Annotated in this window: 96 protein-coding genes, 1 tRNA gene and 2 pseudogenes (2 of these 99 only partly in view); 92 read left to right on the top strand and 7 right to left on the bottom strand. The window is 56.2% G+C overall.

What is annotated here, in order from left to right:
* From tssC to proR, 30 genes and pseudogenes are all read left to right on the top strand, one after another.
* Positions 1 to 393, top strand: the final stretch of a protein-coding gene (tssC, locus tag AC6I8R_RS13230; protein WP_021182749.1) for a type VI secretion system contractile sheath large subunit. Its footprint begins 1,104 nt before the window's first position; 393 of the gene's 1,497 nt are visible here — the last part of the coding sequence; the start codon falls outside the window, past its left edge; its stop codon occupies positions 391 to 393.
* A gap of 219 nt (positions 394 to 612) precedes the next feature.
* Positions 613 to 1,095: an Hcp family type VI secretion system effector gene (locus AC6I8R_RS13225; protein ID WP_208724039.1), complete on the top strand. Its 483-nt coding sequence runs from the start codon at positions 613 to 615 to the stop codon at positions 1,093 to 1,095.
* 62 nt (positions 1,096 to 1,157) lie between these two features.
* A complete protein-coding gene (locus AC6I8R_RS13220) occupies positions 1,158 to 2,048 on the top strand; it encodes a pesticin C-terminus-like muramidase (RefSeq protein WP_415173490.1) in 891 nt (296 codons plus the stop codon).
* Between the two features lie 5 nt (positions 2,049 to 2,053).
* A complete protein-coding gene (locus AC6I8R_RS13215; protein ID WP_208724041.1) occupies positions 2,054 to 2,449 on the top strand; it encodes a lysozyme inhibitor LprI family protein in 396 nt (131 codons plus the stop codon).
* Between the two features lie 290 nt (positions 2,450 to 2,739).
* The gene (gene tagH, locus AC6I8R_RS13210) at positions 2,740 to 4,449 is read left to right on the top strand and encodes a type VI secretion system-associated FHA domain protein TagH (RefSeq protein WP_497832442.1); all 1,710 of its coding nucleotides are present in this window, start codon (positions 2,740 to 2,742) and stop codon (positions 4,447 to 4,449) included.
* Positions 4,446 to 5,237 (top strand): PP2C family protein-serine/threonine phosphatase, encoded by a 792-nt coding sequence (locus tag AC6I8R_RS13205; protein ID WP_021182754.1) that lies wholly within the window; start codon positions 4,446 to 4,448, stop codon positions 5,235 to 5,237. The genes tagH and AC6I8R_RS13205 overlap by 4 nt, the downstream gene beginning before the upstream one ends.
* A gap of 10 nt (positions 5,238 to 5,247) precedes the next feature.
* Positions 5,248 to 6,207, top strand: a complete 960-nt coding sequence (locus AC6I8R_RS13200) for a hypothetical protein (protein WP_415173492.1) — start codon at positions 5,248 to 5,250, stop codon at positions 6,205 to 6,207.
* A gap of 16 nt (positions 6,208 to 6,223) precedes the next feature.
* Positions 6,224 to 7,051: a type VI secretion system accessory protein TagJ gene (locus tag AC6I8R_RS13195; RefSeq protein ID WP_497832441.1), complete on the top strand. Its 828-nt coding sequence runs from the start codon at positions 6,224 to 6,226 to the stop codon at positions 7,049 to 7,051.
* Positions 7,041 to 7,601 (top strand): type VI secretion system baseplate subunit TssE, encoded by a 561-nt coding sequence (gene tssE / locus AC6I8R_RS13190; RefSeq protein ID WP_021182757.1) that lies wholly within the window; start codon positions 7,041 to 7,043, stop codon positions 7,599 to 7,601. Before AC6I8R_RS13195 ends, tssE begins: the two co-directional genes overlap by 11 nt.
* Before the next feature lie 2 nt (positions 7,602 to 7,603).
* Entirely contained in the window at positions 7,604 to 9,478 is a 1,875-nt protein-coding gene (gene tssF, locus AC6I8R_RS13185; RefSeq protein WP_021182758.1) for a type VI secretion system baseplate subunit TssF, read from the top strand.
* Positions 9,475 to 10,524, top strand: a complete 1,050-nt coding sequence (gene tssG / locus AC6I8R_RS13180; protein WP_415173494.1) for a type VI secretion system baseplate subunit TssG — start codon at positions 9,475 to 9,477, stop codon at positions 10,522 to 10,524. The genes tssF and tssG overlap by 4 nt, the downstream gene beginning before the upstream one ends.
* 54 nt (positions 10,525 to 10,578) lie before the next feature.
* On the top strand, positions 10,579 to 13,185 hold the full coding sequence (gene tssH, locus AC6I8R_RS13175; RefSeq protein WP_497832440.1) for a type VI secretion system ATPase TssH: 2,607 nt from the start codon (positions 10,579 to 10,581) through the stop codon (positions 13,183 to 13,185).
* Between the two features lie 29 nt (positions 13,186 to 13,214).
* Positions 13,215 to 14,663, top strand: coding sequence for a serine/threonine protein kinase (locus tag AC6I8R_RS13170; protein WP_497832439.1), 1,449 nt, complete (start codon positions 13,215 to 13,217; stop codon positions 14,661 to 14,663).
* 19 nt (positions 14,664 to 14,682) lie between these two features.
* A complete protein-coding gene (tssI, locus tag AC6I8R_RS13165) occupies positions 14,683 to 17,112 on the top strand; it encodes a type VI secretion system tip protein TssI/VgrG (RefSeq protein ID WP_497832438.1) in 2,430 nt (809 codons plus the stop codon).
* Positions 17,109 to 17,474, top strand: coding sequence for a hypothetical protein (locus AC6I8R_RS13160; protein WP_497829190.1), 366 nt, complete (start codon positions 17,109 to 17,111; stop codon positions 17,472 to 17,474). Before tssI ends, AC6I8R_RS13160 begins: the two co-directional genes overlap by 4 nt.
* A gap of 183 nt (positions 17,475 to 17,657) precedes the next feature.
* Positions 17,658 to 18,098, top strand: coding sequence for a DcrB-related protein (locus AC6I8R_RS13155; RefSeq protein WP_497832437.1), 441 nt, complete (start codon positions 17,658 to 17,660; stop codon positions 18,096 to 18,098).
* A 3-nt stretch (positions 18,099 to 18,101) separates the two neighbouring features.
* Entirely contained in the window at positions 18,102 to 22,505 is a 4,404-nt protein-coding gene (locus AC6I8R_RS13150) for an RHS repeat-associated core domain-containing protein (RefSeq protein ID WP_497832436.1), read from the top strand.
* Positions 22,506 to 22,517: 12 nt separating this feature from the next.
* Positions 22,518 to 22,733, top strand: coding sequence for a hypothetical protein (locus AC6I8R_RS13145; protein WP_497829187.1), 216 nt, complete (start codon positions 22,518 to 22,520; stop codon positions 22,731 to 22,733).
* Positions 22,734 to 22,771: 38 nt separating this feature from the next.
* A pseudogene (locus tag AC6I8R_RS13140) lies at positions 22,772 to 22,905 on the top strand (RHS domain-containing protein); the annotation flags it as partial.
* Positions 22,906 to 23,004: 99 nt separating this feature from the next.
* Complete coding sequence (gene tri1 / locus AC6I8R_RS13135; RefSeq protein ID WP_497832762.1) at positions 23,005 to 24,102, top strand: ADP-ribosylarginine hydrolase Tri1; 1,098 nt, start codon at positions 23,005 to 23,007, stop codon at positions 24,100 to 24,102.
* A 276-nt stretch (positions 24,103 to 24,378) separates the two neighbouring features.
* Entirely contained in the window at positions 24,379 to 26,301 is a 1,923-nt protein-coding gene (locus tag AC6I8R_RS13130; protein ID WP_497832435.1) for a type VI secretion system Vgr family protein, read from the top strand.
* A complete protein-coding gene (locus tag AC6I8R_RS13125) occupies positions 26,298 to 26,711 on the top strand; it encodes a DcrB-related protein (protein ID WP_415173498.1) in 414 nt (137 codons plus the stop codon). The genes AC6I8R_RS13130 and AC6I8R_RS13125 overlap by 4 nt, the downstream gene beginning before the upstream one ends.
* A gap of 2 nt (positions 26,712 to 26,713) precedes the next feature.
* Complete coding sequence (locus AC6I8R_RS13120; RefSeq protein ID WP_497832434.1) at positions 26,714 to 31,183, top strand: RHS repeat-associated core domain-containing protein; 4,470 nt, start codon at positions 26,714 to 26,716, stop codon at positions 31,181 to 31,183.
* Positions 31,184 to 31,194: 11 nt separating this feature from the next.
* The gene (locus AC6I8R_RS13115; RefSeq protein ID WP_208724055.1) at positions 31,195 to 31,809 is read left to right on the top strand and encodes a DUF6707 family protein; all 615 of its coding nucleotides are present in this window, start codon (positions 31,195 to 31,197) and stop codon (positions 31,807 to 31,809) included.
* A gap of 233 nt (positions 31,810 to 32,042) precedes the next feature.
* A complete protein-coding gene (locus AC6I8R_RS13110) occupies positions 32,043 to 32,486 on the top strand; it encodes a DUF6386 family protein (RefSeq protein ID WP_208724056.1) in 444 nt (147 codons plus the stop codon).
* 275 nt (positions 32,487 to 32,761) lie between these two features.
* Positions 32,762 to 33,070: pseudogene (locus AC6I8R_RS13105) on the top strand (RHS repeat-associated core domain-containing protein); the annotation flags it as partial.
* Positions 33,071 to 33,124: 54 nt separating this feature from the next.
* Positions 33,125 to 33,538, top strand: a complete 414-nt coding sequence (locus AC6I8R_RS13100; RefSeq protein ID WP_497832433.1) for an AHH domain-containing protein — start codon at positions 33,125 to 33,127, stop codon at positions 33,536 to 33,538.
* Positions 33,539 to 33,542: 4 nt separating this feature from the next.
* Positions 33,543 to 34,094 carry a hypothetical protein gene (locus tag AC6I8R_RS13095; RefSeq protein WP_497832432.1) on the top strand — a complete coding sequence of 184 codons (552 nt, stop codon included), beginning with the start codon at positions 33,543 to 33,545 and terminating at the stop codon, positions 34,092 to 34,094.
* A gap of 261 nt (positions 34,095 to 34,355) precedes the next feature.
* Positions 34,356 to 34,595, top strand: a complete 240-nt coding sequence (locus AC6I8R_RS13090) for a hypothetical protein (protein ID WP_497832431.1) — start codon at positions 34,356 to 34,358, stop codon at positions 34,593 to 34,595.
* Between the two features lie 3 nt (positions 34,596 to 34,598).
* Positions 34,599 to 34,901: a transcriptional regulator ProR gene (gene proR / locus AC6I8R_RS13085; protein ID WP_497832430.1), complete on the top strand. Its 303-nt coding sequence runs from the start codon at positions 34,599 to 34,601 to the stop codon at positions 34,899 to 34,901.
* 178 nt (positions 34,902 to 35,079) lie between these two features.
* On the opposite strand, the gene AC6I8R_RS13080 is transcribed toward proR, so the two are convergent.
* Positions 35,080 to 35,155, bottom strand: a tRNA-Asn gene (locus tag AC6I8R_RS13080).
* Between the two features lie 507 nt (positions 35,156 to 35,662).
* On the opposite strand from AC6I8R_RS13080, the gene AC6I8R_RS13075 reads away from it, so the two are divergent.
* The 23 genes from AC6I8R_RS13075 to AC6I8R_RS12965 all read left to right on the top strand — a co-directional run bounded on the left by AC6I8R_RS13075 (position 35,663) and on the right by AC6I8R_RS12965 (position 65,052).
* Complete coding sequence (locus AC6I8R_RS13075; RefSeq protein ID WP_208724062.1) at positions 35,663 to 36,586, top strand: sugar ABC transporter substrate-binding protein; 924 nt, start codon at positions 35,663 to 35,665, stop codon at positions 36,584 to 36,586.
* 33 nt (positions 36,587 to 36,619) lie between these two features.
* Entirely contained in the window at positions 36,620 to 38,104 is a 1,485-nt protein-coding gene (locus AC6I8R_RS13070; RefSeq protein WP_021182770.1) for a sugar ABC transporter ATP-binding protein, read from the top strand.
* Between the two features lie 23 nt (positions 38,105 to 38,127).
* Positions 38,128 to 39,150, top strand: coding sequence for an ABC transporter permease (locus AC6I8R_RS13065; RefSeq protein WP_200864650.1), 1,023 nt, complete (start codon positions 38,128 to 38,130; stop codon positions 39,148 to 39,150).
* 397 nt (positions 39,151 to 39,547) lie between these two features.
* The gene (gene nac / locus AC6I8R_RS13060; RefSeq protein WP_021182773.1) at positions 39,548 to 40,465 is read left to right on the top strand and encodes a nitrogen assimilation transcriptional regulator NAC; all 918 of its coding nucleotides are present in this window, start codon (positions 39,548 to 39,550) and stop codon (positions 40,463 to 40,465) included.
* A gap of 433 nt (positions 40,466 to 40,898) precedes the next feature.
* Positions 40,899 to 41,858 carry an HTH-type transcriptional regulator Cbl gene (cbl, locus tag AC6I8R_RS13055; RefSeq protein WP_021182774.1) on the top strand — a complete coding sequence of 320 codons (960 nt, stop codon included), beginning with the start codon at positions 40,899 to 40,901 and terminating at the stop codon, positions 41,856 to 41,858.
* Positions 41,859 to 42,007: 149 nt separating this feature from the next.
* Positions 42,008 to 43,465 carry an NAD-dependent succinate-semialdehyde dehydrogenase gene (locus tag AC6I8R_RS13050; protein ID WP_497832429.1) on the top strand — a complete coding sequence of 486 codons (1,458 nt, stop codon included), beginning with the start codon at positions 42,008 to 42,010 and terminating at the stop codon, positions 43,463 to 43,465.
* 358 nt (positions 43,466 to 43,823) lie between these two features.
* Positions 43,824 to 45,293, top strand: a complete 1,470-nt coding sequence (locus AC6I8R_RS13045) for an aldehyde dehydrogenase family protein (protein WP_497832428.1) — start codon at positions 43,824 to 43,826, stop codon at positions 45,291 to 45,293.
* 31 nt (positions 45,294 to 45,324) lie between these two features.
* Positions 45,325 to 45,993 (top strand): haloacid dehalogenase type II, encoded by a 669-nt coding sequence (locus tag AC6I8R_RS13040; RefSeq protein WP_021182777.1) that lies wholly within the window; start codon positions 45,325 to 45,327, stop codon positions 45,991 to 45,993.
* A gap of 17 nt (positions 45,994 to 46,010) precedes the next feature.
* The gene (locus AC6I8R_RS13035) at positions 46,011 to 47,288 is read left to right on the top strand and encodes an NAD(P)/FAD-dependent oxidoreductase (protein ID WP_208724064.1); all 1,278 of its coding nucleotides are present in this window, start codon (positions 46,011 to 46,013) and stop codon (positions 47,286 to 47,288) included.
* A gap of 186 nt (positions 47,289 to 47,474) precedes the next feature.
* Positions 47,475 to 49,079, top strand: coding sequence for an ABC transporter substrate-binding protein (locus AC6I8R_RS13030; protein ID WP_021182779.1), 1,605 nt, complete (start codon positions 47,475 to 47,477; stop codon positions 49,077 to 49,079).
* Positions 49,080 to 49,106: 27 nt separating this feature from the next.
* On the top strand, positions 49,107 to 50,060 hold the full coding sequence (locus AC6I8R_RS13025) for an ABC transporter permease (protein ID WP_013509639.1): 954 nt from the start codon (positions 49,107 to 49,109) through the stop codon (positions 50,058 to 50,060).
* Positions 50,060 to 50,911: an ABC transporter permease gene (locus AC6I8R_RS13020; RefSeq protein WP_021182780.1), complete on the top strand. Its 852-nt coding sequence runs from the start codon at positions 50,060 to 50,062 to the stop codon at positions 50,909 to 50,911. The genes AC6I8R_RS13025 and AC6I8R_RS13020 overlap by 1 nt, the downstream gene beginning before the upstream one ends.
* Positions 50,908 to 52,572, top strand: a complete 1,665-nt coding sequence (locus AC6I8R_RS13015; protein ID WP_208724065.1) for an ABC transporter ATP-binding protein — start codon at positions 50,908 to 50,910, stop codon at positions 52,570 to 52,572. The genes AC6I8R_RS13020 and AC6I8R_RS13015 overlap by 4 nt, the downstream gene beginning before the upstream one ends.
* 226 nt (positions 52,573 to 52,798) lie before the next feature.
* The gene (locus AC6I8R_RS13010) at positions 52,799 to 54,130 is read left to right on the top strand and encodes an NAD(P)/FAD-dependent oxidoreductase (RefSeq protein ID WP_497832427.1); all 1,332 of its coding nucleotides are present in this window, start codon (positions 52,799 to 52,801) and stop codon (positions 54,128 to 54,130) included.
* 10 nt (positions 54,131 to 54,140) lie between these two features.
* Complete coding sequence (locus AC6I8R_RS13005; RefSeq protein WP_497832426.1) at positions 54,141 to 54,989, top strand: GNAT family N-acetyltransferase; 849 nt, start codon at positions 54,141 to 54,143, stop codon at positions 54,987 to 54,989.
* Positions 54,989 to 55,915: a 2-hydroxyacid dehydrogenase gene (locus AC6I8R_RS13000; protein ID WP_497832425.1), complete on the top strand. Its 927-nt coding sequence runs from the start codon at positions 54,989 to 54,991 to the stop codon at positions 55,913 to 55,915. Before AC6I8R_RS13005 ends, AC6I8R_RS13000 begins: the two co-directional genes overlap by 1 nt.
* 7 nt (positions 55,916 to 55,922) lie before the next feature.
* Complete coding sequence (locus AC6I8R_RS12995) at positions 55,923 to 57,056, top strand: M20 aminoacylase family protein (protein WP_415173589.1); 1,134 nt, start codon at positions 55,923 to 55,925, stop codon at positions 57,054 to 57,056.
* 113 nt (positions 57,057 to 57,169) lie between these two features.
* Positions 57,170 to 58,486, top strand: coding sequence for a 4-aminobutyrate--2-oxoglutarate transaminase (gene gabT, locus AC6I8R_RS12990; RefSeq protein WP_208724067.1), 1,317 nt, complete (start codon positions 57,170 to 57,172; stop codon positions 58,484 to 58,486).
* Between the two features lie 141 nt (positions 58,487 to 58,627).
* On the top strand, positions 58,628 to 59,140 hold the full coding sequence (locus AC6I8R_RS12985) for an Lrp/AsnC family transcriptional regulator (RefSeq protein ID WP_021182786.1): 513 nt from the start codon (positions 58,628 to 58,630) through the stop codon (positions 59,138 to 59,140).
* A 489-nt stretch (positions 59,141 to 59,629) separates the two neighbouring features.
* The gene (locus AC6I8R_RS12980) at positions 59,630 to 60,076 is read left to right on the top strand and encodes a GNAT family N-acetyltransferase (RefSeq protein ID WP_021182787.1); all 447 of its coding nucleotides are present in this window, start codon (positions 59,630 to 59,632) and stop codon (positions 60,074 to 60,076) included.
* A 15-nt stretch (positions 60,077 to 60,091) separates the two neighbouring features.
* Positions 60,092 to 62,137 carry a hydantoinase/oxoprolinase family protein gene (locus tag AC6I8R_RS12975; RefSeq protein WP_415173582.1) on the top strand — a complete coding sequence of 682 codons (2,046 nt, stop codon included), beginning with the start codon at positions 60,092 to 60,094 and terminating at the stop codon, positions 62,135 to 62,137.
* A 1-nt stretch (position 62,138) separates the two neighbouring features.
* Positions 62,139 to 64,106, top strand: coding sequence for a hydantoinase B/oxoprolinase family protein (locus tag AC6I8R_RS12970; RefSeq protein ID WP_497832424.1), 1,968 nt, complete (start codon positions 62,139 to 62,141; stop codon positions 64,104 to 64,106).
* Between the two features lie 103 nt (positions 64,107 to 64,209).
* Positions 64,210 to 65,052, top strand: a complete 843-nt coding sequence (locus AC6I8R_RS12965) for an oxidoreductase (RefSeq protein WP_021182790.1) — start codon at positions 64,210 to 64,212, stop codon at positions 65,050 to 65,052.
* A gap of 111 nt (positions 65,053 to 65,163) precedes the next feature.
* On the opposite strand, the gene AC6I8R_RS12960 is transcribed toward AC6I8R_RS12965, so the two are convergent.
* Positions 65,164 to 65,373 carry a hypothetical protein gene (locus AC6I8R_RS12960; protein ID WP_415173580.1) on the bottom strand — a complete coding sequence of 70 codons (210 nt, stop codon included), beginning with the start codon at positions 65,371 to 65,373 and terminating at the stop codon, positions 65,164 to 65,166.
* Between the two features lie 319 nt (positions 65,374 to 65,692).
* Positions 65,693 to 67,846, bottom strand: coding sequence for a putative bifunctional diguanylate cyclase/phosphodiesterase (locus tag AC6I8R_RS12955; protein ID WP_415173579.1), 2,154 nt, complete (start codon positions 67,844 to 67,846; stop codon positions 65,693 to 65,695).
* Between the two features lie 310 nt (positions 67,847 to 68,156).
* Between AC6I8R_RS12955 and phnF the strand changes: the two genes are divergently transcribed.
* The 14 genes from phnF to phnE (AC6I8R_RS12885) all read left to right on the top strand — a co-directional run bounded on the left by phnF (position 68,157) and on the right by phnE (AC6I8R_RS12885) (position 80,037).
* A complete protein-coding gene (gene phnF / locus AC6I8R_RS12950; RefSeq protein WP_208724072.1) occupies positions 68,157 to 68,870 on the top strand; it encodes a phosphonate metabolism transcriptional regulator PhnF in 714 nt (237 codons plus the stop codon).
* Positions 68,870 to 69,316, top strand: coding sequence for a phosphonate C-P lyase system protein PhnG (gene phnG / locus AC6I8R_RS12945; protein ID WP_021182795.1), 447 nt, complete (start codon positions 68,870 to 68,872; stop codon positions 69,314 to 69,316). The genes phnF and phnG overlap by 1 nt, the downstream gene beginning before the upstream one ends.
* Entirely contained in the window at positions 69,316 to 69,891 is a 576-nt protein-coding gene (phnH, locus tag AC6I8R_RS12940) for a phosphonate C-P lyase system protein PhnH (protein WP_021182796.1), read from the top strand. Before phnG ends, phnH begins: the two co-directional genes overlap by 1 nt.
* Complete coding sequence (locus tag AC6I8R_RS12935) at positions 69,891 to 70,967, top strand: carbon-phosphorus lyase complex subunit (protein WP_497832423.1); 1,077 nt, start codon at positions 69,891 to 69,893, stop codon at positions 70,965 to 70,967. The genes phnH and AC6I8R_RS12935 overlap by 1 nt, the downstream gene beginning before the upstream one ends.
* Positions 70,960 to 71,808, top strand: coding sequence for an alpha-D-ribose 1-methylphosphonate 5-phosphate C-P-lyase PhnJ (locus AC6I8R_RS12930; protein WP_415173577.1), 849 nt, complete (start codon positions 70,960 to 70,962; stop codon positions 71,806 to 71,808). The genes AC6I8R_RS12935 and AC6I8R_RS12930 overlap by 8 nt, the downstream gene beginning before the upstream one ends.
* Entirely contained in the window at positions 71,798 to 72,559 is a 762-nt protein-coding gene (gene phnK, locus AC6I8R_RS12925; RefSeq protein ID WP_021182799.1) for a phosphonate C-P lyase system protein PhnK, read from the top strand. Before AC6I8R_RS12930 ends, phnK begins: the two co-directional genes overlap by 11 nt.
* 14 nt (positions 72,560 to 72,573) lie before the next feature.
* On the top strand, positions 72,574 to 73,278 hold the full coding sequence (gene phnL / locus AC6I8R_RS12920) for a phosphonate C-P lyase system protein PhnL (RefSeq protein WP_497832422.1): 705 nt from the start codon (positions 72,574 to 72,576) through the stop codon (positions 73,276 to 73,278).
* Positions 73,275 to 74,411, top strand: a complete 1,137-nt coding sequence (gene phnM / locus AC6I8R_RS12915; protein ID WP_021182801.1) for an alpha-D-ribose 1-methylphosphonate 5-triphosphate diphosphatase — start codon at positions 73,275 to 73,277, stop codon at positions 74,409 to 74,411. The genes phnL and phnM overlap by 4 nt, the downstream gene beginning before the upstream one ends.
* On the top strand, positions 74,411 to 74,935 hold the full coding sequence (gene phnN / locus AC6I8R_RS12910) for a ribose 1,5-bisphosphokinase (RefSeq protein ID WP_497832421.1): 525 nt from the start codon (positions 74,411 to 74,413) through the stop codon (positions 74,933 to 74,935). Before phnM ends, phnN begins: the two co-directional genes overlap by 1 nt.
* Positions 74,936 to 75,165: 230 nt before the next feature.
* Entirely contained in the window at positions 75,166 to 76,149 is a 984-nt protein-coding gene (locus AC6I8R_RS12905) for an IS110 family RNA-guided transposase (RefSeq protein WP_497831835.1), read from the top strand.
* Positions 76,150 to 76,288: 139 nt separating this feature from the next.
* The gene (gene phnC, locus AC6I8R_RS12900) at positions 76,289 to 77,107 is read left to right on the top strand and encodes a phosphonate ABC transporter ATP-binding protein (protein ID WP_021182803.1); all 819 of its coding nucleotides are present in this window, start codon (positions 76,289 to 76,291) and stop codon (positions 77,105 to 77,107) included.
* Between the two features lie 26 nt (positions 77,108 to 77,133).
* The gene (phnD, locus tag AC6I8R_RS12895; RefSeq protein ID WP_021182804.1) at positions 77,134 to 78,063 is read left to right on the top strand and encodes a phosphonate ABC transporter substrate-binding protein; all 930 of its coding nucleotides are present in this window, start codon (positions 77,134 to 77,136) and stop codon (positions 78,061 to 78,063) included.
* 229 nt (positions 78,064 to 78,292) lie between these two features.
* Entirely contained in the window at positions 78,293 to 79,156 is an 864-nt protein-coding gene (gene phnE, locus AC6I8R_RS12890; protein ID WP_497832420.1) for a phosphonate ABC transporter, permease protein PhnE, read from the top strand.
* A complete protein-coding gene (phnE, locus tag AC6I8R_RS12885) occupies positions 79,153 to 80,037 on the top strand; it encodes a phosphonate ABC transporter, permease protein PhnE (RefSeq protein ID WP_415173573.1) in 885 nt (294 codons plus the stop codon). Before phnE (AC6I8R_RS12890) ends, phnE (AC6I8R_RS12885) begins: the two co-directional genes overlap by 4 nt.
* On the opposite strand, the gene AC6I8R_RS12880 is transcribed toward phnE (AC6I8R_RS12885), so the two are convergent.
* The gene (locus tag AC6I8R_RS12880; RefSeq protein WP_415173572.1) at positions 79,991 to 82,555 is read right to left on the bottom strand and encodes an ATP-binding protein; all 2,565 of its coding nucleotides are present in this window, start codon (positions 82,553 to 82,555) and stop codon (positions 79,991 to 79,993) included. The genes phnE (AC6I8R_RS12885) and AC6I8R_RS12880 overlap by 47 nt on opposite strands.
* Positions 82,556 to 82,699: 144 nt before the next feature.
* Here AC6I8R_RS12880 and AC6I8R_RS12875 point away from each other — a divergent pair, with 144 nt between their 5' ends.
* The 6 genes from AC6I8R_RS12875 to AC6I8R_RS12850 all read left to right on the top strand — a co-directional run bounded on the left by AC6I8R_RS12875 (position 82,700) and on the right by AC6I8R_RS12850 (position 88,984).
* Positions 82,700 to 84,205, top strand: a complete 1,506-nt coding sequence (locus AC6I8R_RS12875; protein ID WP_497832419.1) for a sugar ABC transporter ATP-binding protein — start codon at positions 82,700 to 82,702, stop codon at positions 84,203 to 84,205.
* Between the two features lie 10 nt (positions 84,206 to 84,215).
* Positions 84,216 to 85,199, top strand: coding sequence for an ABC transporter permease subunit (locus AC6I8R_RS12870; RefSeq protein WP_021182809.1), 984 nt, complete (start codon positions 84,216 to 84,218; stop codon positions 85,197 to 85,199).
* Positions 85,200 to 85,361: 162 nt separating this feature from the next.
* A complete protein-coding gene (locus tag AC6I8R_RS12865; protein ID WP_497832418.1) occupies positions 85,362 to 86,300 on the top strand; it encodes an ABC transporter substrate-binding protein in 939 nt (312 codons plus the stop codon).
* A gap of 74 nt (positions 86,301 to 86,374) precedes the next feature.
* Complete coding sequence (locus AC6I8R_RS12860; protein ID WP_021182811.1) at positions 86,375 to 87,058, top strand: D-lyxose/D-mannose isomerase; 684 nt, start codon at positions 86,375 to 86,377, stop codon at positions 87,056 to 87,058.
* An 11-nt stretch (positions 87,059 to 87,069) separates the two neighbouring features.
* Positions 87,070 to 87,930 carry a ketose 1,6-bisphosphate aldolase gene (locus AC6I8R_RS12855; protein WP_415173571.1) on the top strand — a complete coding sequence of 287 codons (861 nt, stop codon included), beginning with the start codon at positions 87,070 to 87,072 and terminating at the stop codon, positions 87,928 to 87,930.
* 1 nt (position 87,931) lies between these two features.
* Positions 87,932 to 88,984 (top strand): carbohydrate kinase family protein, encoded by a 1,053-nt coding sequence (locus AC6I8R_RS12850; RefSeq protein ID WP_208724085.1) that lies wholly within the window; start codon positions 87,932 to 87,934, stop codon positions 88,982 to 88,984.
* On the opposite strand, the gene AC6I8R_RS12845 is transcribed toward AC6I8R_RS12850, so the two are convergent.
* A complete protein-coding gene (locus AC6I8R_RS12845) occupies positions 88,921 to 89,667 on the bottom strand; it encodes a response regulator (protein WP_036624905.1) in 747 nt (248 codons plus the stop codon). The genes AC6I8R_RS12850 and AC6I8R_RS12845 overlap by 64 nt on opposite strands.
* Before the next feature lie 427 nt (positions 89,668 to 90,094).
* Here AC6I8R_RS12845 and AC6I8R_RS12840 point away from each other — a divergent pair, with 427 nt between their 5' ends.
* Positions 90,095 to 91,393, top strand: coding sequence for an NCS2 family permease (locus tag AC6I8R_RS12840; protein WP_021182816.1), 1,299 nt, complete (start codon positions 90,095 to 90,097; stop codon positions 91,391 to 91,393).
* Positions 91,394 to 91,549: 156 nt separating this feature from the next.
* Here the strand turns inward: AC6I8R_RS12840 and AC6I8R_RS12835 are convergent, their stop codons facing one another.
* A complete protein-coding gene (locus tag AC6I8R_RS12835) occupies positions 91,550 to 93,004 on the bottom strand; it encodes an AMP nucleosidase (protein WP_021182817.1) in 1,455 nt (484 codons plus the stop codon).
* 335 nt (positions 93,005 to 93,339) lie between these two features.
* Here AC6I8R_RS12835 and AC6I8R_RS12830 point away from each other — a divergent pair, with 335 nt between their 5' ends.
* The 16 genes from AC6I8R_RS12830 to ybiX all read left to right on the top strand — a co-directional run bounded on the left by AC6I8R_RS12830 (position 93,340) and on the right by ybiX (position 112,453).
* Positions 93,340 to 94,455, top strand: coding sequence for a branched-chain amino acid ABC transporter substrate-binding protein (locus AC6I8R_RS12830; RefSeq protein WP_036624907.1), 1,116 nt, complete (start codon positions 93,340 to 93,342; stop codon positions 94,453 to 94,455).
* 82 nt (positions 94,456 to 94,537) lie between these two features.
* On the top strand, positions 94,538 to 95,452 hold the full coding sequence (locus tag AC6I8R_RS12825) for an ABC transporter permease subunit (protein ID WP_415173569.1): 915 nt from the start codon (positions 94,538 to 94,540) through the stop codon (positions 95,450 to 95,452).
* A gap of 10 nt (positions 95,453 to 95,462) precedes the next feature.
* Positions 95,463 to 96,746 carry a high-affinity branched-chain amino acid ABC transporter permease LivM gene (gene livM, locus AC6I8R_RS12820; protein WP_036624910.1) on the top strand — a complete coding sequence of 428 codons (1,284 nt, stop codon included), beginning with the start codon at positions 95,463 to 95,465 and terminating at the stop codon, positions 96,744 to 96,746.
* On the top strand, positions 96,739 to 97,614 hold the full coding sequence (locus tag AC6I8R_RS12815; RefSeq protein ID WP_497832417.1) for an ABC transporter ATP-binding protein: 876 nt from the start codon (positions 96,739 to 96,741) through the stop codon (positions 97,612 to 97,614). Before livM ends, AC6I8R_RS12815 begins: the two co-directional genes overlap by 8 nt.
* Complete coding sequence (locus AC6I8R_RS12810) at positions 97,607 to 98,359, top strand: ABC transporter ATP-binding protein (protein WP_021182822.1); 753 nt, start codon at positions 97,607 to 97,609, stop codon at positions 98,357 to 98,359. Before AC6I8R_RS12815 ends, AC6I8R_RS12810 begins: the two co-directional genes overlap by 8 nt.
* A gap of 114 nt (positions 98,360 to 98,473) precedes the next feature.
* Entirely contained in the window at positions 98,474 to 99,886 is a 1,413-nt protein-coding gene (locus AC6I8R_RS12805) for an EmmdR/YeeO family multidrug/toxin efflux MATE transporter (RefSeq protein WP_415173567.1), read from the top strand.
* Positions 99,887 to 100,131: 245 nt separating this feature from the next.
* On the top strand, positions 100,132 to 101,763 hold the full coding sequence (locus AC6I8R_RS12800) for an ABC transporter ATP-binding protein (RefSeq protein ID WP_415173566.1): 1,632 nt from the start codon (positions 100,132 to 100,134) through the stop codon (positions 101,761 to 101,763).
* Between the two features lie 127 nt (positions 101,764 to 101,890).
* Positions 101,891 to 102,364 (top strand): MarR family winged helix-turn-helix transcriptional regulator, encoded by a 474-nt coding sequence (locus AC6I8R_RS12795; RefSeq protein ID WP_021182825.1) that lies wholly within the window; start codon positions 101,891 to 101,893, stop codon positions 102,362 to 102,364.
* Between the two features lie 132 nt (positions 102,365 to 102,496).
* Complete coding sequence (locus AC6I8R_RS12790) at positions 102,497 to 103,828, top strand: NAD(P)/FAD-dependent oxidoreductase (protein WP_021182826.1); 1,332 nt, start codon at positions 102,497 to 102,499, stop codon at positions 103,826 to 103,828.
* 51 nt (positions 103,829 to 103,879) lie between these two features.
* The gene (locus AC6I8R_RS12785) at positions 103,880 to 105,562 is read left to right on the top strand and encodes a peptide ABC transporter substrate-binding protein (RefSeq protein ID WP_497832416.1); all 1,683 of its coding nucleotides are present in this window, start codon (positions 103,880 to 103,882) and stop codon (positions 105,560 to 105,562) included.
* A 55-nt stretch (positions 105,563 to 105,617) separates the two neighbouring features.
* A complete protein-coding gene (locus AC6I8R_RS12780) occupies positions 105,618 to 106,568 on the top strand; it encodes an ABC transporter permease (RefSeq protein ID WP_021182828.1) in 951 nt (316 codons plus the stop codon).
* A 9-nt stretch (positions 106,569 to 106,577) separates the two neighbouring features.
* Complete coding sequence (locus AC6I8R_RS12775; RefSeq protein ID WP_021182829.1) at positions 106,578 to 107,462, top strand: ABC transporter permease; 885 nt, start codon at positions 106,578 to 106,580, stop codon at positions 107,460 to 107,462.
* Positions 107,463 to 107,473: 11 nt separating this feature from the next.
* A complete protein-coding gene (locus AC6I8R_RS12770; RefSeq protein WP_497832415.1) occupies positions 107,474 to 108,796 on the top strand; it encodes an NAD(P)/FAD-dependent oxidoreductase in 1,323 nt (440 codons plus the stop codon).
* 102 nt (positions 108,797 to 108,898) lie between these two features.
* A complete protein-coding gene (locus AC6I8R_RS12765; RefSeq protein ID WP_415173562.1) occupies positions 108,899 to 109,066 on the top strand; it encodes a hypothetical protein in 168 nt (55 codons plus the stop codon).
* Between the two features lie 323 nt (positions 109,067 to 109,389).
* Positions 109,390 to 111,669 (top strand): catecholate siderophore receptor Fiu, encoded by a 2,280-nt coding sequence (locus AC6I8R_RS12760; protein ID WP_036624912.1) that lies wholly within the window; start codon positions 109,390 to 109,392, stop codon positions 111,667 to 111,669.
* A gap of 106 nt (positions 111,670 to 111,775) precedes the next feature.
* A complete protein-coding gene (ybiX, locus tag AC6I8R_RS12755; protein ID WP_497832414.1) occupies positions 111,776 to 112,453 on the top strand; it encodes a PKHD-type hydroxylase YbiX in 678 nt (225 codons plus the stop codon).
* Positions 112,454 to 112,480: 27 nt separating this feature from the next.
* Here ybiX and AC6I8R_RS12750 read toward each other — a convergent pair whose 3' ends face one another.
* Positions 112,481 to 113,368 carry a LysR family transcriptional regulator gene (locus AC6I8R_RS12750; protein WP_021182834.1) on the bottom strand — a complete coding sequence of 296 codons (888 nt, stop codon included), beginning with the start codon at positions 113,366 to 113,368 and terminating at the stop codon, positions 112,481 to 112,483.
* A 212-nt stretch (positions 113,369 to 113,580) separates the two neighbouring features.
* Here AC6I8R_RS12750 and AC6I8R_RS12745 point away from each other — a divergent pair, with 212 nt between their 5' ends.
* Together AC6I8R_RS12745 and AC6I8R_RS12740 are read left to right on the top strand one after the other, a co-directional pair.
* Positions 113,581 to 115,068: a UbiD family decarboxylase gene (locus tag AC6I8R_RS12745; protein WP_021182835.1), complete on the top strand. Its 1,488-nt coding sequence runs from the start codon at positions 113,581 to 113,583 to the stop codon at positions 115,066 to 115,068.
* Positions 115,069 to 115,077: 9 nt separating this feature from the next.
* Positions 115,078 to 115,343: the 5' portion of a UbiX family flavin prenyltransferase gene (locus tag AC6I8R_RS12740; RefSeq protein WP_208724098.1), read on the top strand. 355 nt of this gene lie beyond the right edge of the window; only the first 266 of its 621 coding nucleotides appear in the window; its start codon is at positions 115,078 to 115,080; the stop codon falls past the right edge of the window.

The following is a 115,343-nucleotide window of genomic DNA, read 5'->3' as shown; positions in this document are numbered from 1 at the left end:
CAAAAACCGGCGGAATACCACGATGCGGATGCCACCGCCAATGCGCGTCTGGCGGCACGTCTGCCGTATCTGTTTGCCTGCTGCCGTTTTGCTCATTATCTGAAGTGCATTGTGCGTGACAAAATCGGTTCCTTCCGCGAACGCGATGAGATGGAGCGCTGGCTGAACGACTGGGTGATGAACTACGTGGACGGTGACCCGGCTAACTCCTCCCAGGAAACCAAATCACGTAAACCGCTGGCGGCGGCTGAGGTTAATGTTGAGGAGCAGGAAGACAATCCGGGTTATTACGCAGCGAAATTCTTCCTGCGTCCACATTATCAGCTGGAAGGTCTGACGGTATCACTGCGTCTGGTATCGAAACTGCCTTCGCTGAAGACCAACGATAAGTAACACGCGCTTTAATCAGAGAACCTGAAGAGCAGGTTCTCTGAACCTTTTTCTTATTCACTGTTTGTGCAATGAGAACCCCTCTGAATAAACATGTAGCAATCTATTCAGAAAACGAGGCAGAGGTAAAATATGGATGGTTTTATTCAGCCCCATGCTTTCCTGTTTGCCATAACGATGCTTTTTCAAAGCAGAACGTAAATCAAGCAAGAGAAGATAATTATGGCTATTGATATGTTTTTAAAAGTTGATGGTGTAACCGGTGAATCGAAAGATTCTAACCACACCGGTTGGACCGATATTACCTCCTTTAACTGGGGCGCTACCCAACCTGGAAATATGGCGGTTGGCGGTGGCGGTGGTGCGGGTAAGGTTAATTTCAATGACCTGCATGTGGATGCGTTAATTGATAAATCAACTACCGCTATCCTCAAATATTGTGCAAATGGTAAACATCTGACAAAAGTAGAGCTTTCAATTTGTAAAGCAGGTGGTCAGCAGGTCGAATATGCACGTATCACCTTAGAAGATGTGCTGGTCACCGCGGTCAATTATACTGGCTCGGATAACGGTGATACAGTAGGTATTACCTACTCCTTCCAGGCATCTAAAGTGAAACAACAATACTGGGAGCAGACCTCTACGGGCGGTAAGGGGGCTGAGAGCAGTGCCGGATGGAATATTAAAGAAAATAAAGAGGCTTAATTAGCCCTCCGGGAGACCCGTTGTGTCTCCCGGTTTGATTTTATCAGGATAAGGATGTGCTCATGAAAATTTATCATTCAGTAGGTATTCATGGTATCAATAATTCTCAGGATGTTAAGATTGTTCAAAACCTGCTGAATAAGAAGTTTTCAGCCAGATTGAGTGAGGATGGGATTTGTGGACCGAGAACAGTCCATTATATCCTTCATCTGCAAAAACAATTTATGGCGAAACCCGATGGGGTTGTAGATGTTAACGGTAAAACTTTCCGCACCTTAGCGGCTGAAGATTCACAAAGTCGTAACCCGGCACCGGCAGTTGTTCCCGTTGAGCCACAAAAATATGAAAATGTCGCTGGTGTATTAAAAGTTAAATTTGGTCAGGTAACTTTTGATGCGGAAGGTAACGATATTAAAGGTAGCGCATTTTTTAGCCGCATGATCCACTGGCCACCGACTGCATTATCTGGTGTCACTATCGGTCGGGGATATGATATTGGCAGCAGGAAAGAAACGGATAGCTATAAGGATCTTACCAGTGCAGGTGTGCCTGACAGTCAGGCAAGAATGATTGCCTCCGGCTCAGGCTTAAAAGGGGGACAGGCAAAGATATTTGTCGATAAAAACAGAGATGCCATTGGTGAAATCAGTCATACCATGCAAAAAAATCTGTTTGAGTTGATCTATCCCGGTTATATACAGCGTGCAGCAAATAATTACCGTAACTGGACATCCTCCTTTAATGATGCGGTTGAATGGAATCAACTCAAACCGGCGATTAGGGACGTGTTGGTCGATTTTGTGTATCAGGGTTTTACGAAGGGTGCCAGCCCGATGAAAGCAGGTATGCACAATGACGTGAACGAGTTGATCACCTATATACAAAAAAGTTCGGTTATGCAATCTTATGAGAAAGGACGCCAGCGCGTTCAGTACCTCAAGCAAAAAGGATAAGCTAAATGAAAAAGATTGTACTCCTGGCGATGGTCGCATCTTTGTATCAGGTTTCAGCATTTGCTAAAGATGACTGTAATAACGCAACCAGCGATGCAGAAATCAATGCCTGTTACAAAGCATCAAAAGCAGACGCTGAGAAACAATTGAATCAGGAATATGGAAATGCAAAGAAAAGAATCGATGCTGAGTATTCCGCCTCACCGGCAGATTTACAAAGCTACACGTCAACGTTAACCGAATCCCAGCGCGGTTGGCTGAAGTACCGCGATGGTCAATGTAATCTTGAGTCTTTTATGGCTGAGAAAGGAACCATTACTCACGATACGCTTACGGATAAATGCGTCGCCAGAATTGATTTGGATCGTGTAGAGCAACTTAAAGCTATCCCTTATGAATAACCATTTCTAAGTTGTTTCTTGTTGCTGGCCCCTTTTATTTGGGGCCGTCGTTTGTATAAATAAATCTCTTCTGACCTCTTTCATTTTACTTGTGGCTAGCACATTGCTTTTTACCTTATAAGTGCACTCATTCCGTAGCGGCGCGATTTATCGCGCGGTTTTAAGCAGATAATTAACTAATCGAAAAGAGCGCGATAAATCGCGCCGCTACAAAAACGCTTCCTATATTCCGCCTCTTTTCCGAGAGAGGCGCGATATAGATGCCGAACAGCTAACCGCAGGAATCCGTTATGCGCTTTACGATAATAACGACTAAACCCGGCCATCAGCCGCCGCAAACTCTTTTTGACTTCTTACCCCCCGGCGGCACCATTGGCCGTGGTGTGGATAACAACCTGGTATTACCCGATGATGACCGAACCATTTCCCGGTTGCAGGCGATCGTCCATATTTCCTCCGATGGTGAATGTCGCCTGACCAATCGCGGCAATGTCACGCGTGTGCTGCTGAATGATATTCCGCTGGAGCGAGGTCGCCAGGTGGAATTACAGGATGGCGATATTCTGGGCATTGATGATTACCAACTGCTGGTCAACGATATTCACGCGGCACAGCCAGCCAGCAGCGTGCCAAAACCGGCGGCCAAAGCGGCAATCATCGCGGATGAACCCCCCGCTGTCAGCAGCAACACCGCCGCCATTCCCAGTGAAATCTGGGATAGCCTGGCGAAAGAGTTCTCCATTTCTGACGATTTATCGCAACGGAATAAACCAGTACCCGCTTCATCCGAGGCCCATCCGCTGACTGCCCCGGCCGCGGTTGAGCGCAACCCGGAGGATCCGCTGGCGGCGCTGATTAGCGATGCGCCCCTGGATATCGGACAGCAGCCCACCACCCATAGCCTGTTTGATGAAGGTGATGCGTTGTTTGCCGAGGAGAGCATTTTTGATGATGCCACACCCAGTGCGCTGGTGGGGCAGAAACGTGTCGCCGCGCCAACGCCAGTGGAAAACCCAACGGCGGAGCTGGACCCACTCAGCCTGTTTGGCAGCCAGAACACTCCTGATCCACGCCATCACGATGATCCACTCGGCCTGATGATGGGCGGGGCGGTGCCACTGGCACAACCGGAGGTTCCGCCAGCAGCAATTCTGGAGCCTGAACCTCTGCCAGTGCCGGAGCCAGAACCGGCACCAGAGCCTGAATCAGAACCCGAATCCGCAGACGTCAGCCCGACACCGCTGGAGTATGGTGGCATCACGCTGCCAACCCCGCAGGCGGTGCAGCGTACGCCATCACCTACACCCAAAGGGCGTCTGCGCATTGATCCGGTGGCTTCCAGCAGTCAGCGTGAAGCCGCCGCGCAAAGCAGCGGTGATGCACTGAAAGGTGAATTACTCGATGCGCTGCTGGAAGGGATGGGCTTACAGGATTTGCAGCCCACGCCACAGTTCGATCGCGACCAGATGCGCCAGTTCGGCCAGATGCTGAGCATGTTCTCACAAGGCACGGTGGCGTTACTCTCTTCACGCTCGATTCTCAAGCGTGGCGTGAAAGCCGATATGACGGTGATCCTCGACGATGCCAACAACCCGTTCAAACTGCTGCCGTCGGGCAAAACCGTGCTGATGCAGATGTTTGGCAGTCGGATGCCCGGATTTATGCCGCCACGCCAGGCTGTGCGTGATGCACTGATCGACCTTCAGGCGCATCAGTTGGGGATGATTGCCGGTATCCGCGCCATCATCGCGTCAATGCTGCAATCCTTTAACCCGGACCAGTTGGAAGAGGAAGCGCGTGAGGCGGGTTCCGTGTCTCGTCTGGCACTGCCCGGCAGTCGTAAGGCGGCATTGTGGGAGCATTTTGTTGAGCGCTACGGCGAAACCGCTGGTGAGATAGAAGACGACTTCCACACCCTGTTTGGCGAAGCCTTCCTGCACGCCTATGACATGGAAGTTAATCAGTACAAAGATTCACAAACCCACACGGATGACGCATGAATATCACTATTGCTTCCACGTCGAATCAGGGCGACCGCGCCAGCAATCAGGATCAGACCGGTGAGATCATCGGTGAACGCTCAGCCTGCTTTGTCGTCTGTGACGGCGTGGCCGGTTTCCCTGGCGGAGATGTCGCCGCCACCATCGCCCGCAGCAGTTTGATGGAGACGTTTAACGGCGAAACCCATCTGAATGCGCAGTCGATCCGTAACTATGTCAATCACGCCAATCAGGCTATCCGTCAGCAACAGAAGGCGAGCAGCGAGCACCGCCGAATGGGTACCACGCTGGTAAGCCTGTTTATCGACCGTGATTACGAGCTGGCTTACTGGGCGCATGCCGGGGACAGTCGCCTCTATCTGTTTCGGCGCGGTTATCTCTATCACGTCACCACCGATCACAGCCTGGTGCAACAAATGAAGGATGCCGGGCACCAGACTGAAGGCATCAACACCAACCTGCTTTATTTTGCCCTCGGCATGGGCGATGAGCAGCGCGATGCCAGCTACAGCGATGTGGTGGAGATTGAAGACGGTGACGCCTTTCTCCTTTGTACCGACGGTTTCTGGCATGGCGTCTCGCTGGAGCAGATGCAGCAATCGTTGCATATGGTCAACACGCCGCAGGAGTGGCTCACGTTGATGCAACAAATCATTAAAAACGATCAACCGTCCAACGGTCAGCAGGACAACTTTAGTGCGCTGGCCGTGTGGGTCGGTTCGCCTCAGGACACCACCTTACTGCACTCGCTCTCTGATGCGGCGCAGTTCTTCCCTCTTCGCGATTGAGAACGCCAACATGAAATATGGATTACTGGGACTGGCGGCGTTGCTGCTGAGTACGCAGGCTATGGCCGAGAACTACCGCATTGTGCAGTCCCCGACACAGAAACTGGATGTGTGGATTGATGACGTAAAAGATAACCAACTGGCGAGCTGGTGTCAGAAGAGTGTGAACCTGCGCATTGTCACCAAAGGGGAAAAAAGTGCCACGGTGCTGGATAGCTTTCTGCCGCGTGTTGCCGGGTTGATGGCGTCGCAGTGTAAAGCGCTGCAACAGCTGCACTGGCAATTGCAGGATGCGGATGGCAATGCGCTGGCCGAAGGGAATGCTGAGCGGGAGCAAAACTGGCAATCGGTTGTCACGCCGCCACCACAAGCGGCCGTCCCGGCACCTGCGGCCCCGGCGATCAGTTCGCCACCCGCCGACACCACCCCCTGGCAGCAATTTAGCCTGCTGGATGGGTGCCACTTCCGTACCTGGTGGCAGCAACCGGCGCAATCCAGCGCCATCTTTGTACCGTCGAAGCAGGGGCTGGTATGCGGTCAGGATGGCTGGTTAAGCGGCCACAGCACCCTGACGCAGATGGGTAGCGGTGCGCCAAAGTCGGTAGACGTCACTTTTGTACAGGGCTTTCCGATTGCCGGATTAAGTAGCGGGCAACCCGCCAGCGAGCTGACCATTACCACCGTAAACCGTGAACGTATGGTGCTGGCGAATCAGAAATCGCCGGAAAGCTGGTTGGTGCTGCCATTCAGCGCACAGTTTAACGGCTGGCAGGCACCGGAGCAGGTGGTGGTGCAGATGCCCGCCAGCGAAGCCGCTGATGAAAGCGCGCTGCGCGCCCGTTTACAGGAAGTACGCAAAGTCTGGTCGCCCTGGTTACACAGTGCCGCGCCGCTGAAAGTCGAGCTGGTGGAGCAGCTGCACCCGGAGCTGCAAGATCCGGCTGCTGCCGCTTACCGCACCCTTAACTAACGCAAAAGGAGTTTGCATGGAGTCGTTACAACAACGTCTGGCAACTGCATCACTGGCGGATAATCTGGCGCAGATTACGGCGCAAATCCAGGCCAATCCAGCCGATGCCGATCTGCGCGCCGCTTTTGTCCAACTGCTGTGTCTGGCGGGTAACTGGGGACGCGCGCAGACGCAGTTGCCATCCTGGCTGGCGCTCACCCCCCAGGCGCAGCCGACCATCACCTTGCTCCAGCAGGCGATTGCCGGGGAACAGCAGCGTGCAGCGGTGTTGCGCGGTGAAGCGCAGCCGCAGTTGCCGGGCAGTGCCTGGCCGTGGTGCGAAACCCTGCTGGCGGCGTTGCAGGCCGAAGTCACGGGTGACGCGGCACGCGGTGCCGAGTTGCGGCAACAGGCGCTGGACGATGCGCAGGCCAATCCCGGCACTCTGGAGCAGCAGGATCAGCAGGTGGAATTTTCATGGCTGATGGATGGCGACAGCCGTTTCGGTCCGGTGTGTGAGGCTATCGTCAATGGGCGTTATTACTGGGTGCCGTTTGCCGCCATCCGTGAAATGCAGTTCCAGCCACCGGCCAGCGTCACGGATTTGGTGTGGCGTCATACGTTGATCCAACTGGTAGATGGCAGCGAACAGGTGTGTCAGATTCCGCTGCGCTATCCCTTACCGGTACAGGCCGAAGAACGTTGGCTGCGTGGCAGTGTTACCGAATGGCAGCCGCTGGGCCACAATGACAGCCAGTTTATTGGCCTGGGTCAGAAAGTCTGGTTGAGCGACAACGCGGAATTCTCGCTGCTGGCCCTTCAGCGCCTGACCTTTAACGACATCGGGCCAGATCATGAGTCGTGATGACGGCTACGCCCAACTGCATGGGGGGTATCGTGCGCGTAAAAATCGCGACACGCTGACCTCACGCGACAAGTTGCAATCCTCGCTGCTGGATCGTCTGACGGACGATGCACCGGACAAACGTAGCGAGCCGGGTAATAGCGTGCTGATCACCCACAGCACCCTGCGTCGCCATGTACTGCGCGATTTGCAGTGGCTGTTTAACACCATCAACAACGAAGCACAGCAGGATCTCAGCCCGTATGGCGAGGTACAACGTTCGGTGTGGAATTTCGGTGTGGCACCGCTGGCTGGACAAAATATGTCAGATATCGAATGGCAGGACATCCAGCGCAAAATGACCAACGCCATTTTGCATTTTGAACCGCGCATTCTGCCGCAGGGCTTGCAGGTGCGTTGCGTCAGCGATCTGACCGCGCTTGACCTGCACAACGTGTTGTCGATTGAGATCAAAGGGCGTCTGTGGTGCGTACCCTATCCGCTGGAGTTTCTGTTTCGCACCGAGGTTGATCTGGAGAATGGTCATTTCGAATTACAGGATGCGGGGTAATCATGGACAGCAAACTACTCGACTACTACAACCGCGAACTGGCTTATCTGCGTGAGATGGGCGCAGAGTTTGCCGAACGTTATCCCAAAGTGGCAGGACGGCTGGGGATGCGCGGCATTGATATCGCCGATCCCTACGTTGAGCGACTGATGGAAGGCTTTGCGTTTCTTACCTCGCGCGTGCAATTGAAAATGGATGCCGAGTTTCCGCGCTTTTCACAACGACTGCTGGAGATGATCGCGCCGGGTTATTTAGCGCCGACACCCTCGATGGCGATAGCGCAACTGACGCCAGATAGCCGCAAAGGGGACATCAGCAACGGTTTTCTGGTGCCGCGTGGCACCATGATGGAGAGCCAGAGCCTGAAAAAATCGGGCGTCACCTGTAGTTACACCACGGCACATGACGTGATGCTGCATCCGCTGCGCATCAGCGATGTGGCGCTGGGTGGCGTACCTGGCGATATCCCACTCGGTGAGCTGAAGTTGAGCGGTCTGGGAGCGGCCAGCGCGTTGCGTATCCGCATTGAGTGTGAAGGGGTGGCCTCGCTCAGCCAACTGACGCTGGATGAGTTGATGCTCTACCTCAGCGGGCCGGATATTCAGGCGCTGAAGTTACTGGAGTTGCTGATGCAGCACCGTGTAGGCATGGTGCTGCAATCGGTGGAACCGCAACCGCAACGTCAGGTGCTGAGCGATAACGCGCTGCAACAACAAGGCTTTGCACCGGAGCAGGCGCTGCTGCCGGATGATCTGCGTAACTTCGATGGCTACCGTTTGTTGCAGGAGTATTTTGCCTTTCCTGCCCGCTTCCAGTTTATCAGTCTGCATCAGCTGGCCACGTTCCTGCCGCGCTGTGACAAAGCCACCGCGTTTGACATCATTATCCTGCTGGATAAAGCCGATGCGGATCTGGAAAGCGTGGTCGATCGCAGTCATCTGGCGCTGCACTGCACCCCGGTGATTAACCTGTTTCCGAAAATGGCAGAACGGCTGAAAGTCAGCGACAGCCAGCATGAATACCATCTGGTGGTGGATAATATCCGCCCGCTGGATTACGAAGTGCATTCGGTGCAACGTCTGTTTGCTACCGTGGCAGGGCAGCGCGAGGAGCAGGTGTTTCGCCCCTTCTGGAGCACCTTCAGCCCGGATCAGGGTGACTACGGTGCCTATTTTTCCCTGCGCCGTGAGCAGCGCACCCTGTCGGAACATGCGCAACGCTACGGCACCCGGACCGGTTATATCGGCTCCGAAGTGTTTCTCTCGCTGGTGGACGAACACCACACGCCGTGGCGTGACGAGATGCGTTACCTCTCCGCCGAGGTGATGTGTACCAGCCGCGATTTGCCGTTGATGTTGCTGCAACAGGAGCAGGGTAATTTCGTGATGCCGGATTCGATCCCAGTGAGCCAACTGACATTGTGTAAAGGGCCGACGCCGCCGCGTCCGGCGCTGGCGGAAGGATTATCCTCCTGGCGGCTGATCAGCCATCTGCAAATGAACTACCTCAGCCTGATGGACAGCGCCGATGGTGAGGGGGCCAGCGCCTTACGCCAGCTACTGAGCTTGTACGCCAACCTGGCGGAAGCGCCAGTGGCGCGCCAGATCGAAGGTATTCGCCATTGCCAGCTCAGCGCGGTACATCGCCGAGTGCCGGAACCGGGGCCGGTAGTGTTTGCGCGTGGGGTCAGCATTGCGCTGGAAGTGGATGAACAGGTGTTCTCCGGGGCCAGTCCGTGGCTGTTCGGTAGCGTACTGGAACGTGTCTTCGCGCGGCTGGTGGCGTTGAACAGCTTTACCGAACTCACCCTCAGCAGCCAGCAACGCGGCGAAGTCGGTTACTGGCCGCCACGTATGGGCCAGAAGGCGTTGTTATGAGTGAGGGCGCGCAAATTATCCCGTTGTCGCGTGCCAGCCGTTTGCCAGATGATTTCTGGTCAGCGGTGATGGCGGCACCGTGGCGCTACGATCTGTTCCAGCTGCTGCGTCGGATCAATGCGCAGAGCGGCCAGCGTTATGCGCTGGGACGTGCACCGCTACCGAAGTTCGAAACGGTGCGCATCGGGCAAAAACCTTTCCTGACCTTCGCACCCGCGACCCTCGCCGGGGTGCGTGAGCGTGAGACGGATGGCCGTCATGCTATCTCTATCTACAGTTTTGGCCTGTTCGGTCCAAATGGTCCACTGCCTACGCATCTGACCGAGTATGTGCGTGAACGTATCGACCACCATCAGGATCACAGTCTGGCGGCGTTTGCCGACCTGTTTCATCATCGTGCCACCTTGCTGTTTTATCGCGCCTGGGCGGATGCGCAGCCGACGGCTTCTCTCGATCGCGGCGACGACCAACGTTTTCAGGACTATCTGGCCTGTCTGGCCGGGATTGGTTTTCCGGCACAGCAACAGGCCAGCTCGCTCAGCCTGCATGCGCGCCTGATGCTGGTGGGGCACCTCAGCCGGCATGGGCACGATGCCGAAGGGCTGGTGCGGATTCTGCGCCTTTACTTTGGCGTCCCGGTCAGGCTGGAGCAGAACCAGCCACAGTGGCTGACGCTGGATAGCCGCGATCAGGCACGTCTGGCGGCCGGACGACATATGCCGCGTTTGGGCGAGTCCGCGTTTCTCGGTGTGGCGGTGCGCGATGTGCAGCACCGTTTCCGCCTGCGGCTGGGTCCCCTCACGGCAGAGCAGTACGCGCACTTCCTGCCCGATGCGCGTGGGGCCTGTGAAGTTCGCGACTGGGTACGGCACTACCTCGGCATTGAAATGCAGTGGGATCTCAGCCTGATCCTCGCCGCTGACGAGGTCAAGGGCACGACCCTGGGGGGCAATGCCCGGTTGGGTTACACCAGTTGGCTGGGGCAACCGGCACAGCCTGTCGATCGTGAAGATTTCGTTTTTGAAGTTGAGGCTACCGCACGGTAGCCCAATCGCCTTTTCCTGTCACATAGCCTGCTTCTTCTATTACAGAGATTCGATATGTCAGAAATCAGCCGAGCCGTGTTATTCGGTAAACTGGACACGCTGTTATTTACCTCGCTGGAAAGCGCCACCGCCTTTTGCAAGCTGCGCGGCAACCCCTATGTCGAGTTGGTGCACTGGCTGCATCAACTGATGCAGCAGCAGGACGGTGACTTACAGCAGGTGATCAGTCATTTTTCACTGGATGAAAACGCGCTGACGCGGGATATCGTGGCGGCGCTTGACCGCCTGCCACGCGGCGCAAGTGCCGTCTCCGATCTCGCCGAACACATCGACAGCGCCGTGGAGCGCGCCTGGGTGTATGCCTCGCTCAAATATGCGGCCAGCCGTATTCGCGGCGGCCACCTGTTAATCGGCATGCTCAAGACCTACAGCCTTACCAGCGTGCTGAAAGGTATTTCATCTCAGTTTTCACGCATTAACGTCGATGTCCTGCTGGATCAATTCGAGACTTTACTCGGTCACAGCAAAGAGGCGCAGCAGGCGCTGACGCAGCCGGATGTCGCCGCCGCTCCGACAGCAGCAGGCAGCAGCACCCTGGCGCAATACGCACAGGACCTTACCGCGCGTGCGCGTGATGGCCGTATCGATCCGGTGACGGGACGCGATGAAGAGATCCGCCAGATGGTGGATATCCTGATGCGTCGCCGCCAGAACAACCCCTTGCTGACCGGCGAAGCTGGTGTCGGCAAGACGGCGGTGGTGGAAGGGCTGGCGCTGCGCATTGCCGCCGGTGATGTGCCTGCGCCACTGCGCGATGTGCAACTCTGGCTGCTGGATATCGGCATGTTGCAGGCCGGGGCCGGGATGAAGGGCGAGTTTGAAGCGCGCCTGCAAGCGTTGATCAACGAAGTGCAATCCAGTCCCACTCCTGTTGTGTTGTTTGTGGATGAAATCCACACCCTGATTGGTGCCGGTGGGCAGCAGGGAACCGGCGACGCGGCGAACCTGCTGAAACCGGCACTGGCTCGTGGTCAGTTGCGTACCATCGGTGCCACCACCTGGGCGGAATATAAAAAATACATTGAGAAGGATCCGGCACTGACGCGCCGTTTCCAGACGGTGCAGGTGCATGAGCCGGATGAGGCCAAAGCCATTCAGATGCTGCGCAGCACCGTCAGTGCGCTGGAAAAACATCATCAGGTGTTGCTGCTGGATGAAGCGGTCAGCGCCGCAGTCAAACTGTCGCATCGTTACATTCCGGCGCGGCAGTTACCGGATAAAGCGGTCGCGCTGCTCGATACCGCCTGTGCGCGGGTGGCGGTCAGCCAGGGGGCGCAACCTGCGGCGCTGGAAGATTGTTTACATCGTCTGGCGGCGCTCGACATTGAAGCAGAAATCGCCGGGCGCGAGGCCAAAGTCGGGCTGGGAGCACCTGATCGCCAGCAGGAGATTGCCCGGCAGCAGGCTGCACTGTGCGCCACGCGTGATGCGCTGACAGCGCGCTGGCAGCAGGAGCGGGCGCTGGTGGATCAACTTATCGCGTTGCGCGCACGTTGCGTCAGTGAAGATGATACTGCGCTGCGCAGTGAGCTGGACGCCACCCGGCAGCAGTTACATGACCTGCAAGGCGAAGAACCGCTGCTGTTTGCCGCGGTGGATGCCAGCGTGGTCGCTGCCGTGGTCGCCGACTGGACCGGCATCCCGCTGGGGCGCATGGTGAAGAACGAAATCGATGCAGTGCTGAATCTGGCCGACACCCTGAACCAACGGGTCATTGGTCAGCGTCATGGGCTGGATCTGATTGCGAAACGGGTTCGCACCTCACGCGCGCGGCTGGACAACCCCAATAAACCGGTTGGCGTATTTATGTTGTGCGGCCCTTCTGGCGTAGGGAAAACCGAAACTGCGTTGGCGCTGGCCGAGTCGTTGTATGGCGGCGAGCAGAACATCATCACCATCAACATGAGCGAATTCCAGGAAGCGCACACCGTCTCGACGCTAAAGGGCGCACCGCCCGGCTATGTTGGCTATGGTGAAGGTGGCGTGCTAACCGAAGCGGTGCGGCGTCGGCCATACAGCGTGGTGCTGCTGGATGAAATCGAGAAAGCTCACCCGGATGTGCATGAGTTGTTCTTCCAGGTGTTCGACAAAGGCTGGATGGAAGATGGCGAAGGACGCCATATCGATTTCCGTAACACCATTATCATCCTGACTTCCAATGTCGGTACGCAGTTGATCAGCGCGCTGTGCGCCGATCCCGAACTGCTGCCGGAGCCGGATGCACTCAGCACCGCACTGCGCAAGCCACTACTGGAGGTATTCCCTCCGGCGCTGCTCGGACGCCTGCTGGTGGTGCCGTACTACCCATTAAGCGATGCGATGCTGGCGCAAATCGTCCGGTTACAACTGGCACGCATCGTGCGCCGTCTGGAGGAGAACCACGGTATCGCGGCAGACATCGACGATGCCGTGGTCAGCCAGATCGTGCAGCGTTGCACCGAGGTGGAATCCGGCGGCCGTATGGTCGATGCCATTCTCACCAATACCCTGTTGCCGCAAATGAGTCAGATGCTGCTCAGCGCCCATGCCCGCGATGAACGTTATCGCCGGGTACAGGTAAGAGCCGAGCAGGGCGAGTTTGTTTGCCAGTTTGCTGTCTAAAGCCGTTCGTTATCAGAGAGTTTTCGTCTATGTCGGAACACGATAATCACCTCAATGTCCCCAACGCATTGCCCCTGGGTTACCGGTTTAATGAGTTCGAGATCAAAGAAGTCATCGGCGGTGGCGGCTTTGGCATTGTCTATCGCGCCTGGGATCATCAGCTGGAGCGCGATATCGCCATCAAAGAGTTTATGCCTGCCTCGCTGGCGGTGCGCAGCGAAGGGTTAAACCTGGTGCTACGCAGCGAACGTTTTAGCAAAACCTTCCATGCCGGGTTGAACAGTTTTATTCAGGAAGCTCGCCTGCTGGCGCGCTTTAATCATCCCAACCTGTTACATGTCCTGCGCTTTTGGGTGCAGAACGACACCGCCTACATGGGGACGGCGTTTTACAGCGGCACCACGCTGTCAACGCTGCGTGCGCGCAATCCGCAGCAGATTGACGAAGCCTGGATTCGCCGCCTGTTACCGCCGTTGCTTGGGGCGATTAAAACCATTCACGAGGCGGGTTATCTGCACCGCGATATCTCACTGGACAATATCCAGATCCAGAGCAACGGGGAGCCGGTGCTGCTCGATTTTGGCTCGGCACGGAAAACCATCGGCAACCTGTCCGATGAAAGCGAAACCATGCTGCGTCCCGGCTTTGCGCCGATTGAACAGTACAGCGATAACGATGAAAGCGAGCAGGGCGCGTGGACCGATATCTATGCCCTGGGTGCCGTGCTGCATACGTTGATCACCGGCGCACCGCCGCCGGTCAGCGTGGTTCGCAGTATCGAAGACAACTATCAGCCACTGGCGCAACGTCGTCCGGCGGGCTACTCCCCGGCGTTGCTGAAAGCGGTCGACAGCGCGCTGGCGCTGAAGGCAGAAGATCGCCCGCAAAGCATTGACGCATTTGCCGAGTTAATGGCGCTGCCGGAGCGGGAAGCCGAGCCGGTGCTCGCGGCAAAAATCAGCGGTCCGGGCACCATGCTGGTGCCGGTGGAGGCGGTGGAAGAAGACGTTGCGGTTTCACCGGTTAAACGTTTGATGCAACACCGCTTCGCGCTGCCAGGCCTGGTCGCTGCGGGTGTGCTGGTGGGGCTGGGCGTAGGTTTAATCATGGCCGGGGGCAGTGAAGATGCTCCGGTGCAGGCGAACAACACGCCTGTTGCTGCGCCTGTGTCACCGGCACCGGCACCGGTTCCGGCAGAAAAACCGGTTGCTCCGGCACCTGTCCAGACGGCTCAGCGTGAGCCGGAACCGGCCCCTCCTGCGGCACCGGTGGCTCAGGTTTACATTCGCCTGCAACCGGGTGAGCAGGTGCAGGTGAATGGCAAGCCACAGGCGCTGGTCCCCGCAGCGAATGGCTTTGCGGCACTGCAACTGGCACCGGGACATTACACCTTCGCCATCAGCGGCCATAACGGTGCACGCGCTCAAACGCTCACCATTGGCGCGGAAGGTGTCTGGTTGCTCGATCCTCACAGTTAATTATTTCCGGGATTTACTTATGTTCTCACGCATCACCGTCCAGCTGCCCACGGAGGGCCTGCTGTTCTGGAAACTCAGCGGGCGTGAAGCCCTGTCAGAATCATTCACCCTTCAGGCGGATCTGCTGTCGACCGATGCGCGCATCGATCGTCATGCCCTGTTGGGTAAAGCGGTTACTTTTACGTTGCCGACCCAGAATCTGCTTACGCCACGCTATATCAACGGCAAGATCACCCGCGTAGCGGTACGCAGCGAGGAGCTGAACGGCACGCGCTATGCGGTTTATGCGCTGACCGTTGAGCCGGACCTGTGGCCGATGAAGCGTGATCGTAACCTGCGTATTTTCCAGAGCCAGACGGTGCCGCAGATCGTGCAGACGTTGTTGAAGGAGTACAACGTCAATGTCGAGTCAAAGCTCGCCAGCAGCTATCGGGTGTGGGAGTACTGCGTGCAGTACCAGGAAAGCAGCTTCGATTTTATCAACCGTCTGATGGAGCTGGAGGGGATCTACTATTGGTTCCGCCATGAGTCCGATAAACATACGCTGGTGTTGTGCGATGCGGCCGATCAGCATCAGTCGTTTAGCGGCTACGCCACCATTCCCTACCACGTTGCCGTTTCCGGTGGCAGCGTAACGGAAGAGGGGATCAGCCAGTGGTCGCTGGCAGAGAGCGTCACGCCGGGGATGTACAGCACCGACGATTACGATTTCCGCAAACCGAATGCCTGGATGTTGCAGGCGCGGCAGAATCCGGTCGCGCCCACGCCGGGTACGGTGGATGTGTACGACTGGCCGGGCCATTTTGTTGATCACAGCCACGGCGATTTCTATACCCGCATCCGCCAGGAAGGGTGGGAAGTGGAGCATCACAGCGTCAGTGGTACCGGTACGGCGACCGGCATTGCGCCCGGTTACACCTTTGAGCTGCTCAATGCGCCACATTTCAGCGACAACGGTGAGTATCTGACCACCAGTGCGGAATATCGCTTCGAGGAAAACAGCTATGCCAGCGGTGATGTCACCGCCTCGCACAACATCACCTTTACCGTGTTACCCACCACGATCACCTATCGTGCGCCCCCCAGAACGCCGTGGCCGAAAACGCATGGCCCGCAGACCGCGAAAGTGGTGGGGCCAAAAGGTGAATCGATCTGGACCGACCGCTATGGCCGGGTGAAGGTGAAATTCCACTGGGACCGACTGGCAAAAGGTGACGACACCAGTTCGTGCTGGGTGCGAGTCTCCAGTGCCTGGGCCGGTCAGGGCTTTGGTGGGGTGCAGATCCCGCGTGTCGGCGATGAAGTGGTGGTGGATTTTATCAATGGTGACCCGGATCGCCCGCTGATCATTGGCCGCGTGTATAACGAGGCGAGTATGCCACCCTGGGCGCTGCCCGCGGCGGCGACGCAGATGGGGTTTCTCAGTCGCTCGAAAGATGGCACGTCAGACACCGCCAATGCGCTGCGTTTTGAGGATAAAGCGGGCGAAGAGCAGCTGTGGATCCAGGCACAGAAGAACATGGATACCCATGTTAAGAATGATGCGACGCATACGGTTGTTAATAATCACAGTCATTATGTCGGGGTGAATGAACTGTATCGGGTGGAGACCAATCGTGTTCACGGCGTGAAAGGCGGTGAGGAACTGCTGACCGGAAAAGGAAAGAGCGACGCAGCAGCGGAGACGTATGTTTTGGGTTCTGGTACCCGGCTGCGGCTGGAATGTGGAGAAAGTGCCATCGAACTTAACGCCAATGGACAAATCAATATTGTCGGGAAGGGTTTTAATATTTTTGTGGAAGGTGATGGGAATATCACAACCTCGGGCCATAAACTCAATCTGAATACTTCTGGCGCAAAACCCGGAACGACAGCACCAGGTTCCAGCCACAAGAAGAACATCACGGAGGCGGTGACTAAGCTGTTTCCAGCAAAAAAGAAAGGTGAGGGATCCGCAAAGGGGGAGAAACACTTAGGAAAGGTGCGTCCATTATCACCAGAAAAAAAGGCATTCTTCGATAAAGTCTATACGGCAGCAAAAGTTAGCGAAAAGAAAACAGGTATTCCAGCTGAAATCACTACGGCCCAGGCTATATTAGAGTCAAACTGGGGAAAGAGTGTGCCAACAGATGTGAATAATAATAAAGTCAGTAATAATCTGTTTGGCGTGAAGGCGCATGGTTCATCTGATTATGTCGAGTCATGGACGCACGAAAACTTGAATGGCAAGCGAGTGTCTGTCCTGGCTAAATTTGCAAGCTATCCTTCCGTCGATGAAAGCATTCAGCAACATGCTAATTTCCTGATAAATAATCAACGCTATAGCAGTTTATTTAATACTTCCGATCCCGTCGAATGGGCTAAAGGACTACAGGAAAAAGGCTATGCAACTGATCCTAATTATGCTAAAAGTCTGATTTCTGTGATGAAAGGGAGAGGGCTTATATGATTAGGATTCTGTGCACAGCGCTTTGTTTTCTACCATTAGTCGTTTCAGCGAATGAGTTCTGTCAGAACCTTGATAAAAATGCCAGTGCTAAGGGTGTACGTTTTGACAATACTGACAATGTCTATAAAGTAAACGGAAAAGGGCGTCTTCAGTTTTATTCTGCTCCGGATGTACAATGTCTGGACAAGGGAACTTTTGTTATTCCTGGTGATTCTCTTTATGCATATGTTGAATACCAGGGATTTTACAGCGTAATGTATTTAACTAAGGATGGCGATCAGGTTACGGGTTGGGTTGAAAAAAACAGATTGCAGGAAACAGGGAAGGGGATCGCACCGGACTACGATAAGATCAGTAACTAATGCTTCTGTTAGTATCTCCCAGGCAATAGAGGTCTCACTATTATCCTTGTGTGGCCTTTGTCCGGTAAATTATAATTTTCAGATGTCATTTTCTGATGGCATCAGAATAGGTAATTTCATTTTCAACTGAGAATACCCTCTAAGTAATAACATCTGAGTCAACTCCCCATACGGAATACCTTTATGGACTATCAATTCAACGAGGGATCGTTTTCCCTGTTTCCTGCTGCGTGGCAGGACACCACAATGAATATTCTGCGTGACGAAGCAAGCGGCCTCGCGCTGATTGTCAGCCGTGGCCCCATTCCGACGGGTAGTGACGTTGAACAGGAGTTTCAACGTCAATGGGACACATTGCGCCCCCAGATGGGGAATATCCAACAGAGTGCACTCTCCCGGATTACTACCGGAAAAGAAGATGCAATGCACGCCATCGAACTGGAAACCGCGTTCGAACGCAATGGCCAGGCGTTATGGCAAAAACAACTTGCGACGGCAGTGCCAGACTCCAGCATTCTGATGGTTTTTACCCTTTCTGCTCTGCGCGCTTTCACTGAAGAAGACAATGCGCGCTGGAATACCTTCAAACAGAGTCTGTCACTGCAAAACCCAGGGAACAGATAACTCATGGATAATCGTGCTGCCCGGCAGGGCGATGAGATCATTCACTCCAGCATTTTTGCCGATATCACCAGCATTGTCGCGGAAGGTGTCACTTATGCCGCCATGGGGGCTATTGTTGCTGGCGTAGCCACGGTTGCCGGACCTTTGCTGGGTATAGGCGCATTAACCGCACTTGGCAGCAGTTGTCTGATGAGCGGAATAGTCGCCGGTGCTGCCGCAAACGCTGCCGGCATCACCGATGATATTTCTGCTGCCGCCGATGGTATTGGTAACTTTCTCTTTCCTCCGTCTCCGGCAGGTGTAATCAGTACGGGGTCGGAAGATGTCATTATCAATGGTCTGTATGCGGCGCGTGCTGCAGGTATGTTGACATCCAGTGATACGCCACCCCTGGAACCTCAGTCTCCTGATAGTTTTGCCGACTATGCCGGAATGCTGCTGTCAATGGCCGGGCAGTTTGGCAGTGCCATGTGGCAACCTTCAGTGGCCTCCGCAGCGGCAGGTACGTCACCGCTGGAACAGGACAAAGTGGTGTGTGAAAAACACAGTGGTCCGCAATATCTGGCTGAAGGGTCGAAAAGCGTGTTCATTAATGGCCAGCCTGCGGTTCGAGCCAAAGATCGCACCACCTGCGAAGCGACTATCACGGATGAGGTTTCCCCTGACGTCATCATTGGTGGCGATACCCTGACGGTTCGCGATATTAAAAGTGGCATACAGCCGGGATTAGCTCTGGCGATGATTGGCCTGTCACTGATCCGGGGCCGCCCGGGTCAGATCCTGAAGAATATGCCCTGTGCGCTGGCCATGGCGGGCGGCGGTATGCTGGCGGATATGGCCATCAACGCGGTGTTCTCGTCTTCGCATCCGGTTCATGCCGCCACGGGTGTCAAGGTATTAAATGATGAAGCCGAACGTGACTTCGTCCTGCCCGGACGTTTCCCACTGCGCTGGCAGCGCAGTTACAACAGCCTGACCCGGCGTGCTGGTCTGTTTGGCCTGGGTTGGGCTACCGTGTTTGACAGTTATCTGCAACTGGAAGACAAAGAGGCGACCTGGTTCGACGACAGTGGACGTGAACTTCGCTTCGCCTTGCCGGGCGATAAAGAGGTGTTGTACAGCGTCAGCGAAGGGCTGATCGTACGCCGTAATCAGCAGGGGGATGTTGCTATTGCTGATGATGATGGTGCGGTATGGCGGCTTTATAAACCGACGGCGGCAAATCCACAGTTGTTGCGACTGGCCTCGCTGAGTGATGAATACGGCAACATGCTGGAGATGGGATGGGATGCGCATGGCCGTCTGGTGAGGATTCATGATGAACCACTGGCGATTGATGTCACCCTGCATTATGACGATGCTCGTCATCCACAACGCGTAACATCAGCCAGCCAGTTCGACGGTGACCAACACTGGCTGTTAATGCGCTGGGCGTTTGACGAAAACGGCCAGCTTGCCAGCGTCACTGATGCGGCAGATATCGCCACCCGAGCTTTCCGCTACAACAACGAACATCTGATGATTTGGCATCAACTGGCGGGTGGTCTGGAAAGCGAGTACCGCTGGGAAAAACAGGATCACTGGCGTGTAGTGGAGAACCGCACCAGTAGTGGCGATGGTTGTCGGATGGAATACGATCTGGCGGCTGGGGTGACGCGCGTCGCTACCTATGACGGGCAGCAGCGTGAACATCACTGGAATGCGCAAGGGCTGATCACCTGTTATATCGATGAGCGCGGTGAAAAATGGCGCTATGAATGGAACGAGGATGAGTTACTGACGCGGCGTGTTGATCCGCTCGGTAACGCCGTGAATTTTCGCTACGACGATTCAGGTAACCGGGTTGAAGAGCAAGACGCGGATGGCGCTGTACAGGCAGTGCAGTGGCTGACGCACCGCGCGCTGCCGACAGTCGTCACCGAACCTGGCGGGGCGACAACGCGATATTACTATGATGTTCATCACGGTCTGGAACGGGTGGTGGATGCACAGGGCCAGACCACCCGCTATCAGCGTGACGAGTATGGTCTTGTCACTGACCAACAGGACAGTGCAGGCAACCACTATCGTCGTGATTACAACGATGCCGGACAGGTGATTCGTGAAACGGATTGTTCCGGCCAGACCACCCATTATCGTTACCATCCTCTGGGTTGGCTGAAAGGTGTTACCACCCCCGACGGCGAAGAGACGCACTATGAATTTGACGCAGCAGGTCGCCCACTGCGACTGGAGCGGGCTGAGGGCTGGGAAGAACGTCTGTTCTGGAACGAAGCGGGTTTACCTGTGGCGCAGGAATCGGCCGATGGTTCCCGCAGTGAGTTCCGTTATGACCATTGTGGACGTCTGATTTCAGCCCGAAATTCCCAGGGTGAAGAAATCCAGCGTAGCTGGGACAGTCGGGGCCGCATGACGGCGCTGACTAACGAGAATGGCGAGCGCTACCAATTTTCCTGGGGTGCGGATTCTCTGTTGCTGGCAGAGACCGGACTGGACGGTGTGGCGACCCATTATGCATGGGATGCCACTGGTCGGGCCATATCACGTACTTTTGCTGCGGGACATCCCGAGGCTATCACGCATCGTTTCACCTGGAGCGCCGCCGGGCAACTGCTGGCACGGACCACGCCGGAAGGACAGACCCGCTATCGCTATACCTCAGCAGGGCAACTGGCAAACATCGCCCGGCATCTGCCGTTATCGGATAGCGCGTGGCGCCCTGAACCGGAACAGGAAATTACCTTCCGCTACGATGCGCTTGGCAGGGTCATCGCCGAGCAGGGGGAGCAGGGTAAACTGGCCTGGGATTATGACGCGCTGGGCAACTGTACTGCACTGACGTTGCCGGATGGACGCCAGCTGAAACAGCTTTACTACGGTAGCGGGCATCTGCTGAGCATCGCGCTGGACAATATTACGGTCAGCGAGTTTACGCGTGACGCGTTGCACCGGGAACTGAGTCGCAGCCAGGGCCATCTGACGACGCGCAGTGAATATGATCGTCTGGGACGTCTGATTCGAAAAGAGGTGTTTAACGGCGATGCGCAACGCCCGGCCCCTCGCTGCTGGTCACGCCGTCGCGATTTTGACTATCGCAATAACCTGATCCGTGAAGAACGTGATGAGAATCCCTTCAGCCAGACGCTGTGGCATTACGACAGTACGGGCCGCCTGTTGTCACAGGAAGGCGTACAGCCAGGTAATGCGCAGTGGCAATGGGATGCTGCCGGAAACCCACTGGAACGCCACGCAGGCCGGGTATCCCATAATCGGGTGACGCAATTAAAGGGCATCCGCTGGCAGTATGACGTACATGGCCGCACCACAGAAAAGGACAACGGCGAGGTGCGCTGGCAGTATCGCTATGATGGCGAGCACCGCCTGAGCGAAGTCCTGAGTGAACCGCGCGATCGCAATAAACCACGCACACGGGTGAGTTTTCGCTATGACCCGCTGGGCCGACGCATCAGCAAAACCAGTCAGCCACTGATGCAGGGCAGACCCTCGGGGCGTGCCGTAACAACCCGTTTCGTCTGGGAAGGTTTTCGTCTGCTCCAGGAAGTGCAGGACGAGGTACCCCTGACGTATGTCTACAGAGACAGCGGCAGCTATGAACCTCTGGCACGTATTGATGGCGTAACCGGCCCGGAGATATTCTGGTTCCACTGTGCCGCCAACGGAATGCCGGAACGTTTAACCGATGTGGAAGGGCGTGCAGTCTGGGACGGAGTCAACAGCGCCTGGGGCAAACTGCTGCGAGAATCGAACCAACGCACACCGGGCTTTGCACAGAATCTGAGAATGCAGGGCCAGTACCTGGACCGGGAGACCGGGTTACACTACAATCTTTTTCGGTATTATGACCCGGACAGCGGGCGGTTTACGCAGCAGGACCCGATAGGGCTGGCGGGTGGGCTGAATCTGTATGCGTATGCGCCGAATGCGTTCAGCTGGATAGACCCGCTGGGGCTGAATAGGTGTAAACCTGATTTTTATGTCGGGCCAGATGGACCAAGTGCGACGATGCCCTCAACTGCTTATCGTTATATGAGATATCTTGATGATGATGGTCAGGTCAACAAATGGGCTTTAAAAACAATTGAGAGTAAATCTGCGCCTGCGTCATACATTGGTTTCGAGAAATATTCGACTTCGGCCGAGGCGAAGAATGCATTTCAAATAGCTCCAGAATGGAGTGATGCAAGATTAAGAGGTACGTTTGATACTTTGCAGCTTTATGAAAATGGTAAACCTCAAGTTAGGGTTCCTTATTGGGCTGGTGATAGAGAAGCACCAAGGCTTGAACCATTTGCAGAAGCCTATCCACAATATGGTAAGGGTGGTGCGGTTCAGCTAAATGCAGATAATCGGATAGTCAATTTCGATCAAGTAGATATTATTGATTGATAGAGGGTTGATGTGAATATTAATGAAGGTAATGAGATTCTTCTGGAACTGGCCAAGGAGTATCTTTCAGATAATGCTTTAATTGATGAGGTTGAGAAGGTGATTGCTTCTCCTCCAAAAAGAGTCGCAGTAAGAGGAGTGTTTGAAATAATAAATAAAAATAAAATAAAGCCTTTTAATAAAGAGGATAAGGAAAAATTTGATGAGCTGTTTTATTTTTTTGGGTAAGGAATGAAAAGGACAACGGTGAGGTGTGCTGGCATTATCGCTATGATGGCGTAACCGGCCCGGAGATATTCTGGTTCCACTGTGCCGCCAACGGAATGCCGGAACGTTTAACCGATGTGGAAGGGCGTGCAGTCTGGAGGGAGTAAGCAAAAATTGGGACAAACTGTTGCGGTGACCAAACCACAGAACTGATATTTTGACTTGGTTCGCATCAGATAGGGTAATCATTTAATTAACTGAGTGTCTTTCGATTTTAATTAAAGGTAAATAGATAATGTTCGATCTCCGCAGTTCTATCTCTGAAATCGGAATTCACGTTCGTACTAATTATGCCAATCATTTCCCTCAAGAATACCTTGCAAATAATATTAGCCTGGAAAATTTTCAGTTAAATTATTCTGATTGGTTAGAGGGTAGAAAAGCTATACCAGAATGGCTTCAGTCTAATCCCACTACTCTGGAAGATAGTCTTCTGCTGGATCGTGCCAAAGGTGCATTTGTTGGCCTGGCGGTAGCGGATGCCGTCGGGACTACGCTGGAGTTTCTGCCACGAGATCAGCGTAATATCACAGATATGGTCGGCGGTGGGCCTTTCGCGCTTAGAGCGGGAGAATGGACTGATGACACCACAATGGCTCTTTGCCTTGCCGAAACTTATCTTGCTAAACAACAGCTGGATTTGACCGATTTCCGCAATCGTATGGTGAATTGGTATCGATACGGTGTAAACAGTGTAACTGGCGTGTGTTTCGATATCGGCATGGCAACCCGTTATGCCCTCGAACAATATATCAGTCATGGGCCTAACTGGTTTGGGAATACAGATCCAGAAACTGCAGGCAATGCAGCTATTATCCGCCTTTCTCCAGCGGCGATTTTCCAGCGTCATTCGCTCCTCCATACACTTTACGATGCGGAGCAACAAGGGCGTGCGACCCATGGTGCGCCAGAATCATTGGATAGCAGTCGTTTGCTGGGACTGGTGTTACACAAGTTGCTGAATGGGGCGAACAAACAGCAGGCTATGTCGCCACATCTTTGCCCTTTCAATGCGCGAACAGCCCTGATTAATGCAGGAGAATATAAAATGAAAACGCGCCAGCAAGTTCGCTCCACTGGTTATGTTATTGATACGCTTGAGGCTGCAATGTGGTCCGTTTGGCACACCGACAATTTTCGTGATGCCATTCTGCTTGCCGCTAATCTGGCGGATGACGCCGATAGCGTTGCGGCAACGGCGGGTCAGATTGCTGGCGCATTATATGGCTATTCGGGCATTCATCAGGAATGGCGTGCCAGACTGGCGGAAGAGAAGCGTATTAGTACGATAGCAGAGGATCTTTTTAAACTCTCACCGACTTACCTGTAGTATTTATCTTTTAAGCGGCACGATGACCTATTTTTATTACGGCTGAATATTTAGTGGACTTGCAAAGGTGAATAAGAAAAATCATTAAGTCATTGCATTGCTGTCATATCAATTTTTTATTTCATTTTTACAGCTGCTTAAATATCTGGCTGGCAACCTCTGAACTGGCTGCCTGAGATTTTCACTGAATAATCCGTTTTTATCTGTAGCGATACCCGTTACCTCTTTTTTGTTTAATACGGCTTTGGGCCGTAAACCAGTCACGGGACTCCATTTATGTTCTCACGCATCACCGTCCAGCTGCCCACGGAGGGCCTGCTGTTCTGGAAACTCAGCGGGCGTGAAGCCCTGTCAGAATCATTCACCCTTCAGGCGGATCTGCTGTCGACCGATGCGCGCATCGATCGTCATGCCCTGTTGGGTAAAGCGGTTACTTTTACGTTGCCGATCCAGAATCTGCTTACGCCACGCTATATCAACGGCAAGATCACCCGCGTAGCGGTACGCAGCGAGGAGCTGAACGGCACGCGCTATGCGGTTTATGCCCTGACCGTCGAGCCGGATCTGTGGCCGATGAAGCGTGACCGCAACCTGCGTATTTTCCAGAGCCAGACGGTGCCGCAGATCGTGCAGACGTTGTTGAAGGAGTACAACGTCAACGTCGAGTCAAAGCTCGCCAGCAGCTATCGGGTGTGGGAGTACTGCGTGCAGTACCAGGAAAGCAGCTTCGATTTTATCAACCGTCTGATGGAGCTGGAGGGGATCTACTATTGGTTCCGCCACGAGTCCGATAAACATACGCTGGTGTTGTGCGATGCGGCCGATCAGCATCAGCCGTTTAGCGGCTACGCCACCATTCCCTACCACGTTGCCGTTTCCGGTGGCAGCGTAACGGAAGAGGGGATCAGCCAGTGGTCGCTGGCAGAGAGCGTCACGCCGGGGATGTACAGCACCGACGATTACGATTTCCGCAAACCGAATGCCTGGATGTTGCAGGCGCGGCAGAATCCGGTCGCGCCCACGCCGGGTACGGTGGATGTGTACGACTGGCCGGGCCATTTTGTTGATCACAGCCACGGCGATTTCTATACCCGCATCCGCCAGGAAGTGTGGGAAGTGGAGCATCACAGCGTCAGCGGTACCGGTACGGCGACCGGCATTGCGCCTGGTTACACCTTTGAGCTGCTCAATGCGCCACATTTCAGCGACAACGGTGAGTATCTGACCACCAGTGCGGAATATCGCTTTGAGGAAAACAGCTATGCCAGCGGCGATGTCACCGCCTCGCACAACATCACTTTTACCGTGCTGCCCACCACGATCACCTATCGTGCGCCCCCCAGAACGCCGTGGCCGAAAACGCATGGCCCGCAGACCGCGAAAGTGGTGGGGCCACAGGGGGAGTCGATCTGGACCGACCGCTATGGCCGGGTGAAGGTGAAGTTTCACTGGGACCGACTGGCAAAAGGCGACGACACCAGTTCGTGCTGGGTGCGTGTCTCCAGTGCCTGGGCCGGCCAGGGCTTTGGTGGGGTGCAGATCCCGCGTGTCGGCGATGAAGTGGTGGTGGATTTTATCAATGGTGACCCGGATCGCCCGCTGATCATTGGCCGCGTGTATAACGAGGCGAGTATGCCACCCTGGGCGCTGCCCGCGGCGGCGACGCAGATGGGGTTTCTCAGTCGCTCGAAAGATGGCACGTCAGACACCGCCAATGCGCTGCGTTTTGAGGATAAAGCGGGCGAAGAGCAACTGTGGATCCAGGCACAGAAGAACATGGATACCAACGTCAAAAACGACGAGACCCACAGCGTTGGCGGTTCGCGTACCGTCAGTGTCACCCAGGACTACAACGGCACGGTGTCCGGTAGCCACACGGAGGCGACGCAACTGGCCCACTCCCAGCTGGTGGGGGGCGGTTTTATTCAGCGTGTCCAGGGGGCAATTGTGCAGGCTTCCGACAGCGGCATCCGCCTGGTGGCGGGCCAGTCGGTGCTGGAATTAGGGGCTAACGGCCAGGTCACGTTGCAATGCGTGAATTTTAATATTGATGCGTCCGGCACTGGCCAGATCAACACCGGCGGAACGCTGGATCTCAACCTGAAGCAACCCGGCGCACTGCCCGCCGTAGAGCCAACCCCGGCGCAAATCCAGGACGCCGTCAAAGCGGCATTTAATCAAGGAAAAGATAACGCATGAAAACCGTCCCTTTTGCCCTCTCTGAAGGGGTACTTAACCTGCCTGGCGCAGTCCAGGATCACAGCATCAATGTGTTGAAGTTCGCCGATGCGACCCTGGTGATCACCCGTGCGTGGGATATCCCGGTGGGGGATGAGGAGCAATACCTCAGCCAGCAACTGGGCAAAATCAAACGCAATATGAAAAAGGTGATGTTGGGGCCGGTGGTGGACAGCGACGTTGCCGGTTTACCGGCGCGTGAGGTGGCACTGCGCTTCGAAAATCAACATGTGATGGTGTATGAAAAGCTCGCCGTGGCACGAGTGAATGACCATTTGCTGGCGTTTACCCTCAGCCGGATGCAGCCGTTTGATGCGGATGCAGATGCCTTCTGGACCGCGATCAAAGCTGGTCTGCAACCGGGAGGCTGAGGATGACAGATTATCTCGCGGCGCGTATCGGCGATCCGCTGGTGCACAGTTCGGCGCTGGCGGATTTTGTCGGCGGCCTGGTGGAAGGCGCGATTGTCGCTGGCATCGTGATCGCCGCCGGAACCGGCGTTGGCGCGCTGCTGGGTGGCGTAGCAATAGCTACGCTGGTGTTCAGTGGCGGCCTGGAGACGATCGGCAATTCGGCGGCGTCACTGGTCGACAGCCTTATTGACCCCGGACCGCCGGATGCGTTTATTGTCAGCGGATCCGGCAACGTCCATATCAAAGGGAAGCTGGCGGCGCGCGCGGCGGGTAGCGTGTCGCGAGATTATCTTAATGCGCCAGCGGCGGCTGACAACGGCATCGATTGGGCGGCGGTAGGCATGCTGGCGCTGACCGGCGTGGCGGCGGCAATGAAGACCGCGCTTAACCCCGGTGCCGCGCTGATGGCGGTAGCCGAGCGCGCCAGTCATCTCTCACTGGATGATGTTAAGGATTGGGGTAAAAACGTCTGGACCAGCCTGATGCAGCCAGTGGTGGAGAGCGCCAGTCCGTATGCGACTCCGCTGCCGCTCGATACCGTGGCCTGTACCAAAGGTCATATGGTCACCAGTAGCAATTTTATTGCGCAGGGTTCGAAAAAGGTACTGATCAACAATCAACCCGCCGCACGTAACGGACACAAAAGTACCTGCGAAGCGGAAATCAAACTGAGTGAAAATCCGCGGGTGCGCATCGGTGGCGATACCATTACGGTTCGTGACATCCACAGCGGTAAAAATATCTGGGCGTACATGGCGGGGAACCTGATCGGCGGTGCGCTGGTGGGTATCCTGCCGGAATTATACCGCTTTGGCTTCAGCCGCTTGATTTTGCGCGATCTGGCAAAAGAAGCGATCTGCCCGATTTTCGGCAACATTGGCATGGAAGCCGCTGTCCAGACCTTACACCCGGTAAATATCGCCACCGGGGCCAAAATCCTCGCACGCGAAGAGGATCTCGATTTTGTCCTGCCGGATCGTATGCCGCTCTACTGGCAGCGTATCTACCACAGCCGCAATCTGGCTACCGGTATGCTCGGTACTGGCTGGATGCTGCCGTTTGAAGTTCGCCTCTGGCGCTTGCCGGATAATCAACTGATCTACCAGGACATGACCGGACGCGAGCTGGGCATGGGGGAGGTCAACCCTGGCGATGTGATTGATTTCCAGCAGGAGGGGCTGAAGCTGTTTTGCAGCCCGAATGGCGCGATGGTGATGCAGACCAGCGAAGGTGAGCATCAGTTGTTTGAGCCAGATCCAACGCGACCGGGCGAGTGGCGCATCCATCGTCTCTATGACCGCCACGAAAACGTACAGCATTTTAGCTGGAATGATGAAGGCAAACTGGTTCGTATCTCCAGCGATAACGACGCGCTGGATGTGGAACTGGAATATGGCACGCATTCCGGGCGTCTGAGCGCGGTTTACCAGATTGCGGCAGGGGCACGTCATCTGCTGGTTACCTACGGTTATAACGACCAGGGGCAACTGACGACCGTGACGGACGCCGACGCTATCGTCACTCGTCGCTACGGCTGGGATCAGGCGAGCGATATGATGGCATGGCACAGCTATGCGACCGGGCTAACGATCCGGTATCAGTGGCGGCCTGCTCATAACTCACGGCACTGGCGCGTCCATGCGTATCAGGTATGCGACGAACGGGATGAGGTGCTGGAGAGCTGGCGCATTGAGACAGATGAGCAGCAGCGCTTTGCGCGTGTCAGCAATGATGAAGGTGTTAGCAGCGAGCACCACTGGGACGCCCTCAGCCGTATCATCGCCTGGACCGACCCACACGGTGGAGACTGGTTGTTCGACTGGGCGGCGAACAGCGAGCAACTTCTGGCGATGACGCAGCCAGGTGGTGCACGCTGGGAATACGCCTGGGATGAACGCGGCAATATGACGATGGAGCGCGACCCACTGGATCGCACCCGCATCACCACCTGGCATCCGCTGTACGCGCTGCCGCTCAAGGAGGTACTGCCGGACGGCGCATTGTGGCAATACGACTACAATCTGGCGGGCGATGTGGTCGCGTTGACCGATCCCGCAGGCGGCGTTACCCGTTTTGAATGGAATGAACAGGGCGATCTGACGCGACGTATCGATGCGCTGGAAAACAGCCATCAATTCTGGTGGGACATGCGCGGGCAGTTGATCCGTGAAGAGGATTGCTCGGGCTATCAAAGCCAGCGGCAGTACGATGCCTGTGGAAAATTGATCAGCACCACCGATGCACTGGGTAACACCGATCGCTACCAGTGGAGCGCAGCGGGACGCCTGCATACCTATGTGCGCGCCGACGGGCGGGAAACGCTGTTTAAGTACAACCAGGCCGGGTTGCTATGCGGTCAGAATATTGATGGCATGCTGGAACGCAGGGTAACGCTCAATGCGCGCGGCCAGGTGATTGAGGCGGTTGATCCCGCCGGACAGGTGACTCGCTATGACTTCAACCGAGCCGGACGGTTGGTGACACTGACCAACGGCAACCGACAGCAGTGGCATTTTGACTACACGCCAGCCGGACTGCTCACGCAGCAGCAGGACTACGCCGGACGTAAAACCGAATACCAGTACAACGGCGTGCAGCAGGTGGAGACGTTGATCCGTCACCCTGTGCGCGACAGTCAACTGGCACCAACGGTGGTGAATTATGAATACGATGTTCTGGGCAGGATGGCGGCGCGCGAAACGCCGCAGCACCGCACCGAGTATCGCTACCATGCTCTGAGCATCGAGATCCACTGCTTCTCATACGATGCATGGCGCCAGGCCATCATCAACGAGTGTGAACCGACTGGCGCGGAAGTGATGGTATTCCAACGCGACCCGTTGGGTCGGCTGGTCAGTGAACAGAATCATTCTGGCGAATATCGCCACCAGTATGATGCGCTGGGCAACCTGAGCGCTTCTGTGTACCCCGACGGACGTGAGATGCAGTACCTGCGCTACGGTACCGGCCATCTGCTGGAGATGCAGTTAACGTTAGGTGGGCGGACGCATGCGCTGGCGGGCTATCAGCGTGACCGTCTGCATCGCGAAACGCATCGCACCCAGGGTGAACTGGAACTGGAGACGCAGTACGACATTGCCGGGCGCATTACCCAGCGTCGCAGCGTGGATAATTTGCGCCAGCGGCTGGTGTCGGAGCGGCGTTATCAGTGGGATCGCGCTGACCAAATCATTCGCCAGATTGTCACCGATGGCGCACCTTCCAGCCCGGCAGAAAAATATAGCCAGTCATTATGGGGCTATGATGCCGCAGGCAGAATGACGCGCAGCATTCAGCCGGGCGGCGAGGAACGTTTCTGGTATGACGCGGCGGATAACCGCACCAGCGAAGATCTGCATCCGGTGTGGGATAACCTGCTGAAACGTCTGGAGGGCATCCGCTGGGAGTACGATGGTTTTGGTCGTATGAGCGAGCGGCATGATAGCCAGCGCGGCATTGTGCAGCGCTTTCATTACGACGATGAACACCGCATTTGTGAGGTGTTGATTGAGGGGGATGCCGAATACACCCGTGCGCAATATCAGTACGATGCGCTGGGCCGCCGTATCGGCAAGCAGGTGTGGCGGCGTCATGCTGTGAAGCCGGAATGCACGCATTACGCGTGGTCCGGCATGCAGATGGTGGGTGAACACAGCGACAGCAAACCCGAGGCCGCGGTGCAATATGTCTATGCGGAAAACAGCTACGAACCGATAGCGCGCGTCGACAGTTATCAGCAGCACGCTGAGGTTTACTGGTATCACACCGAGATCAATGGGTTGCCAGACCGCGTGACAAATAATTGCGGTGACACTGTCTGGCAGGGGGTGTTTTCCGCCTGGGGACGCACCACACGGGAACGCACCGGCATTGACTGGGATGTGCCGCAGAACCTGCGCTTCCAGGGGCAGTACCTTGACCGCGAAACCGGTCTGCACTATAACACTTTCCGGTACTATGACCCGTGCGGCGGGCGTTACACCCAGTTGGACCCGATAGGGTTAGCGGGTGGATTGAATAATTATACTTACGTGACAGACCCTATAGGTTGGGTAGATCCTATGGGTTGGAAAGGATGTAGTGTCCGTGAGGGAGATGGCGTTACTCACGATATCGTGCTGGTACTTACTCATAAAGAATACAAGCAAACATTCGGTCATATTAAAGATGTTATTTTCAGTGATAAACGCGATATATTCACTATCGATAGAGCATCTGCCAGCATAAACAGAGCTGAATCGCTTAAAGGAATCCCTACCTTAAAAGGATATGACCGAGATGAGTTCCCAATGGCGATGTTCAGAGAGGGGGGGAAAGGTGCAAGTGTGCGGTACATTGATCCAAGTGATAACCGAGGTGCGGGCTCTTCAATAGCAAATGCCTTAAAACCGTTCCCTGATGGTACTAAAGTAAAAATTGTCGTTGAATAAGAAGGTTTGGAATGAAATTTGACAATATTATTACAGAATTATCTGAGAAAACCTCTTCTTTAAAATCGAAGATTGAGAGTATTCCAGCGAAAAATTTAAAAACTGGAAAGATGGTACTGGAGTCATTATCAAAACTTGCATTTATTCAATATGTGAATGATGAATTTGATGATGCTGAAATTATATCTGAAAAATTATCTTCTATTGGGTTTGATAATGATTATGATTATTGGACTTGGATCGAGTTTTCGATTTCTCTGAGAGCACAGTTGGCACTGTTGAAGCAGGATGATGAAAAATATAACGATTCTGTTTTGAAAATAAAGAGTGTTTTAGATTCCGGCGAGGGCATGCTCAAAAAAATAAGAAATAATGTTCATAATCGCTTTATGGCAGGAGAAGGCGTTGAATTAGCTGAGTCAGTTGCTAGCGGAGAAAACAAAGATTTAGCCATCTCTTTTGACTTGAGACTAGTCTATTTAATGAAGTTGATTAAAATTAAAGTATTAGGTGGTTCACCTGAGTACTCTATTAATAAGGTTGAGAGGGATATAGAGGATAACTTATCTTCTATGCGGGGGTTGTTAAATAAATCGTCAATTAGTAAAGTAAAGCCTTTTTCTTGATTTTTTATTGGTCAGTTTTAAATGATTACGGAACTGACCTTTTACAATGAAGGGTTTGTGTTGACTCTGTCTATATTTAGAATTCATACGTCTAGCTAATATTAATATCATTGCATTAATATTTTCAATAGTAATGGTAAATATTGAATTCTTTAGCAAGTGAATTTGAACAATTCTGAGTTGTGCAAAATTAAGCGATGTGAAACGAATTTACCTCTTAACAAAAGCAAGATATGACTAACAAATTCTCTTTTTCAACGGATACTGCGACGTTATCTGTTTTTGACGTGGCTTCTTTAAAGCACAGAGTTAATGATGATCCTGATTGGTGGAGTATTCCTGATGATGAAGTAGGTGAAATTAATAAAGGGAATGTTCTATTTTTAAACCTTGGCAGTGATGGTGACTACACAGTTGAAATTTGTGATGATCTTAAAGACGGATATGGGTCACTGTTTTTGAATATTCCAGTTGGGAAGGTGTTTATTGGTGCCGGTGAGGATACTAGTGGCGGAGATCTTGAGCCTGATGGTTCAGATTATATGTCAGGCATTTTCTTTGAGCTCTCACCTGGGTTCTATGAAGTTAAGTTTAAAAAAGAAAGATATGATATTTTGTTGTCATTCATAAAATCGAATCGTAGCAGTAATAATATTAATGATTTGATTAGGTTGTAATATACTAATACAGAACTTCCTAAGGAAAGTATTTAGTGTAAAGTAAAAGTAATAAAGAACTATAAATGAAGCTGGAAGTGGTCAGAATGATCCTTCCGGCTTTTTTTGACCACTCATTGCCACGACATATTAATAGTGTTAAGTGTAATCGTGAAGTTGGAACTCTTTGGCCGGGGCATCGGGGTAACTTTGAAAATGCAGGTAAAGGACGCCTAATCGATCGTGTGGCAACACGAACCAGTTCGTGCGTCGGCAATTATCAGCAGCACGCCTAGATTTACTGGTATCACACCGAGATCAATGGGTTGCCAGACCGCGTGACAAATAATTGCGGTGACACTGTCTGGCAGGGTGTGTTTTCCGCCTGGGGACGCACCACACGGGAACGCACCGGCATTGACTGGGATGTGCCGCAGAACCTGCGCTTCCAGGGGCAGTACCTTGACCGCGAAACCGGTCTGCACTATAACACTTTCCGGTACTATGACCCGTGCGGCGGGCGTTACACCCAGTTGGACCCGATAGGGTTGATGGGTGGGGTGAATGTCTCAGCCTATGTGTTGGACCCTCTAACGTGGATAGATCCTTTAGGATTAGAAGGATGTTCTACTCGACTCGGTAGAAATATGATGGAGTCTATGGGCCTTCCACGTTCTACAACCTGGAAAGGTTATCAGGCGCACCATATTATACCGAAAGAATTAGCCAATCATCCTGCCTTGAAGAAGATAAACTACTACATTGATGATGCTTCTAATGGTATATTTCTCAGGAAAGTGGATGATGCAACAAGTGCTATGTCAAGACATCAGGGGAATCATCATGGATATACTGATGCTGTTAAAGATGCGCTTGATAAAATTAATATCAACCAATCTCCTGCTAATATATCTAAACAGGTTAGTGCCATCCAGGATACGGCTCGTCGCGGGATGCAAGATGGAGTGCCAATAAGATCAAAAGATATGTATAACTCGGACATTTTTGGTCGAGATATTGAGCAGGTTGGCAGGCAGAGAGTATATAATTTGTGGTCAGGTATATTTGGGTGATTATATGAATATTCAATCTGATGAGTATATGGAACCAGTCGTTTTTGTTAATGACGCACTTTTTCTTTCGGGTACAAACGACCCCCTTGGTAATTACGATGTTATTGCGGATCCAAAAAAAGCCAGAGAATTGCTTTTTGAACAAAACTTGGATGAACCATACCTGAATTGGAGTGATTTTTTTTCAACATTAATATCTGATTTGATTCTCGACAAAGATTACAAGAACTCTCAAAAGGATATAATGGATAATTCAAAAAAATTAAAGAGTGATGCTCTCAAGGATAATATTCGCAAGAGAAAGGCATTTTTACTGAGGAAGAAAAACGGATTAGCAGATAATGATGATTATGATTTGTTTGTTAATGAAGTAGGTGATGAGGCTATTCATATGCTTAATATGGTGGCAACTCAAAGATATCTGAAGGGTTATCAAGAGGGAACAATGCTGGAGGAAATATTTTCAATATTCAAAAAAGGCTGTATTCCATGTGGCATTAATAGGGATAGAAAAACACTCTCAGTTTTCAATCCGATAGTATTGAAAACATCGTAATAGATAACTTTTCTATATTTATTAAAAGCCGTAGGGGTCTAAATGATCCTTCCGGCCTTATCTTTCCGACAACCTCACCCCATCTCTTTCCACAGTCTCACATCCAACTTTCATGCAAATCTTCCCTAATTACATCAAATTCTCCGAAGTCTCCCTCCTGTTTCACTAACGTCCTATTGCCTCACCTCAACGTTTGTGCATAATTCCGCCGATAGGTTTTCACCTATATAACATTTAACCTATATTACAAGGAGGTTCAGTGTGGTTAGTGGATTAGACGACAACGATCGTGCACGCGTGTTAGCTGCCTTAATGGTGCTGCGTATCCAGTCTGCTGGGGAGCCGCTGAGTGCTTTCTTTCCCTTTGATCCCCGGCGAACCGCTATTTTGCTGTGCCCACGCAATAAGGTGGGTAAAGAAAAACACTTCTATCACGAGATGATCCCTTTAGCCGACAGACTACTGACCGAGCATCTCCAGCAACTGACAGAGAAGGAGTAATGTATGGGTCGTACGCTGGAACAACTACTGGCTGATGAAAAACCCTCAGTCGTAGCCAGGGCGGAAAAGATGGCCACCCAGACGCTACTGAATATCCATCTCGCAGAACTGCGTGAGAAGGTGGATAAAACTCAGGTGGAGATGGCGACTTCTCTTGGCGTGAAGCAGCCGACCGTAGCCGAAATGGAAAAACCGGGACGTGATGTCAAGCTGTCCACATTGAAACGTTATGTTGAAGCCGCAGGTGGCAAGCTGCGTGTTGATGTTGAGTTGCCGGACGGTTCTCATTACGGTTTTATGCTGTGACATCGCACATAAACTGACAGGCGTGATAAATCACGCCGCTACCAAGCCTGCGGTATTCAGCGACGCAGTGCCAAAGCGCGCATCCGTAGCGGCGCGATTTATCGCGCATTCTGGTTGTGAACATTTACCAGAAAGCAAAAAGCCCGCTCAGGTTTCCCTGAGCGGGCTTTTCTAAATATGGCTCCTCTGACTGGACTCGAACCAGTGACATACGGATTAACAGTCCGCCGTTCTACCGACTGAACTACAGAGGAATCGTTGGAACGAGGCGCATATTAGCGATGCCGATCCCCGTTGTCAAAGCCCTCCTGCACACTTTTGGTTTAAGTGCGCGGAAAAGCAGCGGATTGCTGTTTTTCTGCCTTGAATGATCACAATTCAAACTGCCAGCAAGATCTCACTTTAAACGCAATTCCTCGCAGATGTTAGATGCGTGTCAAAGTTTTGTTATTTGCCGATTTTAAAACAATCGTTTCAGTGCTTTTATGATGAAAATTTCAAATGGCATCGAGATGGAATAAATGAACTGCTTATCATCACTGGCGGAACAACTTTTACAACCCGAAACGCTGTTTTGAAAATAACTTGTTGATAAGGAACAAGTTACAGGAAGGAGTTGTTGCAAACCGATAACGTTAAACCAGAAGCCTTACCTCTACAACCAGATAAAAAACGCCAGTGACGTTGAGTGAATGTAAAAGAATTTTTTCATTCGAGGTATCAGCCAACCTGTGCATGTTAACGATAAAGAAGGGTTACCTATGAACATTAAAAAAGCGTTAGTGACTTCCCTGTTAGTTTGCATGTTACCTGCCGCTGCAATGGCAAAAGATCTCCAGGTTGGTGTTTCTATGGCGTTGTTTGATGACAACTTTCTGACCATTCTGCGTACCTCAATGCAAAAAGAGATGCAAAAAGACAACATCAAAGGGCAGGTGGAAGACGCTAAGGGCGACGTTGCACAGCAGCTGCAACAGGTGCAGAACTTTATCGGGCAGGGCGTGGACGCCATCATTGTTAACCCAGTTGACACCAATGCGGTAAAACCAGTGATTGATGCAGCAAGCAAAGCCGGTATCCCGCTGGTCTTTGTTAACCGTAAACCGGCGGGCGAACTCACCGACAAAATGGCTTTCGTGGGTTCCGACTCCGAACTGGCAGGTCGTCTGCAAATGGAAGCATTAGCGAAAGCGATGAACGGTAAAGGTAACGTCGCCATCCTGTTGGGTGACCTTGCGAACGAATCAACCCGTGAGCGTACCAAAGGCGTTGAAGCGGTGGTGGCAAAATATCCGAACATCAAAGTGGTACAGAAGCAAACTGCAAAATTCACCCGCAACGATGCGGTGGATGTGGTGAGTAACTGGTTGACTGCGGGGGATGATATCCAGGCTATTGCCTCCAACAACGACGAAATGGCGATCGGTGCTTTACAGGCTCTGGGCAAAAACCCGAACCACATTTTGGTTGCTGGTGTAGATGGTACCCCTGATGCGTTGCAGATGATCAAAAACGGCAAAATGGTCGCCAGTGTCTTCCAGGACGCCAAAGGCCAGGGTGAAGGTGCAGTGCAAACCGCTATCAAACTGGTCAACGGTGAAAAGGTACAGAAGATCGTCGACATCCCGTTCCAGCTGATCACCAAAGACAACTACACCAAATTCGCCAGCATGAACCAGAAATAAACCGAACCCGACAAAGCCGTACGGAGGTGATGTATGACCGCTTTTGCGCTTGAAGCCGAAGGCATCAGCAAGTTCTTCCCTGGAGTGAAGGCACTCGATAATGTCTCACTGCGAGTGAAACCGGGGTCGGTACATGCCCTGATGGGCGAAAATGGCGCGGGCAAATCCACTTTAATGAAATGCCTTATCGGGATGTATCGTCCCGATAAGGGCACCATCCGCATTAAAGGGGAGCCAGTGCAGTTTCAGGACACGATGGACGCGCTGCGTTCCGGGATTTCCATGATCCACCAGGAACTGAATCTGGTGCCTCATATGACCGTGGCCGAAAACATCTGGTTGGGTCGCGAACCGATGAAATACGGCTTTGTCGATCACGCGTTGCTTAACCGGCAGACGCAAGAACTGCTGAACAAACTGAATATCCGTCTCAAAGCCGAGCGCATGGTCGGTGAACTGAGCATCGCAGCGCAGCAGATGGTGGAGATCGCCAAAGCGGTGTCGTGGAACTCAGACATCGTCATTATGGACGAGCCGACCTCGGCACTGACAGAAACCGAAGTCTCGCATCTGTTCACCATTATTCGTGACCTGCGTGAGCAGGGCAAAGCCATCATCTATATCAGCCACAAAATGGATGAGATCTTCTCCATCACTGACGAAATCAGCATCTTCCGTGACGGTGCCTGGGTGGGCAGCAACAGCACCACGCAGTTTACCCGTCAGTCGCTGATTACGCAGATGGTAGGTCGTGAACTCACCCAGTTGTTCCCGAAATTCAATAACGCCATCGGTGAAGAAGTGTTGACGGTACGTAACCTCAACAGCAAAGGTCGCTTTCAGGATGTCAATTTTACCCTGCGTAAAGGCGAAATCCTCGGCGTTGCCGGGCTGGTGGGGGCCGGACGCAGTGAAGTGATGGAAAGCCTGTTTGGTATGGAGAGTTTCGACAGCGGCGAAGTGCTGATTGATGGCGTCCCGGTGAAGATCGACTCACCGTCCACTGCAATTGAAAAAGGCATGGCGTTCCTGACGGAAGACCGTAAAAAGTCCGGGTTGTTCCTGGTGTTGTCGGTGCTGGAGAACATGAGCATCGTCAACATGCCGGATTACATCGGAAAAAGCGGCTTCGTCAGTCATATGAAAATGGCGCAGGACTGCATGGAGCAGATCCGTAAGCTGAACATTAAAACCCCGACTATGGACCAAATTATCAATAACCTCAGCGGGGGGAATCAACAGAAGGTGCTGATTGCCCGCTGGCTGCTGGCGCAGCCGAAGATCCTGATCCTTGACGAACCTACGCGTGGTATCGACGTAGGCGCCAAAGCAGAGATCTATCGTCTGATCAGTGAACTGGCTAACCGTGGCGTCGCCATCATTATGGTGTCGTCAGAATTGCCGGAAATCCTCGGCATGAGTGACCGCGTGATGGTGATGCACGCAGGACGTATAACCGGCATCCTCAATAAAGAAGAGGCCGACCAGGAAACCATTTTGTCGCTGGCATCCGAGTGAGGCGTGAGACAACCATGAGCAACATGAAAGTGACGGCCTCCCAGGCCACCGAGCAGACTTCGTTTTTCGGCAACTTGCGTCACAAGCTGCCCAAAGACACCGGTATTTTTGTTGTTATGCTGGGCATTGCCCTGATTTTCGAAATTGCGGGTTGGTATGTGCGTGACCAATCCTTCCTGCTGAACACTAACCGTCTGGTCCTGATTGTATTGCAGGTGGCGATTATCGGTATCATCGCGGTTGGGGTGACTCAGGTCATCATCACCACCGGTATCGACCTCTCCTCAGGGTCGGTAATCGCCCTGACGGCGGTGGTGGCGGCCAGTCTGGCGCAAACCTCCGATAGCCTGTCGCCCATGTATCCTTCGCTGGTGAACCTGCCTGCTGCGATTCCGATTGTCGCGGGGATTGGGGTGGGGTTGGTGTGCGGTTTGGTCAACGGTGTATTGATTACCAAGACTGGCATTCCTCCCTTTATTGCTACGCTTGGGATGATGGTTTCCGCACGCGGTTTGGCGCAGTACTACACCCAGGGGAACCCGATCAGCTTCCTGTCAGATGGATTTACCTCAATTGGCCAGGGCGCAATGCCGGTTATCATCTTCCTCGTGGTAGCGTTCCTGTTCCATATCGCGCTGAAACATACCCGCTACGGCAAATATGTTTACGCGATTGGCGGCAACATGACTTCTGCCAAAGTCTCCGGTATCAACGTCAATAAATACCTGATTATCGTCTACACCATTGCCGGGGCACTTTCTGGTCTGGCAGGGGTAGTGCTGGCGGCGCGCGTCAGCAGCGGACAATCCAGTATGGGCTTGGCCTATGAACTGGATGCCATCGCTGCGGCGGTTATCGGTGGTAGCAGCCTGATGGGTGGCGTGGGGCGTATTACCGGCACCTTGATCGGTGCGGTGATCCTCGGTCTGATTAAAAGTGGCTTTACCTTCGTGGGTGTGGACGCTTACGTGCAAGACATTATTAAAGGGATCATCATCGTTGCAGCTGTTTCTATCGACATGCATCGTAACCGTAAGAAACGCTAATGACCTTCTGAGTCGATCAGGCTGCTGCCTTGCGCGGTAGCCTGAATGCCAACACCAGGAAATCCAGTCTCCACGCGTAGTTGCGTGATATCCATGACCCGACGTGCACCAATTGTGTACGTCGGGTCATCACTTTTTTGCACATCTGCCTCGCATTTTCCGCACTGTAATGGTGCATTCAGCGCAATCTTTCAACAATCCATGCCATGCCCTGCGCTTATTAACCCTTATGGGGTAATCAGAAACGCTTATTTTCCACGCCGTTAGGAAAAATCTGGTAAAGCTTTTTTGTGAACTGATAAAACCTGGCCTGCATATTGCAATCTTTATGACACAAGCCAGCAGGCTAAGAGCTCCAATTATAATTGGGCATTCGGGGATCCGTGACGGAGGCAAAATGAACTTAAGACGACTGAAATACTTTGTAAAAATCGTCGATATCGGCAGCCTGACTCAGGCAGCAGAAGTGTTGCATATTGCGCAGCCCGCGCTTAGCCAGCAGGTTGCTACGCTGGAGAATGAACTTGATCAGCAACTGCTGATCCGCACCAAGCGTGGTGTGACGCCGACGGAAGCCGGTAAAATTCTTTATGCCCACGCTCGCACCATCCTGCGCCAGTGTGAACAGGCACAGACGGCGGTGATCAATGCTGGTCAGGCGCTGAATGGTCAGGTTTCGATTGGTCTGGCTCCGGGAACCGCAGCGTCGTCGCTGACCATGCCGCTGCTGCAAACCGTCCGCGAGCAGTACCCGGATGTGCTGGTGTATCTGCACGAGAACAGCGGCACGTCGCTGAATGAAAAAGTGATGAACGGTCAGTTGGATATGGCAGTGCTGTATGACCGTGCACCGACTGCGGGCATCAACAGCATTCCGCTAATGAAAGAAGAACTCTACCTGGTCGGTGCTACTGACTGTCCGGGAGCCACCGTTGATTTGGCCGATGTGGCACAGATGAATCTGTTCCTGCCACGCGACTACAGCGCCGTGCGTAAACGCGTGGATGAAGCCTTCTCCCTGCGTCGCCTGAGTGCACGTATTATTGGTGAAATCGAATCGATTTCGACGCTGACCGCAGCGGTATCCAGCGGGATGGGTGTGACCGTGCTGCCGGAATCTGCGGCGCGTGCACTGGTGAGTTCCACTCATGCGTGGATGGCGCGTATCAATAGTCCATCACTGAACCTGCCGCTGTCGCTGAACGTGTCGGCGCGCCTGCCACTCTCTCCGTCGGCTCAGGCGGTGAAGAATATCCTGCTGTCGCTGCTGAACAAGCCGATGGTGGAAGATCGCGAATTGATGCTGGTGAGCTGATAGCGGCTGGATTCGTGCCGGTTCTGTTCGCTTTGGGCTGATGTAGTTGCAGTTCGCCGGTACGGCGACCGAGCAAAGGGTGCCTGGCCGCACCCTTTGTAATCCCAGGCCTCCCGACATGCGCGATAAATCGCGCCGCTACAATTCAACACCGCCTTTCGCCGCTGCACGACGTTAACTTCGCTGTCATATCATCATTGCTGCCTGCGCGATAAATCGCGCCGCTACGAGTAATGTGCTGCCATTTGTAGCGGCGCAATTAAGCAAGCAGCAGGCTTTCAGGCGGTGGGTGGGTGGAACCTTCATGAACCAACCTGTCTCCCTCCAATCCCCTTATTACTATTCCGCATAACAAACCGTTTTTAATTATTTGTTGTGCTGCCAGCAACTTCATAACATGGAGGAAACAGGGCAGGAATCAGGAGAAAAGGGTGTGAATTTCCAGCAACTTAAAATTATACGCGAAGCAGCCCGTTGCGAGTTCAACCTGACAGAGGTCGCCAATACGCTCTTTACCTCACAATCCGGGGTGAGTCGCCATATACGCGATTTGGAAGATGAGCTGGGCGTTGAAATTTTCATCCGCCGTGGCAAACGTCTGCTGGGGATGACGGAACCCGGCAAAGCATTGCTGACCATTGCTGAACGCATCCTCGATGAAGCGGGTAAAGTGCGCCGCCTCGCGGATGTGTTTACCAATGAAACCAGCGGGGTGTTGACCATCGCCACCACCCACACGCAGGCGCGTTATAGCCTGCCACGCGTGATTAAAGCGTTTCGTCAACTCTATCCCAATGTGCGGCTGGAGCTGAACCAGGGATCGCCGCAGGAAATTGTGGCGATGTTGCTGGCGGGTGAAGCGGATATCGGCATCGCCAGTGAGCAACTGGTGAACAACGCCAGTCTGGCGGCTTTTCCGTGGTTTAGTTGGCATCACTCGCTGCTGGTGCCGCACGATCATGAATTGTTGCAGAGCGAGCCGGTGTCGCTGGGACAACTAAATCGCTATCCGCTGATCACCTATCGGCAGGGCATCACTGGCCGTTCGCGTGTTGACCGGGCCTTCCAGGCCGCCGGATTAAAGCCAGACATCGTGCTCAGCGCACAGGATTCTGATGTGGTGAAAACCTATGTCGAACTGGGGCTGGGCGTCGGTATTCTCGCTGACCAGGCGTGCGACATCTATGATGGCGAAGACCTGGTGAAAATCGATGCACATCATCTGTTCGATGCCAACACCGTATGGCTCGGCCTGAAGCGCGGCCAACTGCAACGTAACTATGTCTGGCAGTTCCTCGAACTGTGTAACGCCAACCTGTCGCTGGAAGAGATCAAACGTCAGGCGCTCTCCTACGAAACCGGCGACGAACCGGCAATCGATTTCCAGATCTAATCCCCCCTGCGCGGCCCATCCGGGCCGCACAGCATAAAATTTCTTTTCCCGTCGCAAAACGCGTACCTGTGTTATTTCCCCGTCGCAGAAAAACATCCTGCGCTGTGCCGCCGCGTTACAGTGAAATGACACAGACACAGGGGAAAAGCATGTCGCGTATTCAACTGAAAGATGCGGAATTACTGCGCCAGCAGGCGTTATTTGGCGGTCGCTGGCAGGATGCGCTGGCAGGGGCAACGCTGCCGGTGATTGATCCTGCAACCCAGGAAACGCTGGCCACCATTCCGGCATTGGGTGCCGCCGAAACCGAGCAGGCGATAGATTATGCCGAGTCAGTGCGTATCAGCTGGGGCAAGACCCCGAACGCGACCCGCGCGGCGCTGCTGGAAAAGTGGCATCAGCTGATTCTGGACAACGCCGATGACCTGGCCATCATCATGACCGCTGAGCAGGGCAAACCGCTGGCAGAAGCCAAAGGCGAAGTGTTGTACGGTGCCAGCTTTGTCAAATGGTTTGCCGAAGAGGCGCGACGTATCTATGGCGACACCATCCCGGCGCCCAGCGAAGATCGCCGCATTCTGGTGCTGAAGCAGCCAGTCGGGGTGGCGGCGGCGATTACGCCGTGGAACTTCCCGATTGCGATGATCACCCGCAAAGTGGCCCCGGCGCTGGCCGCAGGTTGCCCGATTATCGTGAAACCTTCCGAACTGACGCCGCTTTCGGCGCTGGCACTGGCAGTACTGGCGGAGCGCGCCGGATTCCCGAGTGGGGTACTTCAGGTGTTGACCGGACTGCCAACTGAAATCGGCAGCACGCTGACTGCCAGCCGCACGGTGCGCAAAATCTCCTTTACCGGCTCCACCCGCGTCGGGCAATTGCTGATGCAGCAAAGTGCCGACAGCATCAAACGCCTGAGTCTCGAACTGGGTGGTAACGCGCCGCTGATCATCTTTGATGATGCTGATTTAGACATCGCGGTGGCCGGAGTGATGGCGAGTAAGTTCCGCAATGCCGGACAGACCTGCGTCTGCGCCAACCGCATTCTGGTTCAACGCGGCATCTATGAACGCTTTAGCGCGCGCTTGTTGGATGCCGTGGCGACCCTGAAAGTCGGAGACGGTTTTGATGCGCAAAGTACCATCGGCCCGTTGATCAACGATCGCGCCGTCGAGAAGGTGAACAGCCATATTGATGATGCGCTTAGCCAGGGGGCCACGCTGCTCAGTGGCGGTATCAGCCAGCCCAACGGCACCTTTGTGCAGCCGACGGTGTTAGGCAATGTGACCAACAAGATGCGTATTGCTCATGAAGAAACCTTTGGCCCGGTAGCGCCGCTGTTTATGTTTGACGACGAACAGGAAGCAATCGCTATGGCGAATGATACGCCTTATGGGTTGGGTGCTTATTTCTTCACCGAAAATATTCGCCGCGCCTGGCGGGTTGCTGAGTCGCTGGAATTTGGCATGGTAGGATTTAATACCGGCGCGATTTCATTAGATGCGGCACCTTTTGGCGGAGTTAAATTATCCGGATTAGGGCGCGAAGGTTCACGTTACGGAATTGAAGAGTATCTGGAGCAGAAAACTTTTCATATTGGCAGTCTCTGATTGTAAATTAACAAACGGTCAGCTCAACGCCTGTTACTTCCGGTAACAGGCGTTTTTTTATTTTGTGCGCAATGTCATGTTTTTCCGGCTATTCGCCGTTTTAGTGCAAGTTTCATGCGCAGTGCACCAAAGAGATGCGCATAATTTGTGAGCTAAATCATCTGTTTAAAGCTTCGGCAATTCCGCAAAATTTCCCTCACCAATACGGCAGAAAATTTTTTTGGGCTGTTTTTTACGCATTATAATTTTTTGCCGGGCTGGCATACTTTCTGCATTAGCTTATTAACAGCCCACATAAGTGCGGCGAGAAAGTTTAATTAGCACGCTAATGACGGGTGTAACAAATAAGGATTTTTCCATGTTAAGTTTCGACCCTGAAAAAGTTTTATTACCTGCCGGACATTATATTGATGGCCAGCACCAACATACGCAGGGCGCGTCTTTTGCGGTGAAGCGTCCGTCAGATGGCAAAGTCTATGCCACCCTGAGCGAAGCTACGGCAGAAGACGTGGATCGCGCGGTCACGATTGCGCATCGCGCCCTGACCGTCAGTGGCTGGCGTAGCTGCCCACCGCGCGAACGTGGCAAGGTGTTACGCCGCTGGGCCGATCTGATTGAGAGCGATCTGCTGCTGGCGCAACTGGAAGCGCTCGGCTCCACCCGGCCAATCAGCGACGTGGTGCAGCACGAAATTCCGTTCACTGCTGAAGCCATCCGTTTCTACGCGGAGTGCGCCGACAAATACAGCGGTGACCTGTTCCCGACCCAGGAGCGCAGCCTCGGGATGCTGATCTCCGAACCTTATGGCGTGATCGGTGCCATCACGCCGTGGAATTTCCCGCTGTCGATGGCGTCATGGAAATGTGGTCCGGCGCTGGCGGCAGGAAATGCCGTGGTGCTGAAACCTTCAGAGCTGACGCCGTTCTCCACCGTGCGCATTGCCGAACTGGCGGTGCAGGCGGGCTTACCGGCAGGCATCCTCAACATCGTGCAGGGCAGCGGGGCCGTCACCGGCAGCGCGCTGGTCACACATCCTCTGGTACGCAAAGTCTCCTTTACCGGTTCCACCATCACGGGTGCACGCATCATGAGCGATGCGGCGCAGCATGGTATGAAGCCAGTGACCCTCGAGTTGGGTGGCAAAAGCCCGCAACTGGTGTTCGACGATGCGGGCGATATTGACGTACTGGCGCAACGTATTTTACGCGGCTTTACCGCCAACGGCGGCCAGGCCTGCGTGGCCGGTACACGCCTGATTGTGCAACGGGGTATCGCTCAGCCGTTGCTGGATCGTCTGGTGGCGCTGTGTCAGCAACCGCGTCCGGGCGTGACCTGGCAGGATGACAGCCGCTATGCACCGCTGATTGATGACCGTCAGGGGAAAAAAGTCGCCTCCGTGATTGCGGCGGCCAAAGCCGAAGGGGCGGAGGTGCTGGTGGGCGGTGAACGTTTTGCCGACACCGAAGACGGCTGGTTCTGGCAACCCACCTTGCTGTGCGGTGTGGCACCGAACAATCCGGCGGTGCAGCAGGAAATTTTTGGCCCGGTGCTCACCGTGCAGGAATTTGATGACGAAGAAGAAGGGCTACAGCTGGCGGCGCATGAAACCTACGGCCTGTGCGCCGGGGTGCATACCCTGAGCCTGCCACGCGCCATGCGGGCCATGCGGGCGATTGAATCCGGCACCGTGTGGATCAACCGCTATGGCCGTTCCGGCGATTTTATTATCCCCACCGGCGGCTTCCTGGGCTCCGGCATTGGCAAAGATCTGGGGCGTCAGGCATTTCAGGCCTGTCAGCGTCAGAAAAGCGTATTAATCGATTTTTAATTTCCGTATCAGACAACGACGAGGTCGCGTCATGGCACTGTTTAAACCGAAATACATCACCTTTGATTGCTACGGCACCCTGATCAACTTCGATATGGCCGGTGCGGCTGAGCGTTGCTTCAAAGCGCGCGTCGCGCCAGAAGCGATGCAGGCCTTCACCACCGATTTCGCCCGTTATCGCATGGATGAAGTGCTGGGTGCGTGGAAGCCGTATTACGACGTGGTGAGCAATGCGCTGCAACGTACCTGCAAAAAATGGGGCGTGCAGTGGGACAAGGCCGACAGCGACTTTATCTACACCGACTGCGCCACCTGGGGACCGCATCCCGACGTCCCGGCCGGTCTGGCAAAAGTGGCACAGGAGTTTCCGCTGGTGCTGCTCTCCAATTCGATGAAAGACCTGCTGCCGCACCACATTCCGCGTCTCGGTGCGCCCATCCATATGGCGATCACCGCAGAAGAAGTCGGTGCCTACAAGCCGCAGATGAAGGGCTTCGAATACATGCTGGAAAAACTCGATTGCCGTCCGGACGAGATCCTGCACGTCTCCTCCAGCCTGCGTTATGACCTGATGACCTGCCATGACATGGGCATCACCAACAAAGTGTGGGTCAACCGTGGTCACGATCCGGCTAACCCGGCTTACGGCTACACCGAGATCAAAGATATCGGCGGTCTGCCCGCTGTGGTTGGACTCTAAGCCCGGGGGGCAGCGCAATGAAACTCGAATCTTTCTGGCAGGCGACCGCACCGCAATTCCGTGGCGCAGCAACGGGTGCGCTGCCCGCGACCGCCTCGGTGGTGGTGATCGGCGGCGGGTTCACCGGCGTCTCGGCGGCGCTCAACCTGGCACGCAGCGGCATTGATGTGGTGCTGCTGGAGAGCGGCGACATCATGAGTCAGGCCTCGGCGCGCAACGGTGGTCACTGCAATACCGGCGTATCGCAAAACTTTGCCTCGCTGGTTGCCAGTCAGGGACTGGAGCAGGCCAGCCGCTTCTACCGTGCGTTTGACGGTGCCGTGAGCTACGTCGAGCAACTGGTGCGGGAAGAACAGATCGATTGCGATTTCCGTCTGTGCGGCAAGTTGAAACTCGCCAGCAAAGCCACGCACTTTCCCGGCTTACGCAGCGCCTGGCAGTTGATGCGCGATACCGTGGACCCGGAAATCGAGCTGATTAGCAAAGATGAGATCCGCCGGGAAGTGGGCAGCGATGCCTTTCACGGTGGCCTGCTGCAAAAACGTGGCGGTCAGATGCATATGGGGAAATTTGGTGTCGGTCTGGCGGAAGCCGCGGCACGCAGCGGGGCGAAGATTTTCCCGCACCATGCGGTGACCGGGTTGACGCGTCTTGACGGCTACCGTCATCGCGTTACCACCGCTAAAGGCGAGATTGTGGCAGACAAAGTGCTGATGGCGACTGGCGTCTCCAATGAAGGTCCGTTCCCGTGGTTCCAGCGCCGTATTGTGCCAGTCGGCAGCTTTATCGTGGTGACAGAACCGCTGGGCGATGCGTTGCTCAGCCAGGTACTGCCAAAAGATCGTACCTATGTCACCTCGCTGAATATCGGTAACTACTTCCGCACCACGGCGGATCGTCGTCTGGTGTTTGGTGGCCGCGCCCGTTTTGCCGTCAGCAATCCGACCTCGGATTCGCGCAGCGGCGAGGTATTACGCGCCGCGATGACCGCGCTGTTCCCGCAGTTAGGGCAAGCGCGCATTGATTACTGCTGGGGCGGCATGGTCGATATGACCGCCGACCGGCTGCCGCGTGCCGGTGAGCACGACGGCGTGTTCTATTCCCTCGGCTACAGCGGGCATGGCACGCAAATGTCAACCTGGATGGGGCGGGTGATGGCTGATGTACTGGCAGAAAAAAGCAACGACAACCCGTGGCAGCGTGAGGCCTGGCCTGCGTTGCCCGGTTACCACGGGAAACCCTGGTTTTTGCCTCTTGCGGGCTTGTATTACAAAGCTAAGGACCGGCTCTCCTGATCGTCTGGCGCGATGAATCGCGCAGCTACAAAGCATGGCACCAACTGTAGCGGCGCAATTTATTGCGCAATGCAGTAAAAGCCTGCACCCAACCGTAGCGGCGCAATTTATTGCGCAATGCCGCGAGGTGCGGGCTTTCAGTGACGATGATCGAATTAAACAACATTTCATATTGAGGGTGTGCAGATGAGTAAATTTAAGAAAGAATCTGACGCTGTAAATCCGGCCCTGACGCGCGCACTGACCGAAGGGTCGCTGTCCCGTCGTAGCCTGATGAAGTTGTTGTCCGCCGGTGCGGTGATGAGCACCGGTCTGATCGGTTTTCCGGAAATGGGTTTTGCGGCGGAAACGCCGGTTAAAGGGGGGAAACTGCGCGCGGCGATGTCTAACGCCTCGGCTACCGATACCCTCGACCCCGCTAAAGGCAACAACAGCGGCGATTACACCCGTCAGTTTATGTTTTACAGCGGCCTGACCGAGCTGGATAAAAACCTGCAAGTGCACCCCGCACTGGCCGAATCGGTGGAGTCAGGCGATGGTGTGACCTGGCAGATCAAACTGCGCAAGGGCGTCACCTTCCACGACGGCAAACCGCTGACGGCGAAAGACGTGATTTACTCCCTGAGCCGCCATAAAGATCCGGCGGTAGCCTCTAACGCCTTCAAGCTGGCGGATCAGTTCAAGACCTTCACCGCCGTCAATGACAACGAAGTACAGCTGGTGCTGAGCCAGGCCAACTTTGACGTGCCTTATATGCTGGCGGCCGCGCCGTTCCTGATCGTGCAGGATGGCACCAAAGATTTCAGCAAAGGCATCGGCACTGGCCCGTTCAAACTGAAAGAGTTTACCCCTGGCGTGCGTTCAGTTGGGGTGAAGAACCCGAATTACTTCAAGCCGGGTCTACCACACCTCGACGAAGTGGAGCTGTTGGGCGTCACCGACCAGGCTGCACGCGTCAATGCCCTGATGTCTGGCGATCTGCACATCATCTCCACCCTGGGCGCTGCCGACTGCAAACGCATCAAAGCCACCTCCGATTTCGCCGTGCTGGAGAGCAAATCCGGCATGTACACCAACCTGATTGTGCGTACCGACATGAAACCGGGCAGCAACGAAGACTTCGTGCTCGGCATGAAGTACCTGCAACCGCGTGAGATGGTGGTGAAAACCGTGTTGCAGGGCTACGGCGATGTGGCGAACGATACCCCAGTACCGCCGTGGCATCCGTTCTACAACGCCGACCTCAAGCCGCGTCCGCTGGATGTGGAAAAAGCCAAATTCCACTTCAAAAAAGCCGGAATGGTTGGAGCCAACGTCGAGATCATCACCACGCCTAACATTGAAGGCGCAGTGGAAGGCGGTCAGTTGATTCAGCAGGTGGCACGCAACACCGGCGTGAACTTTAAAGTACGCCGCGTGCCGTACGACGGCTACTGGTCCACCCACTGGACCAAAGATCCGGTCGGTTATGGCTCGATCAACCCGCGTCCAACGCTGGATATGCTGTTCTCACAGTTCTATCTCTCCAGCGCCTCCAATAACGAATCCGGCTGGAAGAACGATCAGTTTGACCAACTGGTGGTGGCAGCCCGTGGCGAACGTGACCAGGCGAAACGCAAGCAGATGTATGGCGATATGCAGACGCTGATTTATGACCACTGCGGCACCATCATCCCGACCTTTATCAGCTCAACCGATGGTTACAGCAAGAAGGTGAAAGGGGTGGAAGCCTGGCCGTCAGGCATGATGATGGGCTATCGCTTCCATGAGTTCGCCTGGCTGTCTGCCTGATCCCTAAACCGTAAGAGGAGCACGCCGATGAACCGATACATGATGTTCCTGATTGCCCGCCGCGCAGGCGCGGGCATCCTGACCTTGCTTATCGTCTCGGCGGTGGTGTTTTTTATCACCAGCCTGCTGCCCGGTGACGCGGCGCAGATGATTCTGGGGCAAAACGCCACACCGGAAACGGTGGCGGCGTTACGCCAGCAGTTGGGGCTGGATCAGCCGCTGCTGGTGCGTTATTTCAGCTGGCTGGGCGGGATGCTGCATGGCGACTTTGGCATCTCTTTCGCCAGCCATTTACCGGTAGCACAGTTGGTGGCGCAACGTATTCCGGCCACCTTTGAACTGGCGGCGATCACTACCCTGATCTGTGTGCCGCTGGCGCTGGTGATTGGTATCGCCGCAGCGATGAACCGGGGTTCGTTGATTGACCGCTTCCTGGTGGTCAGCACGATGGCGACCGTGGCGGTGCCGGAGTTTCTCGTCGCCACCGTGGCGGTGCTGATTTTTGCCGTCAAATTGCATTGGGTGTCGGCGATGTCGTTCGGCAGTCCGAATATGGATCTGCTCAGCTACCTGAAATCCTATGCCTTGCCGGTGTTGACGCTGTGCTGCGTGCTGGTGGCGCAGATGGCACGCATGACACGCGCCGCCATCATCAACCAGCTCGACAGCCCGTATCTGGAGATGGCGCGCCTGAAGGGGGTCTCGCCGTTGCGGGCGGTACTGCGCCACGCGCTGCCGAATGCGGTCGGACCGATTGCCAACTCCATCTCACTCAGCCTGTCGTATCTGTTTGGCGGCGTGATCATTATCGAAACCATTTTCAGCTATCCCGGCCTTGCCAGTGCGCTGGTGGATGCGGTGAGCAACCGCGACCTGCCGGTGGTGCAGTTCTGCGTGATGCTGTTCGCTGCCTGTTACCTGCTGTTGTTGCTGGCGGCTGACATCCTGACCATCGCCTTTAACCCGAAATGGAGGAGCTGATGAATAGCTTGCTACTTCCCTGGCGCTTTTTTCAGTCGCTAACGATCTCTGGCCGCTTCGGCCTGCTGATCTCGCTGTTCTGGGTGTTTATGGCGATATTCGGCACCCAACTGGCACCGCACAGCGTTGAAGATATTGGTGGTGGCCCGATGCTCGGCGGTATGACCGCGGATAACTGGCTCGGCACCGACTATCTCGGGCGCGATATCCTCAGCCGCATTCTGTACGGTGCGAAGTTCTCTATCGGTCTGGCGCTGACCGCCGCGCTTGGGGCCAGCCTGATTGGCACCCTGCTGGCGCTACTGGCCGCAGTAACCGGACGTTGGCTGGAGGAAGTGCTGGGACGTGTCAACGATGCGCTGCTGGTACTACCGGGCAAAGTGCTGTCGCTGATGATCGTTGCGGTGTTTGGTTCCTCGTTGCCGATGCTGATCCTCACCGCCATCTTCACCTACTGGCCGGGTGCCTTCCGTATTGCCTTCGCTATGGCGAGCAGCCTGCGCAATATGGATTACGTGCGTGCGTCGAAGCTGCGTGGCGAAAGCCGCTGGTATATCGCAATTCACGACATCCTGCCCAATATGGTGCATCCGATGCTCACCGACTTCGGTCTGCGGTTCGTCTACATCGTGTTGCTGTTGAGCGGCCTGAGCTTTCTCGGCCTCGGCGTTCAGCCACCGTATGCCGACTGGGGCACGCTGGTACGCGAAAACATTCAGGGCTTGTTTGATGGATCACCGGCGGTACTGATGCCTGCGGTCGCCATTGCCAGCCTGACCATCGGTGCCAACCTGTTTATCGACAGCCTGCAAGCGATGCGTCCACTGACCCTTGCGAAGGAGGGAGCATGAACGTGACACCCCATACCGCCATGCCTGTGATTGCCGTTGAGAATCTGCGCGTCACCGCGCAGACCGACAAAGGTGAAGAGATTGATCTGGTTTCTGATGTGCGTTTTACCGTGCAGAAAGGGGAAGTGCTGGCACTGATTGGTGAGTCCGGCTCCGGCAAAACCACCATCGCTATGGCGCTGATGGGGTATGCCCGCCACGGCTGCCGCATTGCTGACGGCATGATCCATGTTGCTGGCACCGATGTACGCAGCCTGTCACCGGGGCAACTGCGTGAATTTCGCGGTAACAAAGTGGCTTATATCGCCCAGAGCGCGGCGGCGTCGTTTAACCCGGGTATGCGTATTCTTGACCAGGTGATTGAACCGGTGGTGATCCACGGCACCATGAAACGCAAAGCGGCGAAGGAGAAGGCGATAGCGCTGTTTCGCGAACTGGCGTTGCCGAACCCGGAAACCATCGGCGATCGGTTCCCGCATCAGGTATCCGGCGGTCAATTGCAACGTCTGATGACGGCGATGGCGTTGATTGGCGATCCAGATGTGGTGATCCTCGACGAACCGACCACCGCGCTGGATGTGACCACCCAGGTCGAAGTGCTGAAAGCGTTTCGCCGCGTGGTGGCCCAGCGTGGCGTGACTGCCATTTACGTCAGTCACGATCTGGCGGTGGTGGCGCAAATGGCCGACCGTATTCTGGTGCTGTTGCAGGGCAAAATGGCGGAGTACGGCACCACCGAACGGCTGATTGGCGCGCCACAGGCGGAATACACCCAGTTGTTGATGAATGCGGCGCGTCAGAGCGAGCGTCCCAGTAACTGGAGCTGCGCTACCGCAGAGATGCAACCGCTGCTGGAAGTGCGCGATCTCTGCGCCGGTTATGGCCCGCGCGACAAAGACGGTCAGCCGAAAATCCGCATCCTTGAAGATATCAACCTGAAGCTGTGGAAAGGGCAGGCGATCGGCATCATTGGGGAATCCGGTTCCGGTAAAACCACGCTGGCGCACGCCATTGCCGGGCTGAATGCCCCGAGCCAGGGACATATCCTGTTTAACGGCCATTACATCAACGGCGATATGCACAAACGGCCTGATAACGAGCTGCGCCGTATTCAATACGTCTTCCAGATGGCTGACACCGCACTTAATCCGGCGCACAGCGTCGAACGCATCCTGTCACGACCGTTGGCGTTGTTTCACGGTCTGAGTGGCGCGGCGCGTGAGCAGCGGCTGCATCAGCTGCTTGATCTGGTCAAGCTGCCGCGCAGCGTGTTGTGGCGACGTCCGTGGGCGTTATCTGGCGGGCAGAAGCAGCGCGTTAACCTGGCGCGTGCGCTGGCTGCCGAGCCGGATCTGATTTTGTGCGATGAAGTGACTTCCGCACTCGATACCGTGGTGGCCGCCGCCGTGCTGGATCTGATCAGCGAGCTGCGACGCGAGCTGGGATTGTCGGTGCTGTTTATCAGCCATGACATGCACGCGGTACGCGCAGTTTGCGACGATATCGTGGTGATGAAAAGTGGCCGCATTATCACCCAGATTGCACGAGCAGATTATGCCTTGCCGACCAGCGAGTTGTATTTCGAACGTCTGAAACGCGCCGTTCCCGAGCTGCGCCAGGGCTGGCTGGATGAGCATGAAGAGGTATTGAAGGCGGAGTAGGTGCGGCCTGTGACCCTCACCCCGGCCCTCTGGGCAGGTGCGGTCTGTGACCCTCACCCCGGCCCTCTCCCATAAGGGAGAGGGAGATGTGCCATATGCTGGATCAGTTCCCTCTCCCGCTTGCGGGAGAGATTGCTTGCTCGATCAGTTCCCTCTCCCGCTTGCGGGAGAGGGTTAGGGTGAGGGAAAACGCTCACCAACCCAAACCAAAAGAGGTCGTTAAGTTATGCCTGCGCCGATTCGTTATGTACAGGACAGTGCAAATTTCCCTGAGTCTGCCGATGTGGTGGTGATCGGTGCCGGTATCGCCGGTTCGGCCGCCACCTGGGAGCTGGCAAAGCAGGGTTTAAACGTGGTGTTAGTGGAAAAAGGGCTGGTCGGTGCCGAGCAGTCGAGCCGTAACTGGGGCTGGTGCCGCCAGCAGAACCGTGACGAGCGCGAACTGCCGCTGATCATCTATGCGCTGCAACGCTGGGGTGAACTCAATGCGGAAACCGGTGAGGAGCTGGGCTTTTGCCGCAGCGGCCTGGTGTATGCCACGCGCAACGAAGACGATATCGCCGCTTGGGAAAAATGGGGCCAGATGGCGAAACAGTACGGCGTGCGCAGCGATATGCTCAGCGCCGAACAGGCCAAAGCGATGACGCCGGGCAGCACCACCCACTGGCTGGGCGGCGTTTCATCGCCGACCGACGGCCATGCCGAGCCGCGTCTGGCGTCTGCCGGTCTGGTCATCGGTGCCCAGCGACTTGGTGCGCTGGTGTTCCAGCAGTGCGCGGTGCGCGGGCTGGATATTGCCGGTGGTGTGGTGAGCGGTGTCTGGACCGAGCGTGGTTTGATCAAAACCAGCCGGGTGATTTGTGCCGCCGGTGCCTGGACCTCGATGTTCTGCCGCCGCCACGGTATCGACCTGCCGCTTGGCAACGTGATCGGCACCGCTTTCCGAACTCAGCCGATTGAACAAGCCATCGCCATGCCGCTGTATACCCCCGGCTTTGCCTGTCGTCCGCAAATTGATGGCAGCTACACGGTATCGGTGTCGGGACGTGGTCGTCTGGAACCCGGCGCGCAAGGCATTCGCTATGCCCGCCAGTTCTATCCGACCTTCAAAAGTCGCCGTAAAAACCTTAAATTCAGTTTGAGCTTCAAACCGTTCCTGACTGGCCCGGAAGCACTGGGCGGCTGGGAATTCGATCGCCAGTCACCGTTTGAGCGGGTGCGAATTCTTGACCCGGCAGCGGATGCCAGCCTGGTACAGGAAGGACTGGCGGCGATGCGCAAAGAGTATCCGGCACTCGCCAACCTGAAACTGGCGCAGGCCTGGGGCGGCATGATCGACAGCACACCGGATGCGATTCCGGTGATCTCCACCGTGGCGAAACTGCCGGGGCTGGTGCTGTCGGCGGGCTACAGTGCACACGGTTTTGGTATCGGTCCGGGGGCCGGTCGGCTGGCAGCCGATCTCGCCACGGATACGACGCCGGTGGTCGATCCGACCCCTTATCGTTATTCCCGTCTGGTTGATGGCAGCGGCCTTGACGCGCCAGGCATGATGTAAGGAGCACAACATGAGTATCACATTACGCGCGATGACGGCAGACGACATCGAACAGGGTTTTGCCATAACGCAACACCTCAAATGGCCGCACCGCCGTGAGGATTGGTTGCAGGCGGTGACGTTGGGTGAGGGCGTGGTGGCCGAAGAACACGGCGCTTACCTTGGCAGCGCCATTGGCTGGCGTTGGGGTGAGCAGGCCGCCACTATCGGGCTGGTGATCGTTAACGACCAGTTTCAGGGACGTGGCGTTGGCAAGCAGCTGATGCTGGCGTTGCTGGAAAAATTCCCCGGCTACAATGTGCGGCTGCATGCCACTGAAATGGGTAAAGGGTTGTACGCCAAACTGGGTTTTAACGTCACCGGCCATATCCAGCAGCACCAGACGCGTGCGCTGACGACTGTGCCGACCGTGACTATCCCAACCGGGCTGACGCTGCGTAACGCCACCGCTGCCGATGCCAGCGTGCTGACCGAATTGGACCAGCAGGCGCATGGCATGTGGCGTCCCAGGATGATTGCAACCCTGATTGCCGACAGTCAAACGGTGATCTTGCAGGATGCGCAACAACGTATTCATGGTTTTGCCAGCCTGCGCCGCTTTGGACATGGCTGGGCGATTGGCCCGGTGATTGCGCTCAACCTGCCGGTAGCACAGGCGCTGGTATCGGCGCTGATGCAGGGGTTAAACGGTGAGTTTGTGCGTATTGATACCGACGGCGCACAACCGCTGGCTGCCTGGCTGGAAACACTGGGACTGGCGCAGGTCGATGCGCCGACCACCATGATTCGGGGAACGCCGTGGTCACCGCAGGTCGGTGGCATGCAGGCGTTCGGGTTGATGACCCAGGCGATGGCCTGATGCATATCGCCTACAAATCTGATCCGGTGCGCGGTGCGCACTGGCAACGCTGGCTGGCGCAACATGCGCCAGATATTCAGCTACATATCTGGCCGGACATTGATGACGCTGAGCAGGTCGAGGTGTTGGTGGCCTGGCAGCCGCCAGACGATGTCATGGCGACCTTTCCCAACCTGAAAGCGTTGATGTCGGTTGGCGCAGGGGCAGACCAGTTTGACCTCAGCAAACTGCCGCCGGAACTCCCGGTGGTGAGGATGATCGAACCCGGCCTGACCCAGGGCATGGTGGAGTACGTTACCTTCGCCGTGTTGGGGTTGCATCGTGACATGCCGCGTTATTTCCAGCAGCAGCGTGAACAGCTGTGGCAAACCCATCGCATCTATACCGCGGGCGAACGCCGCGTCGGGGTGATGGGGCTGGGAGAACTGGGCCAGGCATCGCTAAAACAACTGGTTTCGCTTGGCTTCAATTGCGCGGGCTGGAGCCGTACACCGCGTGACATCGACGGCGTGCGCTGCTGGCACGGCAGCGAGCAACTGGCGGAGTTCCTCGCCTGGAGCGACATTCTGGTGTGTCTGCTCCCGCTTACTGACACCACCCGTGGACTTCTGAACGCCGAACTTTTCGCGCAACTGCCATCAGGAGCCGCATTGGTGCAGGTTGGGCGCGGGCCGCAACTTAACGACGATCATCTGCTGGCGGCGCTGGCGAGTGGCCAGCTCAGCGCGGCGGTGATTGACGTAACCGAACCCGAACCGCTGCCAGCCGGGCATCCGTTCTGGCACCACCCGGCCATCTGGCTGACACCGCATATCGCCAGCCAGACGCAAACCGACAGCGCTGTGGCGGCACTGGTGGAAAATCTGCGTCGCTATCAACGCGGCGAACCGATGGTCGGCGTGATCGATCGCAACCGGGGATACTGAGATGCAACTGGAACAATTAGTCGCACTGCGACGGGATCTGCACGCCCATCCCGAGCTGGGATACAAAGAAACCCGCACCAGCGACATCGTGGCGCGGGTTCTCACGGAGCAGGGCATTGAGGTGCATCGCGGTCTTGGCGGCACCGGCGTGGTAGGGGTGCTGAAACGTGGCACGGGATCGCGGGTGATTGGCCTGCGTGCCGATATGGATGCGCTACCCATGCAGGACAACGGCAGCCAGCCGTGGAAAAGCACCCATGAGGGTATCTGCCATGCCTGTGGTCACGATGGACATACGGTGATGCTTCTGGGTGCCGCCATACAACTGGCGCAACAGGGCGATTTCGACGGCACGCTGGTGTTTATCTTCCAGCCGGCGGAAGAGGGGCTGGCAGGGGCGAAAGCGATGATCGATGACGGTCTGTTCAGCCGTTTTCCCTGTGATGCGGTCTATGCGCTGCACAACTGGCCGGAACTGCCGCTGGGTGAGGTGCAAACCCGTCCGGGGCCGATTATGGCGGCGGCGGATCGTTTTGATATCACCGTGCAAGGGGGCGGCGGCCATGCTGCGCAGCCGCACCTGACGCACGATACCCTGTTAGCGACCAGCGAGCTGGTGGTGGCGCTTAACACTCTGGTGGCGCGCGCACTGGACCCCTGTGAACCGGCGCTACTCAGCGTGACGCGGATGCAGGGCGGTTTCTCGCACAACATGATCCCGGCGGAAGCCAGCATCACCGGCACCGTCCGCACCTTCAGCCCGGCGGCGCAGGACATTATCGAAACCCGGTTGCGCGCAATGGCGCAGCACGTCAGCGCCGCGCACGGTTTGCATGCCGAGGTCAACTACCTGCGTTATTACCCGGCCACCGTGAACAGCGCGCCTGAAGCGCAGCTGGCACTGACTGCGGTACAGCAGGCTGGAATGACGGCGAGTGAAGCCAGACAACCGGCGCTCACCTCGGAAGATTTCGCCTTTATGTTGCAGGCAAAACCGGGTGCGTATCTGTGGATTGGTTCCGCGCCGAGCCAGCCGTTGCACCATTCAGCCTACGACTTTAATGATGCACTGATTCCGCAGGGTATTCAGGCGTTGACCGCCATTGCCCGCCACGCGCTGCGTACAGAATTTCCCTGCTGAATGGCAGACGATTTTGACAGGAAATGCCGCTGCCCCGGCAATTACGGCAGCGTGAGAAACCAACGGGTTGCGATACTTGAGCCAACAGAACGTTACGTGGATGAGGGTTAAAAATGCAGAATGTCATGGCGGAACAGCAAACATATTCCGATAACAGCCTGTTACTGGATGCGCGTGAGCAGCATGTGCCGCGTGGCGTGGTCACCGCACATCCGCTGGTGATCGAGCGGGCTAAAGGTAGCGAAGTATGGGACGTTGAGGGGAATCGTTACCTCGATTTCGTGGGTGGTATCGGCGTACTGAACGTTGGCCATAACCATCCGGCGGTGGTAAATGCGGTTACCAAACAGCTTGGTCTGGTTTCGCACGCCTGTTTCCAGGTGGTGGCGTATCCGGGGTATATCGAACTGGCGCAGCGCCTGAATCAACTGGTGGGCAATGGCCAGCCGTTTAAGAGCGTGTTTTTCACCAGCGGTGCAGAAGCGGTAGAAAATGCGGTGAAGATCGCCCGTGCGCATACTCAGCGCTCCGGCATCATCGCTTTTGATGGCGCGTTTCATGGCCGTACCTTGCTGGGTTGTACCCTGACGGGCATGAGCCAGCCCTACAAACAGAATTTCGGTCCTTTCCCTGGCGAGGTGTATCGCCTGCCGTTCCCGAACGCGTTTTACGGCGTAAGTGATGACGATTGTCTGCAAGCGCTGGACCAACTGTTTGCGGTGCAGATTGCGCCGGAACGAGTGGCGGCGATTATCATCGAACCGGTACAGGGCGATGGCGGCTTCCTGCCAGCGGGGGCCAACTTTATGCAGGCGCTGCGCCGCGTTACGGAAAAACACGGCATTCTGCTGATTTGTGATGAAGTGCAGACCGGTTTTGGACGTACCGGCAAAATGTTCGCTTTCCAGCATTCGGAGATTACCCCGGATCTGGTAACCGTGGCGAAAAGCCTCGGCGGCGGCTTGCCGATTTCCGGTGTGGTAGGGAAAGCGGCGATCATGGATGCGCCATTACCTGGTGGGCTGGGCGGCACCTATGGCGGTAATGCGCTGGGCTGTGCGGCGGCGTTAGCGGTGCTCGATCTGATGGAACACGACAACCTGCTGGCGCGCAGTAATCAACTGGGCGAGAAACTCAATGCGCACCTGCATCAGCTGGCGGAAAAATACGCCTGTATTGGTGATGTCCGTGGCGTGGGCTTTATGCAGGCGGTGGAAATCATCGATTTTGAGACCAAACGTCCTGATGCGGCGATGACGCAAAAGATTCTGGATTGCGCCTGTCAGGAAGGATTGCTGTTGATTAAATGTGGTCTGCACCGCAGCACCATCCGCTTCCTGGCTCCGCTGGTCACCACCGATTCTCAGCTGGAAGAAGCGTTGCATATCTTTGATATCGCGCTGGCCCGCGCCAGTGGCCGACTCGGATAAATCCGGCTTCCTCATTGATATTGCTGGAATTATTAACAGGTTCCCCGAAGAACGTGGCGTGCGTCAGTGCTGGCGCAGCCACATTAAAGCGTGATATACCATCGGGATAACCTGCACGGTTGGTCAACAATGAGGGGTGCTATGAACGGCTTAATGAAACTCGACCGCATCGATATTAATATCCTGGTGCAACTACAAAAAGATGGCCGTATCAGCAACGTCAATCTGGCCGACGCCGTTGGACTTTCACCCAGCCCTTGCCTGCAACGGGTGAAACGTCTGGAGCAGGCTGGTTTTATCACCGGTTATGAAGCACACATCAACCTCACCAAAATTACCGACTCCGTGACGGTATTTACCGAAGTCACGCTGTCTGGTCATCGCCGCGAAGATTTTATGAAGTTTGAAAACGCCGTGCGTGATGTGGACGAGTTGATGGAGTGCCACCTGATTACCGGCGGTTATGACTATTTGCTGCGGTTTATTACCCGCAGCATTGAACATTACCAGGAAGTGATTGAGAAGATGCTGGATGCGCAAATCGGCATCGATAAGTACTTCAGTTATATCGTGATTAAATCACCGATTATGAAAAGCAGCGTGCCGTTGAGGTCGCTGATTGCGAAGCAGAATTCGGTGGAGTTTGGGGTGTGATTTCGTTCACCGTGCTGGTTTCGTTCGCCACAGGCTGATGTAGTTTCAGCTCGCCGGTGCGGCGACCGAGCAAAGGGTGCCTGGCCGCACCCTTTGCAATCCCGGGCCTCGCGCCAGCCTCTTTTTTTGCGCGATAAATCGCGCCGCTACCACTCAACGCCGCCTTTCGCCGCATCCATGCGGCTCATCCTGGCAGCATTCATTCGCTCAGCGAGTCCGGATGGCGCCCCACCCGCCGCTGCATGACTTGTGTTTTTTGGTGATTTAATTATTGCTGTCTGCGCGATTTATCGCGCAATTAAGAGAACACTGGGCTCGCAGGCGTTGGGGGCGGGCGGAACCCTCTCGGAGCCAGACCGCTGCCCCCACAGCATAAAATTTCCCCACCGCCCAAAATTCCCTTTATCTTAGCTGTTCCGGCTCTCGCTTCAGCCGCTACGCTTGCCCGTACGCCCTTACACTCAATTTATCCCTTTACAAGGAGTTGCCATGACCGCCTTGAACCTTGCCGATCACCTGTGGCAGCGCGATGACTTCATCATCTCCACCGAACGTCAGCGCCTGGATGTTGACTGGATTCATTATCAACTGGCCGAGCGTTCTTACTGGGCCAAAGGTCAGCCGCGCGCGAAAACCGAGCGCGCAATCAACGGATCGCTGCCCTTTGGTTTGTATCAGCAGAATCAGCAAATCGGTTTCGCCCGGTTGATCACCGACTACACCCGTTTTGGCTGGCTGTGTGATGTGATCATCGATGAAAACTGGCGTGGTCACGGCCTGGGCAGTTGGCTGGCAACCTGTGTGCGGGAGCACCCGGAATTGCAAACCGTGCACCGCTGGATGCTCTCAACCAATGATGCCCATCAGCTGTATCAGCGCCTTGGCTGGCGTGTAGTGCAGGACCCGCACAAGCTGATGGAATTTCCTCTCTCCTGATAACGGATAAAAACCATGTACCGTGTTGGCGTAGATATTGGCGGTTCCTTTACTGATTTTGCCGTGCTGAATGAGCAAACCAATCAGATCCACACTTTAAAAGTTCTCTCAAGGCCAGATCAGCCCGGCAGTGAGATTCTTACCGGGTTGGCGCAACTGGAGCAGCGTGACGGTATCGCGCCGCAGCATATCGAATACTTCACGCATGGCACCACGGTGGGCATCAACGCGGTGATCCAGCGGCGTGGGGTCAAACTGGCGCTGTTTGCCACAGCAGGTTTTTGCGATGTGCTGGAACTGGCACGCCTGAAGATTCCGCACATTCATGATCTGTTCTCGCGGCGACCCGCCCCACTGATTTCCCGTGACCGGGTATTTGCCATCAAAGAACGTACCGATCGCCACGGTGAGGTGGTGCAGGCGGTGGATCGCCAGAGCGTGCTGGAGGCCATTGCTGGCGCAAAAGCGGCGGGTTGCCAGGGGATTGTGGTGGCGTTACTGCACAGCTATCGCAATCGCCACAATGAAGCCGCCGTTAAAGCCATTATCAATGAACAGGCACCGGAACTGCTGACCTCCTGCTCAGCCGATATCTGGCCAATTATCCGCGAGTATGAACGCACCATCACCGCCACTATCAATGCCTATGTGCAGCCGATGGTGATCAATTACCTCGAATCCTTTGAACGTGCGCTGAAGACGATGGGGGTGCTGCCGCCACCGCGCATCACCAAATCCAATGGTGGGGTGATGGGGGTGGAGCAGGCGAAAAGCGAATGCGTGCAGATGGTGCTGTCCGGTACGGCCTCCGGGGTGATCGGTGCCAGCTTCCTCGCCAGCGCTTGCGGTTTTGACAAAATTCTCAGTCTGGATATCGGCGGCACCAGCGCGGATGTGGCGGTGATTATCGACGGCCAGGTGGCGCAGGGTAACGGCGAAATCATCGGTGATTTTCCCATCTACATCCCGTCCGTGGCGGTGACGTCTGTGGGACAGGGCGGCGGTTCGCTGGCGTGGATCGATAATCAGGGCGTGCTGCAAATGGGACCGGACAGCGCCGGTTCACTGCCGGGACCGGTGTGTTTCCAGCGGGGCGGTACGCAACCGACCGCCACCGATGCCTTTGCCGCCTGCGGCATGATCGGCCACGGTGATTTGGGCTACAACGCGGTGAAAGTCGATGTCGCGGCGGCGCGTGCAGCCTGGCAGCCGCTGGCAGATAAGCTCGATATTTCCGTGGAGGAGACGGCGGAAACCGCCATCGAACTGGCGATCTCCAGCATGTACAGCGATACCAGCGGTTTGCTGTCGCGTTTTGGTCTTGATCCGCGTGAATTCTGGTTCCTCGCGTTTGGCGGGGCTGGCCCGATGATGGGCTGCTTCCTTGCACGCGAATTGAATATGAAAGGGGTGATCGTGCCGCCGACGCCTGGCGTGTTGTCGGCGCTGGGTGGGCTGGTGGCGGATATCCGTAACGACTTTATCCGCACGCTGTATAGCGAACTGGACAGCACGCTGGCAGATAAACTGGCCACTGAGGCCGAGGCGCTGAGCCAGCGCGCACGCGGTTGGCTCACTGAGCAGCACGGCGAGGGTATGCCGTTTACCCTGCACTACAGCGCGGATATGCGTTATCGCGGCCAGTCGTTCGAAATTGAAGTGGCACTGGAGGCGTCCTGGCTGACGGAGGCCAACGTTAATGCGCTGCATGAGGCCTTTGATCGCCAGCATCAGCAGCTGTTTGGTCACTGTGATGCCAGTGCCCCGGTGCAGGTCATCAACCTGCGGCTGGTGATTGCGTCACCGACGCCGAAACCCACGCTCAATCGTCTGGCAGCGGCGCAGGGGCCGGTTGCGGTGGCGAAGCAGGTTAGTGCCTGGATCGATGGTGCACCGCATCAGGTCGATGTGGTGCTGCGTGCCAGCCTGGGCGCGGGACATCAGCTTTCTGGCCCGGTAATTATCGCCCAGGACGACTGCACCACCTGCGTGCCGCCGCAGATGACGGTGCGGGTGGATGAATTTGGCAACTTACTGATTACCCCGCTGGAGAGCAACTAAGATGGCGATTGACGGACGTAACCTGCAAATCCTCGCTAACTACTGCGCCGCAGCGGCCGATGCGATGGCGTTTACCCTGATGCGCACCGCGCACTCCACCTTCGTGAAAGAGACGGAAGATTTCTCCTGTCAGATCGTTAGCCGCGATGGCATGGCGTTTGCTTCGCCGCGCAGTTTCGGTGCGCCCTGGTACAGCGGTATTGATTACGGCCCGGTGCTGGCGCTGATCGACCACTACGACGAGGGGGATATCTGTATCACCAACGATTCGTATGCCGGTAACGTGGCGACCCACTCACCGGATATCCATATCTGGAAGCCGGTGTTTCATCAGGGGGAAATCATCTGCTTTGTTGTCGGGCATATCCATAACACCGATGTCGGTGGGGCGGTGCCCGCGTCGCTGTCGCGTTCCCTGACGGATATCGTGCAGGAAGGCATCCGCATTCCGCCGCTGAAAATCGTGCGCAATGGCGAACTGAATGAAGAAGTGGCGCGTATTATGCGCCTTAACGTGCGCGTGCCGGACCAAAACTGGGGTGATTTCAAAGCGCAACTCGCTTCGGTCAACGTCGGCGAACGCAAAATCCACGAGATCATTGCCCGTTTTGGCGTTGAAGATTTTCTTCAGGGCATCGAAGGGATTCTCGATTACGCCGAACGTCAGGCGCGCAGCATTATCGCTACCATTCCTGACGGCGAATATTTCTATGCTGACTTTGCCGATGAAGATGGTGACGGGGGCTATCCGTGCCGCGTGGCGATCACCCTGCGCGTGCAGGGAGAGACGCTGGAGCTGGATTACACCGGTAGCGATCCGCAGTTGGCCTCTTCGTTAAATATGCCTACCGGGGGACGTGAGCGTCACCCGCTGGCGTTGGTCGGCGTCACTTATGTGCTCTCGACACTGGACCGTAACCTGCTGCTGAATGCCGGAACGCTGCGTCCGACGCGCGCCATTCTGCCGCCGGGCACGGTGATGAACTGTGAAGCGCCCGCGGCGGTCGGTATGCGATCGCTGACCTGTGCGCTGTCGCAAATCGCCACCATTGGCGTGTTCTCGCAGGCCATCCCGGATCGCCTGCCTGCCAACTCGCCGGGCGGTAACTCGATCATGAATATCCGCACCAGCGATGCTGCCAATCGGAGCGTCGTGGCGTCACTCGGGCCGGTCGGCGGTGGCGCGGGCGGCACGCCGCGGCATGATGGCCCGGACGGTTCCGGCGGTTTATCCGCCTTTCTGAAAAATACGCCGATTGAGATCAACGAAGCCGAGGTGCCAATCCACTTCCACCGCTACGGTCTGACGGCAGACAGCGCCGGTGCCGGGCGTTATCGCGGCGGGCTGGCGACCGAGATGGTGTTCGAGATTTTCGCACCGGATACGCTGGTCACCGCGCGTAACCGTAACCGTTCGGTGTTTGCCTCGGCGGGGGTGTTGGGCGGCCAGCCTGGCGGTCTGTCTCATTTCCGCACCCTGCGTGACGGCGAGGTGATCGAGCATGGCAATACCGATGTGATTCGGTGCCAACCGGGCGACATTGTTGAAGTCCGTGGGCCGGGGGCTGGCGGCTATGGCCTGCCGGTGCAACGTGATGAACAGGCGGTGCTGGGCGATGTACGCTGTGGCTTTGTCAGTCACGAGGCCGCCCGTGCCGACTATGGTGTGGTGATCGTCAATGACCAGATTGATCAGGCAGCCACCGCACGGCTACGCAGTGAAATGCGCCAGCAGGCCAGCGAACACTTTGATCATGGTGCAGCGCGTAACGCCTTTGAAGCGCGGTGGACGCCGGAACGTTATCAACTGCTGACCACGTTTTTGGCGGCAGCGCCCGTTGGCTGGCGTCATTTTCTCAAACAGCAGGTGTTCAGGGCGGTGGCGGCCGGAGGTGACACGGACACGGCAGCGCAGATGCACGCCATCTTTGCAGATTTGCGCCAGCGCTATCCGGCAATGAACGTTTAATGAGGCACATCGCGCTAAAACCGTTACGGGTTTCCTGCCAGACTTAGTCTCTTTGCCCGCTGGCATTGCCATCGGGCCTGGATCATTTCAGGAGAGTCTCAGCATGGCAACAGCAAAACTTCCGGTATGGTTTATCTCCGGCTGCTCCACAGGCTTTGGTCGGGAACTGGCGCAGCAGGCGATTGCGCGTGGATTCAACACCGTGGTGACCGCGCGCGATCCGGCTAAAGTGCAGGATTTGGTCGAGGGCCACAGCAACGCGCTGGCGGTCGCGCTGGATGTGACGCAGCAGGCAAGCATTGATGCGGCGGTAGACAAAGCGCTGGCAACCTTCGGCAGCATCGATGTGCTGGTGAATAATGCCGGTTATGGTTACCAAAGTTCGGTGGAAGAGGGCGAGGAGCAGGAAATCCGCGCCCAGTTCGATGCCAACGTATTCGGCCTGTTCGCCCTGACACGCGCTGTGCTGCCAGCGATGCGCAAAGCGCGCAGCGGCCATATTATCAACATCACCTCGGTGGCCGGATTTATCGGTTTTGCCAGCTCGGGTTATTACTCCGCCAGCAAACATGCGGTGGAAGGCTGGTCCGATTCGTTAGCACTGGAAACCGCTCCCCTCGGCATCCACGTCACCTGCGTGGAACCCGGACCGTTCCGTACCGACTGGGCAGGGCGTTCGCTGCATCAAACGCCAAGTAAGCTGCCGGAATACGCCGAAACCGCAGCCGCACGAATGAAAGCCACCTCTGCATACAGCGGCACCCAGGCGGGTGACCCGGCTCGCGCCGCCAGCGCGATGATTGCCATCACCGAAAATGCTAATCCTCCGCGCCATCTGGTCATGGGGGCCTGGGGTTATGACGCAGTGACCAATAAATTAAAAGAGCGGCTGGCGCAGATTGAAGCGTGGAAACAGACGTCGATTGATACGGATTTTCCGCAATAAGGAAATAATGCGCGATAAATCGCAATAAGGAAATAATGCGCGATAAATCGCGCCGCTACGTGTCCAGCATATTTCCGTAGCGGCGCGATTTATCGCGCAATGTTTTGTGATTTATCGCACAATGTTTTGATAGTAACGGTCCAGCTCCCAACTCATCGGATTCTGCTCAATATATTGCCGCACATTATATAATTCCCGCTCATCACGAATTACCCGCTCGAAGAAATTAAATTGCCAGATTTTCTGCTCACAACGCCGGGATACACCCGCTTTGTATAATCCAATAATGCGAGGCAGCGAAAAGGTGATGTTTTCCAACATTGTTGCATATCACCTTATTTTGATCGATATAACCAAAGAGCGGTGCGCGTAAACGGGTTACCAGCGTAATAAAATAGGCACCCGACGTTGTGTAGTCATAATGCGGCAATCTCAGGTTTTTTCTGCGCGGCATATTAATCTCCTTGTTGCAGGAGCATGCTGTCAGAAATAAAGCGATAAGACATTTTTATACCGGAATATTGCGTAACAGATTCCAGAAAATTTGAGGAACAGTTGCGCGATAAATCGCGTGCTCCACCGTAGCGGCGCGATTTATCGCGCAAAGTTTTATGATTCATCGCGCAAAGTTTTGTTGGTCTTAAACCATCCTTTCCAGCTCCTCAAACGGCACCGCCTGGCTGAACAAATATCCCTGCAACTGATTGCAGCCAGCGTCGGCGAGGGCGCTCATCTGGCCTTCGGTTTCCACCCCTTCGGCGGTCACCATCAGTCCCATGGCATGCCCGAGCCGTACCACCGATTCAATAATCGCTGCTGAATTCTGCGCCACCCCTAACGATTGGGTGAACGAACGATCGATTTTAATTTTGTCGACCGGGAAGGTACTCAGATAATTGAGGCTGGAATAGCCGGTGCCGAAATCATCCAGCGCAATGCGGAAACCGGCATTGCGCAGGGCGATGATGTTATTGCGCGCTTCATGTTCATCCTCAATCAGCACCCCTTCGGTAATTTCCAGCTCGAGGCGTTGTGGATCGGCCCCTTCAGATTGCACAATTTCAATCATGCGCTCGACAAACCCGCTGGCGCGAAACTGAACCGGCGACACATTTACCGCCACAATCAACTGCGGCAGGCGCAACGAGGTTTTGCAGGCCTCGCGCAACACCCATTCCCCCAACGGGATAATCAGCCCGGTTTCTTCGGCAATGGCGATAAACTCGCCTGGCGGCACTTCGCCGCGTTCCGGGTGTTGCCAGCGCAACAACGCTTCGACACCATCAACGCGCTGACCGCTGATCTCCATCAACGGCTGATACCACACCGCCAGCCCATCAAAATGCAGCAGCGCCTGACGCAGGTCGGCGGCAATTTGCTGGCGGGTGCGCAGCGACTCATCCATCACGCGTTCAAACTGGCGAAACTGACCGCGCCCGCAATTTTTCGCTTCATACAGGGCAATATCGGCTTTGCGCATCAACTCCTGGCGGTCCAGTCCATCTTTGGGGGCCAACGCCAGACCGATGCTGGCACCAATCCACGCCTCGCTGCCAAATAGCTGATAAGGCTCGCTGAGCGCGCTGATAATGCGTTTTGCCAGCGACTGCACCTGACCAATATTCTCGACGTCCGGCATCACGATAATAAATTCGTCGCCGCCAATACGGCCCACGGTATCGCTGGCGCGCACGATACTGGTCAGGCGATGGCCCACCTGAATAATCAGATCGTCCCCTGCGTGGTGACCATAGGTATCATTGATGGTTTTGAAGCGATCCAGATCAATCAGCAACAATGCCACACGATGGTCATAGCGTGCCGCAAACGCCAACGCCTGGGAAAGACGATCCTCCACCATCGAACGGTTGGGTAGGCCGGTCAGTACATCGTGAAACGCCAGGTGCTGCGCCTGGGCTTCGCTGGCACCTAACTTCAACAGCGACTGCGACAGACTGAGCGATGACGTCCAGATTCGCCGCACCATAAACAGGCACACCAGGGTGATCATCACCACCGATAGCAGGGTCGAGGGGCCGATGGTGCGCAACATCTGTGCGCCGGGACGGTCTGGTTGCCAACTGATATATCCCACCGGGTCGCCTTGCTGCGAACTCAGGAGATAATGCGCCTTGTCATTGGGCAGCGATGTGTCACCGCTGAAATGTAATTGCCGAAGCTGGCTGCGATTCGCCAGTCCGTGCAGATAGTGGTCATCGAGATATTTTACGCTGATCAAGCGATAGCGCCCCGGCTGGCGGGTATTGCCGCTGATTTCCCCCACCGCCAGCGAAGCGGCATGATCACCAATACGGACAAAATCGGCGCGATCCGTGGTGCTGGCTTGTACCAGCGTCGTGTCCAGCATCGCCTGCACCTGCGGTTCAACATGGCGGTCTGGCACCCGTTGGCCGTTACGCCATACCTCAATCAGTTGGTTATCGCGGCCCAGCACCAACACCAGTTCGTGGTCGAACATTTCATATAACCAACTGCCGACATTTTCATCCAGCCAGCTTTGGTCAGGTTGGGATAAATCCAGCTGACTGGCTAAGGGGGCCCAGCGTGTCAGGCTACGTAGCTGGCGTAGATGTTCCGCCAGGCTTTGTTCGAATGAGGCCTCAATCATGCGTTGCTGCTGTTCTTGCGCTTCGTTATTGGTCAGCCGGGTGCCCCAGAACAGGCCCGCTCCGGCACCGGCAAAGGTCAGCAACAGAATCGCCGCTAACGGCAAAATCACTTCACGCACAAAATTGCGCCGAAAACCATCGGACAGTTTGATTGTATTAATCATTTTTAAAGTCGCGTAACAAGGAGGGATCATGATTTAACTTAGCAGAAGTCTGAAAAGCTGCATTGCGCAAGGGAAGTGTTAATGTTGTGAAAAAGGAAAAAAAATAGTTGAGCGTCGTCACAAAGGAAACAGTTAAAATTTTTTTATTAAAATCCCCGCCATTGTAGTCATTTCCTGCTGTCCAAAAGCAAATTCATCAGCACGTCACTGAGCCGTCACGGCATTGTCATTTGTCTGGGTCAAGGTAGTCGCCATCCCGCAGCGCCCCTGCTGCGTTTCCTCAACACTCGCGAGCGAGGTATTGATGGTGATGGAGATATCCAGACATCCGACCACTGTGTATCAGGCAGTCGCCGCCCAACTGGAGCAGGCGTTGCAGCAACAATATCGCTGTGGCGATTACCTGCCTTCTGAACAACAGCTGGCCGCACATTATGCCGTTAACCGCCACACCCTGCGTCGTGCGGTAGACGAACTGGTAAACAAAGGGTTGCTGCAACGGCGGCATGGCGTCGGCATCCTGGTGCTGATGCGGCCTTACGACTACCCGTTACACGCCCAGGCTCGCTTCAGCCAGAACCTGCTGGAGCAGGGCAGCCATCCCACCAGCGAGCGTCTGCTGGCGGTGCTGCGTCCGGCCAGCCACGATGTGGCCACCGCACTGGGCGTCAATGAAGGCGATGACGTCATTCATCTGCGTACCCTGCGCCGCGTCAATGGTGTGCCGGTCTGCGTCATTAACCACTTTCTGTCCGAACTGCGCTGGTGGCCTGCGTTACAGCAGTTCCACAGCGGATCGCTGCATGACTATCTGCAACAGCATCTCGGGTTGCAACTGACCCGTTCTCAAACCCGTATCAGCACCCGCCGGGCGCAGGCGAAAGAGTGTCAGCAACTGGAGATTGCCTTGCAGTCGCCGGTGTTATGCGTGCGCACCCTGAACAAAAACAGCGACGGGCAGGTGGCGGAATACTCCGTCAGCCTGACGCGCGGCGACATGATTGAACTGACTCTGGAGCACTAATGAAACAACCAACAGCCCGCCAGAACTGGCTCTCGGTGCTGGCTCACAGCGATGCCAGCGTGCTGGAAGCCCACTGGCAGCCGCTGCGCCTCGCCCCGCGTTTTGAATGCGTGCGCCCGGCGGAAACTGGCCTGACGCGTTTGCAGGCACGCATGGGCGGCAGCGGCAAACGCTTCGTAATGGGTGATGCCACGGTGACACGCGCGGTGGTTAAGCTGCACGACGGCACCCTGGGATTCAGCTATGTGTTGGGACGCGACAAAGCGCATGCCGAGCGCTGCGCGTTAATTGATGCCTTATTGCAGCAGCCGGAAACCCAGGCGCTGATTGCAGAAAAAGTGATTGCCCCGCTGGCGGCCCTGCGTGAGGAGCAGCGCCAGCTGCGCGCACGCGAAATCGCCAGCTCCAAAGTGGATTTCTTTACGCTGGTTCGCGGAGATAACTGATGACATTACTGGCAAGTTTTAACCATCCGGTGGCTGACGCGCAGCGTGCCTTCCGCCGAATTTTGAAAGCAATGAGCGAGCCGGGCGTGATGGTGGCGTTGCCACTGGCACAGGGCTGGGGCGATCTCTCCCCGGCGGCCACCGCGGTGCTGCTGACGCTGGTCGACCAGGAAAGCGCATTGTGGCTGGATGGCACGCTGGATAACGAACTGCTGCGCAACAATCTGCGTTTTCATACCGGCGTGCCGATTGTCAGCGAGCGCGATGCGCCGTTTGCTCTGACCCATGCCAGCGCCAACCCCGATCCGGCGTACTTTGCGGCCGGTGATAACCTGTCACCGGAAAAAAGCACCACCTTGATTGTGGAAGTCCCGGCACTGAACGGCGGCCTGACCCTGCGACTCTCCGGCCCCGGCCTGCGCGAAACCCGCGCCATTGCACCGCAATTGCCGGAGGCGATTCTGCATTACCTGCGCGAACGCCCACATCCGTTCCCGCAGGGTGTCGATCTGATCTTCACCTGTGGCGAAGCGATGATGGCACTGCCGCGTACCACCGACGTGGAGGTGTGCTGATGTACGTCGCAGTGAAAGGGGGCGAAAAGGCGATAGCCAGCGCCCATCAGCTTCAGGCCGATCTGCGTCGTGGCGATCGCTCGCTGGCGGAGCTGCATTGCGACCAACTGGCCGCACAACTTGGTCTGGCGGTGGACCGCGTGATGACCGAGGGCGGAATCTACGATCCCCCACTGGCGGCGCTGGCGATCAAACAGGCCAGCGGCGACTTGGTGGAAGCGATTTTTCTGCTGCGTGCTTACCGCACCACGCTGCCACGCCTTGCCGACAGTCTGGCGCTGAATACTGACGCGATGCGCATCGAACGGCGCATCTCGGCGGTGTACAAAGATCTGCCGGGTGGCCAGGTACTTGGCCCCACCTATGACTACAGCCACCGTCTGCTGGATTTTACCCTGCTGGCGAACGGCGTAACGCCAGCGGCACCGCGTGACGACCAGGCGCTGGCCCAGCATTGCCCGCATATGTTCAGCATGATGACGGCAGAAGGGCTGGCGGCCCACGAAGAGGACGATGGCAGTGAGCCGTGCGATATCACCCGTGAGCCACCGACGTTCCCGGCTTCGCGTGCGGCGCGTCTGCAACAGTTGGTGCGCGGTGACGAAGGCTTCCTGCTGGCGCTCGGCTATTCGACCCAACGGGGCTATGGCCGTAACCATCCGTTTGCCGGCGAGATCCGCACCGGCTATCTCAGCGTGTCCATTTGCCCGGAAGAACTCGGTTTCGAGATTGAGATCGGGGAAATCCTGCTGACCGAGTGTGAGATGGTCAACGGCTTTACCACTCAGGGCGACAGCGCACCACATTTCACCCGCGGCTACGGTCTGGTGTTTGGCCGTGCCGAGCGCAAGGCGATGGCGATGGCGCTGGTCGATCGTGCGCTGCAAAGCGGTGAATACCAGGAACGTATCACCAGCCCGGCACAGGACGAAGAGTTTGTGCTGGCGCATGCCGACAACGTGGAAGCCGCAGGTTTTGTTTCGCATCTGAAGTTACCGCACTACGTCGATTTCCAGGCGGAGCTGGAGTTGCTCAAGCGGCTGCGCCAACAGCATCAGGAGCAGAAAGATGAGTGAACTGAGCGGCTATAACAACGGCTATCTGGATGAGCAGACCAAACGCACCATCCGCCGCGCCATCCTGAAAGCGGTGGCGATCCCCGGTTATCAGGTGCCGTTTGCCGGGCGTGAAATGCCGATGCCCTATGGCTGGGGCACCGGTGGTATCCAGATCACCGCCAGCATTATCGGCGATCAGGATGTACTGAAGGTGATTGACCAGGGGGCCGACGATACCACCAACGCGGTGTCGATCCGTCGTTTCTTCCAGCGCGTCAGTGGTGCAGCCACCACCGAGCGCACCCATGATGCCACCCTGATCCAGACGCGTCACCGCATCCCGGAAACGCCGTTAGAGGAAGATCAAATCCTGATTTTCCAGGTGCCGATCCCGGAACCGTTGCGCTTTATCGAACCGCGTGAAACCGAAACCCGTACCATGCACGCGCTGGAGGAGTACGGCATCATGCAGGTGAAACTGTATGAGGATATCGCCCGCTACGGCCATATCGCCACCACCTACGCCTACCCGGTGAAGGTCAACGATCGCTATGTGATGGACCCGTCACCGATCCCCAAGTTCGACAACCCGAAAATGCATATGATGCCGGCACTGCAACTGTTTGGTGCCGGGCGTGAGAAACGCATCTATGCGCTGCCGCCGTATACCAAAGTGGAAAGCCTCGACTTCGACGATCACCCGTTCAGCGTACAAAAATGGGATCAACCCTGTGCGCTGTGCGGTTCACGCCACAGCTATCTCGATGAAGTGGTAATGGATGATGCCGGTACGCGCATGTTTGTCTGCTCCGATACCGATTTTTGCCACCAGCAGCAGGAACAACAGCATGCACAGTGAACAGCCGCTGCTTGCGGTCAATGACCTTACCCACCTCTACGCACCCGGCAAAGGGTTTGAAGAAGTGAGTTTTGCCCTCTATCCCGGCGAGGTGCTGGGGATTGTGGGCGAATCCGGTTCCGGTAAAACCACGCTGCTGCGTAGCCTGTCAGCCCGTCTGGCACCGCAGCAGGGCAACATTCTCTATCGCGATCGCGATCTTTATCAGTTAAGCGAAAGCGAGCGGCGTCGATTATTGCGTACCGAATGGGGTGTGGTGCATCAGCATCCGCTGGATGGTCTGCGCCCGCAGGTGACGGCGGGGGGCAATATTGGCGAGCGACTGATGGCGGTGGGACAACGTCATTACGGCAACATTCGCGCCGAAGCGATGCGTTGGTTGCAGGATGTGGAGATCCCAGCCGGGCGTATTGACGACCTGCCGACCACCTTTTCCGGCGGAATGCAGCAGCGTTTGCAGATTGCTCGCAACCTGGTCACGCAGCCGTCGCTGGTGTTCATGGATGAACCCACTGGCGGGTTGGATGTGTCGGTGCAGGCGCGCCTGCTCGATCTGCTGCGCACCCTGGTGCGTGAACTTAATCTGGCGGTGGTGATCGTCACCCACGATCTCGGCGTGGCACGGCTACTGGCCCATCGTCTGCTGGTGATGAAACAGGGCAGGGTAGTGGAGAGCGGCCTCACCGATCGGGTGCTGGACGATCCGCATCATCCTTATACCCAACTGCTGGTCTCTTCGGTGCTTAACTAATGGCGGAGTCAACCATGAATACGCAACTGCGCGTGGAGAAGCTGTGCAAGACCTTTGTGCTACACAACCAGAGCGGTGTGGCCCTGCCGGTGCTGCATGATGCCAATCTCGAGGTCAGCGCCGGGGAGTGTGTGGTGCTGCATGGCCGTTCCGGCAGCGGAAAATCCACGCTGCTGCGTGCGCTGTACGGCAACTATCAGGCCAACAGCGGCCATATCTGGCTGCAACATGCGGGGGAGTGGATCGATATGGCGCAGGCTCCGGCGCGCCAGATCCTTGCCATCCGTCGCGATACCGTCGGTTGGGTCAGCCAGTTTTTGCGGGTGATCCCACGGGTGCCGACGCTGGAAATCGTCATGCAGCCGCTGCTGGAGCGTGGCGTGGAACGTGCGTTTTGCGAAAAGCGCGCCAAAGAGCTGCTGACGCGTCTCAACGTGCCACAACGTTTGTGGTCGCTGGCACCCTCCACCTTTTCCGGCGGGGAGCAGCAACGCGTCAACATCGCGCGTGGCTTTATCGCCGACTATCCGGTGCTGCTGCTGGATGAGCCGACTGCCTCGCTGGACAGCGCCAATAGCGCCGCAGTGGTGGAACTGATTGAACAGGCGCGCGCGCGTGGCGCGGCCATCGTGGGTATTTTTCATGACGAAGCGGTGCGCGCACGCATGGCCGATCGCCTGCACGTCATGCAGCCGGTACAAACAGGAGCAGAAGCATGATCGTCAATAACGTCCGACTGGTGCTGGAAGATGAAGTGGTGTCTGGATCGCTGGAGATGCGCGATGGCCGTATCGCCAGCTTTAGCGACAGCAACAGTCAGCAACCCGGTGCGCTGGACGGTGAGCAGGCGTATTTACTGCCGGGGCTGGTGGAGTTGCATACCGATAACCTCGATAAATTCTTTACTCCGCGCCCGAAAGTGGACTGGCCAGCCCACTCGGCGATGAGCAGCCATGATGCGCTGATGGTTGCCAGCGGCATCACCACGGTACTGGATGCGATAGGCGTCGGTGATGTGCGTGACGGCGGGCATCGCCTCGATAATCTCAACAAAATGATCGAGGCTATCCGCGACAGCAACCGCAAAGGACTTAACCGCGTTGATCATCAGTTGCATCTGCGCTGTGAATTGCCTTATCACACCACGCTGTCGCTGTTTGAGGCGCTGGTCAGCACGCCGGAACTGTCGCTGGTGTCGTTGATGGATCACTCACCCGGACAGCGTCAGTACGCGTCACTGGAGAAGTACCGCGATTATTATCAGGGCAAATACCAGCTGAATGACCAGCAGATGGATGAATTTGAGCGTGAGCAACTGGCGCTGGCGGCGGAATGGTCACAACCGAACCGTAATGCGATTGCCGCCATGTGCCGGGCGCGCGGTATCCCGATTGCCAGTCATGACGATGCAACCGCCGCGCATGTGGCTGAATCACATGAGGTCGGTAGCGCCATTGCTGAGTTCCCTACCACGCTGGAAGCCGCAGCCGCTTCGCGCGCTTGTGGAATGCAGGTTCTGATGGGGGCGCCCAATATTGTGCGTGGCGGGTCGCACTCTGGCAACGTAGCGGCCTGGGAGCTGGCGAGTGCCGGTCTGCTGGATATTCTCTCCTCCGATTACTACCCGGCCAGTCTGCTGGATGCGGTGTTCCGGTTAGTGGCGGATGAACGCAACGCGCTGGAATTGCCCCAGGCGATGGCGCTGGTGACGCGTAATCCGGCGCGCGCGATTGGCCTGCGCGATCGCGGCATCATCGCTGAAGGGCTGCGAGCCGACCTGGTGCTGGCGCATACCGATCACGGCCACCCGCATATCCGTCATGTGTGGTCACAGGGCAGGTTGGTGTTCTGATGGCGCGCCTGATCTGGCTGACCGGGCCATCCGGCTCGGGTAAAGACAGCCTGCTCAACGCGCTGCGTGAAGCGCCGCCAGAACGTCTGGTGATCGCCCATCGCTACATTACCCGTCCGGCGGATGCGGGCGGTGAAAACCATGTGGCGCTGAGTGAGGCGGAATTCCGGCGACGTGAAGCCCTCGGGTTGTTTGCTCTGAGCTGGCAGGCGCACGGGCTGTGGTATGGCCTCGGCACCGAGATCGACCAGTGGCTGGATCGCGGGCTTAACGTGCTGGTTAACGGCTCACGTCTGCATCTGCCGGTGGCGCAACAGCGCTACGGCAGTCAGTTGCTACCGCTGGTGTTGCAGGTGTCACCCGAGATTCTGGCGGCGCGTTTGCGCCAGCGCGGGCGCGAAAGCGAGGCAGAGATCGCGCATCGGCTGGCGCGCGCGGCAGAACCTTTGCCTGCGCACAGCTTCCCGTTGAATAACGATGGGGCGCTGGCGGAGACGCTTTCTCAGCTACGTGAGTGGTTGTAACGGCGCGATAAATCGCGCCGCTTGTATCTTGAAGTTGTAACTGGTTAGCTACCCGTTACACGAAACGGAGGCAGCTTGTCGCGCCGCTTAAGACTCGATCTTGTGTCGTAGCTTAAAGCCCTCCGTTTCTCCTTTCACGCCAGCATCTACTCTGAACGGTAACCAGAAGCTCTGACTTCGTATGTACAAGGCAAGATGGCGTGATGGTTCATGTGAAAGGGAGCTGTCTTATGATTTATCTCGGTATTGATGTCAGTAAAAACAAACTCGACCTCTGCCTGTTGCCCGGCAACGGGAAAAAGAAAACCAAAACCCTCAAAAATCATCCCGACGCCGACCGGGAGATAAATGACTGGTTAATCAGGCAAAAATGCCATCCTGAACAGGTGATGGTGGTGCTCGAAGCGACCGGCATTTATCACGAAAACGTCGCCTTTGGTCTTCATGAAAATACCCCCGTCACAGTCTGCATCAGCAATCCTCAGCGGGTCAGGGAGTTCGCCCGTGGAATGGCTATCCTGACTAAAAACGACTCCGTTGATGCTTACATCCTGGCCCGTTATGGCGAGCTGAAACAGCCTGATGCCTGGGTGCCCCCCTCCCCGGAGGTCCGTAAACTTCGGGAGCTGGTGCGTCTGCGGGACTCACTTCAGGCTGATGTCCAGCGGGCGGAGAACCGACTGGAAAAGGCCCATTCAACCCGCACAGCGCCTGAAATCATTGACTCGCTGGAGAGAACCCTGAAAGCCCACAGGGACGAGCTGAAGCGTATTGAAGCGCTCATCTCAGACCACACAGATAATCATCCGGGTCTGAAGGAAGACCGTGAGCTGCTGGAATCGATAAAAGGAATAGGCAGCGTGGTGGGCACGACAATGCTGTCGGTGCTGCGCTCGTGTCCGTTCCGGAGTGCTTCACAGGTCGCTGCGTGGCTGGGTGTGGTACCGGTGGAAAAAACGTCCGGTAGCTCAGTCAGGGGGCGTGCACGGATGTCAAAAACAGGCCCGGCAGACGTAAGGGCGAAACTGTATATGGCGGCGATTGTAGCGATCAGGTGGAATGCCCCGGCGAAGGCGCTGTACCAGAGGCTAATCGCGAAGGGCAAAGCCAGCAAGGCTGCGCTTGGAGCGGTGATGCGCAAGCTGGTTCATCAGTGCTTCGGGGTGCTGAAAACGCGGATGAAGTGGGATGAAAATTACGCAGCTACCGCTTGACGTTCAAGACGGTAGCTACAGAATGCACTGAACCGTAACGGGCGCTGTCACCGTTTGATCATTTCCCTGTCATCAAGCCTTCATCGCCTTTGGCCGTAATAAGCGGGCAATTCACACCTCAGATGAAACGGAGCGGAAGATGGCACAGGCACTACTGAAAACCGTGATCGACAATCCTTATGTTCCGCACATTCAGCAGGGCCATAAGGTGCTGTCGGTGCAGGGACTGTGCAAGGCATACGGTGAAAATCGCGTGCTGGATAATGTCAGTTTCGATCTGCATGCGGGAGAACTGGTAGCGGTGATTGGCCGCTCTGGCGCAGGCAAATCGACATTGTTACATATGCTGAACGGCACCATCAGCGCGTCCAAAGGTGCCATTATCAGCGCGGAGCAGCATGATGTGGTGAAACTCAACAGCCGCCAGATGCGTGAATGGCGCAGCGCATGCGGCATGATTTTCCAGGATTTCTGCCTGGTGCCGCGTCTCGATGTGTTGACCAACGTCCTGCTTGGCCGTCTCAGCCAGACCTCTACGCTGAAATCCTTCTTCAAAGTGTTTTCCGAAACCGACCGTGCGCAGGCGATTGAACTGTTGCAGTGGATGAACATGCTGCCGCAGGCGCTGCAACGCGCTGAGAACCTGTCGGGCGGTCAGATGCAACGTGTGGCGATCTGCCGCGCGTTGATGCAAAACCCCAAAATCCTGCTGGCTGATGAGCCGGTAGCCTCACTCGACCCAAAAAATACCAAACGCATCATGGACGTGCTGCGCCAGGTCAGCGAACAGGGCATCAGCGTGATGGTGAACCTGCATTCGATTGAACTGGTGAAAAACTACTGCACCCGCGTGATCGGCATCCAGCGCGGCAAAGTGCTGTTTGACGGACATCCTGCGCAGTTGACCGACGGTCTGCTGCACGAGCTGTACGGCGACGAAATTAACCAGCTCCACTAACTCCCACGGCAAGAGAATAACCACCAATGAAACTGACTTCTTTAGCTTTACTGACTGGCGCTCTGATGGCTTTTGGCGTTAACGCAGCGGATGCACCAAAACAACTTAACCTCGGGATTCTGGGCGGTCAGAACGCCACCCAGCAGATTGGCGACAACCAGTGCGTGAAAACCTTCTTCGACAAAGAACTGAATGTCGACACGCAACTGCGTAACTCGTCTGATTATTCAGGCGTGATTCAGGGGCTGCTGGGTAACAAGATTGACCTGGTACTGAGCATGTCACCGGCATCTTATGCCTCGGTCTACCTGCAAAACCCGAAAGCCGTGGATATCGTCGGGATCGTGGTGGATGACAAAGACGGTTCGAAAGGTTACCACTCGGTGGTGATCGTCAAGGCCGACAGCCCGTACAAAAAGCTGGAAGACCTGAAGGGTAAATCGTTTGGTATGGCTGACCCGGACTCAACGTCGGGTTTCCTGATGCCAAATCAGGCGTTTAAGAAAGAGTTTGGCGGTACGGTAGATGACAAATACAAAGGCACCTTCTCTAACGTAACCTTCTCTGGCGGCCATGAGCAGGACATCCTCGGCGTGTTGAACGGTCAGTTCGACGGGGCGGTGACCTGGACCTCACTGGTGGGCGACTACAACACCGGATACACCTCGGGTGCCTTTGGTCGTCTGATTCGTATGGACCACCCGGACCTGATGAAGCAGATTCGCATCATCTGGCAGTCACCGTTGATCCCGAATGGCCCGATCCTGGTAAGCAACAATCTGCCGGCTGACTTTAAACAGAAAGTGGTGGATACCATCAAGAAACTGGATAAAGAGGATCATAGCTGCTTTGTTAAAGCGGTGGGCGGTGAGCAGCATATCGGCGCGGCAACCGTAGCGGATTATCAGAACATCATTGATATGAAACGTGATCTGATGAAGGGTAGCCGCGGGTAGACCTCTGCGGTCTGTGACCCTCACCCCGGCCCTCTGGGCAGGTGCGGTCTGTGACCCTCACCCCGGCCCTCTCCCATAAGGGAGAGGGAGATGTGCCATATGCTCGATCTGTTCCCTCTCCCGCTTGCGGGAGAGATAGCTTGCTCGATCTGTTCCCTCTCCCGCTTGCGGGAGAGGGTTAGGGTGAGGGCAGCAACCAGCACCTCACACAACCACAGGACTCCCCCCTTTGACCGACTTCGAACACTACTACCAACGCATCCGCCGTCAGCAAAAGCGTGACACGCTGTTGTGGTCATTGCTGCTGGTGGCGCTGTATCTTGCTGCGGGCAACATCGCAGAATTCAACCTGGTGACGGTCTGGCAATCGCTGCCGCATTTCTTTGACTACATCGGCGAAACCCTGCCGGTTTTGCACTTGCCGGTGTTGTTTGCCGATGTCAAAACCGAAGGTTCCCTGGCTTACTGGGGGTATCGCCTGAATATCCAGTTGCCGCTGATCTGGGAAACCCTGCAACTGGCAGTTTCTTCCACGTTGATCGGCGTGGGTATCGCCGCCGTATTGGCCTTTTTCGCCGCCGATAACACTCAGTCGCCGAAGAGCGCACGCGTCGCCATTCGTGCCTTCGTCGCCTTTCTGCGCACCATGCCGGAACTGGCGTGGGCGGTGATGTTTGTGATGGCTTTTGGTATCGGCGCGATCCCCGGTTTTCTCGCCCTGGCGCTGCACACCATTGGCAGCCTGACCAAGCTGTTTTATGAAGCGATTGAGAGCGCCTCGGACAAACCGGTACGCGGCCTTGCCGCCTGTGGTGCCAGCAAATTGCAGCGGATGCGTTTTGCTTTCTGGCCGCAGGTCAAACCGACCTTTCTCTCCTACAGCTTTATGCGTCTGGAGATCAACTTCCGCTCCTCGACCATTCTTGGTCTGGTCGGCGCGGGGGGCATCGGCCAGGAACTGATGACCAATATCAAACTGGATCGTTATGATCAGGTCAGCATTACGCTGCTGCTGATCATTGTAGTGGTGTCACTGCTGGATACGCTCTCCGGCTGGTTGCGCCGCCGCGTGGTGGAAGGAGAACGCGCATGATCGCCCTGGCCCCGGATATCAGCCGGCTGAAGCAGCAACACCCGGAACTGTTTGCGGCGCAAAATCGTTACCTGCGTCGGATCGCCCTGATCGCCCTGGCGGTGTTGTTGTACTACGTTTTTTTCTTTGAATTCTTTGGTATCGAATGGAGTCGCCTGCTGATCGGCTGCCAGCAACTGGGACGTTATTTCCTGCGCATGTTTGTCTGGCAGGATTTCGCCAACTGGCCGTTTGGTTACTATCTGTCGCAGATTGGCATCACACTGGCGATTGTGTTTGCCGGAACCCTGACCGCCACGCTGTTGGCGTTACCGATCTCTTTTCTCGCGGCGCGGAATGTCATGCACGGTTCCATCACCCGACCGATTTCCCTGCTGATGCGTCGTGTATTGGATGTGCTGCGCGGTATCGATATGGCGATTTGGGGGCTGATCTTTGTACGCGCCGTCGGGATGGGGCCGCTGGCCGGGGTGCTGGCGATTGTGATGCAGGATATCGGCCTGCTGGGCAAGCTCTACGCCGAAGGGCATGAAGCGGTGGAACGCTCGCCCAGCCGGGGGCTTGGCGCGGTCGGAGCCAACAGCTTGCAGAAGCATCGCTTCGGCATTTTTACCCAATCGTTCCCGACCTTCCTGGCCCTGAGCCTGTACCAGATTGAATCTAACACCCGTTCGGCGGCGGTGTTGGGTTTTGTCGGTGCGGGTGGCGTGGGTCTGGTGTATGCCGAGAATATGCGTTTATGGAACTGGGACGTGGTGATGTTTATCACCCTGATTCTGGCGACCATCGTGATGATGATGGATGTCATCTCCAGCCGCCTGCGTAAACGTTATATCAGCGGGAAAGCGGTGCCGCTGTGGCAGCCTGCCGGGCGCGATTAAGCCGTTCACTGCGTTGCCAGGCGCGTTCCAGCGCCTGTACCAGTTGCGCCTGATGCCAGGGTTTTGCCAGCCGTTCACACAGCGGCAGCATGACTGGCGTCTGGCGCAGATCCTGTCCGCTAATCAACAAGGTGGCGAGATGGGGGTAGTGCTGCTGGGCCTGGCGAATCACATCCGCCCCGTTCAGGCTGCCGGGTAGCATCAGGTCGCTGATCAGCAATTCAATATCCGGCGTCTGGCGCAGCAGCGCGAGGGCGCTCTCGCCATCGCCACACTCCAGCGTTAAATAACCTAACTGGTGCAGATGCTCGCACAACGTCTGGCGTACTGCCGGTTCGTCATCGAGCACCAGCACCAGCCGGTCAGCACTGTCGCTCAGCGTGGCGGGAAGTGGCGCAGGGACGGGTTGGGCGACGGCTGGTGCGCGCGGCAGCAACAGGCGTACGGTGGTGCCCTGGCCGGGGGCGGTTTCCAGTTCAATCTGCCCGCCAGATTGCCGGACAAAGCCATACACCATCGATAACCCCAGCCCGCTGCCGCTACCCAGCGCTTTGGTGGTAAAGAAGGGTTCGAACACCTGACTGCGTACTTCCGCCGACATGCCACAGCCGTGATCGATCACTTCAATGGTGACACGATCACCTTCATCGCGGTGCTGATGCCAGATACGCAGACGGATTTCGCCGCTCTGTTTTTCCATCGCATCGCGCGCATTGACCACCAGATTCATCAGCGCGTTTTCCAGTTGTCCGGCGTCGATCCACGCGGGCCAGCCGGGGCGCTGCGCCTCGATCACCAGTCGCTGGCCGGGCAGCAGCGAATGCTGCAACAAGCCCTGAAGGTTATCCACCAACTCCACCACCGACACGGCGCGTGGGTAGAGCGCCTGTTTGCGCGAAAAGGCCAGCAGCCGCTGGGTCAGTTGCGCCGCGCGGTCGGCGGCCTGACGGGCGCGCTCCACCCGGCTGGCGAGGGTGCCGGGCGGCAGTTGATCGACGGTCAGGGCCAGACTGCCGATAATCACCGCCAGCAGATTGTTGAAATCATGCGCCAGACCGCCGGTCAGTTGCCCGACGGCTTTCATCTTCTGGCTGTGCAGCAGCGCTTCTTCCAATGCTTTGCGTGTCGTGCGTTCCAGTACGGTATTGACCATGCCACGCCGTGGCACCGGACTGAAGCGCAACTCCAGCGTGCGGCCATCGGCCAGCCGCACTTCCTGCGCTTCACCCAGCCCATGCAGTTCAATATCCAGCCGCTTCAGCAATTGTTGGTAATGCAGGCCGCGATGTAGCTCGCGCGGCGCAATGCCGAGCAGTTGCGGGTACTGTGCATTCCATACCACCAGCTCGCCACCGTTATCGAACAGGGCAAAGCCATCGCGCATCGCCAGAAAGGTTGATTCCAGTTGGTTACTTTTCTCTTTTAACAGGCGTGAGGTGTGCGCCAGCGAGGCGGTATTGCGGGCGAAGACGTTGAAGGCGCGCGCCAGATCGCCCAGTTCATCGCGCCGTGCCAGTCCGGGAACGTTGACACTTTTCTCCCCCTGCGCCAGTTGCGTCATGGCGTGGGCGATCGCGGTCAGACTGGAGCCGAGGTTGCGATAAATGTAATAACCGGCATAACCGGTGATCAGCAGCGCCAGCAGCATAAACAGCACGATAAAACCGATGATGGAATCCAGTTCCTGATGGGTGGCCTGGCTGCGGGCGTCATTCTGCTGCGCGACCAGTTGCACGTAATGGGTGATGTCATCATTCAACATCGCCACCAGGGCTTTGATGCGATAGGTGGCATAGGCGATAGCGATATCACTCTGCTCCAGTTGGCTGGCAACCGGCAGCAGCGTCAACTCGGTGCTGACCAGTTGCTGCACTTTGTCGGCCAGTACCCCCTGCAACGGGGTGGCAGACCAGGCGGCATTGAGTGAATTCAGTTGGCGCACCGCTGCCTGTGGTGCGGTGGACTGAATCGCCACGGTCAGCAGGCGGGCGGTTTGTTGACGCAGGTCGAGGGACAGAGGCTGGCTGGTGACAAGGCTATCGATATGGTTGAGCAATAGCTGCGCCTGCCACAAGCCACTCAACATCAGGTTACGTTGCAGATGGCGTTCGTGACCTTTCAGCAGCAGTTGATTGATACTTTGTTCCAGCATCTGGCTACGCTCGCGAATACGTTGCAACAATGCCGGTTGCTGTGCCGCCAGCGGTGCGCTTGCCAGCCGACTCAGCGACTGCTGCAACGCCTGCTGGGTTTGTTGTAGCCGCGCCGATTCGCTTTGATACTCCAGTGCCCCCACCACCTGCGACAAACGCACTGCCGCCGTTGCCACATTGGCGGTATCGCGTGCCAGTGCCAGACTGCCGTTCATATCCGCCAGGGTTTGCGCCTGGGCTTGTTCCTGAATGTGACCGGCGTGGCGAAATCCGCTAATAGCGACGAGGCCGACCGCCAGCGTGACGCACACCACCAGCAGGTTAAACAGCAGCAGGCGACCGCGTGCGCCCAGGCTCCGACTCATGTAGCACCCTCCAACCGGCCTCATTCAGCGCGAGTATAGAAGTCGGTCGGCGGTGAAATATGACAAATATAAATGGCGGCTGACATTTTCCATTTATCTGTCGCTGATTAACTCGCTGCACCCTTTGCCAGCAGGAGCGCAGCGATGACGGCCACACCGATTCTGGAAATGCGGGCAATCACCCGACGTTTTGGCAGCTTTTACGCGTTGCAAGGGGTGGACCTGACGGTCTGGCCCGGTGAAGTCCATGCGCTGATGGGGGAAAACGGCGCAGGTAAAAGCACCCTGATGAAGATCCTCGCCGGGGCTTATACCGCCAGCAGCGGGGAGATCCTGATTGATGGGCAGCCTTACGCCATTAAAGGTCCGAAAGAGGCGCTGGCGGCGGGCATCACTCTGATTTACCAGGAGATCAACCTGGCACCCAACCTGACGGTGGCGGAGAACATTTTCCTCGGCAGTGAAATCACTCGCGCCGGTTTAGTCAAACGCCGTCAAATGGCGGAAGAGGCACAACAGGTGATTGACCGCCTGGGTGCGCAGTTCAGCGCCACTGACCTGGTAAGCCGACTGAGTATTGCTGAGCAGCAGCAGGTGGAGATTGCCCGCGCGCTGCATCGCAAAAGTCGCATTCTGGTGATGGATGAACCGACCGCTGCACTCTCCAATCGCGAAACCGAGCAACTGTTTGCGCTGATCAAACGTCTGCGCAGTGAAGGCATGGCGATCATCTATATCAGCCATCGTATGGCGGAAGTGTATGAGCTTTCCGACCGGGTCAGCGTGCTGCGCGATGGTCAATACGTTGGCAGCCTGACGCGTGACCAGCTGAACGCCAGCGAGCTGGTGCGCATGATGGTCGGGCGGCCTCTCAGCGATCTGTTTAATAAAGATCGATCCATTCCGTTCGGCGCCATTCGTCTCGCCGTGAATCACCTTGGCGATGGAAAAAAGGTTTATCCCAGTAGTCTGGCGGTGCGGGCCGGGGAGATTGTCGGTCTTGCCGGACTGGTGGGTGCCGGGCGCAGCGAGCTGGCGCAGCTGATTTTTGGGGTGCACAAACCGAGCAGCGGGGAAATCTGGATCGATGGCGAACAGGTAAAAATTCATTCACCGCGTGAAGCCATCGCCCACGGTATCGGTTTTCTTACCGAGAACCGGAAAGAGCAGGGCTTGTTTCTCGAACTGGCGGCGCAGGAAAACATTGTGATGGCGACGCTGGAACGCGATGCCAGTTACGGTCTGCTTAATCGCCGCAAAGGGCAGAAGATTGCCAGCGAAGCGATCCAGACCCTCAACATCCGTGTCCCCCATGCGCAGGTCCGTGCCGGTGGCCTCTCCGGCGGCAACCAGCAGAAGCTACTGGTGTCGCGCTGGGTGGCGATCGCACCGCGCATCCTGATCCTCGATGAACCGACGCGCGGTGTTGACGTCGGTGCCAAGAGTGAGATCTATCGCATGATGAGCCAACTGGCGCAGCAGGGCGTGGCGATTCTGATGATCTCCAGCGAGCTGCCGGAAGTGGTGGGGATGAGCGACCGGGTTTACGTAATGCGTGCAGGCACCATTGCCGGTGAATTAAGCGCGAACGAGATCAGCCAGGAAAACATTATGACGCTGGCCACCGGCGCACAGCCGGCCCATGTGTGAGGAGACGAGGATGACCAGTGAAACCACCCGAATGAAAAACCCCACGCTGAAACGGGCGCTGATGGCGGATCTGTTGCAGACCGTTGGCATCCTGCCGATTTTGATTCTGATTGTCGCGGTGTTTGGCTTTGTTGCACCGAACTTCTTTACCGAGGCCAACCTGCTGAACATTACCCGTCAGGCGTCGATCAACATCGTGCTGGCGGCGGGGATGACCTTTGTGATTCTGACCGGTGGCATTGATTTGTCGGTGGGGTCGATGCTCGGTACTACCGCGGTGGTGGCAATGGTGGTGTCGCTCGATCCGGCCTTCGCCAGCCTGACCATTCCGGCGGCGCTCGGGGCAGGGCTGATCATGGGGCTGTTCAATGGCTTGCTGGTGGCGTGGGCGGGACTGCCGCCGTTTATCGTCACCCTCGGTACTTATACCGCGCTGCGCGGTGCGGCCTACCTGCTGGCCGACGGCACCACGGTGATCAACTCCGACATCAACTTTGAGTGGATCGGCAACGGCTACATCGGGCCGATTCCCTGGCTGATTGTCATCGCCTTTGCGGTGATTGCGCTGTGCTGGTTCATCCTGCGCCGTACCACGCTGGGGGTTCATATCTATGCGGTGGGCGGCAACATGCAGGCCGCCCGGCTGACCGGTATCAAGGTTGGTGCGGTGCTGGTGTTTGTCTACGCGGTGAGCGGCCTGCTGTCCGGCTTGGGCGGCCTGATGAGCGCCTCGCGTCTCTACAGCGCCAACGGCAACCTCGGTGTCGGCTATGAGCTGGATGCCATCGCTGCGGTGATCCTCGGCGGCACCAGCTTCGTCGGCGGCATCGGCACCATTACCGGCACGCTGATTGGTGCGCTGATTATCGCCACCCTGAATAACGGTATGACGCTGATGGGGGTGTCGTACTTCTGGCAACTGGTGATTAAAGGCGCGGTGATCATTATCGCCGTGCTGATCGATAAATATCGCACCCGGCATCATGTGGGGTAGGTGCGGTCTGTAACCCTCACCCCGGCCCTCTCCCATAAGGGAGAGGGGGATGTGCCATATGCTCGATCGGTTCCCTCTCCCGCTTGCGGGAGAGGGTTAGGGTGAGGGTGAGGGCAAGGGCAGCAACAATACAAAACCAAAAAAAGCAGGAGAACATCGACTATGCGTTTTAATCCGATCCTTACCGGACTGCTGGCGGCCACGCTTCTCAGTGCGCCGCTGGTCCAGGCCAAAGAGTTAAAAGCCATTGGTGTTACCGTCGGCGATCTCGCCAACCCGTTCTTCGTGCAGATCACCAAAGGGGCGGCCCTGGAAGCGCGCAAGCTGGCCGGTGACGACGTGAAGGTGACGCTGGTCTCCAGCGGCTACGATCTTGGTCAGCAGGTGGCGCAGATTGATAACTTTATCGCCGCTAAAGTGGACATGATCATCCTCAACGCCGCCGACTCCAAAGGGATTGCCCCGGCGGTGAAACGCGCGCGCGATGCCGGTATCGTGGTGGTGGCGGTGGACGTGGCCGCCGAAGGGGCCGATGCCACCATCACCTCCGATAACACCCAGGCCGGGGCGATGGCCTGTAAATACATCTCCGACCGCCTGAAAAACAAAGGCAACGTGGTGATCATCAACGGACCGCCGGTTTCCGCCGTGCAGAACCGTGTCGAAGGTTGCGAGGCGGAGTTCAAAACCCATCCTGATATCAAGATTCTGTCATCGAACCAAAACGCCAAAGGCAGCCGTGAAGGCGGTCTGGAAGTGATGACCGGCCTGCTGTCAGCTAACCCGAAAATTGATGCGGTGTTCGCGATTAATGATCCTACCGCCATCGGCGCGGATCTGGCCGCCAAACAGGCGCAACGCAGTGAATTCTTTATTGTCGGCGTCGATGGTAGCCCGGACGGTGAAGAGGCGCTGAAGCGCAAAGGTTCGCTGTTTGTCGCTACACCGGCACAAGATCCGCAGGTGATGGCAGCCAAAGCCGTGGAGATTGGCTACGACATCCTGCAAGGCAAGTCAGCGCCGGACAAACCGGTGCTGATCCCGGTGACGATGATCGATCGTAACAACGTCGGCAGCTACAAAGGCTGGACGGTGAAATAACCGACCTGGGCGGCGTAATGTTGTTCAGTTAAGGCTCGCGCCGCCCCAACTTCCCACTGACCGGAGACGCAGTGATGCAACGTTCGGAAGTGAATGCCATTCTACAACTGACCCGCGAATTCTTTATGCGCCAGGATGTCCACCTGCCGAGCTGGGCCGATTACGGTCTTAGCCAGTGGCGTGCGCTGGATAAATCTGTCGCCGATGAACTGCTGGCCCTGCATCTGGGCTGGGATGTCACCAGCTTTGGTGCCGAGGATTTTTTTCAGACCGGGTTAACCCTGTTCACCCTGCGCAACGGCTCACGCGGCGGTAAGCCGTGGAGCAAACCCTATGCGGAAAAAATCATGCATGTGCGCGAAGGGCAGGTGACGCCGATGCATTATCACCCGCAAAAGATGGAAGACATTATCAACCGTGGCGGCGGTAACCTGATTGTCACGCTGCACAACCGTGACGGCCAGCAACTGGCTAACACGCCGGTTAACGTCACCCTTGATGGCCTACGCCAGACCCATGCCGCCGGTTCGCAACTGCGTCTGTCGCCGGGCGAAAGCGTCACCCTTGTCCCCGGCATCTGGCACAGCTTCTGGGGCGAAGAGGGCTACGGCGATGTGCTGGTAGGGGAAGTCTCCATGCCGAACGACGACGAGCACGACAATGTCTTTCTCACCCCGCTGGCACGCTTCAACCCGATTGATGAGGATGAAGATCCGCGCTGGTTGCTGTGTAACGAATATGCCCGCTGGCTGGCCTGAAGGAGCATTCTATGGCACTGATTTCACTGGCGCAGGGTTTGGCTCATGCGCAACAAAATGGTTATGCGCTGGGCGCGTTTAACGTGCTCGATACCCACTTTCTGCGTGCGCTGTTTCACGCGGCGGAACAGCAACGTTCGCCGTTTATCATCAACATTGCCGAGGTGCACTTTAAGTATGTCAGCCTCGATCATCTGATTGCTGCCATTCGTACCGAAGCGGCGCTGCACGATATTCCGGTGGTACTCAACCTCGATCACGGCCTGCACTTCGACGCGGTGATGCAGGCCATCCGCCTGGGTTTTACCTCGGTGATGTTTGATGGCTCGACCCTCAGTTATGACGAGAACGTGCGCCAGACTCAGGAGGTGGTGAAAATCTGTCACGCGCTTGGCGTATCGGTGGAAGCGGAACTTGGCGCGGTGGGGGGCGATGAAGGTGGCGCGTTGTTTGGCGAGGCCGACAGCGATAAATTCACCGATCCACAACTGGCAGCCGAGTTTGTGCGCAGCACCGGCATTGATTGTCTGGCTGTGGCAATCGGCAATGCGCACGGTAAGTACAAAGGCGAGCCGAAACTCGATTTCGACCGGCTGGCGGCGATCCGTGATGCGGCACGCGTGCCGTTGGTGTTGCATGGCGGTTCCGGTATCAGCGATGCCGATTTCCGCCATGCCATCAGCCTGGGTATCCACAAAATCAACTTCTATACCGGCATGTCGCAGGCGGCACTGGGAGCGATCGAGAACCAGATTGCCCAGCGAGAGGCGCGTTATGACGCCTTTGCCGAGCTGCTGATGGCCGTGGAGCGTGATATCAGCAACGTGGTGGCTCAGCAGATGCGGGTGTTCGGCAGCGCCGGGAGGGCCTGAGATGACAATACGCAGCGGCATCCTGGCAGCGGGCAGCATGTTGGTGGATCATGTACAGCGCATCAGTCACTGGCCGGAACAAGGCTGGCTGGCTGAGATCCACCACAGTGAAAAATGCAGTGGCGGGGCCGCGCTTAACGTGTTGTTCACCCTGGCGCGTATGCAGATTGATTTGCCGCTGGCCGGGGTGGGGATGATCGGCGAGGACAGCGACGGTGATTTTATCGTGCAGTTGCTGGACCAGCATCAGGTTGATCGCCGCCTGGTACAGCGCACCCGTAGCGTGAACACCGCCATGACCCAGGTGATGACCACACCGGATGGTCAGCGTACGTTTTTTCATGCCCGCGGGGCCAATGCACAGCTCGATTTACCGCATTTTGCCGCTATCCATACCTCCCATCGCATCTTCCACCTCGGTTATCTGTTGCTGCTGGATTGTCTTGATTTACCGGATGAACACTGGGGAACGCGCGGTGCCCATCTGCTGGCGCAAATGCAGCAGCGCGGCTATCTGACCTCGCTCGATCTGGTGTCGCGCGTCGGGGAGTACCAGGCGCTGGTGGTGCCCGCACTGCGCTGGCTCGATTATCTGGTGATTAACGAACTGGAGGCGCAATCCCTGACCGGCGTCAGGCTGCGCAGCGCGACGGGGATCGCACCGCCTGACGCCTTTGCGGCGGCGGCGACCTGGCTGGTGCAGCAGGGCGTCCGGCGACGCGTGGTGATCCATGCGCCAGAAGGGGCATGGGGCCAGGAGGTCAACGGTGAAGGGCGCTGGCAACCGGCGTGGCAACTGACGCCAGAAGAGATTGTTGGCAGCGTCGGGGCCGGGGATGCCTTTTGTGCCGGCGTGTTATACGCCAGTCATCAGGGCTGGCCAATGACCGAGACGCTGAAGCTGGCGCATACCTGCGCCTGTTTTAATCTGCACGCGGCGAATGCGCTGGACGGCACCCGGCCACTGGCCGAGATGCAGCGCTGGATGGATCAGGCGATTTGTGTGACATGCACGGCAGAGGCCGGGCGCATCACATCCGCAGAGAAAACATAACCCAGACCACGGATGGTGCGGATCAGGCTCGGCTGATGCGGGTTCATCTCAATCTTGCGGCGCAACCGCATGATCAGCACGTCAATGGTACGGTCGAACACATCAAGCGTTTCACTGTGGGTCAGCTCCAGCAACTGGTCGCGCGTCAGTACTTTGCGGGCATGACACACCAGGGCGCGCAGCAACGCATATTCACCCTGGGTTAACGTCACCGTCTCACGCTGGGGGTTAAACAGTTGGCAGCGTGTTTCATCCAGTCGCCAGCCGTTAAACTGCCAACCCTCGTCCTGGGTGCTGACGGGTTGCGCCAGCCGACCACAACGGCGTAATGCTGCACGCGCCCGCGCAACAACCACACGGGGATTAAACGGTTTGGCGATATAATCGTCAGCGCCCATCTCCAGACCCACCACCATATCCGCTTCTGATCCCATGCCCGTTAGCATGATCACCAGCAGCTCAGGTCGTTGGCGCTGCATTTGCTGAAGCACCAGCAGACCATTGGTGTCCGGCAGCATCATATCCAGCATCACCAGCGAGATTTCCGGGTGTTTATCCAGCAACGTCAGCGCATCTTTTCCCTGATGGCAGCTGAATACGGTAAAAACATGTTCACTCAATACATCGTGCAGCAGTTCGCATACCGCGCGATCGTCATCCACTACCAGAATTGCGGGCTTCATTACGGGCCTCTTTTGTTATGGAAGGGTTAACGAGAGTGTATACCGACCACTTTTGCCTGCTTAATCAGGCAACAGAAACGTGAGCGGCATCGCCTGACAGAGTTTGAAAGCGTGCGTTACCGCAATCTTTTTTCGCTACCCGGTTGACGTGTGGGAAAACGATTGCGCGCGCATGGTGCAATGCACCATAATCGCGCCTCGTTCTGGTTCAGAATTGTCTGAGTCTAAGATACAGTCGTGAAGGTAAACGATTGCGTCCTGTTATGGCATAGCAATTGCTATGAGGACAGGGGGAAAGGAGTTTAGTAACAAGGCGGATTGATGGCCGAGCATGCAGCCGTCTGCCTTTTCCCGCAACAATAACGCGCATGCACACCCCATTGGCAAGAGAACGCACGTCAGTGACGTCTCCCCATCACGAGAGATGATGATGTTAGAAAAACTATTCAAGCTAAAAGCGCACAACACAACGGTCCGCACCGAAGTTATCGCGGGCATAACCACCTTCCTGGCTATGGCCTATATCCTGTTTGTTAACCCAAGCATTTTGGGTGCGACCGGTATGGATAAGGGCGCGGTTTTCGTGGCCACCTGTCTGGCGGCGGCAATCGGCTGCGTGCTGATGGGCCTGATTGCGAACTACCCGATTGCGCTGGCGCCGGGTATGGGCCTCAACGCCTTCTTTACTTACACCGTGGTGCTGCACATGGGCTACACCTGGCAAATCGCGCTGGGTGCGGTGTTCCTGTCAGCCTGTATCTTCTTTGCGTTGTCGGTGTTCAAAATCCGTGAATGGATTATCGCCAGTATTCCGCTGCCGTTGCGTGCCGGGATTGCTGCCGGTATCGGCCTGTTCCTGGCGCTGATTGCGCTGGAAGGCGCGGGTATCGTGGTGGATAACCCGGCGACCCTGGTGGGCCTGGGCGATCTGACCAAACCTGGCCCGCTGCTGGCGCTGTTGGGCTTCGTCATCATCGTGGTACTGGAAGCGCGTCGCGTGACCGGTGCGGTGCTGATCGGCATCCTGATCGTGACATTCCTGTCGATGGGTATTGGCCTGACGCCGTTTGGTGGCGTGTTCTCTGCACCGCCGTCTATCGCTCCGACCTTTATGCAACTGGACATCGCCGGTGCCTTTAACGTGGGCCTGGTGAGCGTGATTTTCGCCTTCCTGTTTGTCGACGTGTTCGACAACACCGGTACGCTGCTGGGTGTGACCAAGCGTGCGGGTCTGGCGGATGAGCAGGGCAACGTGCCGAAAATGGGCCGTGCGCTGATCGCCGACAGTGCGGCTGCGCTGTTTGGTTCTCTGCTGGGGACTTCAACCACCACCAGTTATGTTGAATCGGCAGCGGGCGTCAGCGCCGGTGGTCGTACCGGTCTGACCGCGATTGTCGTGGCTATTCTGTTCGTGCTGAGCCTGTTCTTCTCGCCGCTGGCGGGTAGCGTGCCGGTATTCGCCACTGCGCCTGCGCTGCTGTTCGTGGCGGTGCTGATGGCTTCTGGCCTGGCGGAGATTGACTGGAAAGACATCACCACGGCTGCGCCGGTGACGGTCACTGCGCTGACCATGCCGCTGACTTACTCGATTGCTAACGGTATCGCGTTTGGGTTTATTACCTGGACGGTGGTGAAGCTGTTGAGTGGCCGTACCAAAGAGGTGAATGCGGCGCTGATTATTATGTCTATCCTGTTTGTGATTAAGCTGGGTTGGTTGAGCGCGTAATTAACCTCACCCTGGTCCCTCACCCTAACCCTCTCCCGCAAGCGGGAGAGGGAACAGATCGAGCATATGGCACATCTCCCTCTCCCTTATGGGAGAGGGCCGGGGTGAGGGTCACAGACCGCACCTGCCCAGAAGGGTCACCAACCGCACCGGGTCCTACCTGAACGGCGGTTCATTGAAGGTGCGTAATTTGCGCGAATGCAACTTATCACCCTCCGCCCGCAGCAACTCCACCGCACAAATCCCAATCTGCAAATGCTCCGAAATCGCCCCTTCATAGAAGCGATTCGCCTGACCTGGCAGCTTGATCTCCCCGTGCAGCGGCTTATCTGAAACGCACAACAAAGTGCCATACGGCACACGGAAGCGATACCCTTGCGCTGCGATAGTCGCGCTCTCCATATCCACCGCCACAGCGCGACTCAGGTTAAAGCGCAACGCCGAAGCGGAGTAACGCAGCTCCCAGTTACGGTCATCGGTGGTCACCACGGTGCCGGTACGCAGGCGTTGTTTGACCTCTTCACCCGGCATACCGCTCACCGCTTTGGTGGCGTCGTACAACGCGCGCTGTACTTCGGCAATGCTGGGGATCGGGATATCCGGCGGCAATACGCTGTCCAGCACATGGTCGTCACGCAGATAGGCGTGGGCCAGCACATAGTCGCCGATGGTCTGGCTTTCGCGCAGGCCGCCGCAGTGACCAATCATCAACCACGCATGGGGACGCACCACCGCCAGATGGTCGCAGATGGTTTTGGCATTGGATGGCCCCACGCCGATATTCACCAGCGTAATGCCGCGACGATTGGGTGACGTCAGGTGCCAGGCGGGCATCTGGTGCTTCTTCCACGCCAGGTCCGACATCATCGCTTCCGGGTCCTGGGTCTCTTTGGTGATCACCACATCGCCAGCACAGGCAAGGCTGTCGTAAGGTGTGTTCGGATCCTGTACTTGCTCAATCGCCCAGCGCACAAACTCATCGACATAACGCGTGTAGTTAGTGAACAGCACGAACGGCTGAAAGTGCTCAACGGCGGTGCCGGTGTAGTGACGCAGACGCGCCAGCGAGAAGTCGGTACGCAGCGCATCAAAATGCGACAGCGGGAACTGCGCGTCGGCGTTGAACAGGCCATCGGCGGTTTCATCACCAATTTGCGACAACTCGGTGGTGGGGAAATGACGTGCGATGCTGGCGCTCATGGAACGATCCAGCGACAGGTCCGAACCGTCGATCACGTAAGGGTAGGGGATCTCCTGCTGAGAGGGACCGACCTCAATCACCACCTCGTACTCTTTCTCAATCATCGACAGTTGCTCGCTCAGGTAATGACGCAGCAAGGCCGGACGGGTAATGGTGGTGCTGTAGCTGCCGGTATGGGTGAAGCGGCCCCAGGCACGGGTGCGGTTCTGCTGCGGGCCATCGCCCGCCCAGGTAAGGCGAAGTTCCGGGTAAACAAACAATCCCTGCTGCCGTGCCGTTTCATCCGGCAGACGTCCCTGTTCGGTAAAGTCACGAATTGCGCTGCGTAAAGCCGCAACCGCGTTGTCGTACAGGCGTTCCAGTTCATCCAGCGCCTGCTGGCTGCTGATGCCGTTCCGTTGTGTAGTCATAGGTTCTCCCTCCGAAATTTGGGCCGATTTGGCTATAGCATAGCGGGTAAACCCCTCAGCACCATGAAGAATCTGTGATCGACCGCATTCTGCACCATCAGAGTGCTGGTGCGTCGGCAAACGCTGGCTATGGTTAAGATCAGCAGACGTGTTCCCGCCGCTTTAACGCGCTGTCGGTGCAAAAACTTGTCACCAATGCTTACCTTTGGCGAGGTTTTTGCTTAATCGTTAACCGTGGCCCTGCTGGCCACTCATCGCACTTCGTTAAGTTTCAGAAATTGATTTCTCCCAGGCCGTGGTATGGCTCCGTTCCTGACCCGTTGAGGATTGAAAGCATGTCTTTGAAATTCATACAAGTACCATTGAAGGTCGTGATTGCTGGTTGCCTGAGTGCGGCGTTTTATGCCCAGGCAGACATTAAAATTGGTGTAGCCGGACCCTTTTCCGGCCCTAATGCCACTTACGGCGCACAGTATTGGAAAGGTGCCACTCAGGCGGCGGATGATATCAACGCTGCCGGAGGCATTAACGGTGAGAAAATTGTGCTGGTGCAGGGCGATGACGCCTGCGAACCAAAACAGGCGGTGGCGGTAGCTAACCGTCTGGTGGATCAGGACAAAGTGCTGGCGGTGGTCGGCCACTTCTGCTCCTCCTCCACCATGCCCGCCTCTGAAGTGTATGACGATGCCGGTGTGCTGGCGATCACCCCCGGTTCCACCAACCCACAAATCACTGAACGCGGCATGAAAACCATGTTCCGTATGTGTGGCCGTGACGACCAACAAGGGGCGATTGCGGCTAACTACATCATCGATAAGTTGAAGGCCAAACGCGTGGCGGTGATCCACGATAAAGACACCTACGGTCAGGGGCTGGCTGATGCGACCAAAGCGGCGCTGGAAAAACGTGGCGTCAACGAGGTGTTATATGAAGGTCTGTCGCGTGGTGAGAAAGACTTCAACGCGCTGGTTACCAAAATCGCCTCGGTGAAACCGGATGTGGTCTACTTTGGCGGTTGCCACCCGGAAGCGGGGCCTCTGGTGCGTCAGATGCGTGAGCAGGGCGTTACGGCTGCCTTCTTCTCCGGTGACTGCATCGTGACGGAAGATATGGTGACTGCTGCCGGTGGCCCGCAATACACCAAAGGGGTCTACATGACCTTTGGTCAGGACCCGCGTCAGATCCCGGATGGTAAAGCGGTGATCGCCAAGTTCCGCGCGGGTGGTTTTGAGCCGGAAGGTTACACCCTGTATGCCTACGCCTCGGTGCAGGCACTGGCCGCTGCGTATAAAGCCGCAGGGAAAGATAACGCCAAAGCCAGCGACTGGCTGAAAGCGAATAGCGTCGATACCGTAATGGGTAAAAAAGCCTGGGATGGCAAAGGCGACCTGAAAGTCTCGGATTACGTGGTCTACCAGTGGGACGATAAAGGCAAATATCACCAGCTGTAAGCTGACACGCGGCCCCGCGTGCAGCGGGGCCATTCGCGATTGGGCGCGAGGTTTGCGCTCCCCTTAAGCACGGGACTTGCATATGGACGCCTTCTTTCTTCAGCAACTGGTGAACGGCCTGACGCTGGGCGCGGTTTACGGGCTGATTGCTATCGGCTACACCATGGTGTACGGCATTATCGGCATGATCAACTTCGCCCACGGCGAGGTGTATATGGTCTCCGCCTATCTTTGTGCCATCGGGCTGGGCCTGCTCAGCTTCTTCGGCATCCACTCCTTTCCACTGCTGATTTTCGGCACCCTGATCTTCACTATCGTCATCACCGCCGTGTATGGCTGGACCATTGAGCGCATCGCTTATCGCCCGTTACGCAACTCCACCCGTCTTGCGCCGTTGATTTCGGCGATTGGCATGTCGCTGATTTTGCAGAACTACGTGCAATTGAGCCAGGGACCGAACCAGCAGGGCATCCCCACGTTGATGAGTGGCGTGCTGCGTATGGAGATTGATGGTGGCGTGGTGCAAATCACCTGGACCAAAGTGTTTATTCTGATTGCCGCTCTGTGCGGCATGGCGCTGCTGACGTGGATTATTCAGTACACGCGGCTGGGGCGGATTTGTCGTGCGGTGCAGCAGGATCGGCGCATGGCCGCGATTCTCGGTATCAACACCGATCGGGTGATCTCGCTGGTGTTTATGATTGGTGCGGCAATGGCCGGGCTGGCCGGGGTACTGGTGACCATGAACTACGGCACTTTCGATTTCTACATTGGCTTTGTCATCGGCATCAAGGCGTTTACCGCTGCGGTACTGGGCGGTATCGGTTCGCTGCCCGGGGCGATGCTCGGCGGTCTGCTGCTCGGGGTGGCGGAAGCGCAATTCGCCGGACTGGTGAACTCCGATTACAAAGATGTTTTCTCTTTTGCTCTGTTGGTGGTGATTTTGATCTTCCGGCCACAGGGGCTGTTGGGACGACCGCTGGTTGCCAAAGTGTGAGGACGCCGAAATGAGTGCAATGACGCAATCTGTGGATGTGCGCCAGTCGCTGCTGGATTGTCTGATGGCCGGGCTGGTGGCGCTGGTGGTGTTTGGACCGATCGTCGGCGTGGTGCTGGATGGCTACAGTTTTCATCTGTCGCCACTGCGGGTCGCGCTGCTGGTGGGGGTGGTGATGGTGGGGCGACTGCTGCTCAGCCTGTTGCTGCAAACTCCGACCGGACAACGCTTCGCCCGCAAGTTCGAAGGCAGCGATGACGGGGTATATGTGCGTGAGCCGGGCCACCGCTCAGCGCTGCGCTGGGTCCTGCCGCTGGTGGTGGTGCTGGCGTTGGCCTTTCCGTTCCTTTCCAGTAAATACCTGCTGACGGTAGCGATCCTGGGTTTAATTTATGTGTTGCTCGGCCTCGGGTTGAATATCGTGGTGGGGCTTGCCGGGTTGCTGGACCTCGGTTATGTGGCGTTTTACGCCATCGGCGCTTATGGTCTGGCGTTAGGTTATGAGTATCTCGGCCTGGGTTTCTGGAGCATGTTGCCACTGGCGGCCTTGATGGCGGCCTTTGCCGGGGCGCTACTCGGTTTTCCGGTGCTGCGGATGCATGGCGATTACCTGGCGATCGTCACCCTCGGTTTTGGTGAAATCATCCGTCTGATCCTCAACAACTGGCTGGCCTTTACCGGTGGTCCCAATGGTGTCTCGGTGCCGGCACCGACCTTTTTTGGTCTGGAGTTTGGCCGTCGCGCACGCGAGGGCGGTGTCCCCTACAACGAGTTTTTCCATCTCGACTACAACCCGAACATGAAGTTTATCTTTATCTATGTGGTGCTGGTTCTGGTGGTGTTGCTGGTGTTGTGGATCAAACATCGCCTGACGCGTATGCCGATTGGCCGCGCGTGGGAAGCGTTGCGCGAGGATGAGATCGCCTGTCGCGCAATGGGGTTGAATCATGTTCTGGTCAAGCTGTCGGCGTTTATGCTCGGCGCGTCCACCGCCGGGATCGCCGGGGTGTTTTTCGCCACCTATCAGGGCTTTGTCAATCCAACCTCGTTCACCTTCTTTGAATCGGCGCTGATCCTCGCCATTGTGGTGCTGGGCGGGATGGGGTCGACGCTCGGCGTGGTGCTGGCGGCTTTTGTGCTGACGGTCGCCCCGGAACTGTTGCGCAGCTTTGCCGAATATCGCGTGTTGTTGTTTGGCATGTTGATGGTGCTGATGATGATCTGGCGACCGCGTGGCCTGGTACGTACCGCGCGCGTGGGTGTACCGCTGCGTAAAGGAGTGCGCCATGAGTGATGCGATTTTGCAGGTGGATAACCTGATGATGCGCTTCGGCGGTATTAAGGCGCTGAACGACGTCAGCCTGGCGGTGGAGCGGGGTTCGGTGACATCGTTGATCGGCCCGAACGGCGCGGGTAAAACCACGGTGTTTAACTGTCTGACCGGTTTCTATCGCGCCACTGGCGGGCGCATCACCCTTAACGCCAATCAGCGATCGACCGATGTGATCCAGGTATTGGGACAGAAAATTCATCCCGGCGACTGGCTGCATCCGGCGCGGCTGGGTTCACGTATCTGGTACAAAATGTTTGGTGGCGCACATCTGGTGAACCGCGCCGGGCTGGCGCGTACCTTTCAGAATATCCGCCTGTTTCGCGAGATGTCGGTGGTGGAGAACCTGCTGGTGGCGCAGCATATGCAGGTTAACCGTCAACTGATCGCTGGCATCCTGAATACCCGTGGTTATCGCGAAGCGGAGAATCGCGCGCTGGACCGGGCATTTTACTGGCTGGAGAACGTTGACCTGGTAGGCAGCGCTAACCGACTGGCGGGCACCTTATCTTATGGGCAGCAGCGGCGACTGGAGATTGCCCGCGCCATGTGTACCCGCCCGGAGCTGATCTGCCTTGATGAACCGGCGGCAGGCCTGAACCCGGTGGAGACTGAGGCGTTAAGCCAGACTCTGCATCGGCTGCGCGCTGACCATCGTATCAGCGTGTTGTTGATTGAACACGATATGCCGATGGTGATGCGTATCTCCGATCATATCGTGGTGTTGGATCATGGCGACGTGATTGCGCAAGGCACGCCGCAGCAAATCCGTCATGACCCGCGGGTGATTGCTGCCTATCTCGGCGCGGAAGAGGAGGATGACCATGTCTGAACCGATGCTGAGCTTTGAACAGGTGGATGTATTTTATGGCCCGGTGCAGGCACTGAAGCAGGTGTCGCTGACGGTTAATGCAGGCGAAACCGTGGCGCTGATTGGTGCCAACGGGGCGGGTAAATCGACGCTGCTGATGTCAATTTTCAGCCAGCCGCGCATCGCCGCTGGCGAGATTCGCTTTCGCGGTGAGGCCATCAGCCACCGATCCACCCATTTTATCGCCGCCAGTGGTATCGCGCAGGCGCCGGAAGGCCGGCGCATCTTCCCGGATATGACAGTGGAGGAAAATCTGCTGATGGGCACCATTGCCATCGGCGACCGCTTTGCGCGCGAGGATAAGGATCGCATGTATCAGCTGTTCCCCCGACTGCTGGAAAGGCGCAAACAGCGCGCGATGACGCTGTCGGGCGGTGAGCAGCAGATGCTGGCGATTGCCCGTGCGTTGATGAGCCGCCCGAAATTGCTGCTGCTGGATGAACCCAGCCTCGGGCTGGCACCGCTGGTGGTGAAGCAAATCTTCGCCATCCTGCGTGAGCTGACGCAGCAGGGCATGACGCTGTTTCTGGTGGAGCAGAACGCGCGCCATGCGCTGCAACTGGCGGATCGGGGTTATGTGATGGTTAACGGCGAGATACGACTCAGCGGCAGCGGCGAGGAATTGTTGCATAACGAGGAGGTGCGCAGTGCCTATCTGGGAGGCGCAGTCGAACATCCTGCCGCCTCGGGGACAAAAAGTTTGTAATAATGATTAAATGTTGACGGGAAACATTTTGCATAATTGTTAGCGTCCTATCATTATTATTCTTCTTGTCCAAAGTGATTTGGTATTCCCTTGCAAAATCCTGGCGTAGCAGTGATGCGTGCGATCAGAAATACGGCGTGGTATCCGAAACGCCGTTCTTATCGCACGCTGTTATGGCGTGAAATCACGCCGCTGGCCGTGCCCATCTTTATCGAAAACTTATGTGTGATGCTGATGGGCGTCCTCAGTACCTTCCTGGTCAGTTGGCTGGGTAAAGAAGCGATGGCAGGCGTAGGTCTGGCCGACAGCTTCAATATGGTGATCATCTCATTCTTCGCCGCTATTGATCTCGGCACCACGGTGGTGGTGGCGTTTAGCCTTGCCAAACGCAACGGTAAACGGGCGCGCGCGGCAACCCGCCAGTCGCTGGGATTGATGACGGTGCTGGCGTTTGTGCTGGTGATCGCCATTGAGGTTTGGGGCCACCTGATCATTGATGTGATTGCCGGGAGCGCCGAACCCAAGGTCAAGGAGCTGGCGCTCAGCTACCTGCAAACCTCGGCGTGGAGTTACCCGGCGGCAGCGATTGCCTTGATTGGCAGCGGGGCGCTGCGTGGGGCGGGGAATACCAAAATTCCGATGCTGATTAACGGCGGGATGAACATTCTCAATATCGTCATCAGTACCGTGCTGATTTATGGCTGTCTCGGTTGGGAAGGGTTGGGCTTTATCGGTGCCGGGCTGGGGCTGACTATCTCACGCTATATCGGGGCGATTGCGGCGATTTATGTGCTGTATCTCGGTATCAACCCGGCGTTGAAAATCTCCATCCAAAGCTACTTCCGACGCTGGAACTACGGCATTTTGATGGAGGTGCTAAGTATCGGTGTTCCGGCCAGTATCGAGTCGGTGCTGTTTAACGGGGGTAAACTGCTGACGCAGATTTTTGTCGCCGGGATGGGGACCAACGAAATCGCCGGTAACTTTATTGCCTTCTCCATCGCCACGCTGATTAACCTGCCGGGCAACGCCCTGGGGTCGGCGTCGACCATTATCACCGGCAAACGTCTTGGACGTAACCAGGTGATGCAGGCGGAACGGCAAATCAAACATGTATTCTGGCTGGCGATGATTGGCTTATGTAGCCTCGCGGCGCTTACCGTGCCGATAGCCGGGTTGCTGGCGAAGTTCTATACCCGCGACCCGGAGGTGATTTCGGTGACCAAACACCTGATCTGGCTGAACGCCGCGTTTATGCCAATCTGGACCGCCTCCTGGGTGCTACCTGCCGGGCTGAAAGGTGCACGCGATGCGCGTTACACCATGTATGTCTCGATGTTCAGCATGTGGGGCGCGCGCGTGGTGGCCGGTTATCTGCTTGGCATTGTGCTGGGTATGGGGGTGATTGGCGTATGGCTCGGCATGTTCCTCGACTGGACCGTGCGCGGTATCTGCTTCTGGTGGCGTCTGACCAGCGGCAAATGGCTGAATAATTATCGCCGGATGATCGCCAAAAGTGGGGGGTAATCTTTGTTAATGACGCGCGATAAATCGCGCCGCTACAGTATGTGCTATCTTTTGTAGCGGCGCGATTTATCGCGCAGATAAGTCGGATGCAAAATAAGTAAAACCTATTATTTACTCTCAACCTTTCTGTGTCATTTTCCCTTCTTAATTTAAAAATTAAATTCATCCTGCTGGTCAATTCCGTTATTTAACCGCTGGCTTAGATACTGAAAAAATTATTTTTCTGTGCAACCAGGAGCGTCAATATGGAAAAGCCTGACAACATCGCCCCATTATTTTCCGTGCGCCAACTTTCGGTGGCGCTGCCCGCCGGGATGGACCGTCGCTATGCGGTGGAAAATCTCAGCTTTGATCTGTGGCCGGGAGAAATTCTCTGCATTATCGGTGAATCCGGCTCGGGCAAATCCGTGACCGCCCATGCTGCTATGGGCCTGTTACCGAAAGCCCTGCGCGTGCAGGGTGGCGAGATCCTGTTGCGCGGCACCAATCTGCTGCAACAAACGCCGGAACAGTTGCGCCAGCTCCAGGGCAAAACCCTCGCCATCATTTTCCAGGACCCGCTGTCGGCCCTCAACCCATTGATGACCATCGGCGAGCAGATCGCGGAGGTGATGCTGGCGCACAACGTTGGCACTGCCGCGTCACGCCAGCAAAAAGTGCTGGCGCTGTTGGAAGAGGTGGGGCTGCCGGAGCCCGATAAAATCCAGCATCAACATCCGTTTCGCCTCTCCGGCGGGCAGCGTCAGCGGGTGATGATCGCCATGGCGCTGGCGCTCGACCCTGATGTGCTGATTGCCGATGAACCCACCACGGCGCTCGACGTCACCACACAGGCACAAATTCTGCGTTTGATTCGTGGCCTGCAACAGCGCAAGGCGATGAGCGTGATGTTTATTACCCACGATTTTGGCGTGGTGGAAGAGATTGCCGATCGGGTGATTGTGATGGAGAAGGGCCATATGGTGGAGTCCGGCCCGGCGCAGCAGGTGCTTAACGCGCCGCAACATCCCTATTCGCAGAAGCTGATTGCCGCCGTGCCCCGCATGCATGCCGGGGAAAAAGACATACGCAATACGCCAACGGTATTGCAGGTGAAAAACCTGGTAAAAACCTACCGCAGCGACGGCGGCTGGCTGAGCCGCAGCCGCGAAGTGAAGGCGCTGAACAACGTCAGCTTCAGCCTCAATAAGGGTGAAACTCTTGGTATTGTCGGGGAGTCCGGTTCGGGCAAATCGTCGCTTGGGCGAGTGCTGCTGAAGCTGTTGGCGGCCGATAGTGGCGAAATCCTGTTTGATGGCCGTGATATCCAGCCAATGAAGGAGAACGAGTTCCGCCCGCTGCGTCGCTATATCCAGATGATTTTTCAGGATCCGTTTGCCTCGCTCAACCCACGTCACACCATTGGCACCATTCTTTCGGCTGGGCCGCTGGCGCTGGGTGGCATGACACCGCACGAAGTCGAACGCAAAGCGAAACAACTGCTGCAACGGGTTGGGCTCGATGCCAGTGCCTGGAACCGCTTCCCGCATGAGTTCTCCGGCGGCCAGCGCCAGCGTATCGGCATTGCGCGTGCGCTGATGTTCGATCCGGTGCTGCTGGTGGCTGATGAGTCGGTGTCGGCGCTGGATGTGTCAATTCAGGCACAGGTGCTGGAATTGCTGCGCAGCATTCAACAGCAAACCCAGGTGGCGATGATTTTTATTACCCATGATTTGCGCGTTGCCAGCCAGATTTGTGACCGCATCGCGGTGCTGTTTAAAGGTGAAATTGTCGAGCAAGGCACACCACAGGCGGTGTTCCGTGAGCCGCAGCATCGCTATACCCAACAGTTGGTGAGCGCCATTCCCGGTCATGCCGAAGAGCGGGTGGCATCTTAAGTGAAATTGGAAAAAGCTATGACAAAAGTCGTTGTCATTGTCCACTATCTCACCAATACTGGAGGAAAGTTTGTACTGCCCTAATCCCTTCTTCTGAGACGTTTTTTTCAGTTATGTGGAGCGCAGAATGACAAAACCAGCCGTACCTGCCGTTCCGCAACAGGCCACCGACGTGGATTTGGGACCCTTGGGTAATATGCTGAGTTTTTACATTCGCAGCATCAATATCGCCGTGTCGCGCGACCTCGACCAGCAACTGGCCGGACTCGAAGTGGCGCGCGGCACCGGCAAAATCAGCACCCTGCTGGTGGTGGACCGCCACCCCGGTATTCGGCCTTCGGTGATTGCCGATGTGATCCAGCGCGACCGTTCCGCTATGGCGCGCCTGCTCGACCAGATGGAACAACAACAGTTGCTGAGGCGCGAAGCTGATCATAGCGATAACCGCTCTCAGGCATTGTTTCTTACCGAACATGGTCAGGCGCTGGCACAGCGTGTACGTGAGCTGACACAGCTACAGGAAGATCGTTTTTTTCAACGGCTGACGGCGAGAGAAAAACAGACCGTCATCCGTTTATTAAAAAAAGTCTTACAGCCGTAACGCAGTAATAAAATCGGATAATTACGGTGGGGGAGAAATTAATTTTCCCCTCATGGTGAACTGTTGCCGAAATATCGCTGCGTGCGTCTGATGTCGGAAATTAATAACCGTCAATAACCTGTGGGAATAATTATGCCAGGTCCGTTTGTAGTACCCGTGCACGGCGATGTGACATTACCGGAAAAAGTCGATGTGGTGGTGATTGGCGGCGGCATTATTGGCTGCGCTACCGCGCTGGAAATTGCTGAGCAGGGCGTCAGTGTCGCGCTGTGCGAAAAGGGCGGCATTGGTCATGAGCAGTCAAGCCGCAACTGGGGATGGGTGCGACTGGCACGGCGTGATCCGCGTGAAGTGCCGCTGATGGCTGAATCGCTGCGACTCTGGCAGCAACTGGATCAGCGTTTACAGGCGGATACCGGTTATCGGCGTGCCGGCATCACCTTTAACTGTGCTAACGACCAGGAATTCAGTGAACTGCAAAACTGGTCGCGCCATATGGATGGCACCGGCTTTCGTGCTGAGATGCTGGATCGTGACGGGGTCGCGCAACGGTTTCCCGGCCATAAAGTGCAGGGCGTTGGTGCACTCTACACCCCGGATGATGGCCGCGCCGAGCCGCAGAAAGCGGCCCCTGCCATTGCCGAAGCGGCGCGTCGCCACGGCGCTCATATTCTGACGGAGTGCGCGGTGCGCGGCATTGAAACCAGCGGTGGGCGGATTTCCGGGGTGGTAACCGAACGCGGTGCTATCGCCTGCCAGACGGTGGTGCTGGCAGGAGGCGCCTGGTCCAGTTTGATGGCACAACGTTTTGGCCTGTTTCTGCCGCAGCTCAAGGTATTAAACAGCGTGGTGCGCACTGAGCCACTGCCCGGAGGCCCGGAAGCGGCATTCTGGACACGCGATTTTGCCATTCGCAAACGTCAGGACGGCGGCTACTCCATCGCCTCCGGTCATGAAAGTGAAGTGGATATTGTGCCGGACAGCTTCCGCTTTGCGCGTAACTTCCTGCCTGCGCTGCGCCATGAATGGGGTTCGTTGCGGCTACGGCTGACCGGACGTTTCTATGACGAATGGCGGATGGCACGCCACTGGCATCTGGATGAACCCAGCCCGTTTGAGTACTGCCGCGTACTGGACCTGCCGCCGTCGAAAAAACTCACCAATAACGTGCTGGAACAACTGAAGCAGCAACTGCCAGCGCTGGCCGGACTGAAGGTGGCGCAACGCTGGGGCGGATGCATCGATGTACTGCCCGACGCCATTCCGGTGATTTCCCATGTTGACCGCTATCCCGGCCTGGTGATGGCGACCGGCTTCTCGGGTCACGGCTTTGGCATTGGTCCGGGAGCCGGGCGTCTCACCGCCGATCTGGTGCTGAACCGCACGCCGGTGGTGGACCCGAAAGCGTTCCGTTTTTCACGTTTCACTGATGGTTCGAAGATTGAAATTATGACCGGCTACTAATTCTGATTGCCGCTGCGCGGCGTTGTGTTTCTGTTCACCTGAGGAAAAACGATGAGCGATAAGTTTGCAGATTCCCTGCCAAAAATTTCCCGTCGGCAGGCGCTGGTGTATCTGGCCTCCGGCACCGCCGCGATGGCGCTGCCAGGGCTGTTTGGCAGCAATGTCGCACGCGCGGCGATGACCGGGGCAGCCGGTAGCGGTGGACAGATGGTGGTCGGATTCTCGCAGGAACCGACGGTGTTCAACCCGTTGATGCCGCATATCGAGGTGGATGACGGTCTGCATTTCAGCCTGTTTGATCCGCTGTTCGGCGTTGATGAGAAAGGTAATTTCACCCCGGCACTGGCGACCGAAGTGCCAACCCAGGCCAATGGCGGCATCTCTGCCGATGGGCTGAATTTTCATCTCAAACTGCGCGATGGCGTGAAGTGGCACGATGGCCAACCGTTCACTGCGGAAGACGTGAAGTTCACCCTTGAGTTGCTGGTGGACCCGAATTTCCGCAGCTGGAGCCGTTCCGGACATGAACTGGTGCGTGATATCACCATTGTCTCACCGACTGAAATCAAATGGCGGATGGAGAAACCCTATTCGCCTTACACCTCGATCCTCGCCGCCACCTTTATCATTCCCAAACACGGCTTTGCCAACGTGCAGGACAAAAACACCGCGCCGTTCAACAGCGCACCGATTGGCACCGGGCCGTTCAAGTGGCAGCAGCGCGTGCCGGGCGATCATATCGAACTGACCGCTAACAAAGAGTACTACGGTGATGGACCGAAGCTCGACCGTCTGATTTATAAGTACATCCCGGATCTCAACGTGATGTATACCCAGTTTGTCTCTGGCGATATCGATATCGCCGGGTTGCAGTGGATTTCAGCCGACCACTACGACGAGGCGAAAAAATTGCCGGGGAAAGTGGTGGACGTATTCCAGAGCGCCACCATTGAGAACTTTGCGTTTAACCTCGCCCGTCCTCAGTTCCAGGACCCGGCCGTGCGAGAGGCGTTGTATTACACCATTGATAAACAAACCATTATTGATGCGCTTTACTACGGACTGCCGAAACCGACCGAAACCTATATGCCGCGTCAGTCGGCCTATTTCAACGCCTCCCTCCCGGCACACGAATTCAATCTCGACAAGGCCAAAGCCCTGCTGGATAAAGCGGGCTGGAAACCGGGAGCGGGCGGTATTCGCGAAAAGAATGGCGTCAAACTGTCGTTCACCAACTCCACCACCGCTGGCAACCATCTGCGCGAACAGATGCAGCAGTTTATGCAGCAGAGCTTCCAGGAGATCGGTGTGGAGATGAAGATTTCTAACCTGCCACCGGCGGTGATGTGGGGGGATTACTGGATGCTGTCGAAGTTTGACAGCGCCATTGTCGGCCTGAATTACCTCACCGGCTCTGATCCCGATACCGCCACGTATATGCGTTCTGATGCCATCCCGGCGCAGGGGGGCGCGGGGCAGAATGTGTTCCAGTACAAAAATCCCGAAGTGGACAAACTGCTGGCGCAGGGCAGCGCCGAGTTCGCGCCGGAGCAACGCAAAGCGGCTTACCTGCAAATTCAGTCGCTGGTGCGGAAGGACATGCCATTCCTGACGCTGTTCAGCTTTGCCAACGTGCGCGGGCACAAAGAGGGCGCGGAGAATATCACGCCCAACATCAACGTGCGTATCGATAGCTGGAACGCCAACACCTGGTACTGGGATAAGAAAGCCTGATTCCATTCACAACGTGCGTGACGGGCAGGAAGCCGTCACGCCGGGGAGGAGAGCCGTGGGCGCATTTCTGTTACGACGTTGCGGTCAAAGCATCATTTTGTTGTTCCTGGTATCCATTATCGGTTTCGCTGCCCTCAATCTGGCACCGGGCGGGCCGTTGTCGCAATACGCCTTAACACCGGGGATGACCCAGGAGGCGATGCAGCGTATCGCCACACAGATGGGGCTGAACCGCCCGTTGCCGGTGCAATATTTCGACTGGCTCAGTCATTTGCTGCGCGGTGACTGGGGGCGTTCATATCGCGACGGTCAGCCGGTCCTGAGCATCATTTTTTCGCATCTGCCGGCGACGTTGTTGCTGATGTGCACCTCGATGGTGTTCTCGATCGCCATCGGTGTGTGGATCGGTATTCAGAGCGCCATCAAGCGCGATAGCCTGTTTGATCGCTTTGCCACTATGGGTGCGATGGTGGCGCTGTCGATTCCGACCTTCTGGTTCGGGCTGGTGGCGATCTACTTCTTTGCCCTGAAGCTGCAATGGCTGCCCGCCGGGAATATGTACACGGTGGGCGATGGTTCGCTGCTGGATGTGCTACGCCATCTGGTGTTGCCGGTGCTGGTGCTGACCTTTGTCGATGTGGCGATCTGGAGTCGTTATATGCGCACCGCCACGCTGGAAGTGATCAATCAGGATTTCATCAAAACCGCGCGGGCCAAAGGGGTGCCGCCACGTCGCGTGCTGCTGAAGCATGTGGTAGGCAATGCGCTGTTACCGATGATCACCCTCGCCGGGATGCAGCTGCCGACCATTCTGGGTGGCGCGCTGGTGGCGGAGACGGTGTTTACCTGGCCGGGCATGGGACGTCTGTTTCTCGATAGCCTGGGCTACAGTGATTATCCGGTGGTCATGGGGCTGCTGATGTGCTCGGCAATTCTGGTGCTGATTGGCAACCTGCTGGCGGATGTGATCACCGCGCTGGTCGATCCGCGTATTCGTCCCGCTTAAGGAGGCAAGATGGCATCTTCTGTGATTACGCCGCCGGTCACGCCTGTGCGCTGGCTACGCAACCGCACCTTACAACGCTTTGTGCGCCATAAACTGGCCTGCGCCAGCTTGTTGCTGATTATCCTGATGGCGCTGGCCTGCGCGTTTGGCCCGTCGCTGCTGCCGTTTGATGACTTGCATATTGACCTGCGTGCACGCTTCGCACCGCCGTTGACTGGCTGGCACTGGCTCGGTACCGATCCGCTCGGGCGTGATTTGCTGGCGCGCCTGTTGATGGCCGGGCGTATTTCGCTGTTGGTGGGTTTCTTTGCCATGGTGCTGAGCATCATGCTCGGAACCCTGGTCGGCATTGTGGCCGGCTACTACGGTGGCCGTGTCGGTGCCGTGCTGATGCGTATCGTCGATGCCTTTCTGGCCTTTCCCAGCGTGTTTCTGTTGCTGGCGCTGGCGGCGTTTATCAAGCCCGATCCGGCAATGATCACGGTGATTATCGCCGTCACCAGTTGGATGGAAGTAGCGCGTATCGTTGAGGCCGAGGTGCGCTCGTTGCGTGAACGCGAATACATCCTGGCGGCACGGATGCTGGGGCTTTCCGGGCGCTGGATTATGTTCCGTGAGCTGCTGCCGAATGTGGTCGGGCCGATTATCGTGGCAGCCACGCTGACGGTGGCGCGCGCCATCCTGCTGGAAGCCTATATCAGCTTTCTCGGTTACGGTATCCAGCCACCGTTGCCCAGTTGGGGCAATATGCTGAACGGCGCGCAGCAGTATCTGATCCGTGCGCCCTGGCTGGCGCTGGTGCCGGGCATCGCCATTACGCTGGCGGTGACCTGCTTTAACTTCATTGGTGATGGGCTGCGCGATGCGCTGGATGCCCGCAGCGACAAAGAGTGAGGTGATGCGCAATGGCCCGATTCTCCCCGTTCGAAGATTCGTTGTGGTTTGCCACGGCGGCACCCGCGCCTGACTTGCCCTCCTTGCAGGGAGAACATCACGCGGATGTCTGCATCGTGGGCGGCGGTTATACCGGGCTGACCACCGCTCTGACGCTGGCAAAACAAGGCGTGAAGGTCATGCTGCTGGAAGCTCAGCAGGCGGGATTTGGTGGCTCCGGGCGCAATGCCGGGCACTGCACCCCAACGTTTACCCATTTCTCGCTGCCGGAACTGCGTCGCTTGCTGGGTGAGCCCTGGGCCGAGCGGTTAATCAGACGTCAGACCCAGGCCAATCACCAGGTCAGCGCGATGATCCGCGATTATCACATTGATTGTGAATGGCAACAGAACGGCTATCTCCAGGCGGCGGCGCGACCGGGTGCGATGAAGTTGATTGAGGAAAAAGCGCGTCAGTACAACGCGGTTGGGGCGCATACCGAAGCGGTGGATGCGGCGCAGGCGGAGCGCATCAGCGGCAGTCCGCGTTTTTATGGTGGCTGGTTTCATCATGAAGGGGGACATCTTAATCCGCTCGGCTATGCGCGTGGTCTGGCGCGGGCTGTGGGGCAGGAGGGCGGCGAAGTTTACTGTGCCTCTCCGGTTAGCGAGGTGAAAAAGCAGGGAACAGCCTGGCAGGTGATCACACCACAAGGTCATGTGCTGGCAGATAAAGTGATTTTCGCCACCGGGGCGTACACCGTGGCCGGCTGGCCACAACTGGAACAGAGTTTTCGCATCATGCGGGTGTTTGTCGCCGCCACTCAGCCACTGGATGCGGCGCTGCGCAGCAAGGTATTGCCACTAAACACCACTATTCATGACGGTCGTGGTGATATCTATGTCTACAAATATAACCAGCAAGGGCGCATCGTCGCCTCAATGTTCCCGATGGGGCGGCGTGGGCGGGAGATGAATTATACCCATCAGGTGATGAGCGATCGCCTGCGCTGGCTGCATCCGGCCATCGGGCAGCCGCTGCGCTGGGACTATTTCTGGTACGGCGAGCTGGATATGCAGCAACGAACCATTCCGCGTTTATATCAACTGGCACCCGGCGTCGTGGCGCTGACGGGCCTCTCCGGACGTGGTGTGCCGACCGGCAGTATGCTCGGCGGCATTCTGGCGGAGTGGGCGCTGGACATGCCCGCGAGCGAGTTGGCACTCAAGATTGAACCGTTGCATAAAGCGCCGTTCTGGATGGGTTTTGGCCCGCAATTGACGTTGCGTTATTACCGTGCGCGGGACTGGCTGCGTTGTCGCATCGAAGGTGCTGCGCTGCCCCCGCATGCCTGACGTTATATGCAATTTGTAGCAATGAAGTGCAGAACTTCTTGTTTTGGTTATATGGCGGATTGCGCTTAACTGACAGGGTCAAACATTTCTGGAGAACTGCCGATGAAAAAGTTACTGCTACAGTGGTTTAGTCGCCTGGTGGAGCCACAGTCTGCCGGGGTCGAACAACACGAGGTGGATTTCAGTAAACATATTGAGCTGCTGATCCCGGTAAGCCAACTGTATGGTATTGAATTCCATCCGACGGTTTACCGTTACTATGAAAGATGAATGCTTCCATCGGTGATGACGCGCGATAAATCGCGCCGCTACGTATCGCTCGAAACCGTAGCCGCGCGATTTATCGCGCTTTTTTTTGCCCATTTCTGACGAATATCTGCACATTGTTTAAATAATTCTTACAAACCCTCCTCACTTCCTTCAATTGTATTGAATTCGTAATGTTAGCGTAAAGAAATGTGTTTCCTTAGCGTTGCGCTCATGCAAAAATACGAAAGTAAATGATAACCATTCTTCTTATCATTTAAGGTGCGGGCCATTTTGTACGGCCCGTTGTGCGCGTCAATAACTACAACGAACCCACACTTTTCAAAATGGATAAAAATCGCAACCTGCCATTTGGCAGCTTTAACTCGCTGACCTTGTTTACCGGGCTGTGCATCGGGATCTCGCCAGCCGCCGCGCTGGCCGCTGACAACACCACCAAAAAGAACGACGATACCCTGGTGGTGGAGGCGCAAACGCCTTCACTCTATTCTCCTGGCGTATCCGCCGATCCTAAATTTACCCAACCGCTGGTGGATACCACCCGTACCATCACGGTGATCCCTGACCAGGTGATTAAAGATCAGGGTGTGAATAACCTGACTGATGCACTGAAAAACGTTCCGGGTGTTGGGGCGTTTTATGCCGGGGAGAACGGCAGTTCATCGACCGGTGATGCGGTGTATATGCGTGGCATGGATACCTCCAACAGCATCTACGTTGACGGTATCCGTGATATTGGCAGCGTGACGCGCGATACCTTTAACACCGAGCAGGTAGAAGTGATCAAAGGCCCGTCAGGCACCGACTATGGCCGTAGCGCGCCGTCCGGCTCCATCAACATGATCAGCAAACAGCCACGCCTTGATACCGGCCTGGATGCGTCGGTCAGCGTGGGTAGCGCCTGGATGCGTCGTGGGACACTGGATTACAACCAGGCGATCAGCGATAACGCTGCGTTCCGCCTCAATTTAATGGGTGAAAAAACCCATGATGCCGGTCGCGATAATATCCAGAATGAACGTTATGGCGTGGCACCCTCATTGGCGTTTGGCCTTGATACCTCCACTCGCCTGTACCTCAATTATCTGCACGTTCACCAGAACAACACGCCGGACGGCGGCATTCCGACCATCGGGCTGCCGGGCTACTCTTCGCCTACCGCAGCGTCCTCAGCGCTGAATACGTCTGGCAAAGTCGCGACCAGTAACTACTACGGCACCGATTCAGATTTCGATAAATCCACCACCGATACGGTAACCATGCGTTTCGAGCATGACCTGTCGGATAACACCACCATCCGTAACACCACGCGCTGGTCACGGGTGAAGCAGGAGTATCTGCTGACGGCGGTGATGGGCAGCACCATTGGCATGCCGAACCCGAACGATGTCAGCACCTGGACCTGGACGCGTAACGTCAACCTGAAAGACGTCAGTAACCGCATCCTGACCAACCAGACCAATATCACCTCGAAGTTCTTTACCGGTTCGGTCGGGCATGATGTCAGCGCCGGGGTCGAGTTTACTCGTGAGAACCAGACCAACTACGGTGTCACTCCGATTACCGCACCTGTCGTGAATATCTACCATCCGATCAGCAGCATTTCGCTGGGTGGGTTGAATCGCAACGGTGCTAATGCCAACGGCCAGACCGACACCTTTGGTATCTACGCCTTCGATACGCTGGCGATCACCAAAAACTTTGAGCTGAACGGCGGCATTCGCCTCGACAATTATCACACCGATTATGACAGTGCCACCGCCTGTGGCGGCACCGGACGTGGTGCGCTGGCCTGTCCGGCGGGCGTGGCGACCGGTACGCCGGTTACCACAGTCGATACCGCGAAATCAGGCAATCTGGTCAACTGGAAAGCCGGTGCCCTGTATCGTCTGACCGAGCAGGGTAACGTCTACGTTAACTACGCGATTTCCCAGCAACCGCCGGGTGGCAGCAACTTTGCGCTGGCTGCGGGTGGCACCGGCAATAGCGCCAACCGTACCGATTTCAAACCGCAGAAAGCCAAATCCAGCGAAGTGGGCACCAAGTGGGAAGTGTTGGATAAACGTTTGCTGTTGAATGCGGCGCTGTTCCGTACCGATATTGAGAACGAAGTGTCCGCCAATGACGATGGCACCTACTCGCAATACGGTAAGAAACGTGTTGAAGGTTATGAGCTGTCGGCCACCGGCAATATCACCCCGGACTGGCAGGTGATTGCCGGTTATACCCTGCAACATGCTTCTGTCACCGAGGGCGCCAGCGTGGCGCAGGATGGTTCATCGGCGCTGGCGTATACGCCGAAGCACGCCTTTACCCTGTGGACTAACTATCAGGCCACCGATGCGCTGTCAGTGGGAGCCGGTGCACGTTATGTTGGCAGCCTGCGTCGCGGTAGCGATGGTGCGGTGGGCACGCCAGACCACACCGAAGGTTACTGGGTGGCAGACGCGAAGCTGGGCTATAAGGTGAACAACAACCTTGATTTGCAGCTTAACGTATACAACGTTTTCGACACCAACTATGTTGCCTCCATCAACAAGAGTGGTTACCGCTACCATCCGGGTGAGCCGCGTACCTTCCTGTTGACGGCTAACGTGCATTTCTAAACGGCAGTAGCGGCGCGATTTATCGCGCTGTTTTAGGTTGATTGCGCGATAAATCGCGCCGCTACTGCATGTGCCAGCTCCACTTCATTTAAGAGAGAACAACGCGATGATGTATCACATTCCTGCCGTGCTGACGCCGGAAGAGGTCGCCAGTTTCACCACACTGCTGCAACAGGCCGAGTGGGTAGATGGCCGGGTAACGGTCGGCAGCCAGGGTGCCACCGTGAAAAATAACCAGCAGATCGACACCCGTACGCCGCTCTATGATCGGTTGCAGGCGGCGGTGTTGCAGGCGTTGAACAACAACCCGCTGTTCTTTTCCGCCGCGTTACCACGCAGTATTTCCACACCCCTATTCAATCGTTATGAGCAGGGGGAAACCTACGGTTTTCATGTCGATGGGGCGGTGCGTCATAACGGCGCGGCAGGCTGGATGCGCACCGATCTTTCCGCCACGCTGTTCCTGTGCGAGCCAGAAAGCTATGAGGGTGGCGAACTGGTGATTGAAGACACCTACGGTCAGCACAAGGTTAAACTGCCCGCCGGGCATCTGGTGTTGTATCCCTCCAGCAGCCTGCACTGCGTGACACCGGTGACGCGTGGCGCGCGTGTCGCATCATTTCTGTGGATTCAGTCGATGGTACGCGATGACAAACAACGCGCGATGTTGTTTGAGCTGGACCGCAATATTCAGAGCCTGAAAGCGCGTCACGGCGACAGCGAAGAATTGCTTTCGCTGCTGAATATGTATCACAACCTGCTGCGTGGCTGGACCGAGGTGTAGCGGCGCGATTTGTCGCGCTGTGAGTGCCTATTGTGTCAGCTCTCGGGCAAACTGGATAAAGTCATGTAACGCTTTATTCTTTATCTCCCGCTGCCAGCTCATGGTCAGCGTTGAAGTGGCATGCTGATCCTGCAAAAAACAGTAGGCCACGTCGGGTATCATTACCGAACGCTGGGTTTCGGGTACCAGCGTGACCCCCATCCCCATCGACACCAGACCGATAGCCACCGAGACATCACGGGTGGGTTGGATTTTCTGTGGCACAAATCCCGCCTGCTGGCAGGCGTTCAGCGCTGACCAGCCCAGGCCAACCCCAGGCGGATCTTCCTGCATCAAAAAGGGTTCAGCAGCAAGTTGTGACAACGCAATGCGCGGCTGGGAAGCCAGCGGGTGGCGACGTGGGAGCACCGCAATCAACGGGCGGGTGGCGAGATCGAGATAGTCCAGATGATCATATCGTGGCACCGGTGAGCGAACCAGGGCGATATCTATTTGATTAGTTAACAGAAGTGTAAGCTGTTCGTGAACATTGCGTTCTTCAATCACGATATCAATGCCTGGTTTACGCTGGCGATAACCATTAATTAACAGCGTGAGTGCCGGGTCGAGTATCGAAGAACCGACGTAACCAAGCTTGATCTGCCCGCGATATCCCAGGCGTAAACTGCGCGCATTTTCGCGGAACTTGGTGTAATGACTGGATGCGATACGTGCCTCTTCCACCAGTTGCTCACCTTCAAACGTCAGCGCCACATGCCGCCGGTCACGGGTGAATAGCGCAAGATCCAGCTCCTTTTCCAGCGCCTTGATGTACTGGCTCAGCGCCGGTTGAGCGATGTTCAGACGCAGTGCCGCCTTACCAAAATGCAGCTCCTCCGCCAGCACGACAAAGGCGTGTAAATGTCGGTAATCCATCGATGTCCTCCTGATTTTTACTGATAATAACTCTTTATCAAAACGCCAGGTATTATTATTGGACTCTTATCAGTGATCCTCTAACACTGTGGGGGTAACGACGGGAGGTGCCGGTTCTATGCCACTGAATTCGCTCCTGTTGTTCTCAAGGTGTGCCAGCGCCTGTCTGCGCCGATGCATCACCGGTTACCACGACCAAGAGGGACATTGAGATGTCTGAGAAGCAAGTAAAAGTCACCGATTTACGTTCCGCGCTGGAGGTGTTAAGCCAGTACGATGATGAATTGATTTACACCGATGAACCTGTAGATCCGATCGCGGAATTATCCGGCGTTTACCGTTATGTCGGTGCACACGGCACGGTAAAACGTCCGACGCAAATCGGCCCGGCGATGATTTTCAACAAAATCAAAGGCTACAACGATATGCGCGTGCTTATCGGCCTGCTGTCTTCACGTAAACGTGTGGCTCGCCTGTTTGGCACCACCCCGGAAAATCTGGCGTTTATGCTGAAAGATTCGGTCGCTAACCCGATCGCGCCGATTGTTATCCCGCGTGAACAAGCGGTATCTCAGGAAGTGGTGCATCTGGCCAGCGATCCGGACTTCGATATCCTGAAAATCCTGCCTGCGCCAACCAACACCCCGGAAGATGCCGGCCCTTATTTCACCCTCGGTATGTGTTACGCCGCCGATCCGGAAACCGGTGAACACGACGTCACCATCCATCGCCTGTGCGTGCAGAGCAAAGACGAAATCTCGATGTATTTCGTGCCAGGCCGTCACCTCGATACTTTCCGTCAGAAAGCTGAAGCGGCCGGTAAACCGCTGCCGATCTCTATCAGCATCGGTGTCGATCCGGCGATTGAGATTGGTGCTTGTTTTGAACCGCCAACAACGCCGCTGGGCTTTGATGAATTGTCGATTGCCGGCAGCCTGCGTAACCAGGCCGTTGAGTTAGCAGAATGTCTGACCGTGAAAGCACGCGCCATCGCCAATGCGGAAGTAGTGATTGAAGGTGAGTTGCTGCCAGGTGTACGTGTACGTGAAGACCAGAACACCAATTCCGGCAAAGCGATGCCTGAATTCCCCGGTTATACCGGTGCGGCACAGGCTCAGGTGCCGGTGATCAAAGTCAAAGCCATTACCCATCGTCGTTCACCGATTCTGCAAACCTGTATTGGCCCCAGCGATGAACACACCAATATGGCCGGTATCCCGACTGAAGCCAGTATTTTGCAGATGGTGGAACGCGCGCTGCCAGGTTTCGTGCAGACCGTACACTGCCCGACACCGGGCACCGGCAAATATCTGGCGGTGTTGCAGGTGAAAAAACGCACCCCGGCGGATGAAGGTCGTCAGCGTCAGGCGGCACTGCTGGCGTTCTCCGCCTTCTCTGAGCTGAAACATGTGATGCTGGTGGATGAAGACGTCGACGTGTTTGATATTAACGATGTGATCTGGGCGATGACCACCCGTTATCAGGGCGATGTCGATACCGTGTTTATTCCGGGTGTACGTTGCCATCCGCTTGATCCGTCCTCTGATCCGGCCTACAGCCCGTCAGTACGCGACCACGGTATTGCCTGCAAAACTATCTTTGACTGCACCGTGCCTTACCACCTGAAAGCTAACTTCCACCGCAGCGAATTCCTCGAAGTGGATGTGAATCGCTTTATCCCAGGTTTCAACAAAAAATAAGGAGGCAGCATGTCAGGGTCTGTCATTCGAAGCAGCGGTAAACCACGGGTTATTGTTGGCATTAGCGGAGCGTCTGGTTTTTCCTATGGCGTACAGGCATTGCGTTATTTACGTCAGCTGGAGGTGGAGAGCCATCTGGTGATCTCGCCAGCCGGGCACCTCAATCGCGAACATGAAACCGATCTTACTGCTGAAGATGTCGCGGAAATGGCCGATGTGGTTTATCCCATCCGTGCCGTCGGGGCCGCCATTGCCAGTGGTTCATTTCGCACCCT

The organism is Pantoea sp. X-Soil-OKNW-713 (assembly GCF_059730685.1).
Note: the sequence above shows the minus strand (reverse complement) of the source record. Positions and strands in the feature narration are given on the sequence as shown.

What these genes read in the sequence shown, in the direction of transcription:
- proR (WP_497832430.1), top strand. Translation starts at nt 34,599, where the DNA reads ATGGGTCGTACGCTGGAACAACTACTGGCTGATGAAAAACCCTCAGTC.
- AC6I8R_RS13050 (WP_497832429.1), top strand. Translation starts at nt 42,008, where the DNA reads ATGTCGCGTATTCAACTGAAAGATGCGGAATTACTGCGCCAGCAGGCG.
- phnG (WP_021182795.1), top strand. Translation starts at nt 68,870, where the DNA reads ATGAAACAACCAACAGCCCGCCAGAACTGGCTCTCGGTGCTGGCTCAC.
- AC6I8R_RS12840 (WP_021182816.1), top strand. Translation starts at nt 90,095, where the DNA reads ATGATGTTAGAAAAACTATTCAAGCTAAAAGCGCACAACACAACGGTC.
- AC6I8R_RS12955 (WP_415173579.1), bottom strand. Translation starts at nt 67,846, where the DNA reads ATGATTAATACAATCAAACTGTCCGATGGTTTTCGGCGCAATTTTGTG.
- AC6I8R_RS13075 (WP_208724062.1), top strand. Translation starts at nt 35,663, where the DNA reads ATGAACATTAAAAAAGCGTTAGTGACTTCCCTGTTAGTTTGCATGTTA.
- AC6I8R_RS13000 (WP_497832425.1), top strand. Translation starts at nt 54,989, where the DNA reads ATGCATATCGCCTACAAATCTGATCCGGTGCGCGGTGCGCACTGGCAA.
- AC6I8R_RS12815 (WP_497832417.1), top strand. Translation starts at nt 96,739, where the DNA reads ATGAGTGATGCGATTTTGCAGGTGGATAACCTGATGATGCGCTTCGGC.
- AC6I8R_RS13025 (WP_013509639.1), top strand. Translation starts at nt 49,107, where the DNA reads ATGAACCGATACATGATGTTCCTGATTGCCCGCCGCGCAGGCGCGGGC.
- AC6I8R_RS12800 (WP_415173566.1), top strand. Translation starts at nt 100,132, where the DNA reads ATGGAAAAGCCTGACAACATCGCCCCATTATTTTCCGTGCGCCAACTT.
- AC6I8R_RS12960 (WP_415173580.1), bottom strand. Translation starts at nt 65,373, where the DNA reads ATGTTGGAAAACATCACCTTTTCGCTGCCTCGCATTATTGGATTATAC.
- AC6I8R_RS13160 (WP_497829190.1), top strand. Translation starts at nt 17,109, where the DNA reads ATGATTAGGATTCTGTGCACAGCGCTTTGTTTTCTACCATTAGTCGTT.
- AC6I8R_RS12880 (WP_415173572.1), bottom strand. Translation starts at nt 82,555, where the DNA reads ATGAGTCGGAGCCTGGGCGCACGCGGTCGCCTGCTGCTGTTTAACCTG.
- tssF (WP_021182758.1), top strand. Translation starts at nt 7,604, where the DNA reads ATGGACAGCAAACTACTCGACTACTACAACCGCGAACTGGCTTATCTG.
- AC6I8R_RS12745 (WP_021182835.1), top strand. Translation starts at nt 113,581, where the DNA reads ATGTCTGAGAAGCAAGTAAAAGTCACCGATTTACGTTCCGCGCTGGAG.
- gabT (WP_208724067.1), top strand. Translation starts at nt 57,170, where the DNA reads ATGCAGAATGTCATGGCGGAACAGCAAACATATTCCGATAACAGCCTG.
- AC6I8R_RS13070 (WP_021182770.1), top strand. Translation starts at nt 36,620, where the DNA reads ATGACCGCTTTTGCGCTTGAAGCCGAAGGCATCAGCAAGTTCTTCCCT.
- AC6I8R_RS13170 (WP_497832439.1), top strand. Translation starts at nt 13,215, where the DNA reads ATGTCGGAACACGATAATCACCTCAATGTCCCCAACGCATTGCCCCTG.
- AC6I8R_RS12805 (WP_415173567.1), top strand. Translation starts at nt 98,474, where the DNA reads ATGCGTGCGATCAGAAATACGGCGTGGTATCCGAAACGCCGTTCTTAT.
- AC6I8R_RS12775 (WP_021182829.1), top strand. Translation starts at nt 106,578, where the DNA reads ATGGCATCTTCTGTGATTACGCCGCCGGTCACGCCTGTGCGCTGGCTA.
- AC6I8R_RS12965 (WP_021182790.1), top strand. Translation starts at nt 64,210, where the DNA reads ATGGCAACAGCAAAACTTCCGGTATGGTTTATCTCCGGCTGCTCCACA.
- AC6I8R_RS12970 (WP_497832424.1), top strand. Translation starts at nt 62,139, where the DNA reads ATGGCGATTGACGGACGTAACCTGCAAATCCTCGCTAACTACTGCGCC.
- phnC (WP_021182803.1), top strand. Translation starts at nt 76,289, where the DNA reads ATGGCACAGGCACTACTGAAAACCGTGATCGACAATCCTTATGTTCCG.
- AC6I8R_RS13150 (WP_497832436.1), top strand. Translation starts at nt 18,102, where the DNA reads ATGGATAATCGTGCTGCCCGGCAGGGCGATGAGATCATTCACTCCAGC.
- AC6I8R_RS13220 (WP_415173490.1), top strand. Translation starts at nt 1,158, where the DNA reads ATGAAAATTTATCATTCAGTAGGTATTCATGGTATCAATAATTCTCAG.
- AC6I8R_RS12855 (WP_415173571.1), top strand. Translation starts at nt 87,070, where the DNA reads ATGGCACTGATTTCACTGGCGCAGGGTTTGGCTCATGCGCAACAAAAT.
- phnK (WP_021182799.1), top strand. Translation starts at nt 71,798, where the DNA reads ATGCACAGTGAACAGCCGCTGCTTGCGGTCAATGACCTTACCCACCTC.
- AC6I8R_RS12845 (WP_036624905.1), bottom strand. Translation starts at nt 89,667, where the DNA reads ATGAAGCCCGCAATTCTGGTAGTGGATGACGATCGCGCGGTATGCGAA.
- phnE (WP_415173573.1), top strand. Translation starts at nt 79,153, where the DNA reads ATGATCGCCCTGGCCCCGGATATCAGCCGGCTGAAGCAGCAACACCCG.
- AC6I8R_RS13205 (WP_021182754.1), top strand. Translation starts at nt 4,446, where the DNA reads ATGAATATCACTATTGCTTCCACGTCGAATCAGGGCGACCGCGCCAGC.
- AC6I8R_RS13020 (WP_021182780.1), top strand. Translation starts at nt 50,060, where the DNA reads ATGAATAGCTTGCTACTTCCCTGGCGCTTTTTTCAGTCGCTAACGATC.
- nac (WP_021182773.1), top strand. Translation starts at nt 39,548, where the DNA reads ATGAACTTAAGACGACTGAAATACTTTGTAAAAATCGTCGATATCGGC.
- AC6I8R_RS12870 (WP_021182809.1), top strand. Translation starts at nt 84,216, where the DNA reads ATGACCAGTGAAACCACCCGAATGAAAAACCCCACGCTGAAACGGGCG.
- AC6I8R_RS13130 (WP_497832435.1), top strand. Translation starts at nt 24,379, where the DNA reads ATGTTCTCACGCATCACCGTCCAGCTGCCCACGGAGGGCCTGCTGTTC.
- AC6I8R_RS13030 (WP_021182779.1), top strand. Translation starts at nt 47,475, where the DNA reads ATGAGTAAATTTAAGAAAGAATCTGACGCTGTAAATCCGGCCCTGACG.
- AC6I8R_RS12765 (WP_415173562.1), top strand. Translation starts at nt 108,899, where the DNA reads ATGAAAAAGTTACTGCTACAGTGGTTTAGTCGCCTGGTGGAGCCACAG.
- AC6I8R_RS13040 (WP_021182777.1), top strand. Translation starts at nt 45,325, where the DNA reads ATGGCACTGTTTAAACCGAAATACATCACCTTTGATTGCTACGGCACC.
- AC6I8R_RS13045 (WP_497832428.1), top strand. Translation starts at nt 43,824, where the DNA reads ATGTTAAGTTTCGACCCTGAAAAAGTTTTATTACCTGCCGGACATTAT.
- AC6I8R_RS12795 (WP_021182825.1), top strand. Translation starts at nt 101,891, where the DNA reads ATGACAAAACCAGCCGTACCTGCCGTTCCGCAACAGGCCACCGACGTG.
- AC6I8R_RS12825 (WP_415173569.1), top strand. Translation starts at nt 94,538, where the DNA reads ATGGACGCCTTCTTTCTTCAGCAACTGGTGAACGGCCTGACGCTGGGC.
- tagH (WP_497832442.1), top strand. Translation starts at nt 2,740, where the DNA reads ATGCGCTTTACGATAATAACGACTAAACCCGGCCATCAGCCGCCGCAA.
- AC6I8R_RS12770 (WP_497832415.1), top strand. Translation starts at nt 107,474, where the DNA reads ATGGCCCGATTCTCCCCGTTCGAAGATTCGTTGTGGTTTGCCACGGCG.
- AC6I8R_RS13095 (WP_497832432.1), top strand. Translation starts at nt 33,543, where the DNA reads ATGAATATTCAATCTGATGAGTATATGGAACCAGTCGTTTTTGTTAAT.
- AC6I8R_RS12830 (WP_036624907.1), top strand. Translation starts at nt 93,340, where the DNA reads ATGTCTTTGAAATTCATACAAGTACCATTGAAGGTCGTGATTGCTGGT.
- AC6I8R_RS12865 (WP_497832418.1), top strand. Translation starts at nt 85,362, where the DNA reads ATGCGTTTTAATCCGATCCTTACCGGACTGCTGGCGGCCACGCTTCTC.
- AC6I8R_RS12905 (WP_497831835.1), top strand. Translation starts at nt 75,166, where the DNA reads ATGATTTATCTCGGTATTGATGTCAGTAAAAACAAACTCGACCTCTGC.
- AC6I8R_RS12810 (WP_021182822.1), top strand. Translation starts at nt 97,607, where the DNA reads ATGTCTGAACCGATGCTGAGCTTTGAACAGGTGGATGTATTTTATGGC.
- AC6I8R_RS13015 (WP_208724065.1), top strand. Translation starts at nt 50,908, where the DNA reads ATGAACGTGACACCCCATACCGCCATGCCTGTGATTGCCGTTGAGAAT.
- phnN (WP_497832421.1), top strand. Translation starts at nt 74,411, where the DNA reads ATGGCGCGCCTGATCTGGCTGACCGGGCCATCCGGCTCGGGTAAAGAC.
- AC6I8R_RS12850 (WP_208724085.1), top strand. Translation starts at nt 87,932, where the DNA reads ATGACAATACGCAGCGGCATCCTGGCAGCGGGCAGCATGTTGGTGGAT.
- ybiX (WP_497832414.1), top strand. Translation starts at nt 111,776, where the DNA reads ATGATGTATCACATTCCTGCCGTGCTGACGCCGGAAGAGGTCGCCAGT.
- AC6I8R_RS13065 (WP_200864650.1), top strand. Translation starts at nt 38,128, where the DNA reads ATGAAAGTGACGGCCTCCCAGGCCACCGAGCAGACTTCGTTTTTCGGC.
- AC6I8R_RS13200 (WP_415173492.1), top strand. Translation starts at nt 5,248, where the DNA reads ATGAAATATGGATTACTGGGACTGGCGGCGTTGCTGCTGAGTACGCAG.
- AC6I8R_RS13005 (WP_497832426.1), top strand. Translation starts at nt 54,141, where the DNA reads ATGAGTATCACATTACGCGCGATGACGGCAGACGACATCGAACAGGGT.
- AC6I8R_RS12975 (WP_415173582.1), top strand. Translation starts at nt 60,092, where the DNA reads ATGTACCGTGTTGGCGTAGATATTGGCGGTTCCTTTACTGATTTTGCC.
- tssH (WP_497832440.1), top strand. Translation starts at nt 10,579, where the DNA reads ATGTCAGAAATCAGCCGAGCCGTGTTATTCGGTAAACTGGACACGCTG.
- AC6I8R_RS13100 (WP_497832433.1), top strand. Translation starts at nt 33,125, where the DNA reads ATGGGCCTTCCACGTTCTACAACCTGGAAAGGTTATCAGGCGCACCAT.
- phnH (WP_021182796.1), top strand. Translation starts at nt 69,316, where the DNA reads ATGACATTACTGGCAAGTTTTAACCATCCGGTGGCTGACGCGCAGCGT.
- AC6I8R_RS13035 (WP_208724064.1), top strand. Translation starts at nt 46,011, where the DNA reads ATGAAACTCGAATCTTTCTGGCAGGCGACCGCACCGCAATTCCGTGGC.
- livM (WP_036624910.1), top strand. Translation starts at nt 95,463, where the DNA reads ATGAGTGCAATGACGCAATCTGTGGATGTGCGCCAGTCGCTGCTGGAT.
- AC6I8R_RS12980 (WP_021182787.1), top strand. Translation starts at nt 59,630, where the DNA reads ATGACCGCCTTGAACCTTGCCGATCACCTGTGGCAGCGCGATGACTTC.
- AC6I8R_RS13215 (WP_208724041.1), top strand. Translation starts at nt 2,054, where the DNA reads ATGAAAAAGATTGTACTCCTGGCGATGGTCGCATCTTTGTATCAGGTT.
- AC6I8R_RS12790 (WP_021182826.1), top strand. Translation starts at nt 102,497, where the DNA reads ATGCCAGGTCCGTTTGTAGTACCCGTGCACGGCGATGTGACATTACCG.
- tssG (WP_415173494.1), top strand. Translation starts at nt 9,475, where the DNA reads ATGAGTGAGGGCGCGCAAATTATCCCGTTGTCGCGTGCCAGCCGTTTG.
- AC6I8R_RS12750 (WP_021182834.1), bottom strand. Translation starts at nt 113,368, where the DNA reads ATGGATTACCGACATTTACACGCCTTTGTCGTGCTGGCGGAGGAGCTG.
- AC6I8R_RS13110 (WP_208724056.1), top strand. Translation starts at nt 32,043, where the DNA reads ATGACTAACAAATTCTCTTTTTCAACGGATACTGCGACGTTATCTGTT.
- AC6I8R_RS13195 (WP_497832441.1), top strand. Translation starts at nt 6,224, where the DNA reads ATGGAGTCGTTACAACAACGTCTGGCAACTGCATCACTGGCGGATAAT.
- AC6I8R_RS12935 (WP_497832423.1), top strand. Translation starts at nt 69,891, where the DNA reads ATGTACGTCGCAGTGAAAGGGGGCGAAAAGGCGATAGCCAGCGCCCAT.
- AC6I8R_RS13010 (WP_497832427.1), top strand. Translation starts at nt 52,799, where the DNA reads ATGCCTGCGCCGATTCGTTATGTACAGGACAGTGCAAATTTCCCTGAG.
- phnM (WP_021182801.1), top strand. Translation starts at nt 73,275, where the DNA reads ATGATCGTCAATAACGTCCGACTGGTGCTGGAAGATGAAGTGGTGTCT.
- AC6I8R_RS12875 (WP_497832419.1), top strand. Translation starts at nt 82,700, where the DNA reads ATGACGGCCACACCGATTCTGGAAATGCGGGCAATCACCCGACGTTTT.
- phnF (WP_208724072.1), top strand. Translation starts at nt 68,157, where the DNA reads ATGGAGATATCCAGACATCCGACCACTGTGTATCAGGCAGTCGCCGCC.
- AC6I8R_RS13155 (WP_497832437.1), top strand. Translation starts at nt 17,658, where the DNA reads ATGGACTATCAATTCAACGAGGGATCGTTTTCCCTGTTTCCTGCTGCG.
- AC6I8R_RS12985 (WP_021182786.1), top strand. Translation starts at nt 58,628, where the DNA reads ATGAACGGCTTAATGAAACTCGACCGCATCGATATTAATATCCTGGTG.
- AC6I8R_RS12835 (WP_021182817.1), bottom strand. Translation starts at nt 93,004, where the DNA reads ATGACTACACAACGGAACGGCATCAGCAGCCAGCAGGCGCTGGATGAA.
- AC6I8R_RS12760 (WP_036624912.1), top strand. Translation starts at nt 109,390, where the DNA reads ATGGATAAAAATCGCAACCTGCCATTTGGCAGCTTTAACTCGCTGACC.
- AC6I8R_RS13115 (WP_208724055.1), top strand. Translation starts at nt 31,195, where the DNA reads ATGAAATTTGACAATATTATTACAGAATTATCTGAGAAAACCTCTTCT.
- AC6I8R_RS13125 (WP_415173498.1), top strand. Translation starts at nt 26,298, where the DNA reads ATGAAAACCGTCCCTTTTGCCCTCTCTGAAGGGGTACTTAACCTGCCT.
- tssI (WP_497832438.1), top strand. Translation starts at nt 14,683, where the DNA reads ATGTTCTCACGCATCACCGTCCAGCTGCCCACGGAGGGCCTGCTGTTC.
- AC6I8R_RS12785 (WP_497832416.1), top strand. Translation starts at nt 103,880, where the DNA reads ATGAGCGATAAGTTTGCAGATTCCCTGCCAAAAATTTCCCGTCGGCAG.
- tssE (WP_021182757.1), top strand. Translation starts at nt 7,041, where the DNA reads ATGAGTCGTGATGACGGCTACGCCCAACTGCATGGGGGGTATCGTGCG.
- phnL (WP_497832422.1), top strand. Translation starts at nt 72,574, where the DNA reads ATGAATACGCAACTGCGCGTGGAGAAGCTGTGCAAGACCTTTGTGCTA.
- AC6I8R_RS13225 (WP_208724039.1), top strand. Translation starts at nt 613, where the DNA reads ATGGCTATTGATATGTTTTTAAAAGTTGATGGTGTAACCGGTGAATCG.
- AC6I8R_RS12860 (WP_021182811.1), top strand. Translation starts at nt 86,375, where the DNA reads ATGCAACGTTCGGAAGTGAATGCCATTCTACAACTGACCCGCGAATTC.
- AC6I8R_RS12930 (WP_415173577.1), top strand. Translation starts at nt 70,960, where the DNA reads ATGAGTGAACTGAGCGGCTATAACAACGGCTATCTGGATGAGCAGACC.
- AC6I8R_RS13120 (WP_497832434.1), top strand. Translation starts at nt 26,714, where the DNA reads ATGACAGATTATCTCGCGGCGCGTATCGGCGATCCGCTGGTGCACAGT.
- phnD (WP_021182804.1), top strand. Translation starts at nt 77,134, where the DNA reads ATGAAACTGACTTCTTTAGCTTTACTGACTGGCGCTCTGATGGCTTTT.